We start from the raw sequence: 108,919 nt of genomic DNA on the forward strand, positions 1-108,919 counted from the left end.
CCGGCTCCATGCCCCTGCAGGTGCGACTCTTTGGCGCCGATGGAGCGCTCATGGAGGAGCGGATCCGTGGTTGAGCTGGTGATCGGCCTCGGCAACGACCTGCGCCGCGACGACGGTGTGGGCCCGCTCCTGGCCGAGGAGGTGCGGGCCTGGGGGCTCTCAGGCGTGGAGTCGATGGCCGTGCCACAGCTCACCCCTGAACTCGCCCCGCGCCTGGCCGGCTGCGTGCGGGTGCTGTTCATCGACGCCTGGTTGGGTGATGGTGGGGCCACCACCCCGCGCCTGGAGGCCATCGCCGCAGGTTCACCAGCGACAACCGCGCCTGCCACCCGCTTCAGCCACCACCACACCCCCGAGGCCCTGCTGCAGCTGGCCGAAGTGCTCTACGGCCAGCGGCCGCCAGCCTGGTGGCTGCGGGTCCCCGCCCACGACCTCGAACTTGGAGAAGGACTGTCGCCTGCCACCGCCGCCCAGCTGGCGCCGGCGCGGCGGGCCCTGTGCCGCTGGCTCGATCGCGATGCATGAACTGGCGCTGATGGAGGAGGTGCGCCGTTTGGCCGAAGAGCAGGCGGCGGCCCAGGGGGCGCTGCGCATCCACGCGCTGCACCTGCGCATCGGCAGCCTCTCGGGGGTGGACCCCGACGCCCTCGCCTTCGCCTTCGAGGTGGTGATGCAGGGGGGGGCGGCCCAGGGCGCAACGTTGCGTCTCGAAGTGATCCCCACGGTCTGCTTCTGCGGCCAGTGTGACCTGGAGTTCGCGCCGGTGGATGTGATCTACGCCTGCCCCAGCTGCGGCGCCTTGAGCCAGCGGATCCTCAGCGGCCGGGAGCTGGAGCTCACCTCCCTGGAGGTGTCCTGAGATGTGCCGCGACTGTTCCTGCGGGCAACCTCCAGCCCCAGTCGAAGCCCTGACCCCGCCCCGGCGCACCGTCGTGCTGGAGGCGGGCCTGCTGGCCAAGAACGACCACCAGGCAGCCCACAACCGAGCGCGCTTCGCGGATCTGGGGCTCACGGTGGTGAACGTGCTCTCGGCGCCGGGCTCCGGCAAGACCGCCCTGCTGGAGCAGGTGAGCCAGCACTGGAAAGGCGGGCCCGTGGGCGTGATCGTGGGCGATCTCGCCACCGACAACGACGCCCGGCGCCTGCGCCGGGCCGGCGCCAAGGCCGTGCAGATCACCACCGGCCAGGGCTGCCACCTGGAGGCTTCGATGGTGGCGCGGGCCCTGGAGCAGCTGGATCCGGCGGCCCTGGATCTGCTGCTGATCGAGAACGTGGGCAATCTGGTCTGCCCCACCGCCTTTGATCTGGGCGAGGGCCTGCGGCTGGCGCTCACGGCCGTGGGCGAGGGCGAGGACAAGCCGCTGAAGTACCCGGGCCTGTTCAAGTCAGCCGATGCCATCGTGATCAACAAGATCGACCTGGCGGAGGCCGTGGGCTTCCGGCGCGAGGAGTCCCTCGCCAACCTCGCCCAGGTGGCGCCCCAGGCGCGGATCTTCGAGGTGTCCGCCCGCACCGGCGCAGGGCTGGAGCCCCTGCTGGCCTGGCTGGCGGCGAAGGGCGTGTGACGGAGTTGGCGGAGCCTGCCCAGGGCAGGCAGCGGCTGCGGCTGGAGATCAGCGGGCTGGTGCAGGGGGTGGGCTTTCGGCCCCACTGCCACCGCCTCGCTACGGCGCTGGGACTGGGGGGCTGGGTGAGCAACGGCCCCGGCGGCGTGACCCTGGCACTGGAGGGAGAGCGCGAGCCACTGGAGCGGTTCCTGGCTCAGCTGCAACGGGCCCCGCCCGCCCACAGCCAGCTGGAGGCGGTGGAGCGCCGCTGGCAGGAGCCCATCGGGGAGACGGTCTTCTCGATTCGCCCCAGCGCCCACTCGGCTGGCGTCGAGGGCATAGGCGGCAGCCTGGTGCCCCCGGATCGGGCCCCCTGCCAGGACTGTCTGGCGGAACTGTCTGATCCCACCAACCGGCGCCATGGCGATCCGTTCATCAGCTGCTGCAGCTGCGGGCCGCGCTCCAGCCTGCTGCTCGGCCTGCCGTTCGAGCGGGAGCGCACCACCCTGGCGAGCTTTCCCCCCTGCGCCGCCTGCCGCGCCGAGTACACAGACCCCACAAGCCGTCGCTTCCACGCCCAGACCATCGGCTGCCCGGCCTGCGGGCCACAGCTGAGTTGGCGGGGAGGTGCCCCCTTGCCCCCCGAGGTGGAGGGCGCTGACCCCCTGGCCCAGGCGGTGGCGGCGTTGCGCTCCGGCCGGATCGTCGCGCTCAAGGGGCTGGGGGGCTACCAGCTGCTGGTGGAGGCCGGCAACGAGGCGGCGGTGCAGGAGCTTCGGCGGCGCAAGGGCCGGCCCACCAAGCCCCTGGCTCTGCTGGTGGCGGATCTCAAGGGCGCCCGCGCCCTGGCGGCGATCAACCCCGCCGAGGAAGCCCTGCTCAGCTCGGCGGCGGCGCCGATCGTGCTGCTGCGGCGCCCGCCATCACCCACTCGCCTGGACCCACTGGTGGCCCCATCGGTGGCCCCCGGCCTGGACAGCCTCGGGGTGATGCTGCCGGCCACGCCCCTGCACCACCTGCTCGCCAGGGCCTGCGGCGCCCCCCTGGTGGCCACCAGCGGCAACCGTTCCGGCGAACCGCTCTGCTTCGACGACGACGACGCCCTCGAACGGCTCGCTCCCCTCGCCGATGGCTTCCTGGTTCACAACCGGCCGATCGCCCTGCCCTTCGATGACAGCGTCGTGCAGGTGGTGGCAGGGCGGACGCTGGTGCTGCGGCTGGCCCGGGGCCTGGCCCCCCTGGCGATCGATCTCTCTGCGCTGCTGGACGAAGACGTTGATCTGCATGGGGCCCTGGCCCTGGGGGCGCAGCTCAAGAGCAGCCTCGCCCTCGGCCTCGGCCGCCAGGCGCTGCTCACCCCACACCTGGGGGAGCTGGAGAGCGAGGCGGGGGAGAGGCGGCTGCGCTGGAGCCTGGGGCGCTGGACGGAACTGCATGGCGTCCAGCCCTCCCGGCTGGCCTGTGATCAGCACCGGGGCTACGTCTCCAGCCGCCTCGCCCGAGAGCTGGCCGAGGCGGGCGCCGAGGCTGGCAAAGATCTGCCGCTGCTGGCGGTGCAGCACCACCACGCCCACCTGCTGGCCGTCATGGCCGAGCACGGCCTGGGGCCGCCACGGCTGGGGGTCGCCTGGGACGGGGCCGGACTCGGACCCGACGGCAGCCTCTGGGGCGGTGAGCTGTTGCGGGTGAGCGCCGATGGCTACGAGCGCCTGGCCCGGTTGCGGCCCTTCCCCCTGCCCGGGGGCGAGCGGGCCCTGAAGGAACCACGCCGCGCCGCCCTTGGCCTGCTGTTCGCGGCCTACGGCCCAGCCGGCCTGGAGCGGCTGGGGCCCAGCGGGCCCTGGGGCTTCAGCACCGAAGAACGGGGCGTGCTCGCCCGAGCCATGGGCCAGGGGCTGAACAGTCCGCGCTGCAGCAGCATCGGGCGCCTGTTCGATGCCCTCTCGGCCCTGCTGGGGCTCTGCCCGATTAACCGCCATGAGGGGGAAGCGGCGATGGCCCTGGAGGCGGCCGCCTGGCGCTGGCAGGACGCCCACCCAGACCAGGACAGCGGCTTCGCGCTGCGGGCCGGCGCCCCGGGCGAACCGCTGGAGATCGACTGGCGACCGCTGCTCGATGGCCTGCTGGCGGAGCGAGACCGGGGCACGTCCGCCGCGGCCCTGGCCCACCGCTTCCACGTCGCCCTGGCGAGGCTGCTGGTGGAGCTGGCCCAGCGGCTGGGGGCCAGGGAGCTGCTGCTGGCGGGCGGTTGCTTCCAGAACCGGCTGCTGCTGGAGTTGGCCAGCACCGCCCTGGAGCGGGCGGGCATCGCCCCGATCCGGCCCGAACGGCTCCCCTGCAACGACGGTGCCCTGGCGGTGGGTCAGCTGCTGGCGATCGCGTTGCAACGGGGCGCAACAGTTCCTGCGCAGGCGCCGGGGAGGCCTAGAAAGGAACCAGCCCCTTCCGGGGCCCTTGATGGCCCTGGGGAGGCGCCCGATGTGTCTGGCGGTGCCCGGTGAACTGATCCGGATCGAGGAGCACGACGATCCGCTCTGGCGGGTGGGGCAGGTGAGTTTCGCTGGGGTGCTGCGGGAGGTGAGCCTGGCCTGCGTGCCGGAGGCCCGCCTGGGGGATTTGGTGCTGGTGCATGTGGGCTTCGCCCTGGGGATCTGGCAACCAGGCGACGACGACGCCTCGGCTTTTGTGCAGCCGACTGAGCCACCAGCGGAGCTGCCATGACCACCACCGCCCTCGCCACCATCGACGCCAACGAGGCGGTGGCGCGAGTCGCCTACCGGCTCAGCGAGGTGATGGCGATCTACCCGATCACCCCGGCCACCCCGATGGGCGAATCGGCCGATGCCTGGGCGGCGGCGGGCCGCCCCAACCTCTGGGGCACCGTGCCGGTGGTCGAGGAGATGCAGAGCGAGGCCGGGGCCGCCGGGGTGGTGCACGGGGCCCTGCAGAGCGGCGCCCTCACCACCACCTTCACAGCCTCCCAGGGGTTGCTGTTGATGATCCCCAACCTCTACAAGATCGCCGGAGAACTCACCGCCGCTGTGATCCATGTGGCCTCAAGGGCCCTGGCCACCTCCGCCCTTTCGATCTTCGGAGACCACAGCGATGTGATGGCGACACGGGGCACGGGCTGCGCCCTGCTCTGCTCGGCCTCGGTGCAGGAGGCGGGAGACTTCGCCGCCATCGCCACCGCCGCCACCTTGCAGTGCCGCCTGCCGTTCCTGCATTGGTTCGATGGCTTCCGCACCTCCCATGAAATCCAGCGGGTCGCCCTGCTGGACGATGGCGACCTGCGCCAGCTGATCCCCCAGCCCCTGGTGGAGGCCCACCGCGCCCGGGGCCTGACCCCCGATCACCCGGTGCTGCGCGGCACCAGCCAGAACCCCGATGTGGCCTTCCAGGCCCGCGAAGCGGTCAACCCCACCACCGAGGCGGCACCGGCGGCGGTGCAGGCCGCCATGGACCACTTCGCGGCACTCACGAGGCGTGCCTACCGCCTGTTCGACTACCACGGCGCCGCCGATGCCGAGCGCGTGCTGGTGCTGATGGGCTCGGGATGCGAAACGGCCCAGGAAACCGTCGATGCGCTGATGGCCCGCGGCGAGCGGGTGGGGGTGCTGAAGGTGCGTCTGTTCCGCCCCTGGAGCAGCGAGGCCCTGTTGGCGGCGCTGCCCAACAGCGTGCGCGCCCTGGCGGTGCTGGACCGCTGCAAGGAACCCGGCAGCGGCGGTGAACCCCTCTACCTCGATGTGCTCAATGCCCTGCACGAGGCCTGGCCCGGCGAGCGGCCGAAGCTGGTGGGCGGCCGCTACGGCCTGGCCTCGAAGGAATTCACCCCCGCCATGGTCAAGGCGGTGCTCGATCACCTCAAAGGGAGTGATCCGCTCAACCACTTCACGGTCGGCATCGACGATGACCTCACCCATCGCTCCCTGCCGGTCGACGAAGCCTTCGACACCGAAGCCGGCACGGTGTTCCGCGCCATCGTCTACGGCCTGGGCTCCGATGGCACCGTGGGCGCCAACAAGAACGCCATCAAGATCATCGGAGACGCCACCGGCCTCCAGGTCCAGGGCTACTTCGTCTACGACTCCAAGAAATCAGGCTCCGTCACGGTGTCGCACCTGCGCTTCGGGCCCCAGCCGATCCACTCCACCTACCTGATCCGCCGCGCCCAGCTGATCGCTTGCCACCACTGGGATTTCCTCGACTCCTTCGAGCTGCTCGAAGCGGCCCTGCCCGGCGCCACCCTGCTGCTCAACAGCCCCTGGGGGGCTGAGGGCACCTGGGAGCGACTCCCCGAGCGCGTGCAGCGGCAGATCCTGGCCAGGAACCTCTCGGTGCAGGCGATCGACGCCAGCCGCCTGGCGCGGGAGCTGGGACTCGGGCCGGCGATCAACACCCTGATGCAGACTTGCTTCTTTGCCCTCGCCGGGGTGATGCCGCTGGAGCAGGCGCTGGAGGCGATCCGCGCCGCCATCCGCCACAGCTACGGCCGCAAGGGGGAGCGGATCGTGGCGGCCAACCTGGCGGCCGTGGACGCGGCCCTCAGCGAACTGAAGCCCGTGCCCCGGGGTCCGATCAAGGCGGCCGATCACCCCCCGCTCGAGCCTTTGGCGGGGGCGCCGGCCTGGGTGCGGGAGTTGATCCAGCCCCAGCTGGAGCGCCAGGGCGACCGTTTGCCCGTGAGTGCCCTGCCCGCCGACGGCAGCTTCCCCTGCGGCACCGCCCGTTTCGAGAAGCGCAACATCGCCGCATCGATCCCGGTCTGGGATCCCGAGGTCTGCGTGCAATGCGCCAAGTGCGTGCTCGTGTGCCCCCATGCGGTGATCCGCGCCAAGGCCTACGACCCCGCCCTGCTGGCCGCGGCGCCGGCCAGCTTCCGCAGCACCGACGCCCGTGATCACCACCTGGCCGGCCAGGCCTTCAGCCTGCAGGTGGCCGCCGAAGACTGCACGGGCTGTGGGCTCTGTGTGGAGGTCTGTCCGGCCCGCAACCGCCGTGAGCCGCGCCTCAAGGCGATCAACATGGCTCCCCAGCGGCCCCTGCGCGAGGAGGAGCGATCCAACTGGGACTTCTTCCTGCAACTGCCGGAGGCCGACCGCCAGACGCTGGACCTGCGCCACATCAACCAGCAGCAGCTGCAGCAACCGCTGTTCGAGTTCTCCGGCGCCTGCGCCGGCTGCGGGGAGACCCCCTACATCAAGTTGGCCACCCAGCTGTTCGGCGACCGCATGGTGGTGGCCAACGCCACGGGCTGCTCCTCAATCTACGGCGGCAGCCTGCCCACCACACCCTGGAGCGCCAACGGCGAGGGGCGCGGCCCCGCCTGGTCGAACTCGCTGTTTGAAGACAACGCCGAATTCGGCCTCGGTTTCCGCCTCGGCTTCGACCAGCGCAAGGCCACCGCCGAGCGGCTGCTGAGGGAGCTGTCCGCCCCCGCCAGCAACGGCGAGGGAAGCACGCCTGCACCCGCCGTGCCGCCGTCCCTGGCCGAGGGGTTGCTGACGGCCGACCAGAGCGATGAGGCCGGGATCTACGAGCAGCGCCAGCGGGTGGAGGCCCTCAAGCGGCAGCTGAACGCCCATTCAGGAGCAGACACCGACCCCCGACTCGCCACCCTGCTGAACCTGGCGGACGATCTTGTCAAGCGCAGCATCTGGATGATCGGCGGTGATGGCTGGGCCTACGACATCGGCTTTGGCGGGCTCGATCACGTCTTCGCCAGCGGCCACGACGTCAACATCCTTGTGCTCGACACGGAGGTGTACTCCAACACCGGTGGTCAGATGTCGAAGGCCACGCCGATGGGGGCCGTGGCCAAGTTCGCCAGCGGCGGCAAGCCCGCCGCCAAGAAAGATCTGGGCCTGATCGCGATGACCTACGGCAACGTCTACGTGGCCAGCGTCGCCATGGGCGCCAAAGATGAACACACCCTGCGCGCCTTTCTGGAGGCGGAGTCGTACCCCGGCCCGTCGCTGATCCTGGCCTACTCCCACTGCATCGCCCACGGCATCGACATGGCCAAGGGGCTGCAGCAACAGCGTCTGGCGGTGGACTCCGGCCGCTGGCTGCTCTACCGCCACGACCCGCGCCGCCGCGAACGCGGAGAATCGCCGTTGGTGGTGGATTCCCGTGCCCCAACCGTGCCCTTGGCCGAAGCCATGGCCACGGAGAACCGCTTCCGGATGCTGGGCCTGAGCCAGCCGGAGCGTGCCCGGGAGCTCAGCCGCGCGGCCCAGGAGAACGTGTCCCGGCGCTGGGATCTCTACCACCGCCTGGCGGAGCAGGAGCCATGAGCCGCATCGATTTGAGCACGTCCTGGCTCGGGCTGCCCCTGGCCTCCCCCCTGGTGGTCGGGGCCTGCGCGCCCCTGAGCGCCGATCCCGACCGGATCCCGCTGCTGGCCGAGCACGGTGCCGCCGCCGTGGTGCTCCATTCCCTGTTCCTCGAGCAGGTCGAACGCGACTGGCTGGAGTGGGAGCACCACCACCAGCTCGGCTCCCAGAGCCATCCGGAATCCATCAGCTACCAGCCCAGCATTGATCCGGCCCACCTGGGCCTGGATGGCTACCTGCGGGAGATCGAAACCGCCCGGCGCCGGGTCGACATCCCGATCCTCGCCAGCCTCAACGGCCTGCGGCCGGGCCATTGGGCCGAGGCGGCCAGGGCCATCGAGCAGGCCGGCGCCAGCGCCCTCGAACTCAACCTCTACAGCGTGCCCACCGACCCACGGCTGCCGGGCGCCGAGATCGAAGCGCAGCATGTGGCGATCGTGCGCGCCGTCGGCGCCGCAGTGGCCCTGCCGCTGGCGGTCAAGCCAAGCCCCAGCTACACCAACCTGGCCCACATGGCCGCCCAGTTCCAGGCGGCGGGGGCCAGTGGTCTGGTGCTGTTCAACCGTTTTTACCAACCCGACATCGACATCGAAACCCTGGAGATCCGCCCCAACCCGCTGCTGAGCACGGCCGCCGACCTGCGGGCGCCCCTGCGCTGGATCGCCCTGCTGGAGGGCCGCCTCGAGCTGGAGCTGGCCGCCAGCGGTGGCGTCGAGAGCGGCAGCGATGTGGTGCGGCTGTTGATGGTGGGGGCACGGATCACCCAGGTGGTCAGCGCCCTGCTGCGCCACGGCCCGGGCCACCTGCGCCAACTGGAGAGCGAGTTGCGCGCCTGGCTCGAGGCGCACGGCCACCTCTCGCTGAGGGAGTTGCGCGGCTGCATGAGCCAGCGGCGCAGCCCCGACCCGGAGGAGTTCGAGCGGGCCCAGTACATGCGCGCCCTGGGCAGCTATGCCCAGCAGGGGCCCTGGTGAGCCAACGACTCGATCCGCCCCAGGTGGCCCAGGTTCAGGCGTTGCTGGCGTCGATCCGCGCCCGCCTCACCCGGCCCTGGACCCTGATGGAGGTCTGCGGCGGCCAGACCCACGCGATCCTGCGCCATGGCCTCGACCAGCTGCTGCCCCCGGAACTGGAGTTGATCCACGGCCCGGGTTGCCCGGTCTGCGTCACCGACGCCGCCGTGATCGATCGGGCCCAGGCCCTGGCCGCCACCCCCGGCGTGCTCCTGTGCACCTACGGCGACATGCTGCGGGTGCCGGGCTCCAGCGGCAACGATCTGCTCACGGTGCGCTCAGGCGGCGGCCGGGTGCGGATCGTCTACGCCCCCCTCGACGTGCTGGCCATCGCCCGCGCCCACCCCGAGCTCACGGTGGTGTTTCTGGCGGTGGGCTTCGAAACCACCGCGCCCGCCACCGCCCTGCTGGCCCACCACGCCTGGAGCGAGGGGCTCAGCAACCTGAAGCTGCTGGTGTCCCTGGTGCGGGTGCCGCCGGCCCTGGAGGCGATCCTGGCCGAGCCAGCGGCGCGGGTGCAGGGATTCCTCGCCGCCGGCCACGTGGCGGCGGTGATGGGCCTGGCGGAGTACGAGCCGATCGCCCAGCGCCACCGGGTGCCGATCGTGGCCACCGGCTTCGGGGCGATCGAACTGCTCGAAGGGGTGCTGCGCTGCGTGAGCCAACTGGAGCAGGGGGAGCACCGGGTGGAGAACGCCTACCTCCAGGGAGCCCCAGACGGGGGCAACGGCGCCGCCCAGGCGCTGATCGAACGGGTGTTCGTGCCCTGCGACCGAATCTGGCGGGGCCTCGGGGTGCTCAGATTGAGCGGCCTGTGCCTGCGCGCCCCCTACGACGCCCTGGCTGCCGATGGGCCGCACCAAAGTGCCGCGAGCACCGAATCGACACCAGCCGCGCAAGACGAGCCCGTCTGCCTCAGCGGCCGGGTGCTGCAGGGGCTGGCCAGGCCCACGGATTGCCCCAGCTTCGGAACGCACTGCAGCCCCGATCGGCCCCTGGGGGCGCCGATGGTGTCGTCGGAGGGGGCCTGTGCCGCCTACCACCGCTACCGCCCCTGAGCCATGACCTCAGGTTGCCCGATACCAACAGAACCCTCCGGCACCATCCAGCTGGGCCACGGTGGCGGCGGCCGCCTCAGCCGCCAGCTGCTCGAGACCCTGATCCTGCCCATCCTGGGCACTCCCGCAGGGGGCGCCCTCGATGCGGCGCTGCTGCCGGCCCAGGAAGGCCCGCTGGCCTTCACCACCGACAGCTATGTGGTGCGGCCGCTGGAGTTCCCCGGGGGCGACATCGGTTCCCTGGCGGTGTACGGCACCGTGAATGATCTGGCCATGGTGGGGGCCCAGCCCCTGGCCCTCAGCCTCGGCCTGATCCTGGAGGAGGGCCTGCCCCTGGCCACCTTGGAACGGGTGCTCCATTCGCTGCGGGCGGCGGCCGAGCGCTGCGGCGTGGCGGTGGTCACCGGGGACACCAAGGTGGTGGAGCGGGGCAAGGGGGACGGCATGTTCCTCAACACCGCCGGCATCGGCCGCATTGAGCACAGCCTGGCGATCGGCCCGGCGGCGATCCGCCCCGGCGACGCCCTGCTGGTGAGCGGCGACCTGGGCCGCCACGGGGTGGCGATCCTGGCCGCCCGCCATGAACTGGGCTTCAGCAGCCCCCTGCCCAGTGACCTGGCACCCCTGCACGAAGACGTGCAAGCCCTGCTGGCCGCGGGCCTGGAACTCCACGGCCTGCGGGACCTCACCCGCGGCGGCCTGGCGGCGGCCCTCGATGAACTGGCGGCGGCGGCCGGCCTCGACATGCTGGTGCTGGAGGAAGCCGTGCCGGTGGCCGCCGCCGTGGGCAGCGCCTGCGACCTGCTGGGGCTTGAACCCCTGGCCATGGCCAACGAGGGTCGCTTCCTGGTGGCGCTGCCGGACTCCCAGGCGGAGGCCGCCCTCGCCCTGCTCAGGCAGGTGCAGCCGACGGCCCAGCGGATCGGCCAGGTGGAGGGTCCTGGGACCGGCAAGGTGCGCCTGGAGAACGCCATGGGGGTGAGGCGCTGGCTGGATCCAGGCCGGGGGGAGCAGCTGCCAAGGATCTGTTGAAGCCTGAGGGATTCAGCTCAGCTCTGGTTGCCACCCAACATCTGATCCACCCCCTGGTAGGGGTTGAACTCATCCCAGCCGGGGCTGGCGTCGTTGAACAGACCGAAGCGGGCTGCCTCGTCGTTGAGCAAGGTGTTGCCTTCGGGGCGGGTGTCGCAGGTGATGCCACCACCTGGAGCCGGCGTGCAGTTCTGAAAACGCACATCGGCGCGGGAGCCCGCCGGCGCGGCCAGACAACCCAGCAACAGGGCGCTGGCGAGCAGGGGGCGAAACCTTCGAACCATGTTCAGCGCGGACCCTTCAAGGTAATGATGGCAGAGGTCTCCTTCCACGCAGCGATGTACACCGACTGGACCGCCGTCATCTTGCTGCTGCTCACCGCCGCCCCGCTGGCGGTGGTGGTGGCCACCGCGGTCTTCTTCATCGCGAAGAAACCCGCAAAGCCCCCGCGCTGACCTCGGCCTCCCCCACCACCCCGGGCGCGATGGGAGCAGCCTTGCTCTCCCCGCTGAGGAGGCGGGTCAGCTCTGGGCTGGCGCTGAACTGCGGCAGCACCCCCTGACCGAGACAATCCAGGCAGGTGCGAAAACGATGGTGGCTCATCCGGAGCACACCGCTCCCGCCGCAGGCTTGGCAGCAGGGACGATCACCAGGGCTGGGTGATGGGGAGTCTGGTGATGGGGTGAGCGGGTCGCTCATCAAAACAATCAGGAGTTGAACCCAGTTTCGGACCCCAGGGCGCCCTTGATCCCGAAGCCTTTGTTAAGACTCAGGGCCCGCTCGAACGCCTCCAGGCTCAGTTGCTCCAGCAGAGCCCTGGCGCTCAGCGCGCTGGGCCTAGCCACAAGGCCGAGGCTCCCCGCCAGTCGCCCGATCACCTCGGGGGCGCCCAGCCCCTCGCTCCTCCAGGCCGCCAGGCCCTCAGCCCCCTGGCGTTTGGCCAGGCGCTCCCCCGAGGGCTGGCGCCAGAGGGGCACATGGGCGTAGCTGGGGGCCACTCCCCCCAACGCCTCGATCACCGCCACCTGGGGGGCCGTGGAGGCCCAGAGATCCTCCCCGCGCACCACGGTTGTGATGCCCAGGGCCAGCTCATCCACCGCCGTGGTCAGGTGGTAGGCCAGCACCCCGTCGGCGCGGCGCAGCACCGGATCGCCCACCTGCCGGGCCGCCTGCAGGATTCCAGGGGCCGCCAGCCGCTCCCGCCACTGGATCGGCGCGTCCGGCAGGCGCAGGCGCCAACTGGGCAGGCGCCCCGCCTCGATCCCCCACCGGTTCGGCCGCCCCCGGCAGGTGCCCGGATAGACCGGCGCCTCGCCGTGGGGCGCTGAAGGGTCCGCCAGCATCCGCCTGCTGCAGCGGCAGGGGTAGAGCTCGCCCGAGCGCCGCAGGGCCGAGAGCACCGAGCCATAGAGGCCCCGCCGCTCGCTCTGGCGCAGCAGCGGACCATCCCAGTGGAGCCCCAGCCAGTCCAGATCCCGCAGGATGGCGTCCTCGGCGCCGACACGGTTGCGGGGCCGATCGAGATCGTCGAAGCGCAGCAACCATTCGCCCCGATGCAGCCGGGCGTCGAGCCAGCTGAGCAGGGCGGTGCGCAGGTTGCCCCAGTGCAGCTCTCCGGTGGGGGAGGGGGCGAAGCGACCGCGGTAGGGCGCCGGCCCAGCGACCTCGGCCGGGTTCCGCCCAGGGGCGGGCCGCAGCAGGGGCACCAGATGGGCCGGCAACGCCACCGCTGGGCCAGCAAAAAGGCGGCCCAGCGGGCCGCCCAGCTCAGCCGCCAAGGGGCGGATTCATTTCTTCTTGGTCTTCTTCGACTCGGTCTGGACCCGGTCCTTGAACAGCTTGCCGGCGGTGAAGGCGGGCACGTGCTTGGCGGGAATGGCGATCTTCTCGCCGGTCTTGGGGTTCAGACCCTGGCGGGCGGAGCGCTCGCGGGCTTCGAAGGAACCGAAACCAAGGATGGATACCTTTTCTCCTCCCACCACCGAATCGATGATGGTTTCGATGGCAGTATCGATCACCAGGGACACATCGGTTTTGGTGAGCTCGGTGCGGAGGGCAACGAGGTTGACGAGATCAGCTTTGTTGGTCATCGGGAACGGAATCCTCCGGATCAGCGGAAGCCGTGCGGGTCGGAGAGTCCCTTGCGGCCGTGGGTGTGAGCGCGCTAATCGTATGGGTGTTCGCGGCCCCAGGCAACCGGAACATCAATCTCAGCCATAGTTTTGGCCCCGCACGAACGCTCAAGGGGGGCCTTTGGTTGCCCAGGGCACACAATCGAGCTTCGCCGTGGGCCGATCGGCGAACGGCTCATTCGCCTTCCCTTGCGGCCTGAGCGGCCAGATCCTCCAGCAGGTCCTCCAGGAGCCGGCGGCCGCCGCTGATCAGCTTTTCGCCCCGCAGCGCCCCCAGCCCCGCCCCACTGGCGATCCAGTCGGGGGCCCCGGGGGGGAGCCAGCGGCGCAGGCGCTCCAGGCTGCGCCGCTGCCGCGGCCAGTGGAAGGTGCGGGCCGTGCGCAGGGGGGCCAGCTGGTTCACGCCGGTGGGCACCAGCAGGCGTCCGCAGAACAGCCCGCCCGCCTCCAACGCCAGCACGACGCAGGCCCCCGGCGTGGGCCCCGGTGTCCAGAGCAGGCGCACCCCGGGCTGGGGCTCGGCCTCCTCGGCAAACGTCTCCAGCCGGGCCACCCCCGGCAGCAGATAGGCCTCCTGCTCCTGCACCAGCACCGGCCAACCGAGCGCCTCCTGGAAACGCCGGCAGCGGCCATGGCCCTCGCGGCTGGTGAGCAGGATCCTGCCGCTCTGGCGCTCGCGCAGAAAGGTCAGGTTGGCCTCGGTGTACCCCGGGCAATCGATCAGCACGCCGCCACCGCCGCCCGGCAGGGCCTGCCACCAGGCGGTGCCCCCCTGGCTGTCGCGGCTGGGGGCGAACACCCACAGGTTGTCTTGCACCGGCTGGGGTGGTCGTCCGGTTTCGCTGGGGCTGGCGATGGCCATGGAGTCACCGAACCGGATCACCGACCTAGCTTGTGACGCCATCTGCGCGGGCCCTTGGCGTCGATCCAACTGGGACACCCCTGGCCCCTGGGGGCGAGTCTGACCGCCGCTGGCGTGAACTTCTCGGTGGTGGCGCCCCGGGCCACCCGGGTGGAACTGCTGCTGTTTGAGCGCGGCGATTCCCCCGAACCCGATCGGGTGATTGCCCTGGATGGGCGCCACCGCTCCGGCGACCACTGGCATGTGGAGGTGCCGGGGCTGGGGCTGGGGGCCTGCTACGGCTACCGGGTCTTCGGGCCCCTGCTGCCCGGCCAGCACAATTTCGATCCCTCCAAGGTGCTGCTCGATCCCTGCGCCCGGGCGATCGACGGCTGGCAGGTCTACCGCCGTGGCGCCGCCGCCGGCGCCGCCCCCAACACCAGCAGCTGCCTCAAGGGTGTGGTGACCGAACGGGACCGCTTCGATTTCGAGGCGGCGCCGCGGCCCCGCCACAGCTGGTCGCGCACCGTGATCTATGAACTGCACGTGGGCGGCTTCACCCAGGGCCCCGGCTGCCCGGTGAGCCGGGCGCTGCAGGGCACCTATCTCGGGCTGATCGAGGTGCTCGGCGAGCTCAAGGCGTTGGGGGTCACCGCCCTGGAACTGCTGCCGGTGATGGCCTTCGATCCCCACGACGCCCCCGACGGCCGGCTGAACCACTGGGGTTACAGCCCCCTGAGCTGGCTGGCGCCCCACCACGCCTACGTCGCCGGCGGTGATCCGCTCACGGCCCGGGGGCAGGTGCGCCGGCTGGTGAGCGCCTGCCACCAGCTCGGCCTCGAGGTGCTGGTGGATGTGGTCTACAACCACACCACCGAAGGCAACCAGGAGGGCCCGACCCTCAGCTGGCGGGGCTTCGACGACCGGCTCTATTACCACCAGACCGCCAAGGGGGAGTACCTGGATGTGAGCGGTTGCGGCAACACCGTGGCGGCCAACCGGCCCCTGGTGCGGCGGCTGATCCTGGAATCGATGCGCTGCTGGGCCCTGGAGCTGGGGGTGGATGGTTTTCGCTTCGATCTGGGCATTGCCCTCTCGCGGGGGGAGGGTCTCGCCCCCCTCGACCAGCCGCCCCTGTTCGAGGACATCGAGGCCGACCCGGAACTGAGCGATCTCAAGCTCGTGAGCGAGCCCTGGGACTGCGGCGGCCTCTACCGGCTGAGCGATTTTCCGGCCCGGCGGGTGGCCGCCTGGAACGGCCGCTTCCGCGATGACCTGCGCAGCTTCTGGAAAGGCGATGAAAAGACCAGCTGGTCGATGGCCCAGCGGCTCAACGGCAGCCCGGATCTGTTTGGCGGCCAGCCGGCGGAGGCCGGCCGCTGCATCACCTTCATCACCGCCCACGATGGCTTCACCCTGGCGGACCTGGTCAGCTACAACCGCAAGCACAACCTCGCCAACGGCGAGGACGACCGCGACGGTGACAACCACAACAACAGCTGGAACCACGGGGTGGAGGGCCCCAGCAGCGACCATGCGGTGGTGGCCCTGCGGGAGCGGCAGCTGCGCAACCTGCTGGCCTCCCTGCTGCTGGCACCGGGGGTGCCGATGCTGCTGATGGGCGATGAGGTGCGCCGCAGCCAGGGGGGCAACAACAACGCCTGGTGCCAGAACAACCCGATCGGCTGGATGCACTGGCGCGCCAACGCCCAAGACCTGGCCCTGCGGCAATTCTGTCGCCGGCTGCTGCGGCTACGGGAGCGGCTGACACCGCTGCTCAACCCCGACCAGGCCACCCTCGAGGAGCTCCCGGTCCAACGCCACTGGCACGGGGTGGAGCTGAATGCCCCCGATTGGGCCAAGTGGTCCCACTCCCTGGCCTGGAGCCTGGAGACCCCCCACCAGGGGGCGCTGCTCTGGTGCGGCATGAACGCCTACTTCAAGGCCATGCACTTCGATCTGCCCCCCTGCCCCGGCGGCTGGCTGCGGGTGATCGACACCGCCCTGCCCGCCGGTCAGGACCTGCCCGAGCGGCCCGAACGCTGGAGTCCGCCGGGGGCGCCGCTGGAGAGCCGCAGCCTGATGCTGCTGGTGGCCGCCCCGCTGCTGGCAGGAGTGAGGCTCTGAGGACGAAGCGGAACCGCCCGTCACATCAGGAGAGGAACCCCCAACACAACGGGCGTCGTGCCAACAAAACAAGAGCGGGCGGCGGGAATCGAACCCGCATCATCAGCTTGGAAGGCTGAGCTATAAAATGCCCAGTCTCATTGCTGTGACTGGTTTCTCAATTACAAAAATCGGCCATGTGAGATGTTATGTGAGATGTTTTGGCGCAGGCGTTGTCAATAAGCCCCGGCGGCAAAAATCGAGCAGGGGGTTCTTGGGAGTTGGCGAGACAGCTTCTGGACCTCCGAGACGAAGGCAGTCGGACGCCACGCCGTTGACCTAAGACCCCAAGCGCAAGCAGACCACTCCTTGCCGCCCCTATTAAAGGCAAGCCTGCTTTCCTTGAATAAGCTTCGGCTGTGTTCAAGGTTCGTCGAGGGACGTTCCCATGCGGCGCGAGTCCACAGGTCGCTACGAAATCAGCACCACCACAGGAGAATCCGTGCGGGCCTTCGTGCCGGCGTCGCTACCTCCTCATCCACCGATCACTCTTGAAGGGCCGCTTCAGGCCCTGCACGAGCGAGCCCTGTTGGCTTGCGGACGTCTGGACGGAGTCTCGGCGCTGCTGCCGGATCCAGAGCTTTTCCTCTACACCTACGTGCGGCGAGAGGCGCTGCTCTCCTCCCAGATCGAGGGCACCCAGTCGTCCCTCTCCGATCTGCTGCTCTTTGAACTGGAAGAGGCGCCTGGTGTTCCCTTTGATGACGTGGTGGAGGTTTCCAGCTACGTGGCCGGCCTTGAGCATGGTCTGGCGCGGCTGCGGGAAGGATTCCCTCTGTCCTCCCGCCTGCTGCGGGAGATCCACGCCAAGCTGCTGGCACGGGGCCGCGGGGCCGATCGGCTTCCTGGTGAATTTCGCCGCAGCCAGAACTGGATCGGCGGCACCCGGCCCGGCAATGCAAGCTTCGTGCCGCCGCCACCGGGCCTAGTGGAGGACTGCATGGCGCAGTTGGAGCACTTCATCCATGGAACCGCCCAAAACGAGCACGAGCTGCCGGTGCTGGTGCGTGCCGCCCTGGCCCACGTGCAGTTCGAGACGATCCACCCATTCCTCGACGGCAATGGTCGCTTGGGCAGGCTCCTGATCGTGCTGGTGCTGATCGATGCCGGCGTTCTGCAGCAGCCCTTGCTCTACCTCAGCTTGTTTTTCAAGCAGCACCGCAGCCGCTACTACGAGCTGCTGGAAGGTGTTCGCCGCGAGGGCGACTGGGAGGCCTGGATCGATTTCTTCCTGGAGGGAATCGTGACCACCGCGAGCTCAGCCGTCGCCACCGCACACCGGCTGCTGGCGCTTTTTCGCGGCGACGAGGCCAGGCTCACGGGCCTGGGGCGGTCTGGTCCGAGCGTGCGCCAGATCTTCCAAGCCCTGCGCCAGCGCCCACTGACCAGCATCGGCCAGATCCGAGCGATGAGCGGCCTGAGCTTTCCCACCATCAGCAAAGCCATCGAGACCCTGGTCGAGCTCGGGATCGCCCGCGAGATCACCGGTGGGCGGCGCAATCGCCTGTTCGCCTACGACGCCTATCTGGCCATCCTCAGCGAGGGCACTGAGCCGCTCTGAGCCATGAAGGCCCACCCCGGGAGCGGGGAGTGATGGTGTCACACGGCGCAAGGGCTGCGCGAGTCGATGAGGCCGCTGCGCGGTCACCGACCCTTGCGCTCGCGTGATCTCTTCGCTCCTCGCCGCCACCGGGATGGGTGGCTGAGGTCACGCCTGCACGGCGCCTCTCCCGCGGCTGCGGTGCCGCTGCTCATCCGGCCGGCTGGTGCTTGATGGATCAGGTGTGCTGATTGCAAGAGGTTCCCTCGCGCGGCTGCGCGGGCTATCAATCAGGCCTGGAGCACCAAGCTGGCCACAAAGATGGCCAGTTGGACGCCACTCAATTCAGCCGTGGAGCGTGAGCTGTGACCCCTCAAATTCCAGTGATTGCAGTGGCTCTGGCCTGCATAAAGTGGATTTGTACTGCTAAGATTAGGTCAGCGCCAAAGGCCCCGAGCCCATCGCCTGCGGCAACGTCATCCCCTGATCTCGCCATCACCGCCGCATTCGTATCAGCGGCATGATGCCCCGATCAGTTGTCACCTGCGGCAACTGATTCCATGGCTGTTTGTACTTCATCCAGGCCTGAAGTGGGCCCCGGTCGCTCCCTTGTGATCGTGGCCGGCGGCGGCCGAGATCTGGCCTGGCCCCATCAGCGGGTGGCTGCTGAGCTGCTGGCCCGCAGCAGCGGCCGGCTCGTTCATCTGCTGCTCCATGGCGGAGCACGCGGAGCCGATGCCGCCATCGCCCGCGCCGCCCATCAGCTGGGTTGGTCGGCACTGGTCATGCCTGCCGAGTGGCGGCGCCATGGCCGGGCTGCCGGGCCGATCCGTAATCGGGAACTGCTCGAACTGGCCGTTGCCCGGGCCTTGTCCCACTCCTCCCCCGGTGTCTCCACCTCGGTGCTGGTGGTGGCCTTCCCCGGCGGGCCAGGCACCGCCTCCCTGGTGCAGCAGGCCCGCCGGATGGCCTCACGCTCCCCGGTGCCGATCGCCGTGGTGGAAGTCAGCCCATCCGCCGGTCGCTGGGCCCATCCCGCTGCTGCCGCTCGCTGTTGAAGCCTTCCGCGCCTGTTGCTGCCTCCGTTCCCCATTCCTCTCAACGACATGGCTGTTCTCACCCCCATCCCGATCGCTTCCGTCTCTCCGGCCATTGCCCCACCGGTAGCTGCTTCTGAATCCGCCGGTCCCGCCTGCGCCTTGCAGCGCAACGGTTCCCTCTGGCAGCTGGGCATCGAGGCCCAGGAGCTCACCACCGCCATCGGCCAGCTGGCCGAGCAGCTTGAGGCCGATGACGACGATTCCCGCAGTCAGGCCCTCGCTGAGCTGGAGGCCGCCCTGCTGGCTGAGGAGGGCAACAAGCAGGCCCTGGCGGCCAAGGCCGATGCCACCTGCTGGGTGATCGAGCATCTGCGCGGCCAGGCCGCCTATCGCCAGCAGCAGGCCAAGCGCCTCACGGAGCTTTCCCGCTCCGATGTCGGCCGGGCCGATGCCTTGGAGGAATCGCTGGTGCTGGTGCTCACCCGGCTACAGCCCGGCGCCACCGCCTTCTCTTTCCCCAATCACGAGCTCAGCAGCCGCAAATCCCAGGCCGTCGAGATCGAGGACGAGGAGACCCTGGCGCGGGAGTGGCAGTCCTCCACCACCAGCTGGAAGCCGGATCGCCTGCTCATCAAAGACGCGCTTAAGGCAGGCCAGGACGTCCCAGGCGCCCAGCTGATCAGCCGCCGCAGCTGGCGCATCCGCTGACCGGCCAGAGCTGTTTCAACCGGGCCGCTGCCTGGCGGCCCACTGCACCCCCCTTACAGAACAAGCCATGACCAGCAGCACCTTTACTGCCGAGCAGATCGCCACCCTCACTGCACCCCTCGATCGCGCCAAGGTGCGTCAGCGGGAGCAGGGCCGGACCACCGTCAGCTACCTGGAGGGATGGCAGGTGATCGCGGAAGCCAACCGCATCTTTGGCTTTGACGGTTGGACGCGAGAAACAACCTCAGTCCGCTGCGTCAACCAGAGCGAGCGCAGCATCGGCCGGGACAACCGCCCTGGCTGGGGCGTCACCTACACAGCCCGGGTTCGCATCACCGTCGGCCATCTGGGCACCGCCCCACTGATCCGCGAGGGAACCGGCGCCGGCCACGGCATTGACGTGGACCTGGGCCAGGCCCATGAATCGGCCATCAAGGAGTCCGAAACCGATGCCATGAAGCGTGCCCTGATGACCTTCGGGAACCCGTTCGGGCTGGCGCTTTATGACAAGCAGCAGCGGGAGGTCACCCAATCGGAAGGGGACAGAGCCCATCAAGTCCCTGCCAGCAACGGCAAGAGGTCGATCCATCGCCGCCCGTCCCCCGCGGCACAGAACGCCGCAGCGGAAGCCACAGGCGACCCAAGCCTGTCGCCCCTCGATCCGGCCACCATCAGCCAGATGTTGGCCACCCTGCGCAGTCTGCCGAGGCCGGTGCTGGAGGGGTTCACCAAGGCTTTCCGCAAGCGCTTTCAGGTCCCGGAGGACGCCACCTCCATCGCCGATCGGATTTGTCAGAAGCGTCACCACGACTGGATCGAGGCGTATTTGGTTCAGCACCAGAGCGTTGTCTGAGATCCAGTGATCCGGCAGCTCAGATCGGATGAGCTGCCTACCATTCATGAGACCGGCCGCCCTAAGGGCCATGACCACGCAAACCGATCTGGGCTGGGCAGGCTGCAGTGCTGTGGAGATGGATCCTCAGCGCGTGAGCGGAGCCTGGGTGTTCCGCGGTACCCGGATTCCGGTGGCGGCTCTGTTCGAAAACCTGGAAGACGGTGTCTCCTTGGCTGAATTCGTCGAACTGTTCCCAGGGGTGAGCCTCGAGCAGTCACGGCTAGTCCTGGAGCACGCCGCTCGGAGCACCGCTGCTGCCGCACTGGCCTGAGTGCGGATCCTGTTTGACCAGGGGACACCCGTTCCCCTCCGCCGCTCATTGACCGGCCATGTGGTGGTCACGGCCTATGAGCTGGGTTGGTCGACCGTCACCAATGGCGAGCTGATTCGCCTGGCGGAGCGGGAGGGCTACGAGCTCCTGATGACCACCGATACGAACCTGCGATATCAGCAGAACCTGAGCGGGCGCAGCAACGCGATCCTGGTGCTGACAACAACCAGCTGGCCGCGGATTCGGGAGGTCACAGGCGAGCTCCAGGCAGCGGTCGCCGCCATTGAAAGCGGTGGCTACGAGGAACTGTTCATTCCCTGAACACCTCAGCGCCGCAGTCGCGAACATCCCTTCGCGGCGCCCAGCAGCTGGCAACGGCCACGCTCCCAACCGCCTGCCCGCAGGTTTGCCATCCGATGCTGCACCGACCGATGGCGCCGACTCAGCCATCGAGGACCAGGCGCTGCTGCCCCTCGATGGCGCCACGATCCAGCGGATTCACGCCACCATTCGCAGCCTTTCCCAGCCTCAGCTGGAGGGGTACCGCTCCGCGGAAGACTCCGTCTTCACCAAAGCATTCCGCAAGCGGTTTCAGGTCCCGGAGGAGGCAACTTCCATCGCCGATCGGATGCTGCAGAAGCGGCATCACGATTGGATCGAGGCCTTCCTGGTGCAGCACGCAGCTGTTCCAGCGTGATTCCAGGAGTAGAAGCGGCTGTGCTACTTGTGGGCACCTTCATTGCACCCAATTACGCCCGAGTGGGTCAGTGCCCAGTCCGCATGAACTGTTGCAGCAAGAGCAGGGAACGTTGCTCAGCAACCTGATGCTGAACTTCCTCGCTCTGGACCTTTAGCGGCAGCACCTCGAGACAAGCGCTCCCAGGTGCCAGAGCGAGCTCTTGGCCTGTCATCAATGGGAGAAGATCCAGGTCCCCGAAGTGGTCGGAGGTCGCGAACGCCAGGAGCTTGTCGCCCTCACGATCTTCGAAGTAGGCAACGGTATAGGAGGTGCCAAAGGGCCCTTCCGCTGTCGTTACCACCTTGTGGAGCAGGGCTCGCGTCGGTTGATCCGTCGTCATCGTTCAGCTCTCCGCTCACACGCGATCGACTGCCGTTCTCGCCCTAGACATCTCCATCGATGTCACCTGGCGGGAGCGGATGAGCAAAGCAGGCGCAGTCCCCCGCCATGGGTGGGCGGTTGTTGAGTTGTACGGATCGGGCTCCGGTGACTGCCGGGAATGATTCAGCATGAAAAGGCTCCAGAACATGTGGAGTGGCCCGCAAGGGGAGGCTCAGGGAGGTCAGATTCCCTGGGCCCTTCTTGCGTAGAAGGGCCGTCCCGTGCGGAGTTCAAGGTCTAGCACCGGCTTCTGGGCCAAGACGGGCGGCAAACACCAGGAGTGGTGTAAGGGCCCTCAGCGATTGCCAGATTTGGTGGTTGTCCGTAGGATCGCCCCCTTGTGATCTGGTTGTGAGAGCCCGTCTGGCTGGGCATCCCGAGAACCGGCGCAACCTCATTCCAGTAACACCGCGCAAAGGCACTGCAGCGCAACGGTTCTCATCGTTCTCAATAAGGCGCGTGTGACAACCGAAGAAGTGGCGGCTCCTCGGACGGTCTTCGGTCGAGCCGGAGTCGAGCCAGTGCAGGCGTGGGCAACTGATCGGTGATGGCGGTTCTTCCTCCCCGGCAGATAGCGCAAGCTGTTCGGCTCAAGATGTCGATCGACGAGCGGCCCTACCTCCATGTCACGGCTGACGCTGCCAGGGGCATCTGCAAACCCTGTCGGCCTGTTCCGCTTGCCAGGGAGGCTCGGTATAAACCGGGTAATCCTTTCAGCCAATGCCCAGCCACACCGCCGGCACTGCCTTGGGCAGCGATCCTTGCGCAGGCATGGGAGGCAACGCCACCCGCCTACCTGCTGCAGCCAGCAGGTAGCGCATGCCCGTCCCAGGTTTTGATCGGTATGGCCTGCTTCCAGGTGGAGTTCATGGATGCACGATGCAGGAAGTGGAGGCCGCCCTTGCTTGGAATGCCCAACGGCGTCAGCTGACCTCGCTGCTGAGGGAATTCATCACGGAGGAACTGTCACCTCGCTTTTCTGTGCTTCCTCCCGTGGTGCTGGACGGCAGTTATGTGACCTCGGAGGAGAACCCAGCCGACATCAACCTCGTCATGGAGCTGCAGGAATTTCCTGATCAGCAAAAGATGCAGGCACTTGAGCTTTGCCAACGATGCCCTGACATCCTGCTGCGTTATCGGATCGACCTGAAAACAGCGCTGCAGCGATCGGGGGCAGACCTTGTTGCTTACTTCAGCTCTTTGGATCCCAGGGAGGCAATCGCCATGAATCTGTATCACGACCACAAAAAAGGTCTGTTGAGGTTGCGGTGATGGGCGGCTGGATCGACGCGACTGAGGGCAAGGCCCGCATCATCCACCAGGAGTTACTGGCGGCGCGTGAGCTAGCCGTGCGCATGGGCAAAGATCCCGATGAAATCAGCTCTCCCTATTTCGAGCTGCTCGCGAAGCTCTATCGGGATGATTTCCCCATTGCCTTCCTGGCGGATCATTCGGATTTGGTCGCTCGCTTTACGGGGCCAGGGGTTCTCAATCACGAGCCGCCGGTTTCGCTGGTCACCGGAGCCTTCTCCAAGCTGCGCACGCAGATTCAGCACATCGCCAAATCGATCGCAGGGCTGGAAGAGAAGAAGGTGCGTTGGCCTGAGCATCTCGATCCCAACCTGTCCGGGTTGGCCTACGGAAGCCTGGTGGTGGGGATGCGGGTGCCGCGCCCTGGGGAACTGGACTCCCAGGGGCAGTTGGTTCTCGAAGGCGTCACCGACGGGCTTTACCAAGCCGTGCGTGACGCTGTCCGCAGCCTTCCCATCATCCCAAGGCTGATCGAGGATGACGGTGTCAGTGAAGAGGTTTATTCCCTGTTTCCTGATCCTGCCGTACGAGACACGATCATGCTGGCTGCCCACAAGCTGGCCCCATCCTCCAAGAACAAAGGCATCACCAATTTGTACCTGAGTTGCCCAGGAGAAGACGAGCTGGCACCCACTGCGCTGACCAAGAAGAGCCGGGAGATCTTGAGGAAAAGCTTGAACGAACCGTCCTGGAAGCGCTCCAGTGGCACCGATTCCTTTGAGGGTGTGGTGCGGGAAATCGATCTGGATGCCTTTCGCTTTGAGATCCGCGGCGCCCGGTATCTGCGCGGCATCCGTTGCATGTACGACGAGCGGTATAAGACAAAAGTCAAGGAGATTCTTGATTGCACCGTCCGGGTCAGCGGCAGCTATGAGGCGGCTGCCGACAAGCAGCCCAGTCTTGTGGCGGTGGAATCCATTGAGATTCTGCGCAGGGCCGACGAACAGCTGGACCTGCTTGGGCACTGAGATCTGCCAGCTGGCTGCTCCGATCCCCAGGTGCTGCATTGGTCCCAATGGCGGAGGTGCTGGCTGAGGCAGACCTGGGTGGTGCGGTCCAGCCGGAAGTCACTGCCGATCAACACGGCTCCTGGGGCTTCGCTGCAGTCGGATCGTCAGCACCCGTAGGAGATCACGACGTCCCCCTCGGCCACAGCACCCCGCTGCTGGGCCTGCTGCCACCACCGCCCCCGCCGCTGCCCTGCAGTTGCTTGGCATAGAACGGGTGCTGGCGCACCCCAGCGGCGCCGAGCGCCGACATGCTCCAGTCGGTCAGGAAGTCCGGCGCAGCGGCCGGACCCATCCCAAGGGCCTGCAGCGGCGCCAGCGGGCAGAAGCTCAGGCGATCCGGCACCGTTTCCCACGGCAGTGAGCCGACGGTGCTCCAGAGCGCCAACGCCGCAGGCGTCCCCGTTGGCTGCAGGAACCACAGATCAGTGGCACCGCCATAGGCCGCCGCCAGCTGATAGAAGGTGCCGCCGCCGGCCGGACTGCTGACCCGGCCCAGGCGGCGCGGGCTGCTGAGCTGGTTGTCCCCCAACCACAAGCAATCGGGCAGCACCACCCGGGGCTGAATCGTCCCCGGCTGGAACAGACCGCTGGTGGGGTTCGCATACAACCCATAGCCTTGACTCAGCTGCTGAACACCACCGAGCGCATACGGCATCACAGAACATGACACCAACGTGTTGTTGTTCCAGATGTAGCTGTTCTGCGAATAGAACATGCCGACATAGGCATTGGAGCGGTTGAAGAACACATTCCAGCCTGATGTTGCCGGCGACCTGAACAGAACCATCGTGTGGTTCTGCGTGTAGGTGTCCGCGCCGATCGGTGCAATCGAGTAGCAGAAAAACTCACGGCCAGGTGCCGTGTCCATCAGCACCAGCAACATCGCGCCGTAATCAATCGCCGGCGATCCATCCGCCGCGTAATGAGACAGACCAGCACTGACGCTGTGCAAAGTGGAAGCGAACGTGCCGTAGCCGCCGTTGCTGCTGTCGATGGTGTAGGCGCTCTCCAGGCCCAGCCGCAACAGAGCCGTGCTCGAAGATGCGTTGTAGCCCTGGACTTTGCTGGTGTTGTAGAAGCTCAAGAGCACCGGATTAACCGGATGGCCGAGGCGCCACACATACCCGAAGTTCGTTACTCCCGACGCGGAATTGTGATCCTTGACGACCTGCAACTGCAGAGCAGCATTGGCCGGCGTGGCGTTCACCACCGCCGCGAACGCCGAGAAGGCCTCGCTCAGCCGCAGGCCAGGGCTGCCGACTGCCTTGCTGGTCCAGTTCCAGGAGGCCCACTGTTGGGCTGAAGTGGCAAGGGCCATAGGGAAGAACTGCGCTGGAATCAGGTGGTGGGATTAACGACCCGCACCGCCAGGCGCGAGGGGCCGAGCTGCAGCCATTCGCTGCCGTCAGCCGCCTTGAAATAACCGAGCGTGACGAAGGTGCGGTTGTAGGTCGCCAGGTCCTGTGGCAACACCACCGGATCCCACCACTGCACCGGCGGCAGTGGCGTTGCAAAGGCCACGCCGGGTGTGATCGGGAGCCACTGCGCCGGCCGGGCGAGCAGGAACGGAGGACCGCTGGCCGTCCAGTCATTGCGGAAACCCCCAGACAGCAGCACCTGCGGCAGGTTGCGGCTCCAGGCCGCCGTGTTGATCACAGCGGCCATGTCGGTGTTCGAGAGGTGCCAGTCACCAGTGGTGACGTCCTTGGCGATCAGCAGCGGCAAGGCCTGGCGGTTAGTAAAGGCGTGCTGAGTGAGGCCAAAAGCGAAAAACTCCTGGCCCGGTGTCAGGCTCCAGGCCGTCGCCGCACCAATCGGCATCGGCAACGTCACCGTGCCCGCTGTGTTCGTCGTGCCCCGACCACCGGAGAGCAACCCGTGGTTACCCAAGCCGCCAGCGGGCGCGTGGCCCGCAGCCAGGCCCGCATGGGCGTTCACCGCCGCCGTGGAGGTGTTCATCACCCACTGGCTCATCAGCTCCACCGGCGAGCCGAGGTTCTGAGCGGTGAGCCGTGCCTTGATCGTCCAACCGAGGAAACCGGGCGCTGCCGCGCTGTTGGTGCTCAGGGTCAGCAGCTGAGCCAGGTTCTGAGAGTTGGCCGCACTGATCCAGGTGGCCAGCTCCATGTCCACCTGCGCCGCCATCGCGCTCAGCGCACCCAAGGCGTTTGGCTCGTCACCGCGGCGTGAGAGATCGCGGATCGTTGCCGCCATCAGGACGGCACCGTGTCGTGCTCGACCAGGGCCCGCACCGTCACCGTCGCCGCATGGGCCACGTTCAGCGCAGTGCGCACCCGAGCGAAGAGCCGCGCCTTGAGCGGCGTCTCGCCATTGGAATAGGTCGAGCCCGGTGCAGGCCACAGCCACGGGATCACGCCATCGAAGCTCAGATCCAGCAGCACTCCGCTTGAGAGCGGCGGATCCTCCACGATCGGCCGCGCCGTATCAGCGTTCCGCGCCTGCGCGCTCGCATAAAAGGTGATCCAGGCGGCGATGTCACAACCGACCGCCAGGAAGCGGCCATCAGTGCCCAGCTCCACGAAGGTCAGATCCAGCACCGACGGCGCCGTGACAGTCGCCGTGACCCGCTGCTCCTCCACGCGCCGAGGCGTGTCGATCCGGGGAACCCAGCCCATCAGGGCACCACAGGGATTTTGCGGATGGCGCGAGTGGTCTGGCTGAAGCTCTTGCTGATGGGCCCCCACGAGCCGTAATACCAGTCCTGGCAGATCGCCGTGGTGGCCTGATCCTCAGTCGAGGTCCACATGTTCCCCTCGAAGAACGCCTGAGCACCACCAATGGAGAAGCCCGTCACCACGGTTTGGGCCGGGATCGACAGGCTGTAGTTCGCCGTGGTCACCGGCACCGCGTAGGGGTTGGCGCCATAGCCCGGAGTGCTGCCATCGGTGTTGTCGGGCTTGAACCTCCGGTACAGGATCTCCAGCTCGTAGAGCGCCGGCACATACCAGTCGCTGTAGCCGCCGATCGTGAGCGCCCGCGCCCACTGGGCAGCGGGGTGGCCCGCATCGTTGGCGGCGTTGCTGTTGGCCAGCCCATCGAACGTGCTCGTGGCCCCGGCCGTGGCCGTATTGGCGGTCTTGAGCACCTTCAGGGCCTGACCCGTGGACTTGGGCGAAATGATCAGCGCATGGGTGGCCACCCCATTCGCCGTAGCCGAGATCAGCCCGCCGTAGTAGCCCCCCTCATAGGCAGAACCGATCGCCGGCAGGCTGCCAACCGGAGTGCCAGCACTCACCGTCAGCTTGTAGACGGTGCCCGACACGTTGTCGAGGTACATGTCCCCGTCGATCTGGCCGGGGATGTTGGCCGGTGGCGGCCCGGATCCCACAAACCAGCCCGTGCCGCGGGAGCCCACCGCGCCAGTGGTGCCAGCCACGCCAGCAGGGCCCTGGATGCCAGCCGATCCAGCCGTACCAGCCGGGCCCTGGGGGCCAGCGGCGCCAGCCGGACCTTGGGCACCTGCTGTTCCAGCGGGGCCCGTCGGACCGGCCGGGCCTTGGATCTGACCTGCGTTGACCCAGTTGCTGCCAGCGGCGTTCCAGGAATAGAGCGTGTCGCCCTCGTCTTGAACGATGTAGGCGTCACCCTGCTGCCGGTTCGAGGTCGGCAGCGCCGAGTAGGTGGCGACCGAGCCCTTGAGGTTGATGCCGGTGCCGGCCGCGCCTTGCGGGCCAGTCGGACCGGCTGCTCCAGGAGCTCCAGCCGTGCCAGCCGGACCTTGCGGGCCAGTGCTGCCAGCTGTACCTGCTGTGCCGGCGGTGCCCTGCGGGCCGGCTGGACCTTGCGGGCCGGCTGACCCGGGTGCGCCCGCCGTGCCGGTCGGTCCAGGGGAACCCTGCGGACCCAGCAGGGAGCCGGTGTTATTCCAGGGCATCGAAGCCAGGCCGCATCACGTCACCAGCTATTGCCACTGACGTGCTCACCGCTGAGCGGCAATCGAGAACAGCAGCGTGCCTGTGTTGATCAAGGCATGGAGGAACGGCAGCTTGGTGGACCCATCCACGAAAAAGCTCATCGCCAACTTGGCGCCCACCAATGCGGCGCCCTGGGGATAGCGCAGGTAGGTCCAGGGCTCCAGCACCCGGTTGCGCAAGTCAAAGCGCGCAAACCGCTGGGTGCCGTTGATGCTCAGGTAGAGATAGCGCCCGCCATTCGCCAGTGGGTCATGGGCACCGCAGGTGCCCGTGGTGAAGGTCGTCAGCCCCTTGTTGCCGTAGGCGATATCCGCCGACCACACCCCGGTGGCGCCGCCGGCCAGATCAAACAGGTCGATGATGTTCGCAGCACCACCACGGATCCGGTAGATGAAGCTGTGGCGTGCATTGCCGGAGGGATCACGGCCAATCCCGAAGCTGTGCTCACAGAAGATCCCAGCACCACCAGCGACAGCCGCCGCCGCAAAGCTGGACGTGTCCCAGCTGTTGGCGGTGATGTTGTAGGTGAAGACGCTGGTCTGGTTCGTGAACAGCAGGATCTTGTCGTCGTCGTTCTCGACCACGAACTTGGCGGTGGCCGATGGCGTCACCGTCCAGGCCGTCGCCACGGTCCAGATGGGCGAGCCGCCGGCCGTGTGAGACGCAATCCGGCGCCGTTGGCCCACCGCCGTCGGCGTGGCGGTGTCCTCCGTAATCCGGATCTGGAAGTTGCGGTACTCGTTGAGCAGCAGCGCCGGGACCGACGCGGTGCCCTGCACGATCGTGGTGCTCGTCGCGCCCGTTGTGGCGCTCAGCACTCCCAGGAAACCGGCGCCGGGTAGGAGATCGTTCGGGACGTAGCCCTCGCTCAGGGCCACCAGCGACGAGTCACTGCCGATCGTCGCCGGCAGGTTGGTGGTGGCCAGGTTGCCGCTGTAGCTGTTCGTGGCGATGTCGTAGTGCTTCCAGATCCCGGCCGCCAGGGTGCCCGCCGAGAGCAGGAACACCCGCCCCGAAAGGATCTCGTAGGTGTCACCCACCGCCGGCGTGAAGGTCAGCGCCGCATCGAGCGTGAGGGTCGGAGTGGTGCCAGCCGTGTTGGCCACGATCAGCCGTTCTTCCGTCTTGCCAGAACCACCGGCGGCACTGCCGATCACCCGCAGGGTGAAACCCACCCCATCACCACGGTTGGCGAGCTGGTTGACGGCCACGGCGGCAGGAAGCGCCGTGGAGAGCACCACAGAGGTGGTGGTATTGCCAGCCGCGAGGCTGCCGCGGGGCCCCTGGTGGGGTGAACAATCGAGCTCGCTCCCGCCCCGAAGGCGCCTGCCAGCGCCGGGCTGCTCAGCCCGATCCATTCATCGTTCTGCGGGCTGTAGGCCGAGAACGTGGTGGCATTGCTCAGCAGGTAGTGGAGCGGGTGCGCCTTGCCGCCGCCGCGCATGTCGAAGGCCAGCGAACTCCCGGCCGCTGATGCCGCAGGCGCAGGAGCCAGCGGCCGCCACTTGGGCAGATCGAGGATGTCCTTGAAGGCAAGCGTGGTGGGCATCGCGGTCGCTCAGAGGGGCGGAAAGAGTTGGGCGCTCGGGTTCATGTGATCCGCCCCCGGATGGACGTAGACCAGCTGGTCTCCATGCTCTCGAGCACCATCCCGGCGGCGTTCACACCACCGATCGAGGCCAGGTTCGTGACCGCGCCCACGGTCGTCACCGTCGAGCAGGTCGTCACCGTCGCAACGGTCGTCACCGCCGACACCGTGCCCACTGTCGTCACGGTCGGGAGCGTTTCACCGGTGAGCGAGACGCGGAGCTTGGCGCCCGCCGTGTCGAAGGTCATCGACAGGTCGGCCAGCACAGAGGCGACCTGATTGAGGCGCAGGGCCAGTCCCTCGGAGACCAGATTGGAGAAGGCGTTGCGCAGCATCAGGTTCCGTCCTCGATCCAGCAGGTGAGATCAGGGCCCAGCAGCTGCCACCACTCGTAGCGAGTGGCGCCGCTCAGTTCGCCGAAAGTTGGCTGGGCTGCCTGAATGAAGATCGGCTGACCCGGGCCGCTCGGCTCACCCTGGATCCCCTGGGGGCCCTGGGCGCCGGGCGCACCATCAGCACCAGCAGGGCCAACGGCCCCGCCAGCACCTGCCGGTCCCTTGATCGAATCGCCGGTGGAGTCCCAGCCCATGTGCTCCTGGCTCTACGACCCCTATTGCCATTGCCCAGCAATCCCTAGGCGCCCGGCATCAGCTCGTACACCTGGCCATTCAGGCGATTGAGGTAGAGATCGCCCGGAGCAGGCGGCGGATTCAGCGCCGCGCTCACGGGCGGCCCATCACCGGAATACCAGCGGGTGCCGCGACTGGCGGCGCCGCTGCCGTACATCACCGCCAGCGCAGGCTTGCCATCCACCGGGCTCGGCAGCAGCGCCAAGCCACCGTCCGGGTGCAGGCGCAGCCGCCACAGCTCCGTGGTGGAGCCGTTGTAGGCGCGCCCATCGAGGCCATCGCCCGGCACAAGGGGCTCCACACCGGCCAGGCCGCCGCTTCCATCGCCACCGCCGGAGAGCCCCTGCTGCACCACGCTCGGCGGAACCGGGCAACCCAGCAGCGCCACAGGCAAGCTGGCCACCGTCAGGCCGATCGACACCGTCACCGTCAGATCCACCCGATCGAGGTACACATGCCGCGGCATCGGCACCTCCCGCGAGAGGGCATCCCAGCCGATCGTCTCGATGCTTCCATCGCCCCAGTCCACCTGGATCGGCTGGGGCGCCTTGATCAACGGATCGATCGAGAGCGTGATCGGCGCTACAGCTATCGGATCACTCCAGAGCCGATCAGAGGGCATCCAGAACAACTCCAGCGCCTGGGCTGGCACCGTCCCCACCCGAAAGCCCAGCTGCAGCCATCGGTCGGCCTCGTGGTGCAAGACCCACTCCTCTTTACCCGGGCAGCCGTACGGAGGAAGCAGCCGCACCCGGCCGCTCTCATCGATGGGAGGCAAGGGGTAAGGCATGAGCAGGCGGTTCCTCGCGGGAGGTTGGCGCTATCTCCCTTTGCCAGCTGGCAGGGATCAGCCCAACAGGTCAGCGGGAATCGACGTGTCGAGTTCTGTGCTCGGAGCATCGAGGCCAGGGACTGGCTGGGGCGTCGGCTCGGTCGCCAGCGTCTCGGCCTGCTCCACCAGCTCGCTCTTGGTCTGAGAGGGGTCCAGGGCGACGCCATAGGTGGCCTCGACCTCCGCAACGATCTGAGCCTTCGTCATCGACGCGAAATCAGTCGCATCGGCAGGCGGCACCTCAGGCACAACAGGTTCGACTGCATCCGGGAGTGCTCCCGGAAGTGTCTCCACTGGTGGCAGCTCAGGCACCTCAGGCACAACAGGATCCACAGGCAGCTCGGGCACCTCAGGCTCAGCACGATCCTCAACGCCCGCGCTCGGATCGACGTTCACCGGCGGATGCACCTTCCAGCCTTCCGCCGCCCAGCGGTCGGAATGGACTGGGTACACGAACTGATCGTGTCGGCCCGATTTGGAGATGCGCAGCATCCCCTCGGGCGGCAGTTCCAGCACTGGATCGGTGTCTGTCAGTTCAAGGGGCACGGTCGGATCGCTGGGGGTGGTGGGGTCGGTCGGCTCCTCTGGGGGAGCATCTGGTGTCGGTGCGGTCGGAACCGTTGGATCCGTGCCCTCCACCTCCGGCTGCGGCGGCGCCCAGGGCCGCCCTGGCTTGGTCGGCTTGATCACCGGCTTGCCTGGCTTGTCAGGCTTGTCTTTATCGAGGTCGCTCATGGCCGCCTCAGTAGGTGAGGCTGACGTGGGCGCCGTTCGGGGTCGACGGCGTCAACGTGGCCTTGGCGTAGAAGAAGGCCGGCAGTTCCACGTTGGCGGCATCAGCAGGTGCCACCGCCAAACTGCCGCCCGCGATCGGGGCCTCCACCTGACCACCGGCGGCGGGGATCGCCACGGTGGCCGCCGTCACCCAGGTGCCGACGGTGCCGTCCTTGAGCAGCGGCGCCAGTTGGAGCACCACCGTCACCGCAACCGCAGCACCGGGGTGGCTGGCCAGCAGCGTGAACGCTCCGGCGGCATCGAGCGGCGTGGTCAGCCGCACCACCTCAGCGCTGACGCGGGTGCGCTCAAACGGATCGGTGGCGTTGTAGTTGACCCAGCCAACCAAGGTGGTGGCGGCGTCGATCAGTTTGTTGCCCTGTTGGGCCATGGTCGTGTCCTCTAGAGATGAAGAGATCAGGGGTGTGGCCTTCTGGGCCTATGGCCCTGGGGCCTATGGCCCTCAGGCCACAGCGGGGCCGACGTTGTACAGGCGACCGATCGCCTTGTCGTGAACCACCGCGTAGCCCACGTACCAATCGACGCGGGTGCGGAACACCGGGGCGTCCTGTACTTCGCCGAAGTCCCGCACCGAGATCCCGTAGCGGCCCTCGAACGGCCCCTGGATGCCGGTCATCAGCTCATCGCCAAGCGCCACGCAGTAGATCGAAGTGGTGTTCGCCGCCTCGCCAAAGCCCAGCACTTCATGGCCCTGGGCGTCCTGATCCACGACCAGGATCTCGGTGTCCTCGAACCAGTGGCGGCCGTCGATCACCTGATACAGATCGCCGCCCGCCTCACGCGAGGCATGGCTGATCTGGCGCCGGCCGGCCTTGCTGGTGAGGATCACCTTCTCGCCGCCCAGGGCGTTGACCGAATCGACCAGCGCCTCCAGCTTGGTGAGCTTGACGGTGCCGCTGATGTTGTCGACGGTCTGGGCCCCGCCAGGGACCAGCCGCTTGCTCAGGCCGTTGAACGCCCGCGGATCAAAGGTGGCGTCACCATTGATGATCGCCGCCTCCAGGGTGAGCCGCATCGAGCGCACCTTCTGCTCGGTCTGAGAAGCACGGGCCTCGGGGCCGTTGAGGTCAACGATCGAGCGGTCCACATCGAGATCACCACCAAAGAGGTGAACGAACTCGCTCTCCTGCGCCACCGCGCCGTAATCACGGCGGTAGCCCTCGTTCACGGCACGAAAGCCGACGCGGGGCAATTTCTTTTCCTTGGCGAACTGCAGGGCGCCGCCCGAGAGATTGCGGAACGGCAAACGACGAAGCAGCTGACCTTCCGTGAAGGTCTTGGCAACCGCGAGCCTGTCGACTCGGGTTTCGTGCTTCATCGCCTCGATCAACGTGAGGCCCATGGTCACTCCCGGGGCCTGACCCCAGCAACGTCACCACCTATTGCCATGGGCGAGCACGGGGGTTGGTGAGTCAGTCGCGGAGGAACACTTCGACGGTCGCGGTCACCCAGGTGGCCACTCCTGTGCCGAAAAAGTCCTGGTCCTCGCTCCAGATGGGACATTCCAGCTGAATGGCCAGAGCCAGTGCCGGCCAATCGCTCGGATCACGGATCCTTGCCTCGGCCTCCTGCTGCGCGGATTCGAGAGCTGAGTCATCCACGACCTGGACGATTCGCATCAAGCGCAGAAACGCCTCGTTGGTGATCTCAGGGTTCAGCTTCCGCTTCTCGCTCAACTCAGCGATGTAGTGGGCGGCTTCCTCCGTGTTGGCCTGGGCGACAAAGAAGTCGACACGATCGGCGTACTCGGCGATCAGAGCACTGACGCGGACGCCGAAAACGCCTCGGATCAAGATGTTGGCGTCGAGAACCAGGCGCTTGCGCTCTTTGCTCACGCCTTGTTCCTGGCACCCCGGGTCTGGTGCTGACGCCAGCCCTTGAAGTCAGTGGCAATGTCTTCTTCCGAGAGGCCGAGGCGCAGAAGCTCAGCCTGCATCTGACGGCTGGCCTCGATCAGCTGCTCCCGTTCGCTGAGATCAGGGTGCTGCGGCAGTGGAACGTAGAGGCCGATCGTGCGGCCGTGGCGGGTCACCTCGATCGGCGTCGAGGTTTCCAGATGAGAGGAGAGCTGTGCCCTGAGCTCCCGGATGCCGACGCGGCTCGCCATCACTGGATCCTGCTGATTGTGTACACACTTTAACGGCAAAAAGGTTGGGGCTCAGGGGATCCGCAGTGTCCACAGCGGCGCAAGGGCTACGCAAGCGGCTACGCCGCCCTTGCCCTCGCCGTGGTGGGTCTGCGGGTCCATCGCCCTGCCTGGCATGTCCATCCATCTGCTGCTGATCTCCCGCGAGGAGCGCCCGAGCTTCTCCTTCTCGCGGCTCCGGCTCGTGATCGCGCCCACCCCAGAGCTTGATCTGGCCACGCTGAGCTGGATGATCGATTGCCCGGCCAAGGCCATCGAGTTCACCCGCGTCGGGCCGGTTGAACTGGCCCATGGCGGCCAATGGGCCAAAAGGCGCCAGCTCGATTCCCTGCGTTGGCCGTTCCTGGATCAGCCCGTCATCCACGGCCGCGCCATCGGCCTGCGCATGGGAGCGCGCTGGCCTGGAGAGTCCGCCTGTCACGAGCCCTTTGCGATGCGGCCGCTCACCGAGTGGGAGGGCCGCAATGCGCTCCGTTGGCTGCGGGATGAAGCCCAGCCACTCAGCCCGCTTCTCTGCCCGGTGGATCAAGCCTTCGCTGGCAGCATCTGCCATCCGCTGCTTGTGGAGTATCGAGCGGCCGATCAGGCCGGCAAGCTCGCCATCCGCCTGCGGGTGTTGGCCGAGCGCAAGGCAGCCGCCGATCTGCTCAAGCCAAAGATCGAGGCTCAGATAGCTGCCGATCGGATCAAGTATCCGGTCGGTGCCTGGATGGCGCAGCAAAAGGTGGGCATGCAAGAGCTCTCGCGCCGCTGATGGCGGCGGGCCGGCCACTGGCCGGTTCAATCCCTGACGCCACTGTTCGTTGGTTGGTGGGTTGGCGTTGCGCAGGCCGCTGCATGGTGCGGGGTGGCCTCAAGGGCTGACGCAAGCGGCGGTGCCGCCCTTGACCCCACCCCGCGCTCCCATGGCGTCCTTCTCAACGCCCCAATGGCTTCTTCCTTCCGCCGCTCCGCTCTGGAGCGCCACAGCTCCGATTCGCTGGATCGCCTGAGCTTCTGCTGCCGCACGGCCCTGGTGCCACTGCCCCGGCTCGCGGATCTCGCCGAGCAGATCCTCTTTGAGCGCCAGCTGCTCACGCCCGCCAGCTTCCCGGCCTGGATGGAGCTGGAGCAGCTGCCCTATTGAGCGCAGCTCCGGCCCGGCTGCGGCCGGGCTTATTCGTAGTGCGTCCACAGCCTCAGCACCTTCACGATCCTTTCCTCGCGGAGCACCTCGTAGACGAGCCGGTGCTGGATGTTGAGCCGACGGGAGAAGGCTCCGCGCAGATCACCCACCAGCGCCTCATAGGGCGGTGGCTGCCGGAAGGGATCCTCTGCTAGGAGTTGCAGCAGCTGCTCGGCCTTGGCCTTCAAGGCAGGTGAGGCGGCAGCGAGCTTGCGGGCGTCCTTCTGCGCCTGCCTGGTGAAGCGAACGCTCCAGCTCACCAGCCGGGCTGATCGCTGAGATCTTCTGCCGGTGTGGCCAAGCCATCGAGGATCGACTCGCGCATCCCCGGGATTGAAACCAGGTGCAGGGTCTCCTGGATGGCATTCCAGTCGGCCTCCGAGAGCAGCACGGCATTGCCGCGCTTGCCGGTGATCTGCACCGGCTCATGGGAGTCGCCGACCTCGTCGATCAGGGCATACAACCGCTTGCGAGCTTCTGTCGCGGAAATGCTGGCCACCAGAGCAGAGCGTCAGGCACGTACGTCAAAGCGTACCGCTATCGCACATGGCAATGGGTTGGAGCTGAGAGCCCCTTGCCGCCATGTCCAGCACCATGACCCCCGAGCGGTTCCAGGACCGCTGGGAAGCCTTCAAGGGGGAACCCCAACAGGTCTCCGGCGTCTGGCTCCTCCACTCCGCCATTGCAGATCTCCCAGGCAGCGAGGTCGTGCTCGACGAGCAAGCCGTCTGGGCCCTCAAGTTCAGCGAGAAACCACCGGCTCCACCGGCTCCCCCAGCTCCCACCGGAGGCCTTGATCCACGCGGTTCAGAAGAAGCAGGCCTGGTGGGCCCGAAGATCGCCGCACCGGTCAAACAGGGCGATTCCTACCTGCTCGTCAACGACCGCGACGAGGACCTGGAGGCGTTTGATCACTCCGGCACGTTCCTGTGGAAGGTCCCCTGTCTGGCGCGGGGTCAGGGTGCCGACAACGACTGGAAACACACCAGCACCGACACCCCGCCTGGGCTCTACAAGCTCAGCACCGTCTACCCGGATTACGAGCACAACCACAACCCCCCCTGCAGCGATACCGCCATGTCCTACGGCTGGTACAGCTTCGATCTGGTGGAGCTGGAAAACCAGGAGGTGAAGGTCGGGCGCGCCGGGATCATGCTCCATGGCGGCGGCTCCGGTTGCGGTTGGCCCGGAGCCTGGGCCGCGAATCAGCCTCTGCTGCCGACGCTCGGCTGCATCCGCCTGCAGAACGTCGACCTGCGTGACAAGGTGCTGCCGCTCTACGAGAAGGGCACGGTCTATGTCGGCGTCTTCCAGGAGCCCTGAGCAAGTGGAGCAGCGGCCGTTCAACCGCGAGCGCTTCCTGCTGCGTCTGGTCGCCGTGGTGCTGATCGCTGAGGTCTCGCTCTACTCCTTTGGCGCCGGTGTCTGCGCCTGGCGCGGCGCTCAACAACTGGTGCCCCAGGGGGGGCTGTGTACCCGCCTTGACAACGCCGTCCACACCGCCTTCGGCGTCGCACTCAACACGCTGCTGGCCTTGCTCGGCGGCAAGGCCTTGAGCGACAGCAACAGGCCGCCAGCTCCGTAGGGCCATGCCGGACTTCGCACGATCGGCAGGGGGCCCACATGCAGCTTTGGCTCTCCTGCTGCCAGATCACTGAATCGATCACAGCCCCCGCCTACCTGAGCCGCTGCATCAAAGGCGCCTTGCTCCATCACCTCCGCGATCACGGCCGCCTGGTCCGCGTCTCCCGCAGGGAGCACGAGAAGGGCATCCACCCCTGGGGGCACCACAGCCTGGATGTCACCGCAGCAGGCGCTTTCAGAAGCGCCCTCGATCTCATCGAGTCCCCCGATTCAGCCCCCCAGGAGGATGAGCCCACCTCCGCAGAAATCGAGGCGCTGCTCGATCAGCTGCCCGCCGCTCAGGCCGCGGTGATCCGGCTCCACATCCTCCAGGGCCGCTCCCTCCGCCAAGTGGCGGCCGAGCTGGGCATCAGTCCGATGAGCGCCCATCGCCGGGAGAAGGCCGGCCTGGCCACCCTGCGCTGTGAGCTGGCCTAAAGGCCCGAGGCCAGCGGGCCAGCTGCGGCTGGCCCAGCAGCCATCACAGCGGCAGATTCGGGGAGCATGTCTTCCAAATTCGGGGAGCTGCCGAGCCAAATTCGGGGAGCAGTTCGGGGAGCTAAACGCCTGGGGGTACGCCGCGCAGGCCCTCCCATGGTTCCCGGCGGGGCAAGGGCTGCGCAAGCGGCTCGTGCCTCGCCGCCCTGGCCCACGCCGGGATGGTCCATGGGGTCCTGCGCCTGGCTTCCCATGCCCCGCAACACCTTCCGATCCGATGAGCTGCTCGATCTGCTGCAAAGCTGCGGCTCTGATCTCGATGCCCTGCCCCTGGGTGCCTTCCACCTGCTGAGGGTGCTGATCACCCATGTCAGGGAGCAGGATCACCGCATCAGCGAGCTGGAGCTCCGCTGCAAGGAGCTGGAGCGCAAGCTGGCCCAGCTCACGGATGCCACCAGCCAGCCAGATTTCATCGAACTCCCGGCTTCTCTGTTCGAGGAGGCGTTCGCCGATGGCGAGGAGCCCCAGAAGAGCAGCTGAGTCCGTTGGGGTCGCTGCTCGGAGCGACCCCTTGCTGGGGAGGCTGTGCCGGGTTGCCGCAGTCTCCGCCGGGGGCAAGGGCTGCGCGAGGCGGCCTGGCCGCTGCGCGGTGGCCGCCCCTTGCCTTCCCGACGGACTGGCGGGCGTCCCGTCACAGCGCCCCCGAGGCGCTACCTGCCATGTCCTGCTATCTCGATGCGATCACCCGCAAGGATCCCGTCGCCGTGATCGAGCAGTGCCACCTGCACCTGCTGCAGATCCTGCGCTCTCAGCAATGCAACCCGATCCAGCGCTCCTGGATCAGCGATCAGCCCTATGGAGAAGAGGAGATCACCCTGCTGGAAGAAGAGTTGATCCCTGCGATGGAGGAGTTCCTCTCCCGCATCAAGGAGATCGATGATTGCCTCCTGGCGAAGCAGGAATTTCTGGAGAGGTGCCAGCTGGAGGCCGTTCGTGATCGCGCTCCTGCCACTGAGGCAGCCGCCGCCTGAGGCGATCAGGGGCTGCCACGCGCCAGCCCTTTTGGGGCTCTGTCCCTCGGGGCCATGCCCCTCACCAGGCTTTGCCCTTGCGTAGGTAGCTCTCCAGTTCCGCCTTGCGGATCACCCGCGACTCGTGGTTGTTGCTGATCTGAACTAGGCCACCGGTCATGGCAGCCGTGGCTCGCCATGGGCCGGGTTCAGTCGGGACCGGCCTCGGGCACTCACCCAACAAGGCCGCCAGCTCGTCTCGTGCTCCAACCACCTGTCATCGTGCCGCTCACTTCTGTTGCCAGGCCCAGCAGGTCGAGCGATCTGACGGTGGGGGTGTGTCGCGCGGGCTTCCTCATGGTCGCCCCACGGGCAAGGGCAATCGGGCGAGCGCAGCTGGCCTTGTCGCCGTGAGTCGAGTTCCAGCCGTGGTAGCTACCATGGGTCATTACCAGATCAGGGGCATCCGATGGACACCGCACGTCTGTTCCAATCGGGCCGCAGCCAGGCGGTACGGCTCCCGAAGGACTACCGCTTCAGCGGCAACGAGGTGGTGGTGAAGCATTTCGGCAACGGCGTGCTGCTGCTGCCCATCGATGACCCCTGGCAAACCCTGGAGGCGGGGCTGGCAGCCTTTGAGCCGGGGTTTGTGATCACGCGCGAGCAACCCGAAGAGCAGATCCGAGAAGCGATCAGCCCATGATCTTGCTCGATACCAACATCTGTATTTACATCATCAATGCCAAACCAGCCGCTGTGCTGGAGCGGTTCAAGAACTACCGACTTGGAGAGATTGGCCTCTGCAGTGTGGTAGCTGCCGAGCTGGCCTTTGGTGTTGCCAAGAGTAGTTCGGCACGCAACCGTCAGGCTCTGGAGATGTTTCTGGCCCCACTAACGATACTGCCCTTTGACGAGCGCGCCGCCTGGGCCTACGGCGACCTGCGTGCGGAGCTGGAACGCCGGGGTACACCGATTGGTTCACTCGACACGATGATCGCGGCCCATGCCCTGAGCCTGCAGGCCACGCTGATCACCAACAACACCCGTGAGTTTGCCCAAGTGCCCGGTCTGCATGTTGATAACTGGGCACCAACGGCGTAAGGCGCCGCACAGGCGCTTTGAACTCCACAGGATTCGAATCACCAGGCCTTGCCGCTCCGCAGGTAGGCCTCCACCTCAGATTTGCGGATCACCCGCGACTCGTTGTTGTTGCTGATCTGCAGCAGGCCGCCACTGATCCTGGCCGACACGCGCCAGGGGCCAGCTGGTTCCTGTGGCGGCGGTTCACGGTTGGCAGAGCCACGGCTGGCAGAGCCACGAATGGCCGGAGGCATCAGCGCAGCCACAAGACGTCAACACCCCTTGCCAGCGGCAACCGTGGCCTGGCAATGGAGCCTGAACACAAGGAGCCCAGCCATGCCCGCCACCATGATCAGCGCCAGGTCGATGAAGGCCCCGGCTCAGGTCGCCCGGGTCCACGCCAAACCCCGCACCGGCATCTGGCCCCAGCAGGTGGTCGGCGCACCGGGCGTTGCCTTTTCCGTCGCCATGGCCCCCTCGCGGGGCAGCTTCGATCGGCAGATGACGAAGACCACCCTGCCTGTGCCGTCACGGGTGCGGCGCACCGGTGGCTGGAGCAGCGGCAATCTGCTCAGGATCTCTTGAGCGCTGGACGAACGGGGCGGTGCACCCCATAGCCACGGCACAGGCACGGATTCAGCCTGAGTCCTCGAAGCAAGCAAGCCGAACGATCGCTCTGCTTACAGGGGGTTGAGGGATCGTTGGTTGGCCATCACCCAGCGGGTGAAGGTTTCACGATTCAGTTGACCACTGGCGACGGCCAGCACAACCGCCTCGGCAGCATCCACGCTGGCGGAAAGCTCAAATCCATTGAGCACCAAGGTGGTCTCCATGGCGGCATGGCCGACGCGCTTGTTCCCGTCCACGAAGGGGTGGTTCTGGATCAGCGAAAAGCCCAGAGCTGCTGCTTTCGCGATCAACCCTGGGTAGAGATCAACACCGGCAAAGCTTTGGCGAGGCTGGGCCAGAGAGGCCTCCAGCAAGCCCAGATCGCGTAGGCCGGTCATGCCACCACTCTGGTGAATCAGGCGACGGTGCAGTTCCAGCACCTCTGCCAAGTGCAGCCAACGCATCAAGCCAGGCGTTGATAGAGCACCTGGTTCTTCTCAAGAACCCGTTGCGCGGCAGCATCGAAATCGGCGGACTGATGAGCCAGCAGATCCCGTACGGCTGCAGCGGCCAACTCCGCCTCTGGTACCTGGAGCCGAGCGGCAGCCTCGCTGAGCGCCTGGGCCTGGTGGTCGCTGAGTTCGATCGCGATCGCCATGGAAGCTTCTACTCGCTTTCCAACGATGGCACCTTCCTCGGCTGATAGTGCCCCGTGAACCACCAGAAGGGCCATTGGGGACTGACTCACCTGGGGATGGGTCGCGCGGGCTTCCTCATGGTCGCCCCACGGGCAAGGGCTGACGCAAGCGGCTCGGCGACAGGCGCCGTCGCCGCCCTTGCCTGCGCGGGGCACCACTCGGGCGTCCCGCGCTTTGCCTTTCATGGCCGCGTCCAAGTCCCGCTCACACAAAACCTTCGCTGGTCCCACGGCTGAGGAAAAGATTCTCGCCTCGTTGATCGAGTTGATGGAGGCCGGTTCAGCTCCCTGGCGCCGGCCATGGGATGGCAGCGGCGGCGGCCACCACGTCAACTTGATCTCGGGTCATCGCTACCGCGGCGCCAATCCGATCATGCTCACACTTGGGATGCACGTTCGGGGATCGGCCCTGCCGTTCTGGTGCGGCTTTGCCGAGGCCAGGAAGCTGGGGATCTTCCCCAAGAAGGGCAGCAAGGCGGTCTGCATCCTGCGGCCCCAGCTACACAGCTGCGAGGAGGCAAGCGTTGGCGGTGAAGTCAACGTGCGTAGCTGGGCCAGCTACCGGCCGGTGGCGGTCTTCAATGCATCTGATCTTGAGGGAGCAGCACTGGCTGGCCTGATCGAAGCCCGCAATGCAGCGGAAGGCGTGGAGTCCAAGCCGGAGCCCGAGCGCCTGGGGGCCGCCGAGGCCGTGCTGGGTGCCTGGCCGGCGCCGGTCAGCTTCGGGGGTGATCGAGCCTGCTATCTGCCGGCGATCGATCGGATCCAACTCCCTGATCGCGCCAGCTTCCACTCACCAGCGGCGTTCTGCGCCACCTGGGCCCATGAAGCCGTCCACTCCACCGGCCATGAGTCGCGCCTGAAGCGGGATCTCGGCGGTGTCTTCGGGAAGGCGCGTTATGCCCGCGAGGAACTTGTTGCTGAGTTGGGGGCGGTGCTGCTGGGTGATCGGTTGGAGATCGGCAGCGAGATCGAGAGTCATGCCGCCTATCTCGGCCACTGGATCGAGCTGCTCAAGGAATCGCCCAGGGTGCTGTTTCAGGTGCTCAGCGAGGCGCGGCAGGCGGCGGATCTGATTTGTCCTGAGGCGGCTGGGCAGCTGGAGTCCCAGGGCCTGGCCCTGCCCACTTGAATGGTTACGAACCGTTCTCTCAGCTGGAGGCCCTGAAGCTGAGGTGAAGCACATCAGCGAAAGCTGGCCATGGTTGCTGGTTGCAGGAATCTGGTGCTTCGCAGGAAACGCCGACCAAAACACGCTGAGCCCCCATAACTTGCGTTGACACGAAACGGCATGGGGGAATTGGCTTGTTGGACCTGGGGGCTTCCCTGGCGATGCCAGGATCAGGGCAAAGGGGGTGGCTGGGGGCGTTGGCGGAAGCTGCAGTCGGATCCATGCGCTACTGCCTGAGCTTCACCGCCGCCAGCCTGAGGCCCGAACTGGCGGCCGTGATCGCCAAAGTGCACCTGCAAGAGGGGGATTGGCGCAAGACCAAGGCGGCCGTCTTGGAGAGCAACGCCCTCCAAGCCCGATCCGCCAGCACCGCAAAAAGGCTGGAGTCGGAATTGCGGCAGCGCTTGCAGACCCTCACGCCTGCCCAAATGGAACTGCTGGCCAGGGGGACGAGCGAGGAGCGCAGGGCGATGGCCTGGCTGGCGGTGCTCAAGCGGATCCAGCTGGCCTGCGATCTAGTGCAGGAGGTGCTGGCCAAGAAGCTGGTCGGGATGGATCCGGTGTTACGCCGCTCCGAAATGGTCGCGTTCTATGACCTGCAGGAACGCCACCACCCGGAGCTGGCCAAGGTGGCCCCGTCCTCGCAGCAGAAGATCCGCTCCACCCTGTTGCACATGCTCCGCGAAGCGGGGCTACTCGCCGGTAAGTCCGGAAAAGGAGGAACACTTGGAATGGTGCAGAGCTCCTCGCTCACAGCTCAGGCCCAGCAGCTGGTGACGGAAGACGATCCAGCTCTGTTAGGCGGCTTCCTACTCAGCCCACCGAGCCTGCGAGCGATTCAACCCACCGCGGCGAAGCCAGCAAGCCGTAAGCCAGCAAGCCGCACCAAGAGGACGGCATGAGCAGCAGCGTCGCCGGCCTCGACAAGCGTCTGCAAGAGATCCTCATGCGGCCGGAGTTCCTTGAGATGCGTGGCGTCGCCAAGGAAGTGCCGATTTTCATTCAGACCTACAACCCCGCCGATGAAGATCAGCTGCGGTTGGTGGTGAGGGGGGTGGAGCAGCACCTGCGCAAGCAGGGTCTGCGAGTGAAGCAGGTGGACCTGTTTGAGCTGGTGCTGCAGCTGCTGGAGGCCAAGGGATACCTGGATGTGGTGCTGCAGGAGGAGGCGAGTTGGAGCAAGAGCGATCTATTCGACACCCTGCAGAACGTGGCTGAACCCACATCGGCCCTGGTGCCCAAGCTGATGGCTGACCTGGGCGATGACACCCAAGTCAGCCTGATCACCGGCTCCGGCCGCGTTTACCCGTTCCTGCGAACCCACACGATCCTGGAGGCACTGCAGCCGGCGATGGTGCGCCATCCGGTGGTGATCTTTTTCCCCGGCGAGTATTCGCAGGACGCCGACGGCGGCTCCTACCTGCGCCTGTTCGGCACCAGTGCCACCACCAAGATCGAAAACCCGCATTACCGCGCCACCAACCTCGACTACTTCGACATCAAGAGCTCATGACTGCCTCCACCATCCGCGAGCTGTTTGCCAAGCCGGTTGATCGCCCGATCGACGGGGTGATCAAGGCCGACGACGAGCGCCACCTCGAGATCGAGCTCGACGAGTACGTCGTGACCCGGGAGGTCAGCAAAGGCCTGGGTGCCTTCACCGACGCCTACTTGCACAACCCCACCGCCAACGGTGTGTGGATCTCAGGGTTCTTTGGCTCGGGCAAGTCGCACCTGCTGAAGATGCTCTCGCTGATGCTCGATGGCGAGAAACGGGTAGGTGAGCAGGGCAGATTGCCGGTGGAGATCCTCCTGCCCAAGGTGGAGGATGAGATCATCCGAGCCGATCTCAAGAAAGCAGCGGCGATCCCGGCCCGCAGCCTGCTGTTCAACATCGATCAGAAGTTCGATGGCATCGGCGGCACCCACGAGGCACCGATCCTCGAGGTGTTCATGAAGGTGCTCAACGAGCTGCAGGGCTACTACGGCAACCAGGGCTATGTGGCCCAGCTGGAGCACGACCTCGACACGCGCGGCCAGTTCGAGGCCTTCAAGCAGACGTATCAGCGCCTCAATGGCCGCAGCTGGGAGCAAGACCGCGACGCCCTGGCCACGGTGACCAAGCGCAGCTTCGCGCGGGCCTATGCCGAACAGTTCGGCGGCAGCGAAGACGATGCCGTGAAGGTCATCAATGACGCCAAGGACAGCTACCGCCTCTCGATCGAGGGTTTTGCCGCCCGCGTCAAGCAGTATCTCGACAGCCAGCCAGCAGGCTTTCGGCTCAATTTCTTCGTGGATGAGGCGGGTCAGTTCATCGGCCAGGAACGCAGCCGCCTGCTGAATCTGCAGACCGTGGTGGAAAGCCTGGCCACCGCCACCGATGGGCGGGCCGCGGTGTTCATCACCTCCCAGGCCGACCTGGAGAACATCCTGGGGCAGGTGAAGTTCGAGCAAGCCGATGATCTGAGCAAGATCCAGGGCCGCTTCAAGACCAAGCTCACCCTGGCCAGCGCTGATGTGCAGGAGGTGATCCAGCGGCGCCTGCTGGCCAAAACACCCGATGAGCCTGAACAGCTGATCGAGATCTACGAACAGGAGAAGGACAACTTCACCACCCTGTTCCGCTTTGGCGATGGCTCCCTGCAGCTGAAGGGCTGGGGCGACTGCCAGAGCTTCTGCGGCCTCTATCCCTTCCATCCCTACCAGCTGAGCCTGTTCCAACAGGCGATTCAGAGCCTCGCGGCCCACAGCGTGTTCGAAGGGCGCAACATGGCGGTGGGGGAGCGCTCGATGCTCTCGGTGTTCCAGGAAGTGGCCAAGGCGATCAAGGAGCTACCCGTGGGGCGCCTGGCCAGCTTTGACCAGCTCTATGACGGTATCCGCGATGTGATCCGGGCCGACAAGCAGCAAACGATGGTGCTGGCCCAGAACCAGGTGGGTCCGCTGGAGCTGCGCATCCTCAAGGCCCTGTTCCTGCTCAAGTGGGTGCCCCAGTTCAAGAGCACGGCGCGCAACATCGCCATCCTGCTCATCGATGAACCAAGTTTCGACATCCGCGCCCATGAGCAGGCGATCAAAGAGGCCCTGATCAATCTCGATTCGCAGTCGTACCTACAGCGCAGCGGAGAGCTCTACGAATTCCTCACCGACAAGGAAAAGGATGTGGAGCAGGAGATCAAGCGCACCGAGGTGGCGGATTCTCAGGTGATCAAGGCCCTGCACGGGGTGGTGTTTGACGACGTGCTGCGCAGCAACAAGATTCGTTTTGAAGACAACGGCAACGACTACCCGTTTGCCCAGAAGATCGACGACGGGCTGGTGAAGGGCAAGGAGTCTGATGTGGCTGTGAACCTGGTGACGCCGGAGCACCCCCATTACAGCAGCGAGGCGGTGCTGCACAGCCGCAACTTCGGTGGCACCGAGCTGATGGCGATCCTGCCGTCAGAAGGCCGGCTGCTCGATCAGATCCGAAGCTACCTGAAGACCGACCTCTACATCCGCCAGAACACTGGCGGCGACGACGAGACGCTGAACGCGATCCTCGGCGTCAGGGCCCGGCAGAACACCAGCCGGCGCCAGGAGATCAACTTGCAAGCGGCCGCCCTGCTGCGCAAGGCCACCCTGGTGGTGAATGGCCAGACCCTCTCGGCGGGAGAAGGGGAACCGGCCACCCGCTTCAGCAAGGCGTATCAGGAGCTGATCCGCTCGGCCTTCCCCAAGCTCAAGATGATCCACGGCAACTTCAGTGAAGCCACCGTGGCCAAGGTGGTGAAGGAGCAGGACGACCTGCTGGAGGGCTCGGCGATTCAGCTCTCAGAAGCGGAGCAAGAGGTGCTCGTGGAGGTGGAGCGCCAGCAGAAGCTGGGCGAGCGGCTCAGTGCGGAAGATCTGGTGCGCAAGTTTGAGGCCAGGCCTTACGGGTGGGGCAACTGGGCGACGCTCACCTTTGTGGCGCGGTTGTATCGGCTCGGGAAGCTCGAGCTGCGGGAGAAGGAACTGCTGAGCAACGCCCAGGTGATCGAGGCGCTCACCAACAGCCGCCGGCTGGCTGGTGTGGGCGTGCGCAAGCAGGAGCAGTTCGATGCCAGTGCGGTGAATGCGCTCAAGCGTTTCCACCAGGAGCTGTTTGGCGTGCAGAGCAGCGGCACCGATGCTCGCAGCACCGGTGAATCGTTCAGAATGGTGATGGCGAATGAAGCACAGGAGCTGCGGGAGATCGCCACCAAGGCTGATGCCTATCCCTTCCTGGCCGAGCTGAAGCCCTGGGCCGCGAAGGCTGAGGAGCTGAGCAAGAAAGACGACGCTCATCTGCTCAACCAACTGACCAGCTTCAAGGGCGACTGGCTGGACGGCGAGCAAGAGCTGCTGACCCCGATCAAGCAATTCCTCAAGGGCAACCAGAAGGCGGTGTTTGACCAGGTGAAGGCCTTCGAGGCCAGCTACCGCGATGAATTCGCCGACTTGCCAGAACAGCTGGTGAAGAGCCTGACCACCTTGCTGGCGAGCACGAGGCCCTTTGCCGGTGGTCTCGTCCCCCAGGCCAACAACGCCATGGTGGAACTGCAAGGCCAGCTCAAGCAAAAGCTGCAACAGGCCCAGGCTGCAGCCCTACTGGTGCTCGAGGAGCAGGAAACCCGCCTGAAGGCAGATGCCGCCTTCCAGAAGCTCAACGACGAACAACAGAGCCAGGTGCTTCAGGCCACCACCCAGGCGAAAGCGGATGTGAAAACCGCCGCACAACCGGGCCGCGTGGCCCTGCGGGTGAACCGTTACCGGCAGGAGGAGGTGCCCCGGCAACTGCAGCGGATCGCGGCCTTGAGCATGCCTCAGGGAGTCGAAGCGGTGGCGCCGATCAAGGTGGTAGCGGCCTCGAACCTGAAGGTGAACTGCCCGCTCAGCCAGATCACCAGCGGCCAGGAGCTGCAGCAGTGGCTCGATGCCCTACGGACAGCAGCCCAAACCGAGCTGGATCAGGGGCATCGGATCAGCCTTTGAGGTTCCAGACCGTTTTCATTGACCACGCGATTGACCCACCTGCTAACCCCTCCTGATCCATGACCGTCAACACCGCTGCCCTGAAATCTTTCGCGCCGGCGATGCGCCGTCAGCTACTGGTGGCCGTGGGCCGAAAGCTCGATCTGCTGCTCAACAGCCAGACGACCGACACTCTGGCGACCTACGCCAGCCAGATCGCACAGCTTCGCGAGCAGGAGGCGGAAAACCGAGCGGTGCTGCTGGAGCGGGTGGCCTACAGCTGGTTCAACCGGCTGGCTGCGCTGCGATACCTAGATGCCAAAGGCTGGCATCCGTTTGGCTGCAGGGTTCTTATGCCCGCCAGTGAAGCCGAAACCCAGCCGGAGCTGCTCAAGCTGATGCGCTCGGGAGGCCTGCCAGCCGAGCTCAAGCTGCACACCAACGAAGATCGGCTCCATGGCCTACTCAATGGCCAGATCCCACCGGCCATCGCTGGCGCCGACCCCCAGGGGGAGGTGTATCGGGAGCTGGTGCTGGCGGTGTGCCGCTTCTATCACCAGCTGCTACCAAACCTGTTCGAGGGGCTTGATGACGCCACTGAGCTGCTGCTGCCCGACGACCTGCTCACCGAAGGCTCGATCGCGGCAGGCTTCCGCCACTCGATCAGCGACACCGACTGCGACGACGTGGAGATCCTCGGCTGGCTGTATCAGTTCTATATCGCCGAGAAGAAAGATGAGGTGATGGCCCGCAAGAAGGCGGTGCCCACGGAAGACATTCCTGCGGTAACCCAGCTGTTCACGCCCCACTGGATCGTGCGTTACCTGGTGGAGAACTCACTGGGGCGGCTGTGGCTGCTGAACCGCCCGGACTCGAAGCTGCGCGAGCAGATGCCTTACTACATCGAGGGCGAAGCAGAAACCGATTTCCTGAAGATCAATAGACCAGAAGAAATCAAGCTGCTGGATCCAGCCTGTGGCAGCGGGCACATGCTCACCTACGCCTTCGACCTGCTCAGCCTCATCTACGCGGAGGAAGGCTACGCGCCCAGCGAGATCCCAGCTCTGATCCTGCGGAACAATCTGTATGGGCTGGAGATCTGCCCCCGTGCCGCCCAGCTCTCTGAGCTGGCTCTTGTGTTCAAGGCGCGGGAATCATCACGGCGTTTCTTCCAGCCGGATCAGCTGGTGCGGCCGCAGATCATTGACCTGCAGGATGTGCGGTTTGGTGATGATGAGCTGAATGACTACATCCAGGCTTTGGATCTAGGCGAGCTCTTCGATCAGCGCTTGCTCAAGCTGCTCCACCAGTTCGAGGACGCGAAGACCTTCGGTTCGTTGATCCAGCCCTGTATGGATGAGGGGAGTATCATCTTCGTGCGCCAAGCCATCGAGGCGAAGGACCTCGGCGGGCAGCTATTCCTTTCCGAGACGCACGGCAAAGTGTTGCGTTTGCTCGATCAAGCTGAGGCGCTCACCCAGCGGTGTCACGTCGTCGTGGCCAATCCGCCTTACATGGGCCAAGGTGTTATGAACCCAGAATTAAAGGCTTTTGTTTCCGAGCGGTATCCTGATTCAAAATCAGATTTATTTGCTGCGTTTATCGAATCCAACAACGCTCGTCTCATCCCCAATGGAACAAATGCGATGATAACGATGCAGAGTTGGATGTTTTTGTCTTCATACCAGAATCTCCGTAAAAAACTTCTTTCGCAGACTCGAATTCTTTCGATGGTACATCTTGGACCTCGTGGATTTGACAGCATTGGCGGCGCAGTCGTTCAAACGACAGCTTTCATTTTTGAGAAAAGACCTGCCAATAATTATCGAGGCTATTTCTTCCGTCTAGTTGAAGGGCAGAACGAATTTGCCAAAGAGACAGCCTTCGTCCAATCAGTTGAGTCTTTATCTCGCTCCACTAATTCAATGGTTTACCGTGCATCCACTTCAGACTTCTGCAAAATACCTGGCAGCCAGATCGCATATTGGCTTAGTAAGCGTACGGGAACAATTTTCCAGTCAAACGAGAAACTTGGCAGTATCTTTAGCGTCAATCCGGGAATCCGCACAGGAAGAGATGAGCAGTTCTTGAGACTTTGGTTTGAAGTCTCACAGAATGCGATTCAGTTTGGCCTAACAGATGCGGCTCAAATGAGAGATGATCTACGTTGGTTTCCTCTGCATAAGGGAGGTCCGTTTAGAAAGTGGTATGGCAATTCCGAACACGTTGTTAATTTGTATGATGACGCGATTGACATTAAAACAAAAAGTCCAGATTATCGGCTTCGTGACAAGTCCTGGTATTTTAAGCCATTCGTTACTTGGTCAAGGATTAGCTCGTCAGACGTTGCATTTCGAGTTATCGACAATGGAGTTCTTTTCTCAGATGCCGGACCAGGCATCTTTGCTAACGACCGATGTCATGAGGTAACAGGACTGCTTAACTCAAAACTCGGCAATCACTTTCTTGAAGCTATTAACCCTACGCTAAACTATCAAAAGCAAGACATCGAGGGAGTTCCATTTATTCAAAAATGTAAGGATACCTTCGTAGCAGAACTGATCGGTCTTGCCAAGCGTGACTGGGACAACTTCGAGACTTCGTGGGACTTCCATGACCAGCCCTTGCTACGGCCGGGGCTGAAGGGCCAGGCGTTGAAGGCGAGCTGGCGGAATTGGGAGGCGCAGAGCACCGCCGCCATCCGCCGGATGCAGGAGCTGGAAACGGAAAACAACCGGCTCTTCATCGCCGCTTACGGCCTCGAGGATGAGCTTGAGCCGGAAGTGCCCGAAGAGCAAATCACCCTCGCCCGCGCCGACGCCCGCACGGATGTGGCCGCTTTCCTCTCCTATGCCGTCGGCTGCATGATGGGGCGCTACAGCCTCGATGAGCCAGGCTTGACCCTGGCCGATTCCCTCGATAGCCAAGCCGACCACCTCGCTGCCTACGAAGGCAAGGCGGGCAAGCCCCTCAGCGAAGTCCAGTACTTGCCCGATGCGGACGGCATCCTCCCCGTGCTCGATGGTGAATGGTTTGAAGACGACATCGTGGCCCGTAGCCGCGAGTTCCTGGCCGTCACCTTCCCAGAGAGCTCCCTGGCCGAGAATCTGCGCTTCATCGAAACCTCCCTCAGCAAAGACCTGCGCAAATACTTCTGCTCAGACTTCTACAAGGACCACCTGCAGACCTACAAGAAGCGGCCGATCTACTGGATGGTGCAGAGCCCAAAGAAGGGCTTCGGCTGCCTGATCTACCTGCACCGCTATACCAAGGACACCCTCAACCTTGTGCTCAACAACTACTTCCGCCCTTACCTCTCCAAACTGGAGGCTCGCCTCGCCCAGCTAGGCCTCGATCAACTCAACGACGATCTCCCCACCCGCGAGCGCACCGCCGCCCGCAAGGAGGCCGAGAAAATCACCAAGGTGTTGCGCGAATGCCAGGCCTGGGAGCAGGACGCCCTCCTCCCCCTGGCCCAGCAACGCATCGAGCTCGACCTCGATGACGGTGTGAAGGTGAACTACCTCAAGCTTCAGGAGGTGCTTGCACCGATTCCTGGGCTGGCGGCGAAGGAGGACTGAGGTATAATAAGGTTATTACAAACAAGTAACGCTACTTATTCCTGCCGTGGCACACAAAAGCTTGTGAAAATAAAAAGGCTAGAAATTGAAAACTTCCGCTGCAAGGACAAGGCCACTCTTAAGCTTGGCTCACGTCTTACTCTACTTCTCGGCGAGAATGGGTCTGGTAAAACAACATTCCTTGATGCGATAGCGATCGCATTAGGTGCCATCATTTCCTATTTACCCAAGGCTAAAGGGAGAAGCTTCCAGAAGCGTGGAGAGATTCGTCAAATTGGAGGGAGGACACTCAAATACGCGCGTATTGCTGTTGAAAGTATAGAGGGTATTTCTTGGGATTGCGTCGAGAAAGATCCGAAGTCAAGAGTCAAGATACCTGAGATTGGCAAGAGACAGCTGAAGGAATATCTTGACCAACAAATTCTCGAGCCACTCGCCAATGAAGATGATTTTGTTCTTCCAATCTTCGCTTTCTACGGGGTCAGCAGGGCCTTGCTTGATATTCCAGAAAGGCGTCGTGGTTTTGACTTAGAGTCCGATCGAATTTTTGATGCCCTGGATCAAGCCCTGACATCTGGATCTAATTTCAGATCTGCTTTTATATGGTATTTCAACAAAGAGATGGAAGAGTTGAGGCTACGCAATGAGATACGTAACTTTGACATTACGCTTCCACAGCTAAGGGCTGTACGTAAATGCTTAACGACACTTTTTCCAACTCTTACGAATCCTCGTTTTTCCGTGAAACCTCCCCTTCGTCTCATAGTCACTGAGAATAGAGAGGATCTAGAACTTTCACAATTGAGCGATGGCTATAAAACCATGATCGGTGTAGCTATTGACCTGTCACGTCGCATGGCAGCAGGCAATCCTGACATGGATAACCCTTTGGAATCGCCCGCAATCGTAATGATTGATGAGGTGGATCTACATCTCCACCCAGCCTGGCAACAGAGGATTGTTTCGGATTTGCTCAAATGCTTTCCCAATACTCAATTTATCGTAACGACTCATAGCCCGATTATTGTTGAAGGGATTAATAATCTCTTGAAAAGATATGCCATTGACAAACTGCTTCCAGCCTTCTTGGACGATGACTCGCTGATTAATATTAGGGCCCTGCACCCGCTCAATCCAGCGGAAACGGCAGTCTATCAGGTTACGCAATACGATCAAGTAGAGCTTATGGACATGGAAGAAGGCCTAACTGCTGACAGCTTAATTGAGAACTTTAATCAAGTCTCACTCACCTTTGAACACATGCGTGAGCTCGAGTGGAGATTGCAGAATGAACATCAAGAAGAAAATGGCTAGGACATGGCAGGAACCCCTCGTTTAGACCTTATTCCAGCCAGTCTGGTTCATTGTATTTGTTTGGCCAACAAGAATCCCTGTGATCTCTGCTGCGGTAAGATTTGTTTTCTAGATCAGGGGATACGTGTTACTATAAGGCCAAAAAAAGGAGAAATTGCCGCTGCCTTGGCGCTTGATGGATGTGTCTTTACGGATTACCAAAAAAAATGTGATGGACTTTTCGTCTTATTTAGATCTGGCCGCGTCGACATTATACTTGTTGAACTGAAGGCTAGTCATGTTGTTGACGCATTTGAGCAGATCTCGCATGTTATGCAGAGTAGGAAGGAGTATCGCGATATAGTGTCGCACTTGACATCTTTAGTGGCAAATCCAAGGCAGATTGTGCAGAGGTCTTTCATTGTTACGACGGGATTTCTCAATCCACAAGTACGGCAGAAGTGGGAGAAGGCTTGCGGCGTTCTGCCCAGGGTGATTACTGTTGAAAAAACAGCTTCGTCCGCGCCCGATCTTCGAAATGAGCTATAAAGTATGGTTAAATCATTATTCGCAATTCAGAATTGTCAGCTTTCTGTCGCTCATTTTGACTTAATCGATATATCTGTGTATGAGATCGCCTCGTTTTTAATGAAGTTGTGGTCAGCTATCTCAGGGTTCGTTGCAAATCAGGATTAAGTCAGCATGACCCGAACCCCCGCCTCCACATCCCGCATCCACGAGAGTCTGGACGCCGCAATTGCCCGTAAGCGCGTGGTGATCTGGTACGACCCCAGCGGTGAGTGGACAGAAGACTTCGAGAGCTTCCAGCCCAAAGGCACCGAGAAGCGGCGCGTGATCGGCAACGAATTCTCCACCAAGGTGGAGATCAGTCGGGCGCCACTGAACCAGCGCTTCCTGCTCTACATCCCTTCCGAGAAGCCTGCTGAGAAGGACAACTGGCTGCTGGATCTGCTCCTGGCAGGCCATGAATTCAAGGCCGACCGGGCCTCTCTCGATCTCCAGGAAGCGGGCCTCACCCTTGAGTTCAAGGAGTTGGCCCAGCAGCACAAGGCCTTTTTCCGCTCTCCCATCCGCACCCAGCAACTCAAAGAGCTGCTGCGCCCCAACGACGACGAGAGCGCCGTTCGGCTCAAGATGCTTGCCGTGGTGGCCAAGCAACCAGCCGACATCGACAAGCTGTTGCTCCATGCCTTCAGGCAGCTGGATCCCACCGATACAGAGGCCGATGATCCGGTGCAGGCGGCCTACGGCAGCGCGCTCCTCAGCGAGCATTTCTGGAAAGCCGTGGCCAGCAAGTTCGGCTACCGCAGCATGGCCCCGAGCTTGCGCGATTTCGCTGTAGCGCTGTTCAAGAGCGTTAGCCCGATCGGTCCCCAAGGCGACCTGCAGCCCCACGGGCGCGTGTTCCTGAGCTTCTGGAAAGACAGCAACCGCAATCGAGCGGTCTTCGAGGCCTGGTCGCTAGCCATGGCTCAGCTGCTGGCCATCGAGCCGCAGCTCAACGACGCGCCCCCGGAGTTCGATCCAGGCGAAGAGGACAGCTTCGAACTGATCGAGCGCTTCGTGTTGCATCGCCTCGTGAACGGGTTCACCGCCGGTGTGGCCGATGCCCAGCTGCTGCAGACCATCCGCAACCGGCGCCATTCCACCTGGTACGACAAGCACCAGCACGGCTACCAGGCGATTGAGCACGCCATCAGTCTGCGCAGCCTCTTGGAGAAGGCCGTACTCCAGGTGGAGAGCTTGGACGCTGGTCTGCAGCAATACATCAGCGGCTGGTGGCGCATCGATGAGGCCTACCGCCGCTGCACCTTTCACGCCCGCACCTACCAACAGCCCGGCCTGCTCCAGAAACTCCGCCACTGGGTGGAGAGTCACTACGTGAACAACTTCCTGCTGCCGCTCACCAACAACTGGAGTGATCAGGTGGCCGGCCTGAGTCAGTGGCGCTCACAGGCCCTGCCAGCGCAGAAGGAGTTCCACATGCGCTACGTGCATGCACCCCTGGGCTCCAGGGGCATCAAGCGGCTGTTTGTGGTGATCTCCGATGCCCTGCGCTACGAGGCCGCCCGCGATTTTGCCGATCGTCTCTTGAACCAACCAGGCAAGGGATGGCAGGTGGAGGTCGACGCGCTGCTGGGTTCGCTGCCCTCCTACACGCAGTTGGGCATGGCCTCCCTTTTGCCTGGGGCACAAGTGAGCATCAATCCCGCCGATGGTTCAGCCGTGGTCGATGGCCAGAGCGCCAGCGGCACCGTCAACCGCGACAAGATCCTCAAGACCTACGCCAAGGGCCGCGCCAAGGCCCTGCTTGCCGATGACTTCCTCAGCCTCCCCACCAGCACCGCCGGAAAAGAGCTCACGCGAGACAACGACCTGATCGTCATCTACCACAACCGCATCGATCAAGTAGGCGACAAGCAGGCCACCGAAGCCCAGACCTTCCAGGCGGTGGAGCAGGCCTTTGAGGAACTCGAGCAGATCCTGCGCAAGATCGCCAGCCTCAAGGGAAGCCAGGCCCTGATCACCGCCGACCACGGCTTCCTGTTCCAGCAGGAGCCCCTCGATGCCAACGACAAGGCGGTGTTCCCCCCAGCCGATCAGCTCCCAACCAAAAGTCGACGCTTCGCGCTGGGTGATGGCATCGAGCCGAGGCCTGGCCAGAAGATCTTCGCGGCCCAGGCCCTCGGCTTCACTGGCGGCTGGAGTGCTGTGTTCCCTCTGGGCCTCGATCGCTTCCCGATCAAGGGTTCGGGGTCCCGCTTCGTGCACGGCGGCACGTCTTTGCAGGAGGTGGTGGTGCCGGTGATCAAGCTCAAGCGAGAGACCAAAGAGGAGAGTCGCCTGGTGGAGGTGGAGGTGCTGCGACTGCCCGCCAAGATCACCACAGTTCGCCTGTCATTGGCCCTGTTCCAGCACGATCCGGTGGAGGCCAAGAAGGTGATGCCCCTGCAGCTGCGCATTGGCCTATACGCCAAGGCCGATGGCGCCCCCCTCTGCGCGCCCCGCACGGTGCTGTTTGATTCGGCCGCCACCGATCCCCGTGAGCGCGAGCAGCCACTCATGCTGGAACTCTCCAACGCTGCCGACGACTACAACAACCAGATGGTGGAGCTGCGCCTAGAGCGGCTCGTGGAGGGTGTCGCCGATCCGGTTCCCTACAAGAGCGCTGAACTGAAGCTGCAGCGGCCCTTCGGCAGTGATTTCGATGAGTTCTGATGGCCTTAGCCCATGCCTAAGCTAATGGCATCATTGGAGCCCTTTGCCATGGAGCCAGCTGTCCCACTGCCGCGTTCGGAGCCGCACACGGGGCCGCACTCAGGGCCTCGTCTGGTGAATGTGCATCAGGCCAAAACCCAGTTGTCTCGCCTGATCGATGATGCCCATGCCGGCGAGACGATCGTTCTGGCCAAGGCCGGCAAGCCCTGGGCCAGGCTGATGCCATTGGCACCGCCACCCCCGCAGCGCCTTCCTGGTCGCCTGCGCAGCTATGGACCCCTGAGCGATCCCGGCATCCTCCTGGAGCCTTTGGAGGCTGATGAGCTCGCCAGCTGGGAAGAGAGCCCGCTGATCTCGGCAGCCCCCAACCCGTGACGAACTCCGCGGCCTACCTGCTCGACAGCCATGTGCTGCTCTGGTGGTGGTTTGATCCTGATCGGCTCTCGGCCGCTGTGCGTGAACTGCTGATCGAGCCCACCAACACGGTGCTGGTGAGTGCAGCCACGGTGTGGGAGCTCAGCCTCAAGTACCACCGCGGCAAGCTGCCTGAGCTGGAGCGCGCCATCGATGACCTGCCGGGACTGCTGCAGGCTGATGGCTTCCAGCCCCTGCCGATCACCCACTCCCATGGGCTGAGGGCCGGCGCCTACAGCCAGGCCCACCGGGATCCGTTTGATCGGGTGCTGGCCGCCCAGGCAGAACTGGATCGCCTGGTGCTGCTCACCGCCGATCCGCAGCTCTCCACCTTCCCCTGTCAGACCCTTTGGTGACCTCGCATGGCGATTGAGCACAGCCCCCTCGATCAGAAGATCCTCGAGCACTTCCCCGGCCTGGTGGTCCGCAAGGACCTCACCACCGAGCTCAAGCAGAACGCGGTGGTGCCCACCTACGTGCTCGAGTACCTGCTCGGCCAGCACTGCGCCACTGACGATCCGGCTTTGATTGCCGAAGGGCTCGAATCAGTGCGCCGCATCCTCGCAAAGCACTACGTGCACCGCAACCAGTCGGAGCTGGTGAAATCCACGATCAAGGACAAGGGAAGCCACAAGGTGATCGACAAGCTCACCGTTACCTTCAACGAAAGGGCTGGCTTCCACGAGGTGGAGTTCACCAACCTCGGCATCAAGAAAGTGCCGATCGACGATTCCTACGTCAAGCGCTACCCCAAGCTGCTGGTGGGTGGCATCTGGGCGATCACGGACGTGGAGTACGAACTCCCCGTCGACCCCAAGGCCAGCCCCTGGCAGATCTCAACAGTGAAGCCCATCCAGGTGGCCGGCGTCGATCACGAGGAGTTCCTGGCGGCACGGGCGAAATTCAGCACCGATGAATGGATCGATGTGCTCATGCAGAGCGTGGGCTTCAACCCTGAGCACTTCAGCCGCCGCGCCAAGCTACTCACTTTGATCCGGCTGATTCCTTTCTGCGAGCGCAACTACAACTTGCTCGAACTGGGACCAAAGGGAACGGGTAAATCGCACATCTTTGCCGAGTTCTCACCCCACGGGATGCTTATTTCTGGTTCAGAGGTCACCGCACCAAAGCTTTTTGTCAGCAATATCAACGGCAAGATTGGCCTGGTGGGCTACTGGGATTGCATTTGTTTTGACGAGTTCGCCGGTAAAGACAAGAAGGTCGATAAGACATTGGTCGATATTATGAAGAACTACATGGCTAACCGCACCTTCTCGCGCGGCATCGAGCAGCTTTCGGCCGAGGCCTCGATGGTGTTCATGGGAAACACCCAGAAGTCGGTGGCCTACATGCTTAAGCACTCTCATTTCTATGAGCCGCTGCCCGACAAATACATCGACTCGGCCTTCCTCGATCGCATCCACGCCTTCAACCCCGGCTGGGAAGTGGCACCGGTGCGCCATGAGCTGTTCTGCAAAGGCTATGGCTTTGTAGTCGACTACATCGCCGAGGTGCTCAAGCACCTGCGCACCGAGGATTTCACCAGTCGCTACAAGACGTTCTTTGAGATCAGTTCAGAGGTCACCACTCGAGATCAGACCGGTTTCGAGAAAACCTTCTCCGGGCTGATGAAGATCATCCATCCCGATGGCAAGGCCAACAAGGAGGAAGTCGCCGAACTGCTGGAGTTCGCGATGGAGTGCCGCCGCCGAATCCGTGAGCAGATACTAAGAATCGACGACACCTTCAAGCCCAACGACTTCATCTTCCGCGACCTCAAAACCGGCAGTGAGGTAACGGTTCTGACCCCGGAAGAGAAGCAGTACCCTGCCTTCTCCGGTCTCCGTCCCCCCGCTTCCCAACCAGGTGGAGTGGCCACCGAACCGGCCCCTGGCGAAGGAGGCCTGGTTGCAGGAACAACGGACAGCGACCAAAGCGAGACAACCGATCCGCAGTCCGATTCCTCAACTCTCAAGGAGCACCATCTGGTCGTTCCTGAAAACTCCAAGGGTTGGAGCTACCGGCGGCTGTTTGGTGATTACCTTCGTGGTGCGACGGGGATCATCATTCGAGATCCCTACATCCGCCATTTCCACCAAGTCCGCAACATGGTGGAATTTCTACGCATGGTGAATGAGATTACACCTGTGGGCGATGAGGTGTCGGTCCACTTAATCACCGGATCTGATCAAGACACGATGGAGAAGCAGTTGGAGAACCTAGGCCAAGTGCAGGATTCATTCGCGGGCACCAGCACACCGTTTAGCTGGGAGATCGATGCCAGCGCCAACTTCCATGCCCGCAGCCTCACCACCAACACGGGCTGGAAAATCACCCTCGATCGAGGCCTGGATTTCTTCCAATGGTTTGAATTCTCAGCCTTAAATGCCGCAGCGGCGGTGCAGGAGGCCAGGCTGGTGAAGGGTTGCGAGATCAACTACATCGCTGTGAAACCCTGACGACTCAGTCGTTCTGAGTGGCCACCATCCATACCCGCTTGAGTGGAAGAGCCAGGCGGATCTCTTCCGGCAGCCTCTCGTAGTGCTCAAAGAGTTTCTCAAGCAGATCCTTGCGGCTCCAGAGCCGGACCCGGAAGAAATCCCGTGCCAGCTCTTTTTGAACATTGGGCTTGAAACCACCCCAGCTCACGAAGAGGCAGGTCTCGGCGCCGAATTTCTGCCCGGCGCCGATCAGCTTGTCCACCGTTGGCCGATCCGCTGGCTCGGATCCTGACTTCACCTCAACGCAAATCTTGGGCTTCCCGAAGCCCAACTCACCACCGCCAGCCAGGATGTCGGCACCTCCGTCAGCTCCCTCCGGGCTGCGGTAGGTGGTGTATCCCTCGGCCCGCAGGATCGCCTCCACAAGTTCGGTGAGGCCATGCCCCTTGAAGCGGGCCTCGATCAGCCGCTCCACTTGATCGCCGGCCAGCTCCTCCAGGTTGACGTTGATCGGGGCGCTGACGTCGCTGATAGTTTCACCCTGACCTGGCTGCTGCGGTGTGGCCACGCTCGCGCCAGCGCTCTCCGGCTTCCATTTGTTCGCAGCCATCGCCCGCACCCGTGCTTCCGCGTCGTTCCGCTGGATGCGACAGATGGTGAGGAACGCCCCGAATGAATAAAGAATGTCTTGCGGGAAGGCGCTGCGGGGGATCAGGCCGCTGAACCAGTTGACGCTGCGCCAGTGGAAGTAGGGATCCGGGCCTCCCTGCTCGAAGTGATAGCCACTGGTGATCTCTCCGAAGTAGAGGCCCGACTGGAGCTTGGAGGGCATCACAACCCAGTCTCCCTGTGCCATGTCGCGCCCAAAGGCCCACACCTGCGCAGACCAGTTGATCAGCGCCTTGGCCTTCTCCTCTTGGTAGCGCTGCTCCATTGCATGGATCAGGGCCTGCCGGTCAGCCAGGGCAGCCAGATCCACATTCAGAGCATCCCAGGCCAAGTACACGCGACCCTCGTCGAGAAACTTCTGCTCCTGCTCGCCGTGGGAGCCGGCGCGGATCAGCCAAAGGGTCATGGGCCTACTCCGTCACCACCAATCAGTCTGAGCGCTTCCTCGTATTCCGCCTCAATCCCCAGCCCTGAATCCTCATCAGGCGTGAGCCGCTTCATGCCCACATGGATCAGGCAGGCCAGGGCTAGGTCGCTCCAGCGGCCCGGCAGGGTCTTCAGGGTGCGGGAGGTGCCTGGCTCATTGATCTGCAGCCCGCTCTGGCCCACCGCCGCCACCTCGCTGATCACCGCCAGGAACTCGGCCTGGTCCATCGCCTGGAAGCGGCGCAGGGCATCGAGGCAGTAGGTCACCGCGTCCGGCCTCAAACCATTGCTGCTGGCCTGGCGTAGGTCCCGCGCGGCGACCTGCCCCCGCAGCGCCTTGGCCTGCTCGCCCAGCTCCCCAAACGGGTGCTGCTCGATCACCTGCAGCAGCAGCGCATCGGCCTCGTCGCGGTGCTCACCTGGATCCAGCTCCAACAGCGCCTGGGCCAGGCTCAGGCTGGCCACCGCATCGTTCGGTGCCACCGCAAGGGCCTGCCGGAACCGTGCTGCCCCTGCCGCCAGTGCGCCCGCCGCGGTGAGCAGGCTCCCGAGGGTGCGCAGCGCATAGGGGTTGCCAGGCTCCAGCTCAATCGCGCTCTCAAGCGCCTGGCGTGCTTCTGCCTGGTCCTGGTCCCTCAGCGCTGCCACACCCAGGGCCACCTGGGCATTGGCAAACGAAGGATCCACCGCGACCGCCCGCCGCAGGAGTTCACGGGCCTCCTTCAGCTGACCCTCATCGCTGGCCACCATGCCCAGGTTGTAGAGCGCGTCTCGGTTCTCGGGTTCGGCTTCCAGCAGGGCCACCAGCAACGGCCGGGCCTCGCCGTAGCGGCGTTGCTTCAGCAGCGGTGTGATGGCCGCCATCGCCTCGGCTGTCGAAGTTGCACTCTCAGTGGCTGGGCTCCAGTTCACCTCGATGCGCCCATTGGCGAACACCACATCCACCCGCCCGCCCATGGCGCCATAGGCCTGCTGGAAGTAGTCGGTCACCGCCCGGTGGAAGGCCGCGCTGCCCGGCTTACCGCTGTCTTCCGGCAGCAGCTTCCGATCGAAGGTTGTCTCCTCGATCGTGAACGAGGTGGCCTGCATGCCCATTCAGCAAACCCCAGCGGGATAGGCAGGCTGCCAGTTGTACCAGCGCGCAATCCCGAGCTTCTCGGCCCAGGCGTCGATCATCTCCCGATCCGGATCCGGCGTCGTGGCCTGCTCTCGGGTGCTGGCGATCAGCTCCCGCGCCAGCGCTTCGAACCCTGCCGCCTGATACGGCACCGCCAGTGGCGGCAGGCCCACCAGCTCAGCGGCCTGGAAGGCATAGGCCGCGTTCATCCCCCGGCTCGCCTTGACGACCGCGGCAGGAGCCAGTCGGTCGATATCGGCATTGAGGCTGGGCACGTTCTGCTGCACCTGCTCCTGCAGCACCGCCGCCTGCAAGCCCCGCAACTCCGGTGCCTCCTCAAACAGCCACTGGTCAGCGCACAGCCCCGGTCCGATCGAGCGCAGCTGCACCATCAGGCCGTTGTAGAAGCCAAGCCCCAACTCCCGTACCCGGGCCAATGGCAGCTTGCCCTTGTGCAGCTTCTCCACCTGCGAGACCACCTGCTCGCGCGCCTCCCGCTTCTCCGTGAGGTTCACCCGCAGCTCCTGGGGCACCTCCACCAGCCGCAGCAGCAGGGCTGCCTCAAAGGCCACGTGGTAACTGCAGGCCTCGTCGTCCTGCCTGAACAGGATCAGGTGCGCCTGCCGTTCCTTGTTGGCGGGCTTGAGGGTGGCGAGGGTGCTCAGACCCGGCTCCTGAGCCACGGCCACCGGCAGTCCACTGACCGCTTCCACCCGCTGGAGGATGCGGGACACGGCCGGTAGGAGCGCGTGCTCAACCATCGCCAAGAGGCTGCTGCGGCAGGAGTGTCCCCACGGTATCGGCCGCTCCTCGGCTCCCCAGCGAGGATGGGAGGCCTCCAACGGATGAAGTGGCGACGCCTTTGCAGATCGGTGCCACCGTGCGCCTCTCGCGGGCCTTCCTGCAATCCACCGCCATGGTCACCGGACCGGCGGCCCCCACCAGCGTGGGGCCGTTTGCCAGGGGCACCGTGACGGCGATGGCGCCGATCAGCCCTGGCAGCTCCCTCGTGCTGGCCACCGTCGCCTGGGCTGATGGCGAGAGCAGCCAGGTGAACGTGGGCAACCTGGAGCTTCAACCGGGCAACCCGCCGCTCAGCGACTTCAGCTGAAGCCCCTCGCCGGTGGCCGCCGACCAGGAGGCAGCAGCGGCACCTCGATCGTGCAGCCCTCCTCCATCGGGTAGCCCTCCATCTCCAGATGCAGGTCGCCGCAGAACACCGACAGGGGCGGATCCAGATCGATCGCCTCCAGCAGGGCCAGCACGATTTCCCCGGCGCTGTCGCTCGGATGCCGCTTCAGGGTCATGTGGAAGCGGATGGAAGTGAAGCGTTTGAGATCGGGCCGTGCCGAGAGCACATTGGTGCGCAGGAACCGGCCGATCCCGTACTCGGTCTGGTTGACGAACATCACATAGGGACGATCGTCACCGGGGCCTGGCAGTTCGTCCTGGGTGGTGATCGTGAGGTCGGCCATGGTGCTGCTCAGGCCTCGTTGCAGCTTGTGTTCCCGCTCTGAGCGTCGAACAGCGGCCCCAGCGGCACCACTCCCAACTGGCCTTGTTCCGCTACTTGGAGTCCAGATGGGTTGGGCTGCTCCGGTCCGAACAGCTCCACCGGCGGAGCATCAGGACCGAGCGGCAGTGGGTTCTGCCGGTAGCGCTGGCGCGGCATGAAGGGAACTCATCGAGGCGGCCTCCAGCATTGAACATCCGATCGGCCTCGCTGGTGCAGATCTCCTTCCGGGAGATGAGAGCTCAGTGCATCAGACGCTCCCGCAGGAACTGATCGCTCAAGGCCACCGCCGTGGCCCAGTTCTCCGCCTCGCTGAGCCCGGAGCTGCGGGTGGACTTGAAGCTGTGGTCACCGCTGGGGATCCAGCGCAGTTGCACCTGCGGCGAGAGGACGTAGGTCTCCACCTCCTCGCGGCGACCGAACGTATCCCGCTCCCCCTGCAGGATCAGGGTGGACGTCTGCAAGGCGCTCAGGTGCTCGGTGCGCAGCTGCAGCGGTTTGCCGGGCGGGTGAAAGGGATAGCCCAGACAGATGCAGCCGCGCACCCGATCGCTGGCGGCCAACTCATCGACCAGCAGGCTTGCCACTCGGCCGCCCATCGACTTGCCGCCGATAAACAGCGGCCGGTCCGGCTCCTCCATCTGCTCGAGCCGCGCCTGCTGGCGGAACGCCTCCTGCAGCACCGGCATCCGGTCGGGTCCCTGACGCCTGCCCAGGATTCGCTGCCGGGCCATGTAGGGGAATTCAAAGCGCACCACCCGCCAGCCCTGCTGCGCCAGGCCGCCGGCGATCGCCGCCATGAACGGGCTGTCCATCGGTGCACCGGCCCCATGGGCCAGCAGCACGGAGGCCGGCGCGGCGTCGGGTCCATCGATCAAGGGAAACGCCTCGGCTTCCATAATTAGGCACGAAAGCAACGTTTGCAGCCGCAACATCTGGAGCCTGCTCCAGCAACCTTCCCAAACCTCGCCCATGTCCGGTTATTCGATCCGGCCCATGCGGCCTGCAGATCTGCCCCAGGTGACCGAGTGGGCGCGGCGGGAAGGCTTCTGCCCAGGCCCATGCGATGTCGACGACTATCGCGACACCGATTCTGACGGCCTATGGGTGGGCTGCCTTAACGGCGAGCCTGTGGGGTGTATCGCCGGCGTCCGCTACGACGACCAATACGGCTTTATCGGCCTGTTCCTGGTCCGCCCTGAGCACCGGGGCCATGGTTACGGCGTGGCCCTCTGGGAGCGGGCCCTGGCCCACCTTGAGGGGGTGGCCTGCGTGGGACTGGAGGCGGCCGATGCGCGATTGGTGGACTACACCGGCTGGGGGTTCACCGCCGCAGGCGCAACCCTGCGCTGGCGTCGGGACACAGGTGGCCGGGGGGATCGCGACGCCGCTGCGCCCGAACCACAGGGGATCAACCTGCTGCCGGCAGCCGCCGTGCCCAAGGATGTGGTGCAGGACTATGACGCCCGCCACGAGGCCACTCCCCGGCCGCTCTTCTTGGGCCTCTGGCTGGGGGAGCCGAATCCCGGCACTGTGGTGGTAGCTCTCGACGCCGAGGGCTGCTGTCGCGGGTACGGCCGCATCAGGCCCTGCCTGCTGGATGGCCCAGAGCGGGCAGGGGGCTGGCGGCTAGGGCCGTTGATCGCTGACAGCAGCCCCATTGCGCAGGCCCTGATCGATCAGCTGACCGCCCACCGCCATGGCCCGGTGTTGATCGACGCTCCGGATGCCAACCCCCACTCCGGTCCGCTGCTGCGGTCGGCGGGCTTCTCGGTAGTGAGCCATACGGTGCGCATGTACCGAGGTGGGCCGCCCCAGCTACCGCTGCAAGACCTCTACGGCTTGGCCTGCCTTGAGCTGGGCTGAAATGGTTGGGAACAGGAAGGATCTGGTGTCAGCCGAGTGGCCTGCGGGCAGCCATCCCCTGCTGGCTTAGCAGAGGGTCTGCCCAACAGCCGCCGCCTGCGCGCCCGCCAGCTGGATTCGCTCAAGCAGTGCTGCCGAACGTGCTCCACCAGCAGCTGTTCCAACCCGGCGGCAGCGGAGCGCAGCTCTGGGAGCTGAACCTGGTGAGCCGCCTGTTGAACGATCCCACCATCGGTGAGTGCACCAGCGGGCTGCTGACCTTGATCGAAACCCCCGAGGCGATGGAGGCCTACCTGCTGCGGGCCCAGGGCCAGGATGACCTCAAACGGCGTGCCAAGCGCTGCATCGAGGCGGTCCAGGAAGCAGGCCGGCTGGCCCGGATCCGGGGCTGGCTGACTCAGGCATAAACCCCTATTGCCCCCATCAGCTGGCCGGCCGATTGTGAACTCATCGACAACCGGGAGGCTCCAGACCATGGAAGACACCCCACCTGAGCATCAGTTAGGAGTGCGCTGACGATCCGGTCCCTGCTCCAACACTCTCGACGGATCACTGACTTCCCTGGCGCGTGACGCGGCTGTTTGATTTGCTGCAACGCCGTCCATTGCACCGTTAACGGCCTCGCCTCAGGTGCCCCGGACCCAACGGGAGGTCCCACTTGTCAACTGGCCCCAGGTGCCAGCGTCAGCAGCTCCGCCCCCACCAAACAAACTGCTTCAGAGCCCGGTGGCCTCGTCACCGGGCTTTGTCGTGCAGCTCCCTGAACCATGGAGAACCTGGCCCAACCAGGTGGTGCCGTCAGCATCGGGCCGAGACCGGAATGACGTCTAACGTTGAAGCCTCAGCCCATGAGGTTGGCGAAAGCCGCTGCCGTCATGACCCCAGCCGATCAAGCCAGCCAAAACCTCGAAGCTCCCTTCTCCGTCCGCCGCCGGCAACGTGGGGGGAGAAGCGTCATGCAGGTGAGCAGTTCGGTGAGCGCCATGGAGGCTCTGCGGGCACGGATTCGGGCCCAGAGCAAAACCGTGGCCGAGCACATCGCGGCTGATCCGGACGCCAACTCTTTCATCGGCGACTGGGCCACACCTGAACTCCTCGGCCGCTGAGCGCAAGCGTGGAGCTGAAGGCAGGGCAAATTGTCACGGTCGACTGGCGCAAAGATCCAGATGACCCCGATCAAGACCCTCACCCCCCGGAGCCCAACAAGCTCAGACCGGCTGTGGTCGTGCAGGATTGCGAACTGTTTGACTTTGCTTATCCCACAGTCCTGGTGGTGCCGATGACGAGCGACCCCGAACTGGCCATTCCCGACCTGACTGTGGTGCTGCAACCCAGCGCGACCAACGGCTGCAAGAAGGTGAGCTATCTGCTCCCTCAGAATCTCACCTGTGTCGCCAAGACACGCATCACCACAGCCACTGACTCCTGCGTCACCCCCGCCGAGCTACAGCAACTGCGCCAGCTGGTGGTGCTGGCCATCGGAGGGCTCACCTGAAGGATGAGGCGGCCATCGCCAGTTTCAGCAGATCACTCCTCCTCGTCGACCGCACCAGCAGGAATCAGGCGGATCTGCTTGCGACCCAGCTTGATCTCGAACTCATCGCCGGGCTTGAGGTCGAGCAGACCTGTGTAGGCCTTGCCCACCAGAAGAAGGCCTCAAGGAACCAAGGCGTCTGGCGCCACTTGCCCTGAAGCCTGCTCTCCAAAGGACTCCGTAGGCATCACTCGTTCGTCCAAACACGTCCAGCGCCGACTCGGCTGAGTTGCCACAAGGCCCGAATACCCAAGTCAAAGCTCAAGGTTTTATGCCATGATGATCATCATGCGATACCCCGAAGGCCACAACCAAGCCGTGCGCGAGCGAATCCTCAGTTCTGCCGCTGAGGAGTTGCGCCGTAACGGCCTTTCGGGCATCGGCATCCCCGCCCTGATGAAGCGCGCCGGCCTCACCCATGGAGCCTTCTATTCCCATTTCCCCAACCGTGAGGCCCTTGTCGCCGAGGCCATTCGTGCAGCGGCCGCCGCCAGTGCTGACGGTCCACTGGCAGGGTCTTCCACCCTCGAGCAGAGCCTCGCCCAATACCTCTCTCCTGAGCACCTTGCCCACCCAGAGCGTGGCTGCGTCATTGCTGCGCTCGGCGGCGAGGGCGCCCGTCAGCCGGCCCCGGTGCGCTCAGCCTTCGCGGCGGCTGCCCGAGGCTTGCTGACGGCGATCGAGCGCAAGCTGCATCCCCGCCGTCCTTCCCGTCTGCCCAGCGACCAGGCCCTGCGCCTGGTGTCCACCATGGTGGGAGCCGTGGTACTGGCTCGCCTGGTAGACGATCCCGCTCTGGCCCAGCGGTTGTTGGAGGTGGCGGCACATTCGGCTGAACCTTCTCCTGGCAGGGCTTGAGTCGGGGCTTCTCTTTTTTTGTCCAATTGCATGACAAGCATCATGGCAACCACCTACGACCATCCCGCCCTCGCCGCTGCCCGCTCCCGAGGACCAGCGCCACCGCCTCCACCGCTCACCCTCGAGGAGGTGCGCGCCATCGCGCTTGCCGCCGGTGCCGATGACGCCGCCTGGGTGTCGCTGGATCACCCCGACCTGAGCGAGGAGCTACCCCACGTTCTTGCCGCCATGCCGGGGGCTCGCTCGCTGGTGCCGATCGTGCTGCGCATGCATCCCGAAAACGTGCGCAGCCCTCGCCGCAACGTGGCCAACCTCGAGTTCCACCGCAGCGGCCACGAGGTGGATGAGATCGCTGCCCGAATCGCCCGGGCCCTTGACGAACGGGGCCACCGGGCCATGAACCCGCCCATGGCCTTCCCCATGGACATGAGCACGTTCCCGGGCCGCTCCTGGATCGTCTCCCACAAGCGCGTCGCCGAGGCGGCCCAGCTCGGAAAGATGGGGCTGCACCGCAACCTGATCCATCCCCGTTTCGGGTCCTTCGTGCTGCTGGGCACGGTGATCACCAGCGCGGAGGTAGCCCAGGCAATTGCCCCGCTCACCTACAACCCCTGCATCGACTGCCAGCTCTGCGTGGTGGCCTGTCCCGTGGGCGCCATCGAGCCCAGCGGCGCTTTCCGCTTCTCCGCCTGTTACGACCACAACTACCGCGAGTTCATGAGCGGTTTCGCCGACTTCGTTGAAGATGTGGTGGAGAGCCGCAACCGCCAGGACTTCCGCGATCGCGTTCCCCTCGACCAGGCTGTCACCACCTGGCAAGGCCTGGCCTACAAACCCAGCTACAAGGCCGCCTACTGCGTGGCCGTCTGCCCTGCCGGCGACGACGTCATCGGAAACTTCGTCCACGACCGCCCAGGCCATCTGCGTCGGGTCGTCAAGCCCCTTACCGAGCGGGAGGAAACCATCTACGTGGTGGAAGGCTCAGACGCCGAGGCCCACGTGCGCCGTCGCTTTCCCCACAAGCGGGTGCAACGGATCCGCTCCAGCCTGCGGGCCACCCGGCCCCAGGAGTTCTTCGGCGCTCTGGCCTTGATCTTCCAGCGGGGGCCGGCGAGGGGTTGGGCCGCCACCTACCACTTTGATCTGAGCGGAACCGATGCGGTGCGTGCCACCGTGCGCATCAACGATGGACAGCTGGAGGTGGAGCCCGGGGTGCTGGCGGGAACGCCCGATCTGCTGGTGCGCGCCGATGCCCGCCTCTGGATCGACATCGTCAGCGGGCGGCGAAGCCCTGTGCTGGCGGTGCTGCGGCGCCGACTACGGATCACGGGCGACCGGCGTCTGCTGGATCGGTTCGCGGCCTGTTTCCCCCGCTGAGAGGCAAATCCACATTGATGAACCCACCGATGACACCCTTTCGAACCCATCACCAGCAGCGCTTCTTTGATCGCTATGGCCCCTGGGCCATCGTCACGGGCGCTTCCTCTGGCATCGGCCGCGCCATCGCCGGCCGTCTGGCCGAGGCAGGGCTGAACCTTGTGATCGTGGCCCGAAGCCGGGGCGTTCTTGAGGATCTGGCGGCAAGCCTCGCAGCCGAAAACAGCATTCAGGTGAGAACCATCGACGTCGACGTCGCACTCGAGGCAAGTCTTGAGACGATCCGAACAGCGACGGCTGACCTGGATGTGGGCTTGCTGGTGGCCTCCGCAGGGTTTGGCACCTCCGGGCCCTTCCTTGAGGCCGACATCAAGTCAGAAGAGGAGATGCTGATGGTCAACTGCCGTGCGGTCCTCAATGCCTGCTTCCATTTCGGACGCCGCTTCTCGCAGCGGGGCCGAGGCGGCCTTGTGCTGCTGAGCTCGATCGTTGGCTTTCAGGGGATGCCCTATGCGGCTCACTACGCCGCCACCAAGGCCTACGTGCAGGCCCTGGCTGAGGCCCTCAACGTTGAACTCAGGGGTTGTGGTGTCGATGTCCTCTCCGCTGCCCCGGGCCCAACTCACAGCGGTTTTGCAGACAGGGCTGGCCAGCGGATGGGGATGGCCCTGGCACCGGAAGAGATTGCTCAACCGATCCTCGATGCTCTCGGGCACCGAGCGACGATCTTTCCAGGGTTCCTGTCGAAGCTGCTGACCTATGCGCTCGTGCCTCTGCCGCGATGGGCGCGGGTTCGGATCATGGGGCGGGTGATGGCCGACATGACCAAGCATCACTGACCATCAAAATCAGAGGACGATGTTCGAATGACGGCACCCAGCACGCGATTGTGATGATCCCAGCTGGGTATGTGCCCAGGTCAATCTGCTACTCCCGGCATCTCAAAACCACCCAGCAGCCGAGTGCTCAACCTGGATCTCATGAAGCGAACTCTCACTCCTCATCTTCTGATGTACCAGCCGGGATCAGACGGATCTGCTTCTTGCCCAGCTTGATCTCGAACTCATCGCCAGGCTTGAGGTCAAGCAGGGACGTGTAGGCCTTGCCCACCATGAGGTTGCCGTTGAACTGAATCTTGGTGGTGTAGCTCAAGCTGCGGCCGGCCCTTCCCTTGCCGTTGCCACCGCCATCTCCGAGGCTGACGCCCTTGGCTTCCAGCAGCGCCTCATAGAACGCCGTGAAGTTCAGCCGCTCGCTGCCGTCCTTCTTGGTGCTGAGGTAGCCGGCGGCTCGCACCAGATCGGACTTGGAGGCATCACCAAGCTCCTTGACTTTGGCGAGCAGTTCAGGTCCGGTTAGCGCCATAGATCTCTAAAGAAGATTCAATACATGTTACATCCTCCTCAAGCATATCCGCTGCATTGGCCACTCCTTTGAGTCCGATGTATTTACAAGCCGAGATCCAATTCCCGCATGGATCACCATCGGGCGCTCATGGGTTGGCTAGGTATGGAGTACTCCCACCTGTGCCACCGCCATGGTCAAGCCATCTGCAGCCCCTGGGGCCAGTATCACCATCTGCCCCAACGGCCCGTATGTGGTTAGCGGCGGGGTGCCACTGAGCGAGCAGTCCATCGTGGTGAACGCCGCTGGTGACTCCATTGATTACCAGCAGGGCCGCCTGTATCCGTCCCAGGCCACCTTTGAACTATGCCGTTGTGGCCAGTCCTCGACCAAGCCGTTCTGCGATGGAACCCACGCCACAGTGAGCTTCGATGGCACCACCACCTGCAGCCATGCCCCATACCTAGAGCAGGCCGAAACCATCGCAGGTCCCGTGCTCTCGATCACCGATGCCAAGGCGCTGTGCTCCAATGCCCGTTTCTGCGACCCCCACGGCGGCATCTGGGCACTCGTGAAGCAGTCGGACGAACCAGACGCACACCAGCTGGTGGTCTTCCAGGCCAGCCATTGCCCCTCAGGGCGATTGATCGCCTGGGAGCGTGCCACGGGTCAATCGATCGAATCCGCCCACCCGCCATCGATCGCCTTGATCGTGGATACGAAGGAAGGCGTGAATGGCCCCATATGGGTGCGAGGTGGCATTCCCATCCACTCGGAGATGGGGCTCGCCTATGAGGTTCGCCAGCAGTGCACCCTCTGCCGCTGCGGCCGATCAGCCAACAAGCCGTTCTGCGATGGAGCCCACACGCCAACACACTCGGCCTGACGAGTCCGATTGCCCGATCCATCCATCCCACCAATTGGATCACCATCAGGCTGGACCCTTCCGCCAGGTTTTTAGGTCAAGCAGCTTGGTCACCACCAGCTCCTGTCAGAGCAGCAGGGCGAGCTTCTGCCCGCCCTCGCCGCTGAGGGGCACGTCGTGAGCTGAACCCCTCCCCTGGATCGGATCGCCTAAGCACTGGCACCCAAGAGCCGTCGAAGCGATGTGATGGCTGAACAAGCCCCTCACGCTGCTCTCCTTGCGGAGCTGCGCTGGCACTGGGGAGAGTGAACACTCCTCAGGCTGTATGGAGCATCGTCAATGGCGCCTGAGGGGCACGGCGCAGCGCGACTTTCTTGGAAACCGCAGCAATAGCGAGCCCCTTGGGCCCAGAAGCTCCGACTGTTTCACCCGTGGTCCGCATAAGACCAGGCAGGAAGATCATCAAAAAGAGGACTGCCGGCAAGCCTACAAACAGGACAAGGGTAAAGCCGTAACCAAGAATGATCTCAGCAATTGAGTTTGTCATCAGAAGTCTCTAACCTTTACGTGGAATGTGAAGGGAGAAGAAGATTATCCTCTCCACATTTCGGCCTATCCCCACATCTCTTCTTCTGATCACAATCTAGCCACGTCTTGGGCATGGAGCCCGTTGCAGGAAAATCAAGTGAAAATATTTGCTCTCCTTAACTCATCGATCCAACAAGAGCCTCCGAGGAGCCTGGAGAGCTGCTTGTAGGCCGTGCGAAGGCCGATCCAGGGTTGCGCTTCAGGGGCTGAGAGTGCCACGGCCTAATCAAGATGCCGGCGGAAAAGCCGTACCAAACTGGTGGTTGTCAGACGAGTCATCTGGTTGCCAGGCATGGTGTGTGATGTCTTAGGACGGCGGTGACACTCCAACCCTGGCGACCTCACACCCCCTTGTGAGTTGAACAACCTGGTGGGACTACACAGCTAGGGTTTGGGCAACGCCCTGCACATCTGGTCGCCATGGCACTCGAGGCCTTCCGCCAGGAGCTCATCGCCACCGCCACCACCATCGCTTCCCCGGGCAAGGGATTGCTGGCGGCCGATGAATCCACCGGCACGATCGGCAAGCGCTTCGAGGCGATCGCCCTCGAGAACACCGAGAACCATCGCCGCGCCTACCGCTCTCTGCTGGGCACAACCAGCGGGCTGGGCGAGTACATCAGCGGCGTGATCCTCTACGAGGAAACCCTCTTCCAGGACGCCAGCGATGGCACGCCGATCCTGGAGCTTTTCCGCCGCCAGGGGATCATTCCCGGCATAGAGGCCTACGACCAGTGCCTGGCTGAACAGGGGCAGGAGTTCGTCGACGCCTGCGAAGCCGCCAAGCGGGGAAAACCCCTGGTCACCGACGACAACCTCGCCGAGTTCACCGCCCTCTCCCAGAATGGGTTTGCCCGCGAGCCCCGGGAATTACTAGCGCTGGCCCAGTGGCCCGACCATGTCACCGGCTTCCTGGTGTCATGTGAGCCCTTTCATCGACCTGAGTGAGGCGGACCCACCGCCATCCGCTTCACTCCTCCTCGTCGGCCGCACCAGCAGGAATCAGGCGGATCTGCTTGCGACCCAGCTTGATCTCGAACTCATCGCCGGGCTGCAGATCCAGAAAAGCGGTGTAGGCCTTTCCGATCAGCAGATTGCCGTTGCCCTGAACCGTGGCCACGTAGCTCAGCTTGCGGCCGCCCTTGCCCACCGCAGCCGTGGCTGAGCCCAGGGTGACGCCTTTGGCCTCCAGTAGCGCCTCGTAAAAGGCGGTGAAGTTCAGCCGCTCGCTGCCGTCCTTCTTGGTGCTGACGTAGCCAGCGGCCCTGACCAGATCGGACTTGCTGGCATCGCCTAGCTCTTTCACCTTGCTCAGCAGATCAGCACCAGAGAGGGGCATGGGTCGTGTTGTTGTTGTAACCCAAACATACAGGCTGGTTCGTTGAGTACCAGCCCCCAATTGTGGTCATCGATAGTAAGGCTTTGTGTCGTGGTCGTTCAGCGCAGGCTCTCGCAGGCCTCGCCATCACCATTCGAGTCCAAATAGGTGTGTCCCTGGCGCAACGGCAGCTGGGCTTGCTGATAAGCGCCAATCTCCTTGCAGCGATACTTCCGGCCATCAGGAACTGACCCCGGTGCTACGAGCTGAGCGCCCTGCTGCTCTGCCGCGGCGGATGTCCTAAGGGCGGGTGATGCTGCCGGGCACTTGCCATACTCCATAGCGGCTGCGGAAACCCCAGAACTCCGCCTCCAGATACTCCTTGGCATCGCATTGGCCCAGGTACTTGAGATAGGCGTAGCCGCAGGCTCGCGAAGAGGATACGCCAGGCCGTACTCCGCCATCGCCAGGCCGAGATTGATCTCTCCGATCACCTCGGCCACGGTGCGGCCGTAGCGATGCACCGTCTGCGTCAGAAGTGTGACCGGGGCCCCGATCCGCAGCCGCGATTTCAGAGTTGCCCCATCTGCTTAGCGAAATTCTGGCCGCTTGTGCTGGTCGAAGCTGCGCTGAAGGGCGTCGCGGATCGTCAGCCCCACAGGGAGGTCACCGCCGAAGGAAGTGCCCAGCACATGCCGATAAAGTTTGGTCTCCACCAGACGAATGGTGGAGTCAGGAAACGGAATGTAGTTGGTTTTGGCCACCATCGCGGGGGCGTTTCGGATCAGGAAGGTGGTGAAGCTACGGACCTCGGCACTTTCGAGCAAGGCCTGATCGTTGACATAAATGAACAGGGGTCTAGAGAGGGGCTGGTATTGACCCTGCAATACCGACTGAATGGAGGGCAGCACAGGTTTCCCCTTGGGATTGACCACCGCCAGGGCCTTGAGCCGGCCACTGTTGCTGCGGAACCAGCCATAGCCAAGGTAGCCAAGGGCCTGGGGATCACCGGCCACGCAGTTCACCACCACATTGTCATCCTCGCTGGCGGTGTAATCGCGGCGGGAGTTGTCTTCATCGCCGTTGATCGCCTTGTTGAAGTAGTCGAAGGTGCCTGAATCGCCGCCCGCTCCGCACAGCTTGATCGGCCGCTTTGGCCATGCCGGGTTCACCTGGTTCCAGCGGTTGATGCGCCCTTGGGCGTTGCGGTTCCAGAGGAGCGAGAGCTGCTGGGTGCTCACGGCTTTCGCCCAGTTGTTGCCGGGATGGACCACCACCGAGAGGGCATCGAAGGCCAGGGGCACTTCAATGAAGCGGATCCCCTTGGCGGCACAGGCCTTGAGTTCTTTGGTGTTGATGGGCCTGGAAGCATTGCTGATCTCCACCCGTCCGCTGCAGAGATCCCTGAAACCTGCGGTGCTGCCCGTTTCCTTGAGGCTGATGCGGACGCCCTTGCCGGCCGTCGTCTGGCGGAAGGCGCTGATGCCCGCCTGCACGATCGGATACACGGTGCTGGAGCCGCTGATGCGGATCGGCCGGGTGGATGCCTGCTGCTGGGCGAGAGCAGCTCCGGAGGCAACGGGGAAGACGAGCGTGACCGCCAGGGTCAGGCTGAGCCTGAAGGGTCGAGACATGCATGCAGCGTCCAACCACATGACTTTGACCCATCAACCCGTGTTGATGAGTTAAGGAGTGGTTATGGCGGGGCGATTCGTGTTGGCCTGGAAGCGGCGCCTGAGCCACAGCGACACATACACCAGCGCCACTAGCACCGGCACCTCGATCAAGGGGCCGATCACCCCGGCCAGGGCCTGGCGGGAGCTGACCCCCCAGACGCTGATGCTCACGGCGATGGCCAGCTCGAAGTTGTTACCAGCGGCGGTGAAGGCAAGCGTCGCTGTTTTCGCATAGCTGAGGCCGCTGCGCCGGCCCACCGCGAAGGCCACGGTCCACATGACTGCGAAGTAGAGCACCAAAGGCACGGCCACCCTGGCCACCGTGAGCGGATCGGAGGTGATCGCCTGACCCTGCAGGGCGAACATCACCACGATCGTGAACAGCAGGCCGTAGAGCGCGAAGGGGCTGATCCAGGGGATGAAGCGCTGCTCGTACCAGCGGGGGCCCTTGAGGCGCAGCCCGATCCGCCGGCTGAGGTAGCCCGCGGCCAGCGGCAGCCCCAGGAACACCAGCACCGCCTTGGCGATCTCCGCCATCGAAAAGGCCACATCCTGGGTGGCCAGGCCCAGCCAGCCGGGGAGGATCTTCAGATAGAACCCGCCCAGAAGGGCGTAGGCCAGCACCTGCACGATCGAATTGATCGCCACCAGCAGGGCCGCCGCTTCCCGATCGCCCTGGGCCAGATCGATCCAGATCAGCACCATGGCGATGCAGGGAGCCAGGCCGATCAGGATCAGCCCGGTGCGGAACGCCGGCTGACCCGGAAGAAAGATCCAGGCCAGGGCGAACATCAGCGCCGGTCCCAGGCCCCACACCAGCAGCAACGACAGCCGCAGCAGGCGCCGGTCCCGCGCCGCCCGGCCCAGCTCCTCGTAGTGCACCTTCGCCAGCACCGGGTACATCATCAGCAGCAGTCCCAGGGCGATCGGCAGGGAGGTGTTTCCGATCCTCACGGCATCGAGCACCCCCTGGATGGCTGGGAAGAAGCGGCCCAGCAGCAGGCCGCCGGCCATCGCCAACAGGATCCAGAGCGGCAGGAATCGATCCAGCAGCGACAGCCTGGCCAGCACGGCACGTTCTTCAGGAGCCGGGCCGCTCACGTGCAAGGAGCGGCGGGCTTGCCGCACTGGGCGCCCAGCTCCGCCAGCCAACTGCGCAGCTGTTCGATCGCTTCTGGGCGCAGGCTGTAGTAGATCCAGCGGCCCTCCTGCCGATCGGCGAGCAGCCCCGCCTCCTTGAGCACTTTGAGGTGGAAGGAGAGCTTCGACTGGGCCAGCCCGAGATCGGCGGTGAGATCGCAGACGCAGCGCTCGCCGCCGCCCAGGGCCTCAATCACCTGCAGGCGCAGCGGCTCGGCGAGGGCCCTGAGGAGTGCCCGGGCCTGCTCGGACTGGAGGGGTGGGCTGGCAACAGCCCCTGGATCGGCCATGTGATCGGCAACACGTCTTGAATCAACTCTAGTTGATCTATGGTCAGAGCACCGCAGGCTTTCCGAATGAAGATCGGCATCAATGGATTCGGTCGCATCGGCCGCCTGGTGTTCCGCGCCCTCTGGGGCCGCCCTGGCATTGAGCTGGTGCACGTCAATGACCCGGCGGGAGACGCCGCCGCCGCGGCTCATTTGCTTGAGTTCGACTCGGTGCATGGCCGCTGGCCCCTTGCTGTGGAAGCTGGCGGGGCAGGCTTCCTTGTTGGGAATCAGTCCGTGGGCTATAGCCAGCAGAAGGATCCCACCGCCGTGCCCTGGCTTGAGGCCGATGTGGATCTGGTACTCGAATGCAGCGGCAAGATCAAAACCCCCGAAACCCTCGAGCCCTACTTCTCCCTGCCCGGCCTCAAGCGCGTGATCGTGGCCTGCCCAGTCAAGGGGGTGATCGCCGGAGAAGAAGCACTCAACATCGTCTATGGCGTCAATCACCACCTCTACGACCCCATCCGCCACCGCCTGCTGACCGCCGCTTCGTGCACCACCAATTGCCTCGCACCGGTGGTGCAGGTGGTGCAGGAAAGCTTCGGCATCCGCCACGGTTCGATCACCACCCTGCACGATGTGACCAACACCCAGGTGGTGGTGGATGCCTTCAAAAGCGACCTGCGTCGGGCCCGGTCCTGCCTGCAATCACTGATCCCCACCACCACCGGTTCGGCGCGGGCGATTGGGATGATCTTCCCTGAACTGCAGGGCAAGCTCAACGGCCATGCCGTGCGGGTGCCGCTGCTCAATGCCGCCCTCACCGATGCGGTGTTCGAGTTGCAGCAGGAGGTGAGCACTGAGCAGGTGAACGCCGCCTTCGAGGCCGCCGCCAACGGCCCCTTGCAGGGAATCCTGGGCTATGAAACCCGGCCGCTGGTGTCGATCGACTACGTCAACGATTCGCGCAGCGCCATCGTTGATGGCCTTTCGACGATGGTGATCAATGGCACCCAGCTCAAGGTTTACGCCTGGTACGACAACGAGTGGGGCTACAGCTGCCGGATGGCAGATCTGGCCTGCCACGTGGCTGCGTTGGAACGTGAAGCCCTGGAGGGTGCCGCCCGATGAAACACCTCACGGGATTGCAGCAGTACGCGGTCGTGACGGCCAACTACTGGGCCTTCACCCTCACCGATGGGGCCCTGCGCATGCTCGTGGTGTTCCACTTCCACCAGCTCGGCTACTCCACCCTGGAGATCGCCTTTCTGTTTCTCTTCTACGAATTCTTCGGAATCATCACGAACCTCTACGGCGGCTGGCTGGGGGCCCGCTTCGGGCTGCGGCTCACCCTCTGGGCCGGAACGCTCATGCAGGTGGCGGCCCTGCTGATGCTGATTCCGGTGGCCGACGACTGGCCGCGCTGGTGGAGCGTGGCCTACGTGATGGTGGCCCAGGCGATCAGCGGCATCGCCAAGGACCTCAACAAGATGAGTGCCAAGAGCGCCATCAAGACGGTGGTGGCGGAAACCCCCGAGGACCCCAGCAGGGGCGAGAACCAGCTGTTCAAATGGGTGGCGATCCTCACCGGCTCCAAAAACGCCCTTAAGGGGGTGGGCTTCTTCCTTGGCGGCCTGCTGCTCACCACGATCGGCTTCAGTGCGGCCGTTGGGGCCATGGCCGCCGGTCTGTTTCTTTCCTTTCTGATGACTTTGGTGCTGCCCGGCGAGATCGGCCGCATGAAGGAGAAGCCCGCCATCACGGCCCTGTTCTCCAAATCGAAGGGCATCAATGTGCTGTCGCTGGCTCGCTTCTTCCTGTTCGGCGCTCGTGATGTCTGGTTCGTGGTGGCCCTGCCGGTCTTCCTGCAGGCGGCCCTGGGTTGGAAGTACTGGGAGGTGGGCGGTTTCATGGGCCTGTGGGTGATCGGCTACGGGATCATTCAGGCCTCGGCCCCGGCCCTGCGGCGCAGCTGGGGGAAGAGTGCGCCTCCGGGAGTGTCCGCCGTGCAGTTCTGGAGCGCCGTGCTGACGGCCATCCCCGCTCTGATCGCGATCAGCCTGTGGCGCGACGTGAGCAACCCCGGCATCGCCGTGGTGGTGGGCCTGGCGGCCTTTGGGGCCGTGTTCGCGATGAATTCCTCGATTCACAGCTACATGGTGCTGGCCTACACCGATGCCGAATCGGTGAGCCTCAACGTGGGCTTCTATTACATGGCCAATGCGGCCGGCCGGCTGGTGGGCACCCTGCTCTCCGGTGCCCTGTTCCTGGTGGGCGGCCTGCAGGCCTGCCTGTGGGCCTCGTGCCTGCTGGTGGCCCTGGCCTTCCTTTCGGGGATTCGCTTGCCACCGCCAATGCGACAGCAGCTCGAGGCGGCTTGATCTCAGGCATCAGCAGGGCAATCAGGAGTTGCCGCCCGATCGGGGGGGGGGTGATCTGCGGCATCGAAAGTCCCAGGGGCGGGTGATACCGCCGGGCACCTGCCACACGCCGTAGCGGCTGCGGGAGGCCCTGAATTCAGCATCGAGATACTCCTTGGCGTCGCACTGGCCCAGGTACTTCCGGTAGGCGAAGGCCATGCCGTCTTCCACCAGGGCCAGGTTGATATTCACGCCACCGATCACCTCGGCCACGGTGCGGCCGTAGCGATCCACTGTCTGCGGCCTGAGGGTCACGCTGGAGCCCAGCCGCAGGTGGCTTTGCAGGTAGCTGCGGGCCTCGGCGCCATAGGGGGCCTGGGCCATCTCGGGCGCATCAATGCAGGCCAGCCGCACCGTGATCCGCTGTTGGCCGTGTTGCAAGCGGATGGTGTCGCCGTCGCCGATCGAGAGCACCGTGGCGGAAGCCTGTTGGTTGGCCTGCGCCGTGCCTACAAAGAAAACGTTGCCCCACCCAGCGATGAACGCAGCGGCACCGATCAGCAGCCAACTGATCAAAGGCCGAGCACAGGCTCGATCTGCTCCAGCAGCGCTGGCAATTGCTCGCTCAACGTGATCCACACCTCTTCGAGGTCCACGCGGTCATAGGCATGGATGAGTACGTCCCGCATTCCGGCCATCTCCCGCCAGGGAATCTGCGGATGTTGCTGGCGGCACGAGTCGCTCAGACGCTTTGTGGCTTCTCCGATGATCTCAAGATTGCGCACCACCGCGTCCTGTAGAACGTCGCTGGCCAGGAACGTCTCGCGATCGGGGATGGTGAAGCCTTGAACCCGCCTGATCGCGGTCAGGATGTCGCCCAGGGCATCACGGTCCCTTGGCTCGATCACAGGGGAATGGCGTCCCGCTCGGCAGAAGCCAGTGCGGCTGGCTTGAGATTGCGTCGGCGAATCAGATCCACGCGGCAATGCAACGTGTCTTCCAAAGCCAGCTTCAGGGCGATGCGTTCCAGCAGACCCGTGCGTGCAGGCAGATCCACCAGGAGATCCAGGTCACTGTCGGCTCCAGCCTGATCACGGACCACCGAGCCAAACGCCGCCAGATTGGTGGCGCCGTGGGCAGTTGCGATCTCCCTGATCCTTGGAGCCTGAGCCAGCAGGTCGTCGAGGCGCATGGCAACCCAGAAGCCTTGGTCAGCTTAAGAGAGACAGCTCAGCACGACTTGCCTCCTCGTGGCCTTGTCAGGGCCGAACTCAGTTCCAATGAAAAGGGCGCCCCGTGTCGGGCGCCCTCGGGCCGGTTGCAGGGAACTGGTTTGAACCGCCCTGGTCGAGACCTCTGATTCATTGATAGATCCGTTTGGCCGTGGTGTCAGTACGGCAAACCTCACTCCTGGGCCACACCCCATCACCGCTGGGGCTCGCAGGGCCTCAAAAACGGGCGAGGAGGTGCGCCTGCGCGGGAGCTTCCGGGATTTTTCGGGTCGCACTGTCTACCACTGCAACAACCTCGACCACGAGGATCTGGGGCTGATGGGGGTGCTGCAGATCGATGAGTGAATGGTCTGACTCTTCTCAAGATGATCACTTCCATAGTCGCCAAAGACACAGGACTCGAATTGATCCGTGCATGCGCCACGTCCTGACCCTGTTAATGAGCTGTTGGTGGCTGGCAGCCCCGGTGATGGCGGCTGAATTGGAGCCGTGTCAGAGACTGCTGGATCAACGCAATGCCCTGGCCGAGCAGGCCATGAAGGCCGAAATCGCCCTGGTCCGTACCACCCGTGAACGGATCTGCCCGGTGCTCAGCCAGCAGGCCGATGGGGCCAATGCCAACGACCGCAACGGGCTGACCATCGACTACCAGGCCCTGCTCGACTGCCGCCACAAGGCGGAAAAACAGCTGCTGCGCAACCAGCGGGTTCTCTACGTCAACCGCCAGTTGTTCAGGTTTTACACGGCGGCTGGAGCAAAGCTGGCCCGGCAAGCCGATCGGCTGATGCAGCCGTTGCGGGATCAGGAGTGCCCCCAGCTGCGTTGATCAACAACCTGTGGCCATGAGGTGATGGCCAGACCCTTGACCCTGAAGCGACTACAGGCTGTTTGCTGGGGTCTGGATGACAACTCCATGGCGGATCCTTGCTGCAGCAGCGGAACCAGCGGGCAGACGGCCGGAGCCCTCCCAGCGCCGCAGCCGGCCGCCGGTACCGAAAGGTTGTATCGGATCAGCGCCATGGATTGCGCCACCGAAGAAACCGAAATTCGCCATGCCCTCTCAGCGCTCGACGGCATCCGAGGTCTGAGGTTCCTGCTGGCCGAGCGGATTCTGGCGATCGATGCCGAAACAGCTGCGCTCAACTCCGCGCTCGCCGCGATCCGCCGGCTGGGGTTCAACCCGGAGCCGATCAGCCCCGATCACCGGCCGTCCGCCGCCCAGACCCGCGCCGAACGGCGCCGTGAACGGCTCCGCCTGGCGGGCTCCCTGGCGCTGGCGATCACGGCGGAGCTGCTGCATCTGGTCGTTCCCGCCTACCCGGGCCATGAGCTGCTGGAGATCGGGATCGCCATCGCCGCGATCGCCCTGGCGGGCTTCTCCGTGTTTCGCAAGGGCCTCGCGGCCCTGCGCCAGGGCCGGCTGAACATCAATGCGCTGATGAGCGTGGCGGTCACGGGTGCTTTCCTGATCGGCCGCTTCCCGGAAGCCGCCATGGTGATGGCGCTCTATGCCGTCGCCGAGGCGATCGAAGCGCGGGCGGTAGAGCGGGCCCGCCAGGCGATCACCAGCCTGATGGCCCTGGCCCCCGATCAGGCGGAGATCCGCCAGAGCGATGGCCGCTGGCAACGCGTGTCAGCCACTGCTGTGGCCATCGGAGCTGTGGTGCGTGTCCGCCCGGGCGAACGGCTGCCGCTCGATGGCACGGTGCTGAGCGGCGAGAGTGCGATCAACCAGGCCCCGATCACCGGCGAAAGCCTGCCGGTCGACAAAAGGCCAGGGGATGGGGTGTTTGCGGGCACGATCAACCAGGGCTGCGCCCTCGAAATCCAGGTGACGGCGCCGGCTTCCCACAGCACGCTGGCGCAGATCATCCAGGCCGTGGAGGAAGCCCAGGCCTCCCGTGCCCCAATCCAGCGCTTCGTCGATCGCTTTGCGGCCCGCTACACCCCGGCCGTGTTCGTCATGGCCCTGGCTGTTGCCCTGCTGGCGCCGCCCTTACTGGGGTTCACCCCACTCCAGGCGATCTACAAGGCCCTGGTGCTGCTGGTGATCGCCTGCCCCTGCGCGCTGGTGATCGCCACCCCAGTCACGCTGGTGAGTGGCCTGGCCACCGCCGCCCGTCGCGGCATCATCATCAAAGGCGGCCTTTACATCGAGGAGGCCCGCAAGATCAAGGTGCTGGCCCTCGACAAGACCGGCACGATCACCCTGGGGCAGCCCAAGCTCGTGGCCTTCTCCCCACGGCAAGAAGGAGCAGACGCTGGCGCTCTGAAACAGCTGGCCAGCAGCCTGGCGGAGCGCTCCGACCATCCGGTGTCGCGGGCGGTGGCCGCCGGCCTCGATGGCGAGCGGCTGGCCGTGGAGGCCTTCGAGGCCCTGCCGGGGCGGGGGGTGCGCGGCCTGATCGCGGGGCGGCCGCTGATGCTGGCCAACCACCGCTGGATCGAGGAGCTGGGGCTCTGCTCCAGCGACCTGGAAGCCTCGATGCAGGTTCACGAGCGCCAGGGCCATTCGCTCAGCCTGCTGGCGGATGACAGCGGCGTGCTCGCCCTGATCGCCGTCGCCGACACCGTTCGGCCCAGCTCCGCGGCAGCCATGGAGGCCCTGCGGAGCCTGGGTGTCACTCCGGTGATGCTCACGGGCGACAACGCAGCCACCGCGACTGCGATCGCGGCCCTTTCAGGAATTGAGGAGGTGAGGAGCAACCTGCTGCCTCAAGACAAGCTCGAGGCGGTGGCCGATTTGCAGGCCCGCTACGGATTCGCGGCCATGGCCGGCGATGGCATCAACGATGCGCCGGCTCTGGCCCAGGCGGACATTGGCTTTGCGATGGGGGCCGCGGGCACCCACATCGCCATCGAAGCCGCCGATGTGGTGATCATGAACGACGATCTGATGCGCGTACCAGAAACGATCGCCCTCTCTCGCCGCACCTTCCGAATCCTCCGCCAGAACATTGCGCTCGCGCTGGGAATCAAGGCCCTTTTCCTCGTGCTCACCGTGGCGGGCAATGCCACGATGTGGATGGCGGTCTTTGCTGACATGGGCACCAGCCTGATTGTGATCGCCAATGGCCTGCGTCTGCTCCGCAGCCCCAATCTCCTGACCCATCGCCGCTAAGCAGCCCTGGATCTCCCCAGGCTTGACTCTCCCCTTGGGTGGAGGCTATATGGTGAGTTGCCTTTTAATGACTGTGTGATGAAAATCACCCCGCTGGCTACTTTGCTGTTTGCAGGCCTTGCCATTGGCTTCATGGCTGCGCCAGCTCAGGCAAGCACTCAACCCAAACCAACTGGTAATGAGCAGATTCGGGTATCCAGCGCTGATCTGGCGGCAATCCCACAACAACCGGCTGACAGCACACCTTCTCAAGGTGGATGTTGCTGCTGCAAGCAACCTATGAAGAATATGAACTGACATCGCCAGGCTTGTAAGTTCTGCCAGTCTTCTGATCATCCACTGCGAGTTTTTCAGATGACTGGCTTTTTGTTTTCAGTGCAACGATTCAGCTCGGCGAGAATACCGCAGGTCTCCCCCTGATCCGGCTGCCGGCAGAACCCTCTGAGCTGCCGCAGCTGATCCTGGAGTTGATGCAATTCATCCACGCGGGCATCGACCTCGGCGATCTTCTCGTCCAGCAGGACATTCACCGTCAGACAGCTTCCGGTCGGTGTGTCGAGCGCCCCGATGAGGACGCGGACCTCCTCCAGGCTCATGTCAAGGCCGCGGCAGTAGCGGATGAAACGCAGCTGCTCCACATGCCGCGGCGAATAGAGGCGGTAGTTGCTATCCGTGCGCTGTGGCACCGGCAGCAAGTGCTCCCGTTCGTAATAGCGGATGGTTTCGATCTTCACCCCGGTGGACCGTGCCAACTCGCCGATCTGCATCGATCCTCCCTCCCCGGTAGGTGGCAACCCCTTCTCGAGCACATTAGGTCCTTGACCCTGGAGCCACTTCAGGCTTTTCAATGGCGGCATCTCCAACCTTCTCTCAGCCTGTGAGCAGTGCTACGCGAACCAAACCTCTCTCCCGCCGGGCCGGCCAGGAGCAAGGCCGGCCCTGGGTGCGGCTCACCATGGCCGTGCTCGCCACGATCGGCATGATCGACACTGGCTCGATCACCGCCAAGCGCTGGGGTTGGATCGGCAGCCTGTCCTGTCCGGGCGGCAGCGATGGCTGCGACAAGGTGCTCGGCAGCGCCTGGGGCACGCTGCTGGGCCAGCCGCTTTCTCTCTTTGGATTTTTTGCCTACGCCACGGTGCTCCTGCTGGCCCTGATGCCGTTGCTGCGAGGAGGTCTGCGGTCCCCTGGATCGGAGGGCAATCGGTGGGCTCTGTTCCTCACCTGCAGCGGCATGGCCGTCTTCAGCTTGGTGCTGATGGGGCTCCTGGTGTTCGAGATCAAGGCCTTCTGCACCTTCTGTGTGGTGTCAGCCGCCCTTAGCCTCGCGCTGTTCCTGTTGAGCCTTGTTGGAGGTCTCTGGATCGACCGCAGCCAAGTGATCTTTCGCGGAATGATGACGGCCTTTCTTGTCGCTCTGCTGGGGCTGGGCTGGGCGGCCTCGGCGGACCAGTCTGTCGCTCAAAGCGGGCGGGTGGCTCCAGCTGTCATCAGCGCCAGCTCGCAAGCCAAGATTGCGCTGGCGGAGCATCTGAGCAGCAGTGGTGCCCGGGTGTTCACGGCGTACTGGTGCCCCCACTGCCATGACCAGAAGGAGGCCTTCGGCAAGGAAGCCGCCGCCAAGCTCCAGGTGATCGAATGTGCCGAAGACGGCGTCAACAGCCAGGCCGCGCTCTGCAAGCAGCAGGGGGTTCAGGGCTATCCCAGCTGGCAGATCAAGGGCGTTGTGGATTCAGGCGTCAAGCCGCTGAATACTCTCGCTGATCTCAGTGGCTACACCGGTTCCCGCGACTTCTGAACTGGCGGTGATCCCTTCATCAGGGCGGGGTCAGGCCAGCTGTGCCCCGGCAGGATCGCAGCCTCCCTCGCCTTACCCTCCAGCTCCGCTGGCATCACTTCATGCCTGATGCACCGCTCGGCACCGCCGCCCGCATCGACGCGCAGACCGTGGAGGTGCCCGCCGGCCTGGGCACCCTGCGCACCTTCCTGCGGGTGCTCGGCCCCGGGTACCTGGTGGCCGTGGGCTACATGGATCCAGGCAACTGGGCCACGGATCTGGCGGCCGGTTCACAGTTCGGCTACCGCCTGCTGTGGGTGATCGGGCTCTCCAGCCTGATGGCGATGGTGCTCCAGTCGCTCTGCTGCCGGCTGGGCATCGCCACGCGGCTGGATCTGGCCCAGGCCTGCAGCCAGCTGCTGCCGCGGTTCTGGCGGATTCCCCTGTGGCTACTGGCCGAGGTGGGCATCATTGCCTGCGACCTGGCCGAGCTGGTGGGCAGCGCCATTGCCCTGCAGCTGCTCTTCGGTCTCCCCTTGCTCTGGGGGGTGGGGCTCACGGCCGCCGACACCCTGTTGCTGCTGGCCTTGCAGCGCTTCGGGATCCGCCGATTGGAGGCCCTGGTGATCGCCCTGGTGGCTCTGGTGGGCGGTTGTTTCGCCGTCGAGATGCTGCTGCTCCAACCCGATTGGAGCCAGGTGGGCCTGGGCTTTCTTCCCCAGGCCGCCAGCCTCAGGGACGGCCAGCAGCTGTTCCTGGCCGCCGGCATTCTCGGGGCCACGGTGATGCCCCACAACCTCTATCTGCATTCCTCGCTGGTGCAATCCCGCCTTTGGGTCGGCGGCCAGGGAACGCAGCGCAGGGCCCTGGCTTTCAGCACCTGGGACACCCTGATCGCCCTCAGCCTGGCTTTTCTGATCAATGTCTCGATCCTGGTGCTGGCCGCAGGCAGCTTCTACGGACGGCTGCCGCTGCCGGTCACGGACCTGAGCGAGGCCTACCGGCTGCTGACGCCGATGCTGGGCACCTCGCTGGCCAGCGTGCTCTTCGGGGTGGCCCTGCTGGCGGCGGGCCAGAGCTCAACGCTCACCGCCACCATGGCTGGCCAGATCGTGATGGAGGGGTTCCTGCAGATCCGTCTTCCCGACTGGAAGCGGCGGCTGCTCACCCGCGGCCTGGCCCTGATTCCGGCGATGGCCACCGTGATCCTGTTCGGGGAACGGGCCACCACCAACCTGCTGGTGCTGAGCCAGGTAGTGCTGTCGCTGCAGTTGCCGTTCGCGGTGATCCCGCTCGTGTGGTTCTGCGGGCGGCGCGCTCTGATGGGCGAGCTCAGAGCGCCGCTCGCTCTGCAGGCCGCGGGCTGGCTGTGCGCCGGTGTGATTGTGATGATCAACCTCTCCTTGCTCAGCGCGGTGCTGCGGGGCGGCTGAACTGTTGACAGCAGCCTCTGCATGGGCCCATGACGAGCAAAAAGCACTGGGAGACGATCTACGCAACCAAGGCCCCTGAGTCATTGAGTTGGTATCAAGCCCATGCCGATGACTCACTCCAGCTGCTTCAGGCTGCCGGCCTACCACTGGATGCGGCAATCATTGATGTGGGCGGCGGTGCCTCCACGCTTGTGGATGACCTCCTGAACCTTGGCTATCAACGGATCACGGTTCTGGACCTTTCCGGCACGGCACTGGCCGTGACCAAAGAGCGGCTTGGCGCTCGCGCGGCTGCGGTGCAGTGGCTGGAGGCCGACATCCTCACGGCCACCCTGCCCGATGCTGCCTATGACGTCTGGCATGACCGGGCGGTGTTTCATTTCCTCACCAGCCCCGCCGATCAGCAGGCCTATGTCCAGGCCGTGCTGCAGGCGCTCAAGCCTGGTGGCACTCTTCTCCTGGCCACCTTTGCAGAAGATGGCCCCACCACTTGCAGTGGCTTGCCAGTGGTGCGGTACAGCCCTGAGAGGCTCCTGGAAACCCTGGGGACTGCATTTTCGCTGCTCAGCCATGAGCGGTTCCGCCATCGCACACCAGGCGGCGCGGAGCAACACTTTCTCTCCTGTCGGTTCCAACTGACTTCCCCATAGTTTTGCAATGGAGCCCGTCCGGTTGCTGTGGTGATCCTGATGACCTCCCAGACGCGAGAACAGCGCCGTGGCTGGCTGTCGGGCCTGCTCGCCGCCGCGCTGTTCGGCTCCAGCGCTCCGCTGCTCGGCAGCTTCAGCCACGGGCCTTCTCCTGTGCTCGTGGCGGGTCTGCTGTACGCCGGTGCGGCGTTGGTGTTGCTGCCCCTGGCCGTGGCCGAGGCCCCGACGATCTCGGCGGCATGGCCCACCACCGTCACCAGGTCGCGGTGGCCACGGGCCTTGATCCTCAACACGCAGAAACCGTTCTCAGCGTTGTGGAAGGTGACACGCTCGATCGATCCCGACAGCACATCACTGGTTTGCGGGCTGGCCTGGGCAGGTTCGGTGGGAGACGGGCGTGCCAGGGCGGAGGTGGCTTGTGGCCTCACCTTTGCAGGGTTCAGCCTTGCGGGTGGCGAAGGGTGCGCCAGCTGCCGCTCTCGGTGCTCACCTCCAGGCCAAGGCCAACCTGCGTCGCCGTTACGCCAGCGGGTTGCTGCTGCTGCCACCAGTGGGTAGCGAAGCCCCAGGCCTCGTCGATCGAATCGAAGTGCTCATCAAGCTCAAGGTGGGGTAACCCGTGATGATCCACCAAGCGATAACGCCGTGGCTGGTTGCTGCTGCTCATCGGCAAGGAGGTGGCCATTGGTTCTGAGCTCAGCTTGGTGGAGTTGCGATCGGTTTGGGTGGTGATGGTGATCACCACTGGGGCTCGCAGGGGCTCCAGCCCTCCTGGCGCTTGCTGGCCCACAGCTTGAGGGCGTCTTCTCGGCTGATCTCCCGGCGTAATTGGAACCCCTTGCTCACAGCGCCCCCAGCCCAGCCTTCAACCCCTCGGTGACAGCGGCGAGAAAGGGCAGATCGAGGGTGTCGATCGTGTCGCTCATCTGGTGGTAGTGCGGGTTGCGCAGGAAGGAGGTGTCGGTGACCATCACGGCGTCGTAACCCGCATCCCAGAAGGGGCTGTGGTCGCTCAGGCGCACATCAGGCATCGAGCGGCCCCCATCGGGCACCGGCAGCACCTTGGTGACCACGTGCTTCCCCATGTGGCTCGCCAGGCCAGGCAACATCGTTGCGGCACCGAGGTTGCCCACCACGGCGATGAAGTCGCCCCGATCGCCGTAGAGCGCCCGCATCGCCGGATGGGGATAGCTCTGGGTGGCGGCGGTGTAGGCGAGCATCTCCAGACTCACCATCAACTTCAACTTCTGGCCGCTGGCCTGGAGTTCGCGGGCCAGGGCGCTGCTGCCGACCATGCCCCATTCCTCCTGATCGAAGGCCACGATCCACACCGGCCGCCGGGGCGCCTGGCGGGCCCAGTGCCGGGCCAGTTCGATCAGGGCCGCCAGACCGGAGGCATTGTCGTCGGCGCCGATCGAGTGCAAGGGGCCGTCGTAGTGGGCCGCCACCAGCAGGGGATCGAGCTCCGGGTGCTGGCCGGGGAGCTTGAGGATCAGGTTGGTGCCCGCATCGATTCCCTCACGGAAGTGGTGCTCTTCCACCGGCCCCAGGGCGCCCAGCTGTTCGCCCAGGTAGGCGCGCACCGCCATCAGGCCCAGGGGATCCCAGCGGGCATGGCGGGGCCGGGCCAGGTGCTGCAAGTGCTCCAGCAAGCGGGTGTGGCCTTGTACGTGGTCGGGGGCGGGGTGGTTGATGGCGAGTTGGTCACTGGGGGATCAAGCTTAATCGCTTGACACCTGCAATGCAAGTGTGCATAATGAAGCGATGGTGAAGGTCTCCACTCCAGCTGACGCCCTCTACGGCCTCGAGGAACTCCTCCTCGTTGCCGGCAAGCTGCTGGGAGAGGTGATCTCATCTCGCACCGTGCGTCTGTACGCCACCCAGGGGTTGATCGATCGCCCCGGCAAGGAGGGCCGCAGTGCGGTCTATTCCCACCGCCACCTCCTGCAATTGGTGCTGGTGCGTGCCCTGGCCCGGCGCGGTCTCAGTCTTTCGGCCATTGCTCCCCTCTGCGTTCTGGCCGACGCCGATCTGGAGCAACAGCTGGAGCTGCTCGATGGGGTGGGGGCGGCGGCCACCGTTCCTTCCCCGCCTGCTTCCCGTGCCGCCCTCGACTACCTCCAGGATCTGCAGTCCTCAAAGGAATCCACCCCAACCACCGACGACTTCCCTGCCCACCTGTTGAGCAAAACCCATTCGCTCAGTCCCGTTCTCGGGATGCTCAGCGAACCCCTCTCCACCCAGGCCCGTTCGGAACGTTCTCCATCTGGCTCCCGATTTGGGGGCAGCACTCGGGAGGCCTCCAGCCGCTGGCTGCGCTTCACCCTCGCCCCCGGGATCGAAGTTCACGTCCGCGAATCCGTTTCCCTTCCTCCTGCTGGTTCCCGCCGTCAGCAGTGGCTCAAGCGGCTACTGGATCGGCTCAACGAACTGATCGACGACCCCTTCAGCTGAATCCCTTTTTTTCCAAGCACCACCGCCTAACCAGCCATGACCCAACCCACCCTGCGCTTCCGGCCCCTGCGGCCGGCGGTGGCTTCTGATCGCCCGTCACGCCTTGATCTGCTGCTCACGATCACACCACCAGCCTTGAAGGCTGAGCCCCAACGTCAGCAGCGACCGCCGCTGAACCTGGCTCTGGTGATCGACCGCTCCGGCTCGATGAGCGGCACCAAGCTCAGCTATGCGCGCAAGGCGGCACGCTTCCTGGCCGGGGAACTCACCAACCGTGATCGCCTCGCCATCGTCAGCTTCGACGACGAGGTGAAGGTGGTCGTGCCCTCCACTCCCGTTATCGATCCCCAGCCCTTCATCGACGCGATCAACACGATCCACAGCGGCGGCTGCACGGACCTCTTTGATGGCTGGCTGGCTGGAGCCACCCAGGTGGCTGAACACCTCGATCCCACCCAGATGAACCGGGTGCTGCTGCTCTCCGATGGCCAGGCCAATGAGGGCCTCACCGACCACGAACAGATCGCCACCAAGGTGGCAGGCCTCACCCAGCGGGGCATCAGCACCAGTGCCTTTGGCCTGGGCGCGGACTTCGATGAAGACCTGATGGGGGCCATGGCCGCTGCAGGCGATGGCACCTTGGCCCACATCGAAAGCCCCAGCCAGCTGGCGGATCTCTACGCCTCCGAGCTTCAGGGCCTGGCCACCACCTTCGGGCGTCGGGTGAGCCTCGGCCTACGGGGCAAGCATGGCGCCGAGGTGGTCGATCTGCTCAACGACCTCAAGCCCACCGGTGCAGGCAACCACCAGCTCCCCAACCTGCGCGCCGGCCAGGAGCTCAATGTGGGTGTGCAGCTCCAACTGCCCGCCTGGATCCCCAATCAGGAGATCCTCAGCGTGCGGCTGGCCTGGGATGCCCCCGGTGGCAGCGAACGCCAGACCCTGATCGAGCATCTGACGTTGCCGGTGATGGAAAGCGAGGAGATCAAGCAGCTTGACCCCGATGAGGCGGTGGCTGAACAACTGGCGCTGCTGCGGGCCAACCGGGAGCGCAGACATGTCATCGCCGAACTTGATCGGGGGGATATCAGCAGCGCCAGCCTCAACCTGAGCCAGCTGTATGAGGAGCTGTCGGCCATGCCCGCCAGCCCAAAGCTCTCGCGGGAACTCGACCTGCTGAACGAAAAGCTGGCCATGCTCAAGAGCGACCCGAACCGCAGCCGCAAGAACTTGAAGCGGGAGTCGCAGCGCTCCAGCCTGAACGTCTGGGATAGCGCCGATGACCAGAACTGATGTGGTGGCCATCGGGGATGTGCACGGCTGCGCCTCCCTGCTGGAGCAGGAACTATGGCCGCACCTAGATACGGGGGCGGAGCTGATCTTCCTGGGGGACCTGATCGATCGCTCCCCTGAACCGGAGGGCGACCGGAAGGTGCTGGAGCAGGTGTGGCTGCTGCAGGAGAACCCCGCCGCCTTCGGCCTGGCGGCGGTGACGGTGCTGCGGGGCAACCACGAGCAGATGCTGCTGAAGGCGCTGGCGCCAAGAGCGCAGGACCAGGACGTGGATCTGTGGCTGTGCAACGGCGGCAACCCCGACCTCCTGCCCCTGGCCCGCGAGCGCCGGGACTGGTTCGAGCAGCTGCCGTTCACGGCCATCCGCGGCGACCATTTGTTCGTCCATGCCGGCGTGCGCCCCGGAATCCGCCTAGAGCACCAGGCCACAGACGATCTGATCTGGATCCGGAGGCCGTTTCTAACCAAGCCCCACGGGTTGGCCTACACCGTGGTGCATGGACACACGTTTCGGCATGACTACAAGGTGACGCGGCTGCCGCATCGGATTGGGATCGACACCGGGGCGTATCTGAGTGGAACGCTGACGATCATGCGGTTTGAACTTCAATCCGAGCCAACTGGGGAGGCGGACGCATGAGGCAACAGGAGATCTGCTGTGAGGCACGGCTGGCCTATCTGGACTATTTCTCCAGGACTGTGGCTGCCTCGATCTGCAGCCCACATCACTACCTGATTTTCGACGAGGCGCTCTCGCCTCTTGTGCAGGCGCTGACCTTAAAGGAGATTCTGACCCTGCATCCAACCGATGCCTGCTGTCGGATTAAGGTGTGGTGTTGCGAGGATGTGGCTGATTTCACGGCTATGAAACAACGCGCCTGGAGCGAGGACGGCCGGAGGATCAAGCCCATGACCGCCATGCTTTACGTACCACAGTTAGATGTGACAGGGTCAAGGCCTGCTGGGATGATCGATGAGATTTTCGGTCTTACTAATTAGCAAGACCGATTGAGATGGCCTATAGTATTTTTGCATAACAGGTGAATGTGCGCCATGAGCTCATTGTTGGAAGCGATGCTTTAGTAAGCAGCCTGTAGCCACTAGGCCCACTTCACGACTGCCCAGCCTTCAAGTCAAGAACACTTCCAATTTCAGCATTCACACTCCCCAATGCCAGTTCTTCAACAATCTCAATCAGTTCCAGATCTACAAGCAGTCAACGAGATTCGCTACATCAAGCTAGGAGACAAAGGCAGGCAAGAGATAGCATGTATCCAAAATGACTTTTGTTACATTGGATTTTGCTCATCAGATCCAGATTGTTTTCAGCTCATGATGGAGGCAAAGAGCGCTGGCGCCTCCAATAAGGATAAGGCCTGGAAACTCGTATGGGACTTCCATTTCTCAGAAGCGAAGGGTACAGACAATAAACGTAAACAGAATGCAACATCAGCGACAAACCAGTTGCGTTACTTCTTTGAATCAGGAGAGGAAACGCTCTGGATAACCTTCCATGCGCGAAAGCTCTACTTTGCAATTCTAGACCCCTCTATTCCGCCAAGACGCGCAGAGGATGGTAGCCATCGCTCAGTTCTCGGCCAATGGCGCTGCACAGATATCGAAGGAAATGAATTCCTGGAAGAGAAGCTTTCGGGTCGAATAACCCAAACAAAGTCCTATAGAGGAACCTCATGTAAAATTGCAAATGATGCGAAAGAATATCTTCTTCGGAGAATTCTCTGCCAACTGCACCCTTATCAAAAAACGGTTGTTTTGGCAATGGGGCAATTAAGCCGCGGCATCACAGCAGCAATACGCTCACTCACGCCTGGGGACTTTGAGCTTCTTGTGGAGCTTATTTTCTCGCAAACCCTCCGAAGAATAAGCACAACTGGCAAAGTGCAGGACTTTGTAGATCTTGTGTTCGAGAATCCACTAGACGAAAGCAAGGTGAGTGTTCAGGTAAAATCAAGAACAACTCCCGCTGAATTCCATGAATACGCAACGTCTCCCGGCCTAGAAACTTATCAGTTCTTCTACTTCGTATATCATTCATCAGAATGTCTTCTGGAAGACTTCACCATCCCTTCTGGTGTTGACGGCACTAAAATCAAGATTCTCGATATCTCTAAAATTGCCTCCATGGCCATTGACGTGGGTCTCATCTCATGGGTAATGGATAAAGCAGGCTGAGCGAGCCACGTCTCACATTTATGACCTCTCGATGACCTCTCGCCCCACCACCCCTAGCCAGCTCGCCCTCTTCAGCCGTAGCCCACGGATCGGTGCCTGGTGGGAGGAGCTCAAATCCAGGGGTCTTTTCACGGGCAAGCAACCACCTCCCTCCTCCCTTGATGAGCAACTGTTCGCCGATGGTCTGCGCCTTGAGCAGGTGTTGCTCAACCGGTTGGAAGCCGAGGGCTATCGCATCGCCCGCCTGGCCGGCAAGCAGAGCGAGGCTGATTACGTCGCCACCCGCGAGGCGATGGCAGCAGGGTTCGACTTCATCCATCAGGCCTCACTGAACAACGGAGAGATCCGCGGCTCGGCCGATGTGCTGCGCAGGATTCCCCAGCCCTCGGCCCTGGGTGACTGGAGCTACATCCCGATCGAATGCAAGCTGGCCAGTAAGCCACGCACCACCTTTCTGGTCCAGGCTTGTGCCTATTGCGAACTGCTCACCCCATTGCTGGGGCACCGGCCCGATCGCTTCGAGTTGTTTCTCGGCGGTGGCCGCTTCCAGACCTATGACACTGACCGCTTCTGGGCCTGGTACCAACAGCTCCGCAACCGCTACCGCGATTTCTGTGCTTCCTTCGATTCCGCCTCGCCGCCGGAGGATGAACCCGGTGATCACGGCAGCTGGAGCGCCTTCATCGAGGAGCGGCTGATCGCCGAGCGGGATCTTGTGTTGGTGGCGAACATGCGCCAGAACCAGCGCCTCAAGCTCAAGGCCGCCGGCATCCACACAATCGAGCAGCTGGCCGAACTGCCTCCCGCCGCCAGCATCGCTGGCCTGGCGGCCGAGGTCCTGTTCGAGTTACGTCAGCAGGCCCAGCTGCAACTCACACCCCATGGGGCCGATGGCAAGCCCGCGTTCCTGGTGCGCCCCCTGCAGCAGGGCAAGGGCTTAGCCGCCCTCCCCGCCGCCGATGCCGGCGACATCTGGTTCGACATGGAGGGACTCCAGGATGCCGTTGCCGCCAAGAAGCTCGAATACCTTTTTGGGGCCTGCTACCGGGAGGCCCCGGCTGAGCCGGCAGCCTTCATCGCCTGGTGGGGCCATCGCCCCCTGGAAGAGAAGCGGGCCTTCGAGGGGTTTGTGGATTGGGTGGAGGAACGAAGACGCCGTCATCCAGGCCTGCACGTCTACCACTACGCCAGCTATGAAAAAGCGGCGATGCGACGCCTCTCCCAGCAACACTCCACCCGAGAAGCGGTGATCGATGACTGGTTGCGCAGTGATCTGCTCTGTGACCTGCTGCCGGTCGTCACCCGCTCAATCGTGCTCGGTGAAGGCAGCTACTCGATCAAGAAAGTGGAGGGGCTCTACATGGGCCCCCGTGGCGCCGATGTCACCAATGCCGGTGATTCCGTCGTCGCGTACCTGCACTGGCAATCCTCCGGTGAGCCTCCCCTGCCGGGCGCAGCTCCCGAAGGCAGCCCCAGGCTTCAGGCCATCGAGGACTACAACCGCGACGACTGCGTCTCCACGGTGCTGCTGCATGACTGGCTGCTGGTTCTGCGCCGCGCCCAGGGCCTGCCCGATCAACCGCTTGAACAGGCTGAGGAGGAACGCCCTGATGCGGAACCCTGGCCCCTGGAAGCCCTCAGCGCCCGGTTGATCGCCGAGTTGCCTGAGCAGCTCCAGAGCGATCCCGCCGCCAATGCTCCAGAAGCCGACCTGCTCGACCAGGAACGACTGGGTCCCCGGGGCCTGAGCTGGCGGGTGCAACGGCTACTGGCCCAGCTGCTGCCGTTCCATCACCGCGAGGCCAAGGTGGCCTGGTGGGCCTACTTCGATCGCAGGGGTAAGGCCCTGCAGAGCCCGGAGGAACTCGACGCCGATGGCGAGGCGATCAACGGAGTCGTATGGCAAGGCTCCGAGAGTGTGCCGAGTGCGCGCACCGGCGCCGATCTGCACACCTTCGCCTTCGATCCGAGTCAGACCCTCAAACTCCATGTCGCCCATGGAGATGGGTCCATCAAGCTGGAGATCCCCGAGACCGGCCAGAAGCTCCAGGCCGTGGTGATCGACGGCGAACAGGGCACCCTCACCCTCAAGTACCCCTGGAGCACGAGAGACAAGCGGCAGGCCGCCGGCCAGGCGGTGGAACTTCCCAAGGGTCCCATCCCTCTGATCAAGGTGCCCGAGGACATCAGCGAGCTTCTACGCGACAGCCTGCTGGCCCAGGCCGAGAGCTGGGTGGATGGTGGCAAGCCCATCCCTGCCGCCATCGTTCACCTGCTGGAGCGCCGTGCCATTGAGCCACTGATCTCGCTCAATCATGCCCTCGCAGCCGATCCGAGCGCCTTGCCGGCCCATCTGGCGGCGTTTCTTGCCTCCCACAGCAATCTGACCCTGGCGCTCCAGGGCCCCCCCGGCACGGGCAAAACCACCGTCACCGCTGAGGTCATTGCCGAGTTGGTGGAGCGCGGTCTGCGGGTGGCGATCAGCTCGAACAGCCACGCCGCGATCAACAACCTGCTGCTCAAGGCCCACAGCACCTGCGCAGGCCGTGGCCTCAGCCAGCAGGTGGTGAAATGCAGCACCGCTAAAGACGACAAAGGTCTGGTCGGCCAGCCCGTGGCGCTCTGCAAACCCGATGCCCTCGCCGGATCGATGGCCGTGGTGGGCGGCACGGCCTGGATGTTCGCTCGCCCCGTGATGGAGGAGGCCTTCGACTGGCTGGTGGTGGATGAGGCGGGGCAGATGTCCCTGGCCAATCTGCTGGTGATGGCTCGCTGCGCCCGAGGAATCCTGCTGGTGGGCGACCAGCAGCAACTGGCCCAGCCCAGCCAGGCCGATCACCCGGGAGAAAGCGGCCGCTCCTGCCTGGAGTATCTGATGCAGGACAAAGCGGTGGTGCCGGCAGATCGGGGCGTGTTCCTGGCCACCAGCTGGCGGATGGAACCCTCGCTCACCTCGATGGTTTCGGCGCTCTTCTACAACGGCCGGCTCAAGGCCAGCCCCGCCAATGCGATCAACCGGATCGAGTGGCGGGAGCCCTTCACCGGCAGCGATGGTGGAGTCGTCCCCAGCCAAGGGTTGGTGTTTGAGGCGGTTGAGCACACCGGCTGCAGCGTCAGCTCAGAAGAAGAAATCGAGCGCATCGCTCGGCTGGTGGAATCCCTGCTGGGCTCCAGCTACCGCCATGCCAGCAGCGGCGCTGAACGCAGTGGGGTTCTAACCCCGATCGACATCCTGGTGACAGCTCCCTACAACGTTCAGGTGAACCGGCTGCAGCAAAGGCTGGGCAACCGTGCCCGGGTGGGAACGGTGGACCGATTCCAGGGCCAGGAAGCCCCCGTGGCCATCCACTCCCTCACCGCCAGTGACGGAGATGCCGCCCCCCGAGGCCTGGGTTTCCTGTTGCAGCCCAACCGGCTCAACGTGGCCATCAGCCGTGCCCGTTGCCTCTCGATCGTTGTCGGCTCACCCGGCCTCGTAACGGGTATCGCCAACACGGTGGAGGAGGCGGAGCAGATCAATCGGTTGTGCCGCTTGGTCCAAGCTTCCATGGAAGATGATCGCCGAGATATCAGCTGAACTGAATTGGATACCCTATGTCGTTCAACGTCAAGTCTTGGTTGGTAGATGCGGTAGTCGATTCTGTACTCGCCAAGCCATCTGGCTCATGCCACGGAATTACTGGTTTCTGGCTTGCATCGCTGAACCGCGTACGCAATGAGCGCATCCTGAGAATTGGCACGCTCAATGGGCATCACTTCTTGCTTGCTGCTGAGATTGACACGGATGCGACGCACGTCATGGACCCGAAGCGTCTTGATGAGTACGTCGAGCACGAGATGCTCAAGCACTCGAAAGACAAGGACTCCTTTTCCATACAAGCTGCTAGCGCCCACGTACAAGAATGCGTCGATAAAGGGCGTATCGTCGTCGCCTTCCGGAATGCTCGTGCATTTACCGGAGAGTTCAAGAGCAATGGGCGAAACTCCGTTTGGTATGAGGAAGATCAGTGACATTGAAACCCACCCCAATACTGTAAGCCTTGAGTTCACAGTGACCAAACTGGAGTTGTGTTCTAAGCCAGCCACAATGTCACACTGGAACTCAACGAACTAGGAATTGGCATGCCAACTGGGAACGGTGCAGTGGAAGCATGTGCGCTTAACTTAAGAGCAATGGGTACAATATTGTCTCATTTAGGCTAAATAGCTAATCGGGTAACGATATTGAGACGACCAAGGACGGTAAAACCTTATATGTAGAATGCAAAGGTGGGTCGTCAAGAAGGACGGGCGATACTTTTAGCGGGAGGGATGGCATCGTCCCTCCGCTCACGCTTGTGAGGAGGTGGCGTGAGCCGGTTCAGCGGCGACTCCGTCCTCCCGGTGGGCAAACGCGGGATGGATCACCCCGGTCGAGCTGTAGCGCAGGCGCTGGTTGATCCCATCCATCGTGAAGTCGTAAAGCTCTCCATCATTGAGGTCGATGAACTGCCCCGTCAGCACGATGACGTCGTGCTCGTCCACCGCGGCCATGAAGACTCCATAGTCCAGGCGATGGAGATGAGCGTGGTTGCCGTAAGCCTGCTTGAGATCCTGAAAAATCTCGGCCAGCACCTCCAGCACCTCCTCGCTGAGAACCTCCTCCGAACTGCTGCCCTCCGGCAGGTTGTAGGCCGTGGGCATCAGCGCGACCAGGGAACCGGGAACGATGGGCTCTTCTTCCGGCGCATAGACCTTCGGACAGAAACCCCGGCTCTCCAGCATCCACTCGAGCAGCTCGTCCAGACCCGTCACATCGGCGGTCATCAGGGCGACCTCTCCCTCTCCATCCGGCTTGGTCTTGACCCAGGTGATCCGGCTGATGGCCTCAAACGAGCGGGCCTCAGCCAACCAGGGGAGCAGATCCTGCTCGGAGCAGCCCATGAAGCCCTCCTCCACAAGGTTGTCGATGCTGCGTGCGGTCACGGTCAGCTGATCAAGCCAGTTCTGGGCCAAAGGAGGAAGTTGATCCATGGGGGCTTCAGGACGTCATTGAGGATCTCACTATTTTAGCACTTGCACTGCCACTGTTGTCTTGCGTGTCGATTGGGACGATGCCGGCCATTCACCCATCCGATCGGAGCAGCCCCTGAAACAGCGCCAGGGCAATCACGTAGCCCAGTTGTTTGAGGCGAAAGGCCCGGGCAGGACGCCAACGATGCGGAAGCGGTTGCGCTCCCAGCGCGTGGGGCGGAAACGCAGCACCTGGCGGCCGTCGCTGAGCCACCCTTCTTTGGGCGACAGGGGTGGTCCCTTGCTGATGGCCATGCCTGCTCATGCCACCTCCGGACACCAGCCCCGCTGGCGCGTCATGTCATCGGTCCAGCCCTTGCAGCGGTGCGTGAGGTGCTCGCCCTGGGCCAGCAGTCCCTGGTGCAGCTGACAGGTGAGCAGGGGAATGCAGTTCACCCCGGCGTGGTGGCGAAAGAAGTGGCAGGTCATGCAGACCTTGCGGCTGCGGCTGGGGCGCAGCACGGCCTGATCCAGATAGGGCCAGTCCTCGACGGTCACTTCCTCCGCGCTGGGGTTCGTGTCCCGATGGGAACCGCGAGAGCGAGCAGGGGGAGCAGACACCAGAGCGCCAAGCGAGAGGTACACCTGTACTAGCAGGAGTTCGCTTGGGTTGGCCAGCGCCGACCGGGCGTCGTGCACCAGTGGCGGCTGGATGGCGGCTCGGCACCACGGCCAGGATGCCCCTGGCGGGGCGCGGCGCGGGTGTCCGTCGCTCGCCATCCATGTCCGCCATTGCCTGCATCGGCGTCGAGTTCCTCGAGCCGGCCGATAACCCCGGCGCCCAAGCCCGCATCTGGTTCCTCGATGCCACCGGCCAGGTGGTGCGGCCCTGCCGCCTGGTGCCCGCTCCGATCGCCAAGCTGCGCGGCCAGCAGCTGCAGCGCTTCTTTGGCGGCGAGTGCTCGCTCTGGTTTCGCTGAGCACCCGATCCAGAGGCTCTTGGAGTGGGCCAGACGCTTGGCGTCCCCCATCGCGCTCACAGCTCGTGGCGGGAGCACGGCCGAACGGCGTCAACTGGGGCTGCTGCAGAACCTCAGGGCATGGCGATGGGTCCCCCACGGTGGCCTCCTGCTCGGCTCGGCAAGGGCTACGCAAGCGGCCTGCCGCGCTGCGGCGAAGCCGCCCCTGCCTTCTCCTGTGCGGGAGGCCAGCACCGAGGGGTCCCTCGCCACACGCACCATGAAAGTTCCATCCGGCCCGAGCAGCCCAATCCGCTGCGTCGTCGTTCACTTCTATCCCGGTGGCCTCAAGGGCAGCGCCCACCCGTGTGAGCTGCAGTTCTTCGGGAAGCGCGGCAAGCCCGTCAAGAAGATGCGCTTCATTCCCGCCGAAAAGGCGCACGCGATCGCCCGCAAGTTGCAGGGCACCAAGGGCTGCACCGTTTCGGTCATCTGAGGCCCAAGGGCCGCTGCGGCGGCCCTTTTTTTCAACTCGCCAACAGCACTGGTCTCGCATTGGGAGAAATGACGTTCAAGGGCTGCCTGCGGCAACCATGAATCCCACGCAGTTCCTCAATCAATGGCCTGCGGGGGTGTAGAGATTGGCAAAACTTCCCAGAGTGAGAGGTTGGATAGGCTGACAGTGTTAAACAGGTATCGTGAGCTACACCCATTGAGGCAAGGAGTTGCAGTTGGAGGATTCTGGGGGCAATGTGGTTGTTGAGCGAGGAATGATGGGCTGAATGGGATAGGAAGATCGGCAGGATGGACGTTCTGCCGAAGTAGAGTTAGCCTGCTGACCTGTATCTTTTGTGCTGGGTCAGCGATTGCTGCTCAACCCACTCTAAGTTGTTCCTCATCCTTACTCGAACCTCAGAATGGAAGATCCACGTAAGGTTCTACAGCAAGCACGATTGATCGCCGCATTCATTCGTCATGCCGATACAGAGGGGCACATCGACTCGAAAAACGAGGATTTCTGGCGTGATCTCGACACAATCATACCTAAGCCATACCAACTTGATACCGCCCTCTACGACCTAAACGGCAACGGAACTCTCACATACGAAGAGATCGGAGAGGATGGCTTTGCCCCTATCGTGATTGCAGGCATCACAGAACACAGCGCACAAAGGCTAACTGAGCTCTTGACGGTAATTGATACGGAGCTCACATCGCTACGCGGAGATCTCAAGGATATCTTGACATTTGACCCTCACCAACTCTCCGAAGAGTTGATGGGCGCTCAACTCCAAATTAAGAATGTCAAGAAAGAGGCCTTGAAAAGCGATCTTCTTAAACCGCTACTGCGCCCGCTTGAACAGATTGAGGGACAACTGGGGAGCGTTAACACGGTTGCGTCTAATTATATTGATGTATACAAGAACATAATCCGCCCGGTTCAAAAAGAGGGTGAATCAGGAATTAAGGCTACGGTACGATGGGCCGTCTTTAGTATCTTGGCTTCAACGTTCTTATCCTGGCTTGTCAGTAACTGGTCCGCCTTGAAGAGCGCACCAGCGCCATCAGATTCTACTTCTCAATCGCAAACAGTCAGGCACCAGAGGTCGAACCTTATCGGAACAACCGCAGGCATTAAGGAAGACTCCTAATCCCTAGGCCAACAAAGTCTGCGATATTCACTGCTATATCTTGTGCGAAGCAGTGTTGCGGCGGTAGGGAGCGGTTGATTGCTGTTAACAAGTAGTTCTCAATGGCACGCTGGCTAACATGGCCATGCACCTGGCCCGCATCCGCAGATTCATTGCGCTCTCTTGGATATTCTTCCTTCAGCTCTTTGTGGGCAGGTGATGGCCAGCGTCTCTCTGTCTTGTGGATCAACCCCAAGTCCATAAGTTGTAGCTGTCCTGGGATCTCGCAAGGGAGATCTCCACATGGCATTACGACGTTACAGTTCTGATCAATCTCATTGATAAGTTGCAGGTCTTCCCCAAATCTGCTCCATCCCGGCTAGGACCAGGGCCGTTCAAGAGCGACGGGATGAGAGCCAAGTCAGGGTCGACCTACACAGCCAGCGGAAACTTCAGTGACTGGTGGATGGCCCTTCCCATGATCCCTCCCGAGCCCGACGGGCTGCAGCACCGAAGGCTTGGCCGCCTCTGGCGTGACACCACGCGATTCAGCGGAACGCCTCCAAAGGATGGGGAAACCAGGGAATACCTCAACAAGCGTTCCCATGAGTTCGTCAACCCAAGGCACGAGACCTACCTCACTGTGGGGGCCTGGGAGAACTTCACGTTGTTTGAGCCCGATCAATGGATCCCAGCGATTGTTGAACTCGCAGGCCTGGAGCCGCCATCAGAAGTTGTGGACTGCCGCTGGAGCTACGAGTGGGAACAGGGGGAGAACGGTCGGCCGATGGCCGATGTCGTGATCCACTACCGCGATGGTCGTGGGGTTCTTGGACTCCTTGTGATTGAAGCGAAGAATCTTGGCAAAACGCTTACCGGCGATAAGAACCAGAATCCTGGCTACTACCTTGATCAGGATGAATTCGAGGAGGCCGCAGAGAGCCGTCGGCTCATCTACTGCATTGATGAAGCCTTCATTCCTGATGACGCAGCCCACTTCATTGGTCCACAACATCGTTCTGGGATCATCACTTGGCAGCAGCTGGCGGGCCTGCAGATCAAGCTCGCCGGCCAGCTTCCGGTGCCACCGCTGATCCGGGCTTTCATCGCAGGCTCCATACAGCACCAAGCTGCCTTGCGTGGCATCAAGCCCACAGCTCTGGCATTTGAGTACTTAGAGACCGAACGGAGCATGATCGAGGTGGATCAGGCTCTGAAAGAAGATCGACAGAAGCAACCCGAGCGCAGCGAGCAGTTATGGAAGCTGCCTGAGCTCGACGTCAGCTGAGCCTGGGCTTTGGTGAGCGACAAGGGCGGCGGCGGCCTGCTTCAGCGTGCGCGGCGGCGCAAGGGCCAGGCGAGTTCGCTTCGCTCACCCTTGCCCTCGCCGCGCCAACGCTTTGCGTCCTTCGCCTGGTTCACAACCATGGCACACACACTTCACGATTCCACGATGAGCGGAATCACCTGGAAAGCAGCCGTCAGCGAGCAGATCAGCGAGCACCTGGTCATGGTCCTGTTCACCAAGGCCGGCAAAAACGGCCTGCTGCTGAAAGAATCCAGGCCCTGGGATGCCACCTGCAAAGCCTGGCGAGGCACAAGGCCCAGCAAGATCCCCAAATACCTCTGGGCGCTGGTTGAAAGCCGGCTGCAGGAGTTCGAGCCCAGGGAGAAACTGCCAGCCACCAAGCCACCCAGCCGCCCGCTGGCGTTGAGGCGGTCCTTCCCAGGCGCAAGCGAATCGATCGGCAACGGCCGCATCAGCTTTCCCTCGTTCCTCGCCATGGAGCTGATCGAGGGCTACTGCGCGGATCCGTTCCGGAACCACACGGCCCAGGCCCACTGAGCGCTCCACTGCAGGGGCGGTCAGCGCAAGCTGGCTGCCCTTTTTCTTCTCGCGGCAAGCGGCAACCCGGCCAGGTGGACAACAACCGCAGCCTTCTCAGACACAGCAAGTCAGCACTGAGGCGGCCGGGACTCAGAGGGGATCCACGGGGGTCAGCAAAACGCGCCCGAGTTTGCACCAGAGCGCCAGCAACCGATCGCTGCACTCCCGGGCTGGCAGCGCGGAGGCGTCAAGGGCTGCGCAAGCGGCTCGTTCCTCGCCGCCCTTGTCTCCTCCTCGTTCCGGTGCGTGACGGCGGCGTTCTTCGCTTCGCCTCTCGTGGATTTCACCAGCCTGCGCCCCTTGCTCCGCTCCGCTCTCGCGCATTCGATCGCGGTGATCTGGTTCGCCTGTCTCCTCACCTATGAGGCCGGGTTCACCGCCGGCTACGCCGCCCGGCGCATCAAACCGCCAGCAAAAGCAGCCGCTGATCGTCCTGATCCGCAGCAGGAAGCCGCCTTCAGCGGCTGGGAAGCCGAGGTGGCCGCCGGCCGGTGGGTCGAACCCAAGCCGGTCGAGCCCATCTGCCCCGGCTCCTGGTGGGATCTGATCGATCCCAGTGAGCTCGATGAGGCCGATCTGGAGCTCCCGCTGCGCTGGGCCGTGTGAGCACGCCTCCAGCTCCGCTCAAAGGCCCTGCGGGGCCCTTTCACCCGACACGTGGGCAACGCAGGGACCAACAGCCGGGGCGGCTGCGGCAACGCTCCACCCACTCGCTCCCGCTCGGGATTGCGCTTTCTGCCGCTCGTGCCGCCCCTCAATCCAGCAGCCGGGACTCCTGCCGCTGCGCTCCGCCTCTCGCGCCTGCTCGGGCTTCACTCCGCTGGCTCGTGGAGGCCCCGACACTTGCGCGATGCGCTGCAGAAGTAAATTTCCAGATTTTGCGACATTTGAGAAGCGCTGTCCGCGCGATTCTCGTTTTCGGGGGTATTACCCCCCTTTTGTGGATGTGGTTGTTCGATTGATTGATCGAATGTCTGGATTGGTTGGTTGGTTGACAATCTCCCTCGCTCCGCTCGCGGCAGCCACTGCTACAGCCAGGAGCGGTAGCGGCTGCGCTGGCGCCGTGCCGCTGCCTTCTGCGCTCGGCTGCCGAATTGGGGGCTGCTGCCATCACGGCGGCGACGCACCCAGGTTCCCTTCTCGATCAGCCGGCTGTCCTGAGCATTCGCTCGCCTCAGACTCACCAGGGTTCCGTAACCGGCCCGGTGCCTGGCAGTTGCACGCGAGCGCGCCGATGAGCGCGTTGCCGCACTGACCACCGTGGCGGTTGTGCGGCGACTCCAGAAGGCGAGGTACGGCGGCATCGCGGCAGCTCAGCTCAGCTCAGCTCCGTGCGCCGGTTGGCTTGCGGGCGTAGCTGGCCAGATAGAGCTCACTGGCGCTCATGCTCTGCAGGTTGGTGGCCTGTCCGTTGCCATCGAATTCGGCGATCACCGTGGTGGGGCCGATGCCGCCGCGCTGCTGGAACAGAAAGCCCAGCACCGGATGGGTGCGCAGGCTCTCGACATGCTCAGCGGCTTGGAGGTTGCCGTTGTCGCTGAGCAGGGCATTGCCCTTGGAATCGATCGGCTCCAGCACGTCACGGCTATTGCCGTCCTTGGTCAGGCGGAACTCGCCGCCCACCTGCTGCTTGAAGATCTCAAAGAAGGAGCCGCGGTTGTCACCACCGGGACGCCCCTCGGCGTCGACGAACAGGCGCTCCAGCAGCCGGTCCTTGCGCAGTTGCTGCACTTCGGCCAGGGCGTCGTCGCGCTCCTTGGCGACAGCCTTCACCTTGCGGGCCGCAGCGGCCTCCAGTTGGCGTTCGCGGGTCGCGATCTCGCGCTCCAGCTGCACCTTCTGGCGTTCGGCCTCCTGGAGACGCTCGTACTCGTCGGGGTTGATCTTGGAGAACTGGGAGAGCTGACGCTTGAGGGTGCGCAGATCCCGCTCCAGCTGGTTGGTCTTGCGGCGCTCGGCCTTGAGGGCATCGGGTTCTGCTGCCGGTTCATCGCCCGTGGTGGCAGGCTCCTCGATTGGATCGAGGGGCTCGTCATCGAGTGGATCGAGCTCAGAGTCATCAACGGCATCGAGCTCCTCGCCCTCAGAAAGCGACGAGTCCTGATTGGGCCACTGCTGCTGCTGCGCGTAGGTGACGTAGGACTGCGATGCGGCCTCGGGCTGGGGCTGGAGCTCTCTAGTTCGCTTGGTCATGGGTCCACCCATCACGGCTGTGGTTGACGCGAGCACCCCATCCGGGCTGCGCTCACGCTTCCTATTGCCAGCAGCTCAGAGGCTCAGCGGCGCCGAGCTGCGCAGCATGGCCACCGGCGGTGGCGGCGCGGCGTCCAGGTCGATCTCGTCAGGGAAGGAGACCGCCCGCTGCTGCGGCAGGTAGATCCAACCGCCAGCCGGCAGCACGGTTGATGGCGTGACGCTGGGCACCAGCAGCTCCTGGCCGGGGTCCAGCGGTGACGACGGCCGGATCGCTGGCACGTTCACCACCATGGCCAACGGAAGCTGATCACCGCTCGGGTACTCCGCCAGGGGCGGGTTGTACTTGCGGATCGTGCGGTTGGTGGTGTCGTACAGCTCAGCAATCGTGGCGATCGTGTCGCCCTCCACCACCGTGTGGCCATCGGCCCGGAGCAGCTCCGGGTTGTGCTTGCGCAGGGTCTCGACGGTGGTGCCGTAGGTGCCGGCCAACAGGGTGAGCGTGTCCCCCGGGGCTGTCTCGATCGTCTGCAGCTCCTGCAGGTCCTGGTTGACGCGCCGCAGTGTCGGCACCGTCGTACCGAAGCGATAGGCGATCGAATTCAGCGTGTCGCCCGCCTCCAACACGTAGACGCGGTGAGGCTTGATCGCAAAGGTCAGCTTCTCGCCCAGCTCCGGCTGCACCAGGGCGCCGATCCCACCGGGTCCGTAGGCGGCGCCGATCATCAGCAGGCTGGCAGCAGCAAAGAGCGCCCGGGGCGCATGGGGCAGCACGCCAGGCGTCTGGAGCAGTGAGAGATCACCCAGCCAGCAGGCGCCATCGGCAGGAGCCTGGACGGTGGAGCTGGGCGGCAGCACGCCACCGGTGGCCGGCGGCTGGTACTCACCTCGCACGGCGGCGCCCTGCCAGTCGAGATCAGCATCGAGCCAGTCCCAGGCGTCCACGGCCGGATGGGGCAGCACCGCGGCACGACACAGGTAGCCCTCGCAGAGGATGTCGCCGGTGTCGACGCCGGGGCCGTTGTCGCGGCTGGAAATCAGCTTGGTCTGCTGGATGAAGCACTCAAAGACGTGGCGAGCCAGCGTCAGCGGCTCCCTGGCGCCGGTGTGATCCACCTGGCGCAGCAGCAGCCGCACGTTGGCGACGAACTGCAGCGGGGAGCTGGTGGGAGTCGGTGCCATGGTCAGCCGCGGGCGAGCTGGCCCTGGAAGGGCGTGGGCTGCGGCGCCTGCCAGTTGCGCAGCCGCGGAAGGATCAGCAGCAGAGATTCGACATGCGCCCGCCGCAGAGCGCCGGGACTGAGAGATCCATTGGCGGCGGTCGGTTCGGCGTATTCCGTCGACACCTCCTCCATGAGTAGCTCAGTGGCGTACTCGATCACATCGAGTTTCCGCTTGGGCAATTGGTTGGGGTCGGCCGGGCTGACGGCCGCCTTGCGAGTGGTCTTGATCACGAACGGATCGGCCGCCGTCTGACCGCCGACCAGGGCGGCATCGATCGCGGCAATGGCATCGAGGCTGGCCTTGGCGCCTGGAATGGCGTCGGGGTAGCTGCGCTCCAGGGCCGCCATCTCGTCGTTGATGGCGCGGATGCTGGCCGGCGACACAGGGATCGTCAGCGCCCGGCGGATCGCTTCTAGATCAGACGGCCGCCAGGCGTAGGGGTTGGGGGTTTCGCTCACGTTGCCTCCGGAGCCGAGGCAGCAAAGCTGTCGGCGCTGCTGCTGCCGATCGGTGTCACCAACCCCGGAGAAGCAGCCAGAGCCAGCTGGTGGCGCAGCTCATCGGTGCTGATCACACCGCGCTCGTGGAGGGTGAGCCACTCGCCAACAGACGGCAGCGGCCTGGGCGGAGGGGTGAGCGGCGTCACGATCAGAGACACGCCAGCACCCTGCTGGAGAACGTCACCCGTGGCCCGGCACCAATGCTCCAGCAGGGTGGAGAACACCGAGGTCTTCTGGGTGGCAAGTGACTGGAGCAGGGCGTAGGCCTGGCCAGCGGTGAGGCTCACCTCCTGCTCGCTCTTGCCTGGTCCGCGGTTCTGGGTCGGCACCAGCGCATCACGGCGCATGGTTTCATCCAGCAAGCTCAGGTAAGCGCGGTGCTCGGCGAGTGAGCGGGCGCGGATCTCCTTCCAGTTGAAGTCCGCACCCTCAGGCAGGTCCATGAAGGTGGAGGTGGAGAGCACGAGCTGCTCAGGGGCGCGAGCTTCGCCGTCCTCGGTGCGCTGGAAGCCGTACTGATCCACCAGGCCGCTGCGCACACCCACCGGCAGGGCGCAGCGGGAGAGAAGGTCCTCGTATTCGCTCTTGAGCCGGTAGTGGGTGAGGTACTGGTTGGCCAGGCCCAGGTGAGGCAGATCACCTTCCCCGAAGGCCGCTCCGTCGGCGGCGTACCAGACGCAGGGCATGGTGTGCTGGCCCTCCAGCAGCACCGCAGGCCCGAGGGGCTCAGCCTGGTAGCCGCAGGAAGCCGAGGTCGATGGCACGGCCCGGTACGCCTGAAATCGCAGGCCATCGGCGGCCAGCTCCGCCACCCGGTAGGTCCAGTTGGAGAGGTCGTAGGCCGGCGTGTTGTTCGGCGTGAGGTAATGAACCGGGACCCCCCCAAAGTGGTCGGGTCTGATCGGGTTGTGAACGTCCACCCGCCAGGCCACGCGCACCGGCAGACCGTTGGGATTGGGGAGTTGCCAGTCGAGGAAGTCAGCGCGAGGCACCAGGGCCAGCCGAGGCAACGAGAGGCGATCACCACGGTGCAGAGCATCAAGCCTGTGCCCTTCTGAGGGCCAGCGATGTTCCGGCGGCAGAACCAGGATCAGGCAGCCGCCATCACGCAGCACCAGCAGGTCTGCGATGAACAGGAACACCCCCAGATCGGTGCCGCGTCCATCCACGTCACCGATCACCGCCTGCAGCGACGGCGGCAGCGCTTGCCAGTGCAGGAAAGAGAGCATCCCGGCATAAGTGCGCAGCGCGTCGCGGAAGAACCCGGTGGGCCTGGCGTTTTCGATCCGGTTGCGATAGGAGGAATCCGGCTCCTTGACGCCTGGGGGCAGGTAGACCGTGCGGCGGCTGGTGCCGTCAGGGGCATCGAGCAGGTTCCAGCAATCGAAGGCCAGCTGCAACCGATCGCGCAGGCCACGCAGGGTGTTGTGCTCGCGCCAGGGCTCCAGCAGCGGGGTGCCCTTGGCGGCAGCGCGTGCCCGCTGCTCGCTCGCAGAGAGCGGCAGCCACTTGTTGCGGGATCGGCTGCGACTCCTGGAGGCCAAGGGCTTGGTGCGGCTGGGAGCTATTGCCACAGGGGGGGTGCCTCAATGTCAGCCTCCAACGGCATGAAGTGGCGCTACCTGTATTCCATCCGCCTACTGCAGGGCAGTCTGGACATTCGCACGATCAAGGAGCTTCTGGGTCATCGGGACGTGAGCACGACCATGATCAACAGACATGAATTGAACCAGAGCAAACTCGGTTTTCGAAGCCCAGCCGCCCCTTTTTAACTTTAAGAACAGTTGGTTCTCAGACCCGGTTAAAGTTCAGAACAAGCCACATAGGTCTCTGTGATCAGTTGGCCATAAATGGATCTAGGCTCCTACACTGCAGGAATTGAGGGTTTTATCTGGTTGGATGGTGAGCCTGTAGGGAGGTTGCGGACCCGCCCAATCATTGTTAGCCAGTTACAATTTTGGTACGCCAGGCTATTCCTTCAGATAACACATCATGCCTGAAATGCGCACGTACAATCAGATTGACGTCACGTTTGATTTCAGGTCAGACACACCCGGCTATCCGAAGAAAGATCCAGACTCCTACAGCCCAGCTCTTCGTCGACATCATCGGCATTTGTGGAGTAAACACCTACCTAATGGCGTGTTGTTCACACTCGATGACATCGGCCAGCACTACCTACACCACAGGTCCGGATTGGGGGAATTCTTCCTTGCCAGCGATGCGGTGATCCCTACGTTCAGGAAAGAATCGCGTCTGGAGAAGGTCCTCAGTTCGATCCCTACCGCAGAGCAGGAGTCCTTTCTACGGGTGGGCTACACGATCGGCGGGATGATGGTGTTCCCAGCAGAGCGGGTTGGCCGAAAGATGACAATCAACGGCGCACGCGGTTTCCACCCACGGATCAAAGATCGGTTCGACCTTACGGTCGAGTGTATCCGTCGACACTACCGCAGCGAGCCAAGTCCGTTGGGTGACGTTCTCCAGCGATACGGTTCCTTTTTGGGTCTGTTCGGTGACTTTCGCGGATACGTTGAGTTCTTCCTGTTACAAGACCTCGTCACCGAGGACTGTTCGGCAGTGAGATTCTTCTCCTCATTCATGGACTTCAACACATCACCGGTCCCGCAGGACCTTGATGGCTATCTGGCATATCGGCAGGCCGCAATAGAGTTCATCGAATCCAGGAATCGTCGAATTTACCTGTGGAGTGCTGAACAACAAGCTGGCCAACACGCCGTGCAGCCGACGGAGGCGAATGTAACCAGTTGATGCCACCGCGGCTGACGGCTATCGGTTAGAAAAAACGGAATTTTGGTACCTTCTCTTCGCATTGTGCATCTCTCTCAATACACGTCAGAATGCCTTCTTGAGTTGTGAACATGAATATACGTCTATTGACCTGGAACGTGAACTTCCGTCCCGCGAAGGTTCTCAACGCGTTCATTGTCGATGGTCAGATTGCCTTTGATCTATTGACGTTTCAGGAGGTGAAGAACAAGTACGCCACGGAGTTCATGCAACGTCTTTCAGAACTAGGGTTTCACGCGATACACACTGGAGACTCGGGGGATGGTGGAAAAACATACGGTAACTTAATTGCGAGCAGGTGGCCGATTGAACAAAAGCCACTCGGTTTGTCCAATCCACCGCCGTTTCCTTGCCTCATCGGTCGTGCACATGTTTCAATTGGCACCAATGAGGGTGTAGATATCCTGACCGTACATGCACCAAATGGATCCAACAATGGCTGGGACAAGATCCATACGCTAGAGGCGGTTCAGCGAGTAATTCGATCGATCTCTCCTGGCCCAGTAATCGTTACTGGCGACTACAATGAACCACAGTTCTTTCCTGGCAAACTTCCTGTTCGTAGTTGGGCGTGGACAAGCGAGAAAAGCTGGGCGAGTCGCCGAGATGAGCTGATGACTCGCGAGAACGCTCGAGGCGGTATGGAAGGTCATCCGCGTCAACGCTGGGACAATGCGGTCGGCTGGTTCTTCGATGATGGTGCCCTGCATGACCTCCAGCACGCCTTTTGGGCAAAGTACGGTACCGGTGCGATGGAAGCAACCTATTTGACACGCTCAGCTTCGCGTCCTGAGCGGTGGTTTGACCACGCATTCATATCATCTCACTTCGAAGTTATCGAGTGTGCTTACAGGCACGACGTACGTCGTCCAGGCGGCGAGAGCGACCATAGCGCGTTGTGCATCGAACTCGCTTTTCGACCACCTAACTAATGTGCAACAGTGCAAGAGCAATGATGGAGATACTCCCAAAAGCATCCTCGAATCGTCGCATGCCACGATCTAGTGTTTTTGAGTTCACATGAAATTTCGCTCTTACAATGTTCATTTGATCTGCCTAACATCAAGGCGCAGCGGGCGGATCCATAAAGCTCGATGCCAGCATGGAGATCCTTCCCGGCGCTGATCTTAAGCGTTAGGATTACTCGCTGACAAGGAATTTAGGGAAGAATCCCAATGAGCGTGCCGGATTTTCAGACATTTATGCGACCACTCCTCGAGGTTATCGATGGTCTACCTGAGCAAGAACTAAAGGTCGTCAAAAAGAAGCTTATTGAATTATTCAAGTTAACGGAGGACGACCTAAGAGAAAAAATCCCTAGCGGAAGAGCCTTCCTTTTTGACAATCGACTAGGATGGGCGAACACGTATCTGAAGAAAGCAGGGCTGATTGGGTCTGATAGGCGCGCATATCTACAAATAACAAAAAGTGGTCATGAGTTTCTTGCCAATCATAATGGAGAGATTAAGGTTGGCGACCTAAAGAAGATTCCACGTTTCAAAGAATTTCATCAAGCCAAAGGCAAAGAGTCCGTCGATGCTGAAGCGGAATCCGCGGTTGAAGAACAAACTAGATCGCCCGAGGAGATTATCTTCGCTGCATACGAAATCGTCAACCGTGGACTGGTAAGTGAGCTGCTGAAAATAGTGAAGGGCTGCTCCCCCGCCTTCTTTGAAAAACTCGTCATCGATCTCATGATTGAAATGGGATATGGTGGTTCACGTAAAGAGGCCGGTAGCGCCATAGGGAAGTCTGGAGACGGAGGAATTGACGGAATTATAAACGAGGATAAACTTGGCTTGGATACTATTTACTTGCAGGCGAAACGCTGGGAAAACACAGTTCCAGTCAAGGAAATTCGTGATTTCGCTGGAAGTCTGATGGGCAAGAACGCAAGAAAAGGAGTGTTCATTACTACTTCGGACTTTCCCAAGAGCGCCCATGAGTTTGTCAGTTCCATTG

At 63.8% G+C, this 108,919-nt stretch carries 124 protein-coding genes and 1 pseudogene (2 of these 125 cut by a window edge); 76 read left to right on the top strand and 49 right to left on the bottom strand.

Annotation, left to right across the window (positions count from 1 at the left end; genetic code table 11):
* The 10 genes in view from KBZ13_RS01815 to hypE are tightly spaced (at most 5 nt apart) and all read left to right on the top strand, a layout consistent with a single transcriptional unit that may run on beyond the window.
* Positions 1-74, top strand: partial view of a Ni/Fe hydrogenase subunit alpha gene (locus tag KBZ13_RS01815; RefSeq protein ID WP_255005345.1) — the final stretch only. Its footprint begins 1,381 nt before the window's first position; 74 of the gene's 1,455 nt are visible here — the last part of the coding sequence; its start codon lies beyond the left edge, outside the window; its stop codon occupies positions 72-74.
* Entirely contained in the window at positions 67-525 is a 459-nt protein-coding gene (locus tag KBZ13_RS01820; protein WP_255005348.1) for a hydrogenase maturation protease, read from the top strand. Before KBZ13_RS01815 ends, KBZ13_RS01820 begins: the two co-directional genes overlap by 8 nt.
* Entirely contained in the window at positions 518-859 is a 342-nt protein-coding gene (gene hypA, locus KBZ13_RS01825; protein ID WP_255005349.1) for a hydrogenase maturation nickel metallochaperone HypA, read from the top strand. The genes KBZ13_RS01820 and hypA overlap by 8 nt, the downstream gene beginning before the upstream one ends.
* A gap of 1 nt (position 860) precedes the next feature.
* A complete protein-coding gene (gene hypB / locus KBZ13_RS01830; protein WP_255005357.1) occupies positions 861-1,565 on the top strand; it encodes a hydrogenase nickel incorporation protein HypB in 705 nt (234 codons plus the stop codon).
* Between the two features lie 5 nt (positions 1,566-1,570).
* Positions 1,571-4,048, top strand: a complete 2,478-nt coding sequence (hypF, locus tag KBZ13_RS01835; RefSeq protein ID WP_255005366.1) for a carbamoyltransferase HypF — start codon at positions 1,571-1,573, stop codon at positions 4,046-4,048.
* Entirely contained in the window at positions 4,026-4,268 is a 243-nt protein-coding gene (locus KBZ13_RS01840; protein ID WP_255005368.1) for a HypC/HybG/HupF family hydrogenase formation chaperone, read from the top strand. Before hypF ends, KBZ13_RS01840 begins: the two co-directional genes overlap by 23 nt.
* Positions 4,265-7,846, top strand: a complete 3,582-nt coding sequence (gene nifJ / locus KBZ13_RS01845; protein ID WP_255005379.1) for a pyruvate:ferredoxin (flavodoxin) oxidoreductase — start codon at positions 4,265-4,267, stop codon at positions 7,844-7,846. Before KBZ13_RS01840 ends, nifJ begins: the two co-directional genes overlap by 4 nt.
* Positions 7,843-8,859: a dihydroorotate dehydrogenase-like protein gene (locus tag KBZ13_RS01850; protein WP_255005382.1), complete on the top strand. Its 1,017-nt coding sequence runs from the start codon at positions 7,843-7,845 to the stop codon at positions 8,857-8,859. Before nifJ ends, KBZ13_RS01850 begins: the two co-directional genes overlap by 4 nt.
* Positions 8,856-9,956 carry a hydrogenase formation protein HypD gene (gene hypD / locus KBZ13_RS01855; RefSeq protein ID WP_255005390.1) on the top strand — a complete coding sequence of 367 codons (1,101 nt, stop codon included), beginning with the start codon at positions 8,856-8,858 and terminating at the stop codon, positions 9,954-9,956. Before KBZ13_RS01850 ends, hypD begins: the two co-directional genes overlap by 4 nt.
* A gap of 3 nt (positions 9,957-9,959) precedes the next feature.
* Positions 9,960-10,988, top strand: a complete 1,029-nt coding sequence (gene hypE, locus KBZ13_RS01860) for a hydrogenase expression/formation protein HypE (protein ID WP_255005394.1) — start codon at positions 9,960-9,962, stop codon at positions 10,986-10,988.
* Between the two features lie 17 nt (positions 10,989-11,005).
* Here hypE and KBZ13_RS01865 read toward each other — a convergent pair whose 3' ends face one another.
* On the bottom strand, positions 11,006-11,272 hold the full coding sequence (locus KBZ13_RS01865; protein WP_255005395.1) for a hypothetical protein: 267 nt from the start codon (positions 11,270-11,272) through the stop codon (positions 11,006-11,008).
* Between the two features lie 27 nt (positions 11,273-11,299).
* On the opposite strand from KBZ13_RS01865, the gene KBZ13_RS01870 reads away from it, so the two are divergent.
* Positions 11,300-11,443: a hypothetical protein gene (locus KBZ13_RS01870; RefSeq protein ID WP_255005906.1), complete on the top strand. Its 144-nt coding sequence runs from the start codon at positions 11,300-11,302 to the stop codon at positions 11,441-11,443.
* Between the two features lie 252 nt (positions 11,444-11,695).
* On the opposite strand, the gene gluQRS is transcribed toward KBZ13_RS01870, so the two are convergent.
* From gluQRS to KBZ13_RS01885, 3 genes are all read right to left on the bottom strand, one after another.
* Positions 11,696-12,715 carry a tRNA glutamyl-Q(34) synthetase GluQRS gene (gene gluQRS, locus KBZ13_RS01875; RefSeq protein WP_409995599.1) on the bottom strand — a complete coding sequence of 340 codons (1,020 nt, stop codon included), beginning with the start codon at positions 12,713-12,715 and terminating at the stop codon, positions 11,696-11,698.
* Between the two features lie 60 nt (positions 12,716-12,775).
* Positions 12,776-13,078: an HU family DNA-binding protein gene (locus KBZ13_RS01880; RefSeq protein ID WP_255005397.1), complete on the bottom strand. Its 303-nt coding sequence runs from the start codon at positions 13,076-13,078 to the stop codon at positions 12,776-12,778.
* Positions 13,079-13,295: 217 nt separating this feature from the next.
* Positions 13,296-13,982 carry an MBL fold metallo-hydrolase gene (locus KBZ13_RS01885; RefSeq protein WP_255005398.1) on the bottom strand — a complete coding sequence of 229 codons (687 nt, stop codon included), beginning with the start codon at positions 13,980-13,982 and terminating at the stop codon, positions 13,296-13,298.
* Between the two features lie 54 nt (positions 13,983-14,036).
* On the opposite strand from KBZ13_RS01885, the gene KBZ13_RS01890 reads away from it, so the two are divergent.
* The 8 genes from KBZ13_RS01890 to KBZ13_RS01925 all read left to right on the top strand — a co-directional run bounded on the left by KBZ13_RS01890 (position 14,037) and on the right by KBZ13_RS01925 (position 21,278).
* Positions 14,037-16,088: a glycogen debranching protein gene (locus KBZ13_RS01890; RefSeq protein WP_255005399.1), complete on the top strand. Its 2,052-nt coding sequence runs from the start codon at positions 14,037-14,039 to the stop codon at positions 16,086-16,088.
* Positions 16,089-16,515: 427 nt separating this feature from the next.
* Positions 16,516-17,688, top strand: coding sequence for a Fic family protein (locus KBZ13_RS01895; RefSeq protein ID WP_255005401.1), 1,173 nt, complete (start codon positions 16,516-16,518; stop codon positions 17,686-17,688).
* Between the two features lie 569 nt (positions 17,689-18,257).
* Positions 18,258-18,725 (top strand): SLOG family protein, encoded by a 468-nt coding sequence (locus KBZ13_RS01900; protein ID WP_255005408.1) that lies wholly within the window; start codon positions 18,258-18,260, stop codon positions 18,723-18,725.
* Between the two features lie 48 nt (positions 18,726-18,773).
* Positions 18,774-19,415 (top strand): siphovirus Gp157 family protein, encoded by a 642-nt coding sequence (locus KBZ13_RS01905; RefSeq protein ID WP_255005410.1) that lies wholly within the window; start codon positions 18,774-18,776, stop codon positions 19,413-19,415.
* Positions 19,416-19,482: 67 nt separating this feature from the next.
* A complete protein-coding gene (locus tag KBZ13_RS01910) occupies positions 19,483-20,268 on the top strand; it encodes an RAD52 family DNA repair protein (protein WP_255005412.1) in 786 nt (261 codons plus the stop codon).
* A 70-nt stretch (positions 20,269-20,338) separates the two neighbouring features.
* Positions 20,339-20,581 carry a DUF433 domain-containing protein gene (locus tag KBZ13_RS01915; protein WP_255005413.1) on the top strand — a complete coding sequence of 81 codons (243 nt, stop codon included), beginning with the start codon at positions 20,339-20,341 and terminating at the stop codon, positions 20,579-20,581.
* On the top strand, positions 20,582-20,902 hold the full coding sequence (locus tag KBZ13_RS01920; RefSeq protein ID WP_255005415.1) for a DUF5615 family PIN-like protein: 321 nt from the start codon (positions 20,582-20,584) through the stop codon (positions 20,900-20,902).
* Positions 20,903-20,987: 85 nt separating this feature from the next.
* Positions 20,988-21,278 (top strand): hypothetical protein, encoded by a 291-nt coding sequence (locus KBZ13_RS01925; protein WP_255005417.1) that lies wholly within the window; start codon positions 20,988-20,990, stop codon positions 21,276-21,278.
* Between the two features lie 67 nt (positions 21,279-21,345).
* Here the strand turns inward: KBZ13_RS01925 and KBZ13_RS01930 are convergent, their stop codons facing one another.
* Positions 21,346-21,660 (bottom strand): hypothetical protein, encoded by a 315-nt coding sequence (locus KBZ13_RS01930; protein WP_255005419.1) that lies wholly within the window; start codon positions 21,658-21,660, stop codon positions 21,346-21,348.
* An 860-nt stretch (positions 21,661-22,520) separates the two neighbouring features.
* Between KBZ13_RS01930 and KBZ13_RS01935 the strand changes: the two genes are divergently transcribed.
* Positions 22,521-22,973, top strand: coding sequence for a DUF6932 family protein (locus KBZ13_RS01935; protein ID WP_409995590.1), 453 nt, complete (start codon positions 22,521-22,523; stop codon positions 22,971-22,973).
* The gene (locus KBZ13_RS01940) at positions 22,973-23,980 is read left to right on the top strand and encodes a hypothetical protein (RefSeq protein ID WP_255005421.1); all 1,008 of its coding nucleotides are present in this window, start codon (positions 22,973-22,975) and stop codon (positions 23,978-23,980) included. The genes KBZ13_RS01935 and KBZ13_RS01940 overlap by 1 nt, the downstream gene beginning before the upstream one ends.
* Before the next feature lie 163 nt (positions 23,981-24,143).
* Here KBZ13_RS01940 and KBZ13_RS01945 read toward each other — a convergent pair whose 3' ends face one another.
* The 14 genes from KBZ13_RS01945 to KBZ13_RS02010 all read right to left on the bottom strand — a co-directional run bounded on the left by KBZ13_RS01945 (position 24,144) and on the right by KBZ13_RS02010 (position 33,908).
* Positions 24,144-25,340 (bottom strand): hypothetical protein, encoded by a 1,197-nt coding sequence (locus KBZ13_RS01945; protein ID WP_255005422.1) that lies wholly within the window; start codon positions 25,338-25,340, stop codon positions 24,144-24,146.
* A gap of 20 nt (positions 25,341-25,360) precedes the next feature.
* A complete protein-coding gene (locus tag KBZ13_RS01950) occupies positions 25,361-26,236 on the bottom strand; it encodes a hypothetical protein (RefSeq protein WP_255005423.1) in 876 nt (291 codons plus the stop codon).
* Positions 26,236-26,658, bottom strand: coding sequence for a hypothetical protein (locus KBZ13_RS01955; protein ID WP_255005424.1), 423 nt, complete (start codon positions 26,656-26,658; stop codon positions 26,236-26,238). Before KBZ13_RS01955 ends, KBZ13_RS01950 begins: the two co-directional genes overlap by 1 nt.
* Positions 26,658-27,917: a hypothetical protein gene (locus tag KBZ13_RS01960; protein WP_255005425.1), complete on the bottom strand. Its 1,260-nt coding sequence runs from the start codon at positions 27,915-27,917 to the stop codon at positions 26,658-26,660. Before KBZ13_RS01960 ends, KBZ13_RS01955 begins: the two co-directional genes overlap by 1 nt.
* Positions 27,918-27,962: 45 nt before the next feature.
* Entirely contained in the window at positions 27,963-29,198 is a 1,236-nt protein-coding gene (locus KBZ13_RS01965) for a hypothetical protein (RefSeq protein ID WP_255005426.1), read from the bottom strand.
* Complete coding sequence (locus KBZ13_RS01970; protein WP_255005429.1) at positions 29,111-29,506, bottom strand: hypothetical protein; 396 nt, start codon at positions 29,504-29,506, stop codon at positions 29,111-29,113. Before KBZ13_RS01970 ends, KBZ13_RS01965 begins: the two co-directional genes overlap by 88 nt.
* 41 nt (positions 29,507-29,547) lie before the next feature.
* Complete coding sequence (locus tag KBZ13_RS01975) at positions 29,548-29,880, bottom strand: hypothetical protein (protein WP_255005431.1); 333 nt, start codon at positions 29,878-29,880, stop codon at positions 29,548-29,550.
* Positions 29,880-30,134, bottom strand: coding sequence for a hypothetical protein (locus KBZ13_RS01980; protein ID WP_255005907.1), 255 nt, complete (start codon positions 30,132-30,134; stop codon positions 29,880-29,882). Before KBZ13_RS01980 ends, KBZ13_RS01975 begins: the two co-directional genes overlap by 1 nt.
* Before the next feature lie 44 nt (positions 30,135-30,178).
* Entirely contained in the window at positions 30,179-30,952 is a 774-nt protein-coding gene (locus KBZ13_RS01985) for a hypothetical protein (RefSeq protein ID WP_255005432.1), read from the bottom strand.
* Between the two features lie 69 nt (positions 30,953-31,021).
* Positions 31,022-31,741, bottom strand: coding sequence for a hypothetical protein (locus KBZ13_RS01990; protein ID WP_255005433.1), 720 nt, complete (start codon positions 31,739-31,741; stop codon positions 31,022-31,024).
* 7 nt (positions 31,742-31,748) lie between these two features.
* Complete coding sequence (locus tag KBZ13_RS01995; protein ID WP_255005434.1) at positions 31,749-32,171, bottom strand: hypothetical protein; 423 nt, start codon at positions 32,169-32,171, stop codon at positions 31,749-31,751.
* Between the two features lie 72 nt (positions 32,172-32,243).
* On the bottom strand, positions 32,244-33,143 hold the full coding sequence (locus KBZ13_RS02000) for a major capsid protein (RefSeq protein ID WP_255005435.1): 900 nt from the start codon (positions 33,141-33,143) through the stop codon (positions 32,244-32,246).
* Positions 33,144-33,213: 70 nt separating this feature from the next.
* Positions 33,214-33,636, bottom strand: coding sequence for a PIN domain-containing protein (locus KBZ13_RS02005; RefSeq protein ID WP_255005436.1), 423 nt, complete (start codon positions 33,634-33,636; stop codon positions 33,214-33,216).
* Positions 33,633-33,908, bottom strand: coding sequence for a prevent-host-death protein (locus tag KBZ13_RS02010; RefSeq protein ID WP_255005439.1), 276 nt, complete (start codon positions 33,906-33,908; stop codon positions 33,633-33,635). The genes KBZ13_RS02005 and KBZ13_RS02010 overlap by 4 nt, the downstream gene beginning before the upstream one ends.
* A gap of 154 nt (positions 33,909-34,062) precedes the next feature.
* Between KBZ13_RS02010 and KBZ13_RS02015 the strand changes: the two genes are divergently transcribed.
* Entirely contained in the window at positions 34,063-34,701 is a 639-nt protein-coding gene (locus tag KBZ13_RS02015) for a hypothetical protein (RefSeq protein ID WP_255005440.1), read from the top strand.
* Positions 34,702-34,875: 174 nt separating this feature from the next.
* Complete coding sequence (locus KBZ13_RS02020) at positions 34,876-35,073, top strand: hypothetical protein (protein ID WP_254938858.1); 198 nt, start codon at positions 34,876-34,878, stop codon at positions 35,071-35,073.
* A gap of 29 nt (positions 35,074-35,102) precedes the next feature.
* Here KBZ13_RS02020 and KBZ13_RS02025 read toward each other — a convergent pair whose 3' ends face one another.
* Entirely contained in the window at positions 35,103-35,372 is a 270-nt protein-coding gene (locus KBZ13_RS02025) for a Txe/YoeB family addiction module toxin (RefSeq protein ID WP_254938857.1), read from the bottom strand.
* Positions 35,369-35,611, bottom strand: coding sequence for a type II toxin-antitoxin system Phd/YefM family antitoxin (locus tag KBZ13_RS02030; protein ID WP_255005442.1), 243 nt, complete (start codon positions 35,609-35,611; stop codon positions 35,369-35,371). The genes KBZ13_RS02025 and KBZ13_RS02030 overlap by 4 nt, the downstream gene beginning before the upstream one ends.
* Positions 35,612-35,694: 83 nt before the next feature.
* Here KBZ13_RS02030 and KBZ13_RS02035 point away from each other — a divergent pair, with 83 nt between their 5' ends.
* The 8 genes from KBZ13_RS02035 (at position 35,695) to KBZ13_RS02070 (ending at position 39,848) form a co-directional block, all read left to right on the top strand.
* Positions 35,695-36,435: a L,D-transpeptidase gene (locus KBZ13_RS02035; RefSeq protein ID WP_255005443.1), complete on the top strand. Its 741-nt coding sequence runs from the start codon at positions 35,695-35,697 to the stop codon at positions 36,433-36,435.
* A gap of 4 nt (positions 36,436-36,439) precedes the next feature.
* On the top strand, positions 36,440-36,697 hold the full coding sequence (locus KBZ13_RS02040; protein WP_255005444.1) for a hypothetical protein: 258 nt from the start codon (positions 36,440-36,442) through the stop codon (positions 36,695-36,697).
* 38 nt (positions 36,698-36,735) lie between these two features.
* Entirely contained in the window at positions 36,736-37,173 is a 438-nt protein-coding gene (locus KBZ13_RS02045) for a sigma-70 family RNA polymerase sigma factor (RefSeq protein WP_255005445.1), read from the top strand.
* 252 nt (positions 37,174-37,425) lie between these two features.
* A complete protein-coding gene (locus tag KBZ13_RS02050; RefSeq protein WP_255005447.1) occupies positions 37,426-37,713 on the top strand; it encodes a hypothetical protein in 288 nt (95 codons plus the stop codon).
* 179 nt (positions 37,714-37,892) lie between these two features.
* The gene (locus tag KBZ13_RS02055) at positions 37,893-38,204 is read left to right on the top strand and encodes a hypothetical protein (protein WP_255005448.1); all 312 of its coding nucleotides are present in this window, start codon (positions 37,893-37,895) and stop codon (positions 38,202-38,204) included.
* A gap of 448 nt (positions 38,205-38,652) precedes the next feature.
* Positions 38,653-38,886, top strand: coding sequence for an antitoxin (locus KBZ13_RS02060; RefSeq protein WP_255005453.1), 234 nt, complete (start codon positions 38,653-38,655; stop codon positions 38,884-38,886).
* On the top strand, positions 38,883-39,284 hold the full coding sequence (locus KBZ13_RS02065) for a type II toxin-antitoxin system tRNA(fMet)-specific endonuclease VapC (RefSeq protein WP_255005454.1): 402 nt from the start codon (positions 38,883-38,885) through the stop codon (positions 39,282-39,284). The genes KBZ13_RS02060 and KBZ13_RS02065 overlap by 4 nt, the downstream gene beginning before the upstream one ends.
* A 315-nt stretch (positions 39,285-39,599) precedes the next feature.
* Positions 39,600-39,848 (top strand): hypothetical protein, encoded by a 249-nt coding sequence (locus KBZ13_RS02070; RefSeq protein ID WP_255005455.1) that lies wholly within the window; start codon positions 39,600-39,602, stop codon positions 39,846-39,848.
* 95 nt (positions 39,849-39,943) lie between these two features.
* On the opposite strand, the gene KBZ13_RS02075 is transcribed toward KBZ13_RS02070, so the two are convergent.
* Entirely contained in the window at positions 39,944-40,336 is a 393-nt protein-coding gene (locus tag KBZ13_RS02075; protein WP_255005459.1) for a type II toxin-antitoxin system death-on-curing family toxin, read from the bottom strand.
* A gap of 44 nt (positions 40,337-40,380) precedes the next feature.
* On the opposite strand from KBZ13_RS02075, the gene KBZ13_RS02080 reads away from it, so the two are divergent.
* The 11 genes from KBZ13_RS02080 to brxL all read left to right on the top strand — a co-directional run bounded on the left by KBZ13_RS02080 (position 40,381) and on the right by brxL (position 57,701).
* A complete protein-coding gene (locus KBZ13_RS02080; protein WP_255005461.1) occupies positions 40,381-40,575 on the top strand; it encodes a hypothetical protein in 195 nt (64 codons plus the stop codon).
* Between the two features lie 178 nt (positions 40,576-40,753).
* On the top strand, positions 40,754-41,701 hold the full coding sequence (locus KBZ13_RS02085; protein ID WP_255005469.1) for an ArdC family protein: 948 nt from the start codon (positions 40,754-40,756) through the stop codon (positions 41,699-41,701).
* A gap of 236 nt (positions 41,702-41,937) precedes the next feature.
* Positions 41,938-42,642, top strand: coding sequence for a BrxA family protein (locus KBZ13_RS02090; RefSeq protein ID WP_255005470.1), 705 nt, complete (start codon positions 41,938-41,940; stop codon positions 42,640-42,642).
* A complete protein-coding gene (locus KBZ13_RS02095) occupies positions 42,639-43,253 on the top strand; it encodes a DUF1788 domain-containing protein (protein WP_255005471.1) in 615 nt (204 codons plus the stop codon). The genes KBZ13_RS02090 and KBZ13_RS02095 overlap by 4 nt, the downstream gene beginning before the upstream one ends.
* The gene (gene brxC / locus KBZ13_RS02100) at positions 43,250-46,735 is read left to right on the top strand and encodes a BREX system P-loop protein BrxC (RefSeq protein WP_255005473.1); all 3,486 of its coding nucleotides are present in this window, start codon (positions 43,250-43,252) and stop codon (positions 46,733-46,735) included. The genes KBZ13_RS02095 and brxC overlap by 4 nt, the downstream gene beginning before the upstream one ends.
* Positions 46,736-46,794: 59 nt before the next feature.
* Complete coding sequence (gene pglX / locus KBZ13_RS02105) at positions 46,795-50,295, top strand: BREX-1 system adenine-specific DNA-methyltransferase PglX (RefSeq protein WP_255005483.1); 3,501 nt, start codon at positions 46,795-46,797, stop codon at positions 50,293-50,295.
* A 63-nt stretch (positions 50,296-50,358) separates the two neighbouring features.
* Positions 50,359-51,609, top strand: a complete 1,251-nt coding sequence (locus KBZ13_RS02110) for an AAA family ATPase (protein ID WP_255005486.1) — start codon at positions 50,359-50,361, stop codon at positions 51,607-51,609.
* A 681-nt stretch (positions 51,610-52,290) separates the two neighbouring features.
* Positions 52,291-54,828, top strand: a complete 2,538-nt coding sequence (pglZ, locus tag KBZ13_RS02115) for a BREX-1 system phosphatase PglZ type A (RefSeq protein ID WP_255005504.1) — start codon at positions 52,291-52,293, stop codon at positions 54,826-54,828.
* A 114-nt stretch (positions 54,829-54,942) separates the two neighbouring features.
* Positions 54,943-55,203, top strand: a complete 261-nt coding sequence (locus KBZ13_RS02120) for a type II toxin-antitoxin system Phd/YefM family antitoxin (RefSeq protein ID WP_255005507.1) — start codon at positions 54,943-54,945, stop codon at positions 55,201-55,203.
* On the top strand, positions 55,200-55,598 hold the full coding sequence (locus KBZ13_RS02125) for a type II toxin-antitoxin system VapC family toxin (protein ID WP_255005509.1): 399 nt from the start codon (positions 55,200-55,202) through the stop codon (positions 55,596-55,598). Before KBZ13_RS02120 ends, KBZ13_RS02125 begins: the two co-directional genes overlap by 4 nt.
* Before the next feature lie 6 nt (positions 55,599-55,604).
* Positions 55,605-57,701 (top strand): BREX system Lon protease-like protein BrxL, encoded by a 2,097-nt coding sequence (brxL, locus tag KBZ13_RS02130; RefSeq protein ID WP_255005513.1) that lies wholly within the window; start codon positions 55,605-55,607, stop codon positions 57,699-57,701.
* A 4-nt stretch (positions 57,702-57,705) separates the two neighbouring features.
* On the opposite strand, the gene KBZ13_RS02135 is transcribed toward brxL, so the two are convergent.
* The 3 genes from KBZ13_RS02135 to KBZ13_RS02145 are packed head-to-tail and all read right to left on the bottom strand — an operon-like array spanning position 57,706 to position 60,629.
* Positions 57,706-58,758 carry a restriction endonuclease gene (locus KBZ13_RS02135; protein WP_255005515.1) on the bottom strand — a complete coding sequence of 351 codons (1,053 nt, stop codon included), beginning with the start codon at positions 58,756-58,758 and terminating at the stop codon, positions 57,706-57,708.
* Complete coding sequence (locus KBZ13_RS02140; protein WP_255005516.1) at positions 58,755-59,867, bottom strand: tetratricopeptide repeat protein; 1,113 nt, start codon at positions 59,865-59,867, stop codon at positions 58,755-58,757. The genes KBZ13_RS02135 and KBZ13_RS02140 overlap by 4 nt, the downstream gene beginning before the upstream one ends.
* A gap of 6 nt (positions 59,868-59,873) precedes the next feature.
* Positions 59,874-60,629 carry a hypothetical protein gene (locus KBZ13_RS02145; protein WP_255005519.1) on the bottom strand — a complete coding sequence of 252 codons (756 nt, stop codon included), beginning with the start codon at positions 60,627-60,629 and terminating at the stop codon, positions 59,874-59,876.
* A gap of 116 nt (positions 60,630-60,745) precedes the next feature.
* Here KBZ13_RS02145 and KBZ13_RS02150 point away from each other — a divergent pair, with 116 nt between their 5' ends.
* Positions 60,746-61,006: a hypothetical protein gene (locus KBZ13_RS02150; RefSeq protein WP_255005520.1), complete on the top strand. Its 261-nt coding sequence runs from the start codon at positions 60,746-60,748 to the stop codon at positions 61,004-61,006.
* On the opposite strand, the gene KBZ13_RS02155 is transcribed toward KBZ13_RS02150, so the two are convergent.
* Together KBZ13_RS02155 and KBZ13_RS02160 are read right to left on the bottom strand one after the other, a co-directional pair.
* Entirely contained in the window at positions 60,999-61,370 is a 372-nt protein-coding gene (locus KBZ13_RS02155; protein ID WP_255005522.1) for a hypothetical protein, read from the bottom strand. The two genes, KBZ13_RS02150 and KBZ13_RS02155, sit on opposite strands and share 8 nt — an antisense overlap.
* A gap of 280 nt (positions 61,371-61,650) precedes the next feature.
* Positions 61,651-62,307 carry an alpha/beta fold hydrolase gene (locus tag KBZ13_RS02160; RefSeq protein ID WP_255005523.1) on the bottom strand — a complete coding sequence of 219 codons (657 nt, stop codon included), beginning with the start codon at positions 62,305-62,307 and terminating at the stop codon, positions 61,651-61,653.
* A gap of 97 nt (positions 62,308-62,404) precedes the next feature.
* On the opposite strand from KBZ13_RS02160, the gene KBZ13_RS02165 reads away from it, so the two are divergent.
* The 4 genes from KBZ13_RS02165 to KBZ13_RS02180 all read left to right on the top strand — a co-directional run bounded on the left by KBZ13_RS02165 (position 62,405) and on the right by KBZ13_RS02180 (position 64,769).
* Positions 62,405-63,274 carry a GNAT family N-acetyltransferase gene (locus KBZ13_RS02165; protein WP_255005524.1) on the top strand — a complete coding sequence of 290 codons (870 nt, stop codon included), beginning with the start codon at positions 62,405-62,407 and terminating at the stop codon, positions 63,272-63,274.
* 128 nt (positions 63,275-63,402) lie between these two features.
* Positions 63,403-63,681, top strand: coding sequence for a hypothetical protein (locus KBZ13_RS02170; RefSeq protein ID WP_255005526.1), 279 nt, complete (start codon positions 63,403-63,405; stop codon positions 63,679-63,681).
* 468 nt (positions 63,682-64,149) lie between these two features.
* A complete protein-coding gene (locus tag KBZ13_RS02175) occupies positions 64,150-64,380 on the top strand; it encodes a hypothetical protein (RefSeq protein ID WP_255005527.1) in 231 nt (76 codons plus the stop codon).
* Positions 64,381-64,388: 8 nt separating this feature from the next.
* Positions 64,389-64,769, top strand: coding sequence for a type II toxin-antitoxin system PemK/MazF family toxin (locus KBZ13_RS02180; RefSeq protein WP_255005528.1), 381 nt, complete (start codon positions 64,389-64,391; stop codon positions 64,767-64,769).
* A gap of 32 nt (positions 64,770-64,801) precedes the next feature.
* On the opposite strand, the pseudogene KBZ13_RS02185 reads toward KBZ13_RS02180, so the two are convergent.
* Positions 64,802-64,930 (bottom strand): annotated as a pseudogene (locus KBZ13_RS02185) (AbrB-like transcriptional regulator); the annotation flags it as partial.
* 166 nt (positions 64,931-65,096) lie between these two features.
* On the opposite strand from KBZ13_RS02185, the gene KBZ13_RS02190 reads away from it, so the two are divergent.
* From KBZ13_RS02190 to KBZ13_RS02200, 3 genes are read left to right on the top strand one after another with little or no spacing between them, the layout of a single operon-like run.
* The gene (locus KBZ13_RS02190) at positions 65,097-65,666 is read left to right on the top strand and encodes a TetR/AcrR family transcriptional regulator (RefSeq protein ID WP_255005529.1); all 570 of its coding nucleotides are present in this window, start codon (positions 65,097-65,099) and stop codon (positions 65,664-65,666) included.
* Positions 65,667-65,696: 30 nt separating this feature from the next.
* Entirely contained in the window at positions 65,697-67,043 is a 1,347-nt protein-coding gene (locus tag KBZ13_RS02195) for an SCP2 sterol-binding domain-containing protein (RefSeq protein ID WP_255005530.1), read from the top strand.
* A 29-nt stretch (positions 67,044-67,072) separates the two neighbouring features.
* Complete coding sequence (locus tag KBZ13_RS02200; protein WP_255005536.1) at positions 67,073-67,882, top strand: SDR family NAD(P)-dependent oxidoreductase; 810 nt, start codon at positions 67,073-67,075, stop codon at positions 67,880-67,882.
* Positions 67,883-68,036: 154 nt separating this feature from the next.
* Here the strand turns inward: KBZ13_RS02200 and KBZ13_RS02205 are convergent, their stop codons facing one another.
* Entirely contained in the window at positions 68,037-68,408 is a 372-nt protein-coding gene (locus KBZ13_RS02205) for an AbrB family transcriptional regulator (protein WP_255005537.1), read from the bottom strand.
* Positions 68,409-68,580: 172 nt separating this feature from the next.
* On the opposite strand from KBZ13_RS02205, the gene KBZ13_RS02210 reads away from it, so the two are divergent.
* Positions 68,581-69,273 (top strand): CDGSH iron-sulfur domain-containing protein, encoded by a 693-nt coding sequence (locus tag KBZ13_RS02210; protein WP_255005543.1) that lies wholly within the window; start codon positions 68,581-68,583, stop codon positions 69,271-69,273.
* A 295-nt stretch (positions 69,274-69,568) separates the two neighbouring features.
* Here KBZ13_RS02210 and KBZ13_RS02215 read toward each other — a convergent pair whose 3' ends face one another.
* Positions 69,569-69,799 (bottom strand): hypothetical protein, encoded by a 231-nt coding sequence (locus KBZ13_RS02215; protein WP_255005544.1) that lies wholly within the window; start codon positions 69,797-69,799, stop codon positions 69,569-69,571.
* Between the two features lie 461 nt (positions 69,800-70,260).
* Here KBZ13_RS02215 and KBZ13_RS02220 point away from each other — a divergent pair, with 461 nt between their 5' ends.
* Positions 70,261-70,788: a class I fructose-bisphosphate aldolase gene (locus KBZ13_RS02220; RefSeq protein ID WP_255005545.1), complete on the top strand. Its 528-nt coding sequence runs from the start codon at positions 70,261-70,263 to the stop codon at positions 70,786-70,788.
* Positions 70,789-70,810: 22 nt separating this feature from the next.
* Here KBZ13_RS02220 and KBZ13_RS02225 read toward each other — a convergent pair whose 3' ends face one another.
* From KBZ13_RS02225 to KBZ13_RS02240, 4 genes are all read right to left on the bottom strand, one after another.
* The gene (locus KBZ13_RS02225) at positions 70,811-71,179 is read right to left on the bottom strand and encodes an AbrB family transcriptional regulator (protein WP_255005548.1); all 369 of its coding nucleotides are present in this window, start codon (positions 71,177-71,179) and stop codon (positions 70,811-70,813) included.
* A 569-nt stretch (positions 71,180-71,748) separates the two neighbouring features.
* On the bottom strand, positions 71,749-72,792 hold the full coding sequence (locus KBZ13_RS02230) for a PstS family phosphate ABC transporter substrate-binding protein (RefSeq protein WP_255005549.1): 1,044 nt from the start codon (positions 72,790-72,792) through the stop codon (positions 71,749-71,751).
* A gap of 51 nt (positions 72,793-72,843) precedes the next feature.
* The gene (arsB, locus tag KBZ13_RS02235) at positions 72,844-73,905 is read right to left on the bottom strand and encodes an ACR3 family arsenite efflux transporter (RefSeq protein ID WP_315859588.1); all 1,062 of its coding nucleotides are present in this window, start codon (positions 73,903-73,905) and stop codon (positions 72,844-72,846) included.
* A 26-nt stretch (positions 73,906-73,931) separates the two neighbouring features.
* Positions 73,932-74,264: an ArsR/SmtB family transcription factor gene (locus KBZ13_RS02240; protein ID WP_255005556.1), complete on the bottom strand. Its 333-nt coding sequence runs from the start codon at positions 74,262-74,264 to the stop codon at positions 73,932-73,934.
* A gap of 66 nt (positions 74,265-74,330) precedes the next feature.
* Between KBZ13_RS02240 and KBZ13_RS02245 the strand changes: the two genes are divergently transcribed.
* Together KBZ13_RS02245 and arsJ are read left to right on the top strand one after the other, a co-directional pair.
* A complete protein-coding gene (locus tag KBZ13_RS02245) occupies positions 74,331-75,377 on the top strand; it encodes an ArsJ-associated glyceraldehyde-3-phosphate dehydrogenase (RefSeq protein WP_255005560.1) in 1,047 nt (348 codons plus the stop codon).
* Positions 75,374-76,627, top strand: coding sequence for an organoarsenical effux MFS transporter ArsJ (gene arsJ, locus KBZ13_RS02250; RefSeq protein ID WP_255005566.1), 1,254 nt, complete (start codon positions 75,374-75,376; stop codon positions 76,625-76,627). Before KBZ13_RS02245 ends, arsJ begins: the two co-directional genes overlap by 4 nt.
* A gap of 21 nt (positions 76,628-76,648) precedes the next feature.
* Here the strand turns inward: arsJ and KBZ13_RS02255 are convergent, their stop codons facing one another.
* Genes KBZ13_RS02255 through KBZ13_RS02265 form a run of 3 tightly spaced genes read right to left on the bottom strand, consistent with a single transcriptional unit; the run spans position 76,649 to position 77,798 of the window.
* Entirely contained in the window at positions 76,649-77,182 is a 534-nt protein-coding gene (locus KBZ13_RS02255) for a thermonuclease family protein (RefSeq protein WP_255005568.1), read from the bottom strand.
* Positions 77,179-77,514, bottom strand: a complete 336-nt coding sequence (locus tag KBZ13_RS02260; RefSeq protein ID WP_255005570.1) for a DUF86 domain-containing protein — start codon at positions 77,512-77,514, stop codon at positions 77,179-77,181. The genes KBZ13_RS02255 and KBZ13_RS02260 overlap by 4 nt, the downstream gene beginning before the upstream one ends.
* On the bottom strand, positions 77,511-77,798 hold the full coding sequence (locus KBZ13_RS02265; RefSeq protein WP_255005573.1) for a nucleotidyltransferase family protein: 288 nt from the start codon (positions 77,796-77,798) through the stop codon (positions 77,511-77,513). The genes KBZ13_RS02260 and KBZ13_RS02265 overlap by 4 nt, the downstream gene beginning before the upstream one ends.
* A gap of 455 nt (positions 77,799-78,253) precedes the next feature.
* Here KBZ13_RS02265 and KBZ13_RS02275 point away from each other — a divergent pair, with 455 nt between their 5' ends.
* From KBZ13_RS02275 to KBZ13_RS02285, 3 genes are all read left to right on the top strand, one after another.
* On the top strand, positions 78,254-78,664 hold the full coding sequence (locus KBZ13_RS02275) for a hypothetical protein (RefSeq protein WP_255005575.1): 411 nt from the start codon (positions 78,254-78,256) through the stop codon (positions 78,662-78,664).
* A gap of 87 nt (positions 78,665-78,751) precedes the next feature.
* Positions 78,752-80,959 carry a heavy metal translocating P-type ATPase gene (locus KBZ13_RS02280; protein WP_255005577.1) on the top strand — a complete coding sequence of 736 codons (2,208 nt, stop codon included), beginning with the start codon at positions 78,752-78,754 and terminating at the stop codon, positions 80,957-80,959.
* 78 nt (positions 80,960-81,037) lie between these two features.
* A complete protein-coding gene (locus tag KBZ13_RS02285) occupies positions 81,038-81,256 on the top strand; it encodes a hypothetical protein (protein WP_255005579.1) in 219 nt (72 codons plus the stop codon).
* 53 nt (positions 81,257-81,309) lie between these two features.
* On the opposite strand, the gene cadR is transcribed toward KBZ13_RS02285, so the two are convergent.
* Entirely contained in the window at positions 81,310-81,726 is a 417-nt protein-coding gene (gene cadR, locus KBZ13_RS02290; RefSeq protein WP_255005589.1) for a Cd(II)/Pb(II)-responsive transcriptional regulator, read from the bottom strand.
* A gap of 110 nt (positions 81,727-81,836) precedes the next feature.
* Here cadR and KBZ13_RS02295 point away from each other — a divergent pair, with 110 nt between their 5' ends.
* The 3 genes from KBZ13_RS02295 (at position 81,837) to KBZ13_RS02305 (ending at position 84,819) form a co-directional block, all read left to right on the top strand.
* On the top strand, positions 81,837-82,757 hold the full coding sequence (locus KBZ13_RS02295; protein WP_255005592.1) for a vitamin K epoxide reductase family protein: 921 nt from the start codon (positions 81,837-81,839) through the stop codon (positions 82,755-82,757).
* Positions 82,758-82,858: 101 nt separating this feature from the next.
* Complete coding sequence (locus KBZ13_RS02300) at positions 82,859-84,169, top strand: Nramp family divalent metal transporter (protein ID WP_255005597.1); 1,311 nt, start codon at positions 82,859-82,861, stop codon at positions 84,167-84,169.
* Positions 84,170-84,198: 29 nt separating this feature from the next.
* Complete coding sequence (locus KBZ13_RS02305; protein WP_255005598.1) at positions 84,199-84,819, top strand: class I SAM-dependent methyltransferase; 621 nt, start codon at positions 84,199-84,201, stop codon at positions 84,817-84,819.
* A gap of 439 nt (positions 84,820-85,258) precedes the next feature.
* Here KBZ13_RS02305 and KBZ13_RS02310 read toward each other — a convergent pair whose 3' ends face one another.
* Genes KBZ13_RS02310 through KBZ13_RS02320 form a run of 3 tightly spaced genes read right to left on the bottom strand, consistent with a single transcriptional unit; the run spans position 85,259 to position 86,459 of the window.
* Entirely contained in the window at positions 85,259-85,504 is a 246-nt protein-coding gene (locus KBZ13_RS02310) for a hypothetical protein (protein WP_255005599.1), read from the bottom strand.
* Between the two features lie 53 nt (positions 85,505-85,557).
* The gene (locus KBZ13_RS02315) at positions 85,558-85,665 is read right to left on the bottom strand and encodes a DUF1651 domain-containing protein (RefSeq protein WP_255005601.1); all 108 of its coding nucleotides are present in this window, start codon (positions 85,663-85,665) and stop codon (positions 85,558-85,560) included.
* The gene (locus KBZ13_RS02320; RefSeq protein ID WP_255005603.1) at positions 85,662-86,459 is read right to left on the bottom strand and encodes a M20/M25/M40 family metallo-hydrolase; all 798 of its coding nucleotides are present in this window, start codon (positions 86,457-86,459) and stop codon (positions 85,662-85,664) included. The genes KBZ13_RS02315 and KBZ13_RS02320 overlap by 4 nt, the downstream gene beginning before the upstream one ends.
* A 124-nt stretch (positions 86,460-86,583) precedes the next feature.
* Here KBZ13_RS02320 and KBZ13_RS02325 point away from each other — a divergent pair, with 124 nt between their 5' ends.
* The 7 genes from KBZ13_RS02325 to KBZ13_RS02355 all read left to right on the top strand — a co-directional run bounded on the left by KBZ13_RS02325 (position 86,584) and on the right by KBZ13_RS02355 (position 94,770).
* The gene (locus KBZ13_RS02325) at positions 86,584-87,273 is read left to right on the top strand and encodes a MerR family transcriptional regulator (RefSeq protein WP_255005604.1); all 690 of its coding nucleotides are present in this window, start codon (positions 86,584-86,586) and stop codon (positions 87,271-87,273) included.
* Between the two features lie 36 nt (positions 87,274-87,309).
* The gene (locus KBZ13_RS02330) at positions 87,310-88,566 is read left to right on the top strand and encodes a vWA domain-containing protein (RefSeq protein WP_255005605.1); all 1,257 of its coding nucleotides are present in this window, start codon (positions 87,310-87,312) and stop codon (positions 88,564-88,566) included.
* Positions 88,553-89,206 (top strand): metallophosphoesterase family protein, encoded by a 654-nt coding sequence (locus KBZ13_RS02335; protein ID WP_255005607.1) that lies wholly within the window; start codon positions 88,553-88,555, stop codon positions 89,204-89,206. Before KBZ13_RS02330 ends, KBZ13_RS02335 begins: the two co-directional genes overlap by 14 nt.
* Positions 89,203-89,565 (top strand): hypothetical protein, encoded by a 363-nt coding sequence (locus KBZ13_RS02340; RefSeq protein ID WP_255005608.1) that lies wholly within the window; start codon positions 89,203-89,205, stop codon positions 89,563-89,565. The genes KBZ13_RS02335 and KBZ13_RS02340 overlap by 4 nt, the downstream gene beginning before the upstream one ends.
* A 171-nt stretch (positions 89,566-89,736) precedes the next feature.
* Positions 89,737-90,759, top strand: a complete 1,023-nt coding sequence (locus KBZ13_RS02345; protein ID WP_255005610.1) for a restriction endonuclease — start codon at positions 89,737-89,739, stop codon at positions 90,757-90,759.
* A gap of 31 nt (positions 90,760-90,790) precedes the next feature.
* A complete protein-coding gene (locus KBZ13_RS02350) occupies positions 90,791-94,336 on the top strand; it encodes a TM0106 family RecB-like putative nuclease (protein WP_255005611.1) in 3,546 nt (1,181 codons plus the stop codon).
* Positions 94,337-94,353: 17 nt separating this feature from the next.
* Positions 94,354-94,770 carry a hypothetical protein gene (locus KBZ13_RS02355; RefSeq protein ID WP_255005612.1) on the top strand — a complete coding sequence of 139 codons (417 nt, stop codon included), beginning with the start codon at positions 94,354-94,356 and terminating at the stop codon, positions 94,768-94,770.
* A 318-nt stretch (positions 94,771-95,088) separates the two neighbouring features.
* Here the strand turns inward: KBZ13_RS02355 and KBZ13_RS02360 are convergent, their stop codons facing one another.
* The 3 genes from KBZ13_RS02360 to KBZ13_RS02370 form a co-directional block, all read right to left on the bottom strand.
* On the bottom strand, positions 95,089-95,772 hold the full coding sequence (locus KBZ13_RS02360; protein ID WP_255005613.1) for a hypothetical protein: 684 nt from the start codon (positions 95,770-95,772) through the stop codon (positions 95,089-95,091).
* A 135-nt stretch (positions 95,773-95,907) separates the two neighbouring features.
* Positions 95,908-96,066, bottom strand: coding sequence for a hypothetical protein (locus KBZ13_RS02365; protein WP_255005615.1), 159 nt, complete (start codon positions 96,064-96,066; stop codon positions 95,908-95,910).
* A 6-nt stretch (positions 96,067-96,072) separates the two neighbouring features.
* Positions 96,073-96,309 (bottom strand): galactose oxidase, encoded by a 237-nt coding sequence (locus tag KBZ13_RS02370; RefSeq protein WP_255005616.1) that lies wholly within the window; start codon positions 96,307-96,309, stop codon positions 96,073-96,075.
* Between the two features lie 224 nt (positions 96,310-96,533).
* Here KBZ13_RS02370 and KBZ13_RS02375 point away from each other — a divergent pair, with 224 nt between their 5' ends.
* The 6 genes from KBZ13_RS02375 to KBZ13_RS02400 all read left to right on the top strand — a co-directional run bounded on the left by KBZ13_RS02375 (position 96,534) and on the right by KBZ13_RS02400 (position 100,835).
* Positions 96,534-96,731 (top strand): hypothetical protein, encoded by a 198-nt coding sequence (locus KBZ13_RS02375; protein ID WP_255005618.1) that lies wholly within the window; start codon positions 96,534-96,536, stop codon positions 96,729-96,731.
* A 259-nt stretch (positions 96,732-96,990) separates the two neighbouring features.
* Positions 96,991-97,206, top strand: a complete 216-nt coding sequence (locus KBZ13_RS02380; protein ID WP_255005620.1) for a hypothetical protein — start codon at positions 96,991-96,993, stop codon at positions 97,204-97,206.
* A gap of 457 nt (positions 97,207-97,663) precedes the next feature.
* Positions 97,664-98,362, top strand: a complete 699-nt coding sequence (locus KBZ13_RS02385) for a hypothetical protein (RefSeq protein ID WP_255005621.1) — start codon at positions 97,664-97,666, stop codon at positions 98,360-98,362.
* A gap of 445 nt (positions 98,363-98,807) precedes the next feature.
* Complete coding sequence (locus KBZ13_RS02390; protein WP_255005623.1) at positions 98,808-99,629, top strand: hypothetical protein; 822 nt, start codon at positions 98,808-98,810, stop codon at positions 99,627-99,629.
* Positions 99,630-99,794: 165 nt separating this feature from the next.
* The gene (locus KBZ13_RS02395) at positions 99,795-100,187 is read left to right on the top strand and encodes a hypothetical protein (RefSeq protein ID WP_255005624.1); all 393 of its coding nucleotides are present in this window, start codon (positions 99,795-99,797) and stop codon (positions 100,185-100,187) included.
* A gap of 342 nt (positions 100,188-100,529) precedes the next feature.
* On the top strand, positions 100,530-100,835 hold the full coding sequence (locus tag KBZ13_RS02400) for a hypothetical protein (RefSeq protein WP_255005625.1): 306 nt from the start codon (positions 100,530-100,532) through the stop codon (positions 100,833-100,835).
* Between the two features lie 422 nt (positions 100,836-101,257).
* Here KBZ13_RS02400 and KBZ13_RS02405 read toward each other — a convergent pair whose 3' ends face one another.
* The 5 genes from KBZ13_RS02405 to KBZ13_RS02425 all read right to left on the bottom strand — a co-directional run bounded on the left by KBZ13_RS02405 (position 101,258) and on the right by KBZ13_RS02425 (position 105,720).
* On the bottom strand, positions 101,258-101,533 hold the full coding sequence (locus KBZ13_RS02405; RefSeq protein WP_255005626.1) for a hypothetical protein: 276 nt from the start codon (positions 101,531-101,533) through the stop codon (positions 101,258-101,260).
* 19 nt (positions 101,534-101,552) lie between these two features.
* Complete coding sequence (locus tag KBZ13_RS02410) at positions 101,553-102,422, bottom strand: hypothetical protein (RefSeq protein ID WP_255005627.1); 870 nt, start codon at positions 102,420-102,422, stop codon at positions 101,553-101,555.
* A gap of 75 nt (positions 102,423-102,497) precedes the next feature.
* Positions 102,498-103,604, bottom strand: coding sequence for a LysM peptidoglycan-binding domain-containing protein (locus tag KBZ13_RS02415; RefSeq protein WP_255005628.1), 1,107 nt, complete (start codon positions 103,602-103,604; stop codon positions 102,498-102,500).
* 2 nt (positions 103,605-103,606) lie between these two features.
* Entirely contained in the window at positions 103,607-104,104 is a 498-nt protein-coding gene (locus KBZ13_RS02420) for a hypothetical protein (RefSeq protein WP_255005629.1), read from the bottom strand.
* Positions 104,101-105,720 (bottom strand): DUF4055 domain-containing protein, encoded by a 1,620-nt coding sequence (locus KBZ13_RS02425; RefSeq protein WP_255005630.1) that lies wholly within the window; start codon positions 105,718-105,720, stop codon positions 104,101-104,103. The genes KBZ13_RS02420 and KBZ13_RS02425 overlap by 4 nt, the downstream gene beginning before the upstream one ends.
* Before the next feature lie 427 nt (positions 105,721-106,147).
* On the opposite strand from KBZ13_RS02425, the gene KBZ13_RS02430 reads away from it, so the two are divergent.
* From KBZ13_RS02430 to KBZ13_RS02440, 3 genes are all read left to right on the top strand, one after another.
* Positions 106,148-106,918 (top strand): DUF6994 family protein, encoded by a 771-nt coding sequence (locus KBZ13_RS02430; RefSeq protein WP_255005632.1) that lies wholly within the window; start codon positions 106,148-106,150, stop codon positions 106,916-106,918.
* Positions 106,919-107,055: 137 nt separating this feature from the next.
* Positions 107,056-107,889, top strand: a complete 834-nt coding sequence (locus tag KBZ13_RS02435; RefSeq protein ID WP_255005634.1) for an endonuclease/exonuclease/phosphatase family protein — start codon at positions 107,056-107,058, stop codon at positions 107,887-107,889.
* 243 nt (positions 107,890-108,132) lie between these two features.
* Positions 108,133-108,919, top strand: the 5' portion of a protein-coding gene (locus KBZ13_RS02440; protein WP_255005636.1) for a restriction endonuclease. The gene runs 128 nt beyond the window's last position; only the first 787 of its 915 coding nucleotides appear in the window; its start codon is at positions 108,133-108,135; its stop codon lies off the right edge, out of view.

It is taken from the genome of Cyanobium sp. ATX 6F1, assembly GCF_024346315.1.
Lineage (GTDB): Bacteria > Cyanobacteriota > Cyanobacteriia > PCC-6307 > Cyanobiaceae > ATX-6F1.

Coding starts and splice junctions, on each gene's coding strand:
- KBZ13_RS01940 (WP_255005421.1), top strand. CDS start 22,973: ATGGGCGGCTGGATCGACGCGACTGAGGGCAAGGCCCGCATCATCCAC.
- KBZ13_RS01910 (WP_255005412.1), top strand. CDS start 19,483: ATGACCAGCAGCACCTTTACTGCCGAGCAGATCGCCACCCTCACTGCA.
- KBZ13_RS02405 (WP_255005626.1), bottom strand. CDS start 101,533: ATGCCGCCGTACCTCGCCTTCTGGAGTCGCCGCACAACCGCCACGGTG.
- KBZ13_RS02220 (WP_255005545.1), top strand. CDS start 70,261: ATGGCACTCGAGGCCTTCCGCCAGGAGCTCATCGCCACCGCCACCACC.
- KBZ13_RS02340 (WP_255005608.1), top strand. CDS start 89,203: ATGAGGCAACAGGAGATCTGCTGTGAGGCACGGCTGGCCTATCTGGAC.
- KBZ13_RS02365 (WP_255005615.1), bottom strand. CDS start 96,066: ATGGCCATCAGCAAGGGACCACCCCTGTCGCCCAAAGAAGGGTGGCTC.
- KBZ13_RS02305 (WP_255005598.1), top strand. CDS start 84,199: ATGACGAGCAAAAAGCACTGGGAGACGATCTACGCAACCAAGGCCCCT.
- KBZ13_RS02195 (WP_255005530.1), top strand. CDS start 65,697: ATGACAAGCATCATGGCAACCACCTACGACCATCCCGCCCTCGCCGCT.
- KBZ13_RS02060 (WP_255005453.1), top strand. CDS start 38,653: ATGGACACCGCACGTCTGTTCCAATCGGGCCGCAGCCAGGCGGTACGG.
- cadR (WP_255005589.1), bottom strand. CDS start 81,726: ATGCAGATCGGCGAGTTGGCACGGTCCACCGGGGTGAAGATCGAAACC.
- KBZ13_RS02280 (WP_255005577.1), top strand. CDS start 78,752: ATGGCGGATCCTTGCTGCAGCAGCGGAACCAGCGGGCAGACGGCCGGA.
- KBZ13_RS02020 (WP_254938858.1), top strand. CDS start 34,876: ATGGCTTCTTCCTTCCGCCGCTCCGCTCTGGAGCGCCACAGCTCCGAT.
- KBZ13_RS01990 (WP_255005433.1), bottom strand. CDS start 31,741: ATGAGCGACCTCGATAAAGACAAGCCTGACAAGCCAGGCAAGCCGGTG.
- KBZ13_RS02350 (WP_255005611.1), top strand. CDS start 90,791: ATGACCTCTCGCCCCACCACCCCTAGCCAGCTCGCCCTCTTCAGCCGT.
- hypB (WP_255005357.1), top strand. CDS start 861: ATGTGCCGCGACTGTTCCTGCGGGCAACCTCCAGCCCCAGTCGAAGCC.
- KBZ13_RS01915 (WP_255005413.1), top strand. CDS start 20,339: ATGACCACGCAAACCGATCTGGGCTGGGCAGGCTGCAGTGCTGTGGAG.
- KBZ13_RS02335 (WP_255005607.1), top strand. CDS start 88,553: ATGACCAGAACTGATGTGGTGGCCATCGGGGATGTGCACGGCTGCGCC.
- KBZ13_RS01840 (WP_255005368.1), top strand. CDS start 4,026: ATGTGTCTGGCGGTGCCCGGTGAACTGATCCGGATCGAGGAGCACGAC.
- KBZ13_RS02215 (WP_255005544.1), bottom strand. CDS start 69,799: ATGACAAACTCAATTGCTGAGATCATTCTTGGTTACGGCTTTACCCTT.
- KBZ13_RS02210 (WP_255005543.1), top strand. CDS start 68,581: ATGGTCAAGCCATCTGCAGCCCCTGGGGCCAGTATCACCATCTGCCCC.
- KBZ13_RS01865 (WP_255005395.1), bottom strand. CDS start 11,272: ATGGTTCGAAGGTTTCGCCCCCTGCTCGCCAGCGCCCTGTTGCTGGGT.
- KBZ13_RS01880 (WP_255005397.1), bottom strand. CDS start 13,078: ATGACCAACAAAGCTGATCTCGTCAACCTCGTTGCCCTCCGCACCGAG.
- KBZ13_RS01905 (WP_255005410.1), top strand. CDS start 18,774: ATGGCTGTTCTCACCCCCATCCCGATCGCTTCCGTCTCTCCGGCCATT.
- KBZ13_RS01930 (WP_255005419.1), bottom strand. CDS start 21,660: ATGACGACGGATCAACCGACGCGAGCCCTGCTCCACAAGGTGGTAACG.
- KBZ13_RS02140 (WP_255005516.1), bottom strand. CDS start 59,867: ATGCAGGCCACCTCGTTCACGATCGAGGAGACAACCTTCGATCGGAAG.
- KBZ13_RS02010 (WP_255005439.1), bottom strand. CDS start 33,908: ATGGCGAGCCGCGTCGGCATCCGGGAGCTCAGGGCACAGCTCTCCTCT.
- KBZ13_RS02045 (WP_255005445.1), top strand. CDS start 36,736: ATGCAGCTTTGGCTCTCCTGCTGCCAGATCACTGAATCGATCACAGCC.
- KBZ13_RS02375 (WP_255005618.1), top strand. CDS start 96,534: ATGTCCGCCATTGCCTGCATCGGCGTCGAGTTCCTCGAGCCGGCCGAT.
- KBZ13_RS02160 (WP_255005523.1), bottom strand. CDS start 62,307: ATGGAAGCCGAGGCGTTTCCCTTGATCGATGGACCCGACGCCGCGCCG.
- KBZ13_RS02395 (WP_255005624.1), top strand. CDS start 99,795: ATGAGCGGAATCACCTGGAAAGCAGCCGTCAGCGAGCAGATCAGCGAG.
- KBZ13_RS02245 (WP_255005560.1), top strand. CDS start 74,331: ATGAAGATCGGCATCAATGGATTCGGTCGCATCGGCCGCCTGGTGTTC.
- KBZ13_RS02265 (WP_255005573.1), bottom strand. CDS start 77,798: ATGCGCCTCGACGACCTGCTGGCTCAGGCTCCAAGGATCAGGGAGATC.
- KBZ13_RS02155 (WP_255005522.1), bottom strand. CDS start 61,370: ATGGCCGACCTCACGATCACCACCCAGGACGAACTGCCAGGCCCCGGT.
- KBZ13_RS02205 (WP_255005537.1), bottom strand. CDS start 68,408: ATGGCGCTAACCGGACCTGAACTGCTCGCCAAAGTCAAGGAGCTTGGT.
- KBZ13_RS01980 (WP_255005907.1), bottom strand. CDS start 30,134: ATGGGCTGGGACTCCACCGGCGATTCGATCAAGGGACCGGCAGGTGCT.
- KBZ13_RS02410 (WP_255005627.1), bottom strand. CDS start 102,422: ATGACCAAGCGAACTAGAGAGCTCCAGCCCCAGCCCGAGGCCGCATCG.
- KBZ13_RS02050 (WP_255005447.1), top strand. CDS start 37,426: ATGCCCCGCAACACCTTCCGATCCGATGAGCTGCTCGATCTGCTGCAA.
- KBZ13_RS02055 (WP_255005448.1), top strand. CDS start 37,893: ATGTCCTGCTATCTCGATGCGATCACCCGCAAGGATCCCGTCGCCGTG.
- KBZ13_RS02085 (WP_255005469.1), top strand. CDS start 40,754: ATGGCCGCGTCCAAGTCCCGCTCACACAAAACCTTCGCTGGTCCCACG.
- KBZ13_RS01850 (WP_255005382.1), top strand. CDS start 7,843: ATGAGCCGCATCGATTTGAGCACGTCCTGGCTCGGGCTGCCCCTGGCC.
- KBZ13_RS02175 (WP_255005527.1), top strand. CDS start 64,150: ATGACCCCAGCCGATCAAGCCAGCCAAAACCTCGAAGCTCCCTTCTCC.
- KBZ13_RS01960 (WP_255005425.1), bottom strand. CDS start 27,917: ATGCCCTGGAATAACACCGGCTCCCTGCTGGGTCCGCAGGGTTCCCCT.
- KBZ13_RS01885 (WP_255005398.1), bottom strand. CDS start 13,982: ATGGCCATCGCCAGCCCCAGCGAAACCGGACGACCACCCCAGCCGGTG.
- KBZ13_RS01895 (WP_255005401.1), top strand. CDS start 16,516: ATGCGGCGCGAGTCCACAGGTCGCTACGAAATCAGCACCACCACAGGA.
- KBZ13_RS02225 (WP_255005548.1), bottom strand. CDS start 71,179: ATGCCCCTCTCTGGTGCTGATCTGCTGAGCAAGGTGAAAGAGCTAGGC.
- KBZ13_RS02285 (WP_255005579.1), top strand. CDS start 81,038: ATGAAAATCACCCCGCTGGCTACTTTGCTGTTTGCAGGCCTTGCCATT.
- KBZ13_RS02000 (WP_255005435.1), bottom strand. CDS start 33,143: ATGGGCCTCACGTTGATCGAGGCGATGAAGCACGAAACCCGAGTCGAC.
- KBZ13_RS02200 (WP_255005536.1), top strand. CDS start 67,073: ATGACACCCTTTCGAACCCATCACCAGCAGCGCTTCTTTGATCGCTAT.
- KBZ13_RS01970 (WP_255005429.1), bottom strand. CDS start 29,506: ATGCCCACCACGCTTGCCTTCAAGGACATCCTCGATCTGCCCAAGTGG.
- KBZ13_RS02390 (WP_255005623.1), top strand. CDS start 98,808: ATGGCCCTTCCCATGATCCCTCCCGAGCCCGACGGGCTGCAGCACCGA.
- KBZ13_RS01975 (WP_255005431.1), bottom strand. CDS start 29,880: ATGCTGCGCAACGCCTTCTCCAATCTGGTCTCCGAGGGACTGGCCCTG.
- KBZ13_RS02380 (WP_255005620.1), top strand. CDS start 96,991: ATGAAAGTTCCATCCGGCCCGAGCAGCCCAATCCGCTGCGTCGTCGTT.
- KBZ13_RS02325 (WP_255005604.1), top strand. CDS start 86,584: ATGGTGAAGGTCTCCACTCCAGCTGACGCCCTCTACGGCCTCGAGGAA.
- brxL (WP_255005513.1), top strand. CDS start 55,605: ATGGCGATTGAGCACAGCCCCCTCGATCAGAAGATCCTCGAGCACTTC.
- KBZ13_RS02355 (WP_255005612.1), top strand. CDS start 94,354: ATGTCGTTCAACGTCAAGTCTTGGTTGGTAGATGCGGTAGTCGATTCT.
- KBZ13_RS02240 (WP_255005556.1), bottom strand. CDS start 74,264: ATGGCCGATCCAGGGGCTGTTGCCAGCCCACCCCTCCAGTCCGAGCAG.
- KBZ13_RS01935 (WP_409995590.1), top strand. CDS start 22,521: ATGCCCGTCCCAGGTTTTGATCGGTATGGCCTGCTTCCAGGTGGAGTT.
- KBZ13_RS02345 (WP_255005610.1), top strand. CDS start 89,737: ATGCCAGTTCTTCAACAATCTCAATCAGTTCCAGATCTACAAGCAGTC.
- KBZ13_RS02360 (WP_255005613.1), bottom strand. CDS start 95,772: ATGGATCAACTTCCTCCTTTGGCCCAGAACTGGCTTGATCAGCTGACC.
- KBZ13_RS02165 (WP_255005524.1), top strand. CDS start 62,405: ATGCGGCCTGCAGATCTGCCCCAGGTGACCGAGTGGGCGCGGCGGGAA.
- pglZ (WP_255005504.1), top strand. CDS start 52,291: ATGACCCGAACCCCCGCCTCCACATCCCGCATCCACGAGAGTCTGGAC.
- KBZ13_RS02415 (WP_255005628.1), bottom strand. CDS start 103,604: ATGGCACCGACTCCCACCAGCTCCCCGCTGCAGTTCGTCGCCAACGTG.
- KBZ13_RS02070 (WP_255005455.1), top strand. CDS start 39,600: ATGCCCGCCACCATGATCAGCGCCAGGTCGATGAAGGCCCCGGCTCAG.
- KBZ13_RS02135 (WP_255005515.1), bottom strand. CDS start 58,758: ATGACCCTTTGGCTGATCCGCGCCGGCTCCCACGGCGAGCAGGAGCAG.
- KBZ13_RS02035 (WP_255005443.1), top strand. CDS start 35,695: ATGTCCAGCACCATGACCCCCGAGCGGTTCCAGGACCGCTGGGAAGCC.
- KBZ13_RS02230 (WP_255005549.1), bottom strand. CDS start 72,792: ATGTCTCGACCCTTCAGGCTCAGCCTGACCCTGGCGGTCACGCTCGTC.
- KBZ13_RS02065 (WP_255005454.1), top strand. CDS start 38,883: ATGATCTTGCTCGATACCAACATCTGTATTTACATCATCAATGCCAAA.
- KBZ13_RS02095 (WP_255005471.1), top strand. CDS start 42,639: ATGAGCAGCAGCGTCGCCGGCCTCGACAAGCGTCTGCAAGAGATCCTC.
- nifJ (WP_255005379.1), top strand. CDS start 4,265: ATGACCACCACCGCCCTCGCCACCATCGACGCCAACGAGGCGGTGGCG.
- KBZ13_RS02330 (WP_255005605.1), top strand. CDS start 87,310: ATGACCCAACCCACCCTGCGCTTCCGGCCCCTGCGGCCGGCGGTGGCT.
- KBZ13_RS01955 (WP_255005424.1), bottom strand. CDS start 26,658: ATGGGCTGGGTTCCCCGGATCGACACGCCTCGGCGCGTGGAGGAGCAG.
- KBZ13_RS02275 (WP_255005575.1), top strand. CDS start 78,254: ATGCGCCACGTCCTGACCCTGTTAATGAGCTGTTGGTGGCTGGCAGCC.
- brxC (WP_255005473.1), top strand. CDS start 43,250: ATGACTGCCTCCACCATCCGCGAGCTGTTTGCCAAGCCGGTTGATCGC.
- KBZ13_RS01945 (WP_255005422.1), bottom strand. CDS start 25,340: ATGGCCCTTGCCACTTCAGCCCAACAGTGGGCCTCCTGGAACTGGACC.
- KBZ13_RS02190 (WP_255005529.1), top strand. CDS start 65,097: ATGCGATACCCCGAAGGCCACAACCAAGCCGTGCGCGAGCGAATCCTC.
- KBZ13_RS02300 (WP_255005597.1), top strand. CDS start 82,859: ATGCCTGATGCACCGCTCGGCACCGCCGCCCGCATCGACGCGCAGACC.
- hypE (WP_255005394.1), top strand. CDS start 9,960: ATGACCTCAGGTTGCCCGATACCAACAGAACCCTCCGGCACCATCCAG.
- KBZ13_RS02075 (WP_255005459.1), bottom strand. CDS start 40,336: ATGCGTTGGCTGCACTTGGCAGAGGTGCTGGAACTGCACCGTCGCCTG.
- KBZ13_RS02310 (WP_255005599.1), bottom strand. CDS start 85,504: ATGGCCACCTCCTTGCCGATGAGCAGCAGCAACCAGCCACGGCGTTAT.
- KBZ13_RS02015 (WP_255005440.1), top strand. CDS start 34,063: ATGTCCATCCATCTGCTGCTGATCTCCCGCGAGGAGCGCCCGAGCTTC.
- KBZ13_RS01950 (WP_255005423.1), bottom strand. CDS start 26,236: ATGGCGGCAACGATCCGCGATCTCTCACGCCGCGGTGACGAGCCAAAC.
- KBZ13_RS02430 (WP_255005632.1), top strand. CDS start 106,148: ATGCGCACGTACAATCAGATTGACGTCACGTTTGATTTCAGGTCAGAC.
- hypA (WP_255005349.1), top strand. CDS start 518: ATGCATGAACTGGCGCTGATGGAGGAGGTGCGCCGTTTGGCCGAAGAG.
- KBZ13_RS01870 (WP_255005906.1), top strand. CDS start 11,300: ATGGCAGAGGTCTCCTTCCACGCAGCGATGTACACCGACTGGACCGCC.
- KBZ13_RS01995 (WP_255005434.1), bottom strand. CDS start 32,171: ATGGCCCAACAGGGCAACAAACTGATCGACGCCGCCACCACCTTGGTT.
- pglX (WP_255005483.1), top strand. CDS start 46,795: ATGACCGTCAACACCGCTGCCCTGAAATCTTTCGCGCCGGCGATGCGC.
- arsJ (WP_255005566.1), top strand. CDS start 75,374: ATGAAACACCTCACGGGATTGCAGCAGTACGCGGTCGTGACGGCCAAC.